This window comes from Azospirillum sp. TSO5, from assembly GCF_003116065.1.
GTDB lineage: Bacteria > Pseudomonadota > Alphaproteobacteria > Azospirillales > Azospirillaceae > Azospirillum.
On sequence record NZ_LGQY01000117.1, the window covers coordinates 1 to 83,224 of the forward strand.

Below are 83,224 nucleotides of genomic sequence, written 5' to 3' on the forward strand. Positions count from 1 at the left end.
TCGCCCGGCCCACACAGCTTCAGCCCGGTGCTGTCCACCAGCAGGTGGATGGGCGCGCCGCTCGAGCGCGGTGCTGAGGGTAGCGTCACCGTCCGGGCGCGGCGCGCGATGGTGGAATGATCCGGCACCGGCAGATCAAGCCCGAGCAGGTGCAAGACAGAACCGATCAGCCCCTCTGTCTGGCGCAGCGCCAGACGGAACACCGCCCTCAGCATCAAGGCTGCGGTGATCGCCAAGTCCGAGTAGTGGGGCTGACCACCCGGTGTGGTACGGGGCGCCGCCTTCCACTGCGCAACCGCCTCGTCGCTCACCCAGACGGTGAGGCTGCCGCGCTGACGCAAGGCCTCGTCATAAGCCGCCCAATTGGTCACGCGCCGCTTCGGTCGTGTGATGTGGTGACGGCAGGCAGCATTCGCTTTGTAGGGCACGGCCAGTAACCTGAACGGAGGCGGAGCCATGGCCTACGGCATCAGCCCCATCCGTGCAACAGCCCGGGCCACGCGAGAGGTGCCCTGGAGGCACACCCAGCAGATTACGAAAGCGATCAATGGAGAACGTCTCCACAGGTCGCTGCATCTCCGCCCAGAGATGGACCAGATTATAGAGCACAACAGCATATTTACTCATCATTAATCAAAGTAATTCTGATCGGATACATCCCCCGTGTCCTGATAGTGCACCTCGCCTATCCAAATTAATCAGAAAACTATCTTCTTCGATTACGAAAGTTCCTCTGGTTCGTGCGAAACTGCCGAACTTGCCCGGATAAAGGGACGCTGTTATGACCGTTGGCGACCTCTGGCCGATCCCCAAAGCATCCGGCAAGCACCCGCCGCACCCCGGCATGGTTTGGATCCCCGGCGGCACGTTCCACATGGGCTCGGATAAGCACTATCCGGAGGAGGCTCCGGTCCATCGCGTCACCGTCGATGGCTTCTGGATGGATCCGACCCCGGTGACCAACCGTCAATTCCGAGCCTTCGTCGCCGCTACGGGACATGTCACCGTCGCCGAGATCAAGCCCCACCCAAAGGATTATCCCGGCGCCCTCCCGCACATGCTCAAGGCAGGATCCCTCGTCTTCAATCCGACCGATTACCCGGTCCCCCTGGATGACCTGCGCCAATGGTGGAGATTTACGTTCGGGGCGAACTGGCGCCGGCCCTATGGCCGCGGCTCGACTATCAAGGGCTTGGACGACCACCCGGTGGTGCACGTCGCCTATCCCGATGCCGAGGCCTATGCCCGCTGGGCCGGCAAGAACCTCCCGACGGAGGCTGAGTGGGAATATGCGGCCCGGGGCGGCCTTGAGGGCGCCGAGTTCGCCTGGGGCGACGAACTGACGCCCGGCGGCCGACACATGGCGAACATTTGGCAGGGCGCCTTCCCGTTCCAGAACACGCGCGAGGACGGCTATGAGCGGACCTCGCCGGTCGGGGCGTTCCCGCCCAACGGCTATGGCCTGTACGACATGATCGGGAATGTCTGGGAATGGACGAAAGACTTCTATGTACCAAGGCATCCGGCCGACGCGCAGAAGGCCTGCTGCATTCCCGAGAACCCGCGCGGCGCGCGGGAGGATGAGAGCTACGACCCCAGCCAACCGAAGATCCGGATTCCGCGCAAGGTCGTGAAGGGAGGTTCGCATCTGTGCGCCCCGAGCTACTGCCGCCGCTACCGCCCGGCCGCCCGCCAGCCCGAGCCGATCGACACCTCCATGAGCCATGTCGGCTTCCGCTGCATCGTCCGATTCACGACCACGCCATGAATCCCGAAACCGGATGAAAGGGAGGAACGAGATGCGTAGCGATGCGAATCCTGAGGACAAGACCGCCCACAACTCTGGTGACGGTCACAGTCTAAGCCGGCGCAACGTCCTGCTTTCGGGCACGGCGCTTCTCGCGGTATCAGCGGTGAGCCCGGAGACATCGGCCCAGCCCGCACAGACGCAGCCGCAACCCACGGCGCCGGCCGGGCAACGTCCGAATATCCTTGTGATCTGGGGCGACGATGTCGGCGTCGCTAACGTCAGCGCCTATTCCTTCGGCGTGATGGGATACAAGACGCCGAACATCGACCGCGTCGCCCGTGAAGGAATGATGTTCACTGACTATTACGCCGAGCAGAGCTGCACGGCAGGTCGTGCCTCGTTCATCACCGGTCAGTCCGGTTTGCGCACAGGACTGACCAAGGTCGGCTTGCCGGGCGCGACTCTCGGACTGCAAGCTGAGGACATCACCATCGCCGAAGGGCTCAAGCCGCTCGGCTACGCCACCGGTCAGTTCGGCAAGAACCATCTCGGGGACCGCAACGAGTTCCTTCCAACGGTGCATGGCTTCGACGAATTTTTCGGTAACCTCTATCACCTCAATGCCGAGGAAGAGCCCGAGCAGGAGGACTATCCGAAGGACCCCGCATTCAAGGCGAAATACGGCCCACGCGGCGTGCTCAAGTGCAAAGCCACCGACCGCGATGATCCCTCCATCGATCCGCGCTTTGGCAGGGTCGGCAAGCAGACCATAGAGGACACTGGCCCGCTGACCAGAAAGCGGATGGAGACGATCGACGATGAAACCTCCAACGCGGCGATCGATTTCATCAAGCGACAGGCGCAGGCCGGCAAGCCGTTCTTTTGCTGGTGGAACGCCACGCGCATGCATCTCTATACGCATGTACGGCCGGAATACCGCGGGCGCAGCGGTCTCAGCGAATACGTCGACGGCATGCTCGAACACGACGGTGACGTCGGGAACCTGCTCAAGGTTCTCGACGATCTGGGTATCGCCAACAACACCATCGTCATTTACGGCACCGACAACGGTGTACACATGAACTCGTGGCCGGACGGCGGCATGACGCCCTTCCGAAGCGAGAAGAACACCAACTGGGAAGGCGCCTATCGCGTCCCGGCAATGATCCGCTGGCCGGGGCGCATCGAGCCGGGGCAGGTCAGCAACGAAATCTTTTCGGCACTCGACTGGTTCCCGACGCTGCTGGCAGCGGCCGGCGATCCCGATGTGAAGAACAAGCTCCTCAAGGGCTATCAGGCCGCTGGCAAGACGTTCAAGGTGCACCTCGACGGCTACAACCAGCTGCCGCTCCTGACCGGCCAGCAGGAGAAATCCGAGCGCAAGGAATTCTTCTATATCAACGATGACGCCCAGCTCGTCGCGTTGCGCTACGAGAACTGGAAAGCCGTATTCTGCGAGCAGAAGGTCGAAGGCACATTGGAGATCTGGGCCGCCCCATTCGTCTGCCGCCGGCTGCCTAAGCTATTCAATCTGCGCCTGGATCCATACGAGCGGGCAGACATCACGTCGAATACCTACTACGACTGGACGATCCGCCGGGTGTTCCTGCTCGTTCCGGCTCAAGCGTACGTTGCCCAGTTCGTCGAGACGTTTAAGGACTTCCCACCGCAGCAAAGGCCTTCGAGCTTCAGCGTCGATCAGGTTATGCAACAACTGACGACCGCGCACGGCGACTGACGACCGTAACCAAGCGTCGGCCGAATTGCGCCGGCCGACGCTCCATTTCAGCGCCGTTGGACACCGGGGAGGGTGCGCGATGACCGGCCGTTCGCCGGCCAAGCTCCACCAGCAGCGCTGTTCCACTACTCGAACGACCACAATGGGTGTTGGTGCATGGAGGCCCGGGTTTGCCGGTCCCGGGTCATGATGTAGAAGGGGCCTCTCCGTGTTCTCCTGGATTGGTCCATCCCGGCATGCCGAACAAGTACAACAACACCCGCCGCGGCTCTGTTGCAAGGTAACGTCCATGGGCGTGGTGGAAAAAGCGCCCATGAAGGATCAGGCTGGGGCCGGGCGAAGCTTGCACACAGCGTAGCCCGGCCCCAGCCTGATCCTCCGCCTCGCAGGCGGTGTGTCCGGCGGCAGGAGGTGGTCATCGCGCATCTTCGATAAGGTCAAGCTGCAACACGCGACCCCGACCAAGGACACGACGATGACCGACGACAGAATGGCACTGATCGAGCAAATCCAGAAGAGCACGGACGGCGACTTCCTGCGCTCTGTCGCCGAGCACACGTTGCATCGGCTGATGGACTTCGAGGTCGAGGCGCTGATCGGCGCCGCTCGCCATGAACGCACCGACACGCGCACCACCTACCGCAACGGCTGCGCCCGCGCCAGCTCGACACCCGGCTCGGCACGCTGGACCTGAAGATCCCCAAGCTACGCCAGGGCTCCTACTTCCCGGCTTTCCTGGAGCCGCGCAAGACGGCCGAGAAGGCGCTCACCGCCGTCATCCAGGAAGCGTGGATTCAGGGCGTCTCGACCCGCAAGGTCGACGACCTCGTCCAGGCGCTCGGCATGACCGGCATCTCCAAGTCCCAGGTCTCAGCGCTGTGCCAGGAAATTGATGAGCGTGTGCAGTCCTTCCTGGAGCGTCCGCTGGAGGGGGACTGGCCGTACCTCTGGCTGGATGCCACCTACCTGAAGGTCCGCCAGGGCGGCCGCATCGTGTCGATCGCCGCGATAATCGCCACCGGCGTCAATCAGGACGGGCGGCGCGAGATCCTCGGCCTCGGGCTGGGGCAATCGGAGGCGGCGATCTTCTGGATTGAGTTCCTGCGCGGCCTCGTGCGGCGCGGGCTGAAAGGCGTGAAGCTGGTGATCTCCGATGCCCATGAGGGGCTGAAGGCGGCGATCAGCCAGGTGCTGAGCGCCACCTGGCAACGTTGCCGTGTTCACTTCCTTCGCTCGCTGCTCTGCCACGTGCCCAAGGGGCAGCAGACGGTGGTATCGGCCGCTGTGCGCCAAGTCTTCGTGCAGCCCGACCGCAAGACCGCCGGTGAGGTCTGGCGCCATGTCGCCGATCAGCTGCGGGTGCGCTTTCCCAAGGTGGCAGCACTGCTCGACGACGCCGAGCATGACGTGCTCGCCTACATGGACTATCCCGAGGCGCACCGCACCAAACTACACTCGACCAATCCTCTTGAACGTCTCAACAAGGAGGTCAAACGCCGCACTGATGTTGTTGGTATATTCCCGAACGAGGAAAGTGTCCGAAGGCTCGTCGGCGCGATCTTGCTGGAGCAAAATGATGACTGGCAGCTCCAGCATCGTTACCTGACGCTCGAAACCATGGCCGGGATCGCCGCTGCCGATGAGCCCGCTATCACACCGCTCCCCTCAACAAAGGCAGCCTGACCGACGACGCTCCTGACCACCTTCCAATTTCCACCACCTTGACGGACGTGCAACATCCCACTCTCTCCTCATGCCATGGTGATACCGGCATCATGAAGTCTACCGATCTCCGCGGAAGGCAAACCCAGCAGATCGGCAAGCACCGCTTCGGTATCCTGCCCCAGCCGGGGCGCCGGACGATGATCGGTGCGCTCGCCCAGACCGGGAAAACCGAGCGGCGATCCCGGAACCAGCAGCGACCCGACGCCGGGTTGGTCGATTTCGCGGAACAACGGGTTAGCGATGGAGCAACGTGCGTCTTCCGCAACGAGTTGGCCGAAATCACGATATGGGCCCCACAGCACCCCCGTACCGGTGAACGCACCTTCCACCTCCGCCAAGGTGCGCGCGGCGAACCAAGGGGCGAGCACGGCGGAGATTGCATCCCGAGCCAGAAAGCGCCCGCCCTCATCATCCATGTCCACGCCCATCAGTGGGCCGATCATCGCCAGCCTGTCTCCAAGCCCGGTCGCCTTGCCGAGCGCTTTCCATTGGCGATTGGAAATGGCGACGACCATCGCCCGCCGTCCATCGGCGGTAGCGAAATCCCGGCCATAGGCGCCATACAGGTCATTGCCCATCGGCGGACGCACGGCGCCGTTCACCCGCACGTCGGCGAGGTAGCCGAGATTGCCGACGGTCGCCAGCATCACGTCGGCCAGCGCCACCGTCACCTCCTGCCCCCGGCCCGTGCGGCGGCGATGCCGTTCGGCCGCAAGCAGCCCGGTGGCGAGATAGAGGCCGGCCGCCACGTCCCAGGCCGGCAGCACATGGTTTACCGGCTCCCCTCCCCGGCCGGTCGCCATCGGGAATCCGCCAGCGCAGTTGACGGTGTAATCGACCGCCGCCGATCCGTCGGGATTGCCGGTCAGCCGCAGCATGATCAGGTCCTCGCGCTTGGCGGAAAGCGCCTCGTACCCCATCCAGCCGCTGGCCGGCAGGTTGGTCAGCAGAAAGCCGGCATCCTCGCCCGACGCGGTGATGATGGCCTGGGCGATCTCCCGCCCCTCCGGCTTGTCGAGCGCCAGGGCGACCGACCGCTTCGCCTTGTTGAGAGCCGTCCAATAGAGGCTGGTGCCGTTGGGTGCCAGCGGCCAGCGCCGGTAGTCGATGTTGCCGCCGATGGGATCAATGCGGATCACCTCCGCGCCCAATTGGGCCAGCGTCATGCCGCCCAGTGGAGCTGCGACGAAGGCCGAAACCTCGACGATGCGCAGATCGGAAAGTAGCGAGGACATGGCAAGGGGATCCGCTTCGCAGGAATGAGATTGAAGGGATTAGCGCTGGGAAGGGGCGCAGAAGCGCCCCGGCCTTACACGCACCGCCCGCCGTCGACCTCCAGCACCACGCCGGTGATGAAGGACGCCTCGTCGGAGGCGAGATACAGCGCGGCATTGGCGACGTCGGACGGTCGGCCCAGGCGGCCGAGCGGGACGATGCCCATCATGGCCGCCCGCTTCTCCGGGGTATCGCCGCCCATGAAGGTGGCGAGCAGCGGCGTTTCGGTGGCGACCGGAGCCAGCGCGCAGACCCGGATGTTGTCGGGTGCCAGCTCCAGCGCCAGCGACTGGGTGATGTTGTGCACCGCGCCCTTCGTCGCGTTGTACCACACCAGCCCCGGACGCGGGCGCAGCCCGGCGGTGGAGCCGAGGTTCAGGATGACGCCGGACTTCTGCGCCCGCATGGTCGCCACCACCGCCTTGGAATAGAGGTAGATCGACTTGACGTTCAGGGCGAAGACGCGGTCGAACTCCTCCTCGGTTACATCCTCGAACGGACCCTTGGCGTGGGTGGAGCCAGCATTGTTCACCAGGATGTCGAGGCGCCCGAACTTTTCGACCGTCGCGGCGATGGTCATCTCGACATCGGCGGCCTTGGTCACGTTGGCGGCGATGCCGATGGCGGACTCGCCCAGCCGCTCCGCCACCGCGCGTGCGGCGTCGCCGTTGATGTCGGCGACCGCCACGCGGGCACCCTCGCGCATGAAGGTCTCGGCCATCGCAAGGCCCAGGCCCTGCGCCGCCCCGGTAATCAGGGCGACCTTGCCGTCCAGGCGCTTCGTCATTCTCGGTTCCTCCCAAGGGATTATGTGATGATTGGGGGAGGCTATCCGGGCCGGACGGGCCGTGCTATGGACCATCCGTCATAACTGCTATCAGCGCCCAAAGCATATCAAGGTGGAAGGTGCGGAGCCGGGCGCCGTCAGGGCGCACTGTTCTCCCCCGCGCTGCCGGGAGCGACGACCTTGCCCTTCAGCACGCCATTGGCGACGCATTTGACGACTTCGGCATGGATCAGCCGCAGCAGGGCGCGCGTCGCCTTCGACACCGGCTGATGCAGCGGTGTCGCGGTGACCAGCATGGCATGCATGTCCTTCGACGTGATCTCGCGAGCGACCAGCCGGCCCTGGTGCACCTCCCGGTGGACGGCGCCGAAGGGGAGAATGGTCGATCCCATTCCCTCCTCCACCAGCTGCTTGATGGCGGTGACGGAATCGATCTCCATATCGACCAGCAGATTGATATCGGCACGACGAACCGCCGCGTCCACCACGCGACGCAGCCCGTTTTCCAGACCGGGCAGCACGAAGTGCAGATCGCCCAACATCTCCACCCCGACTGGCCCGTCGTCGCCGGCCTCCGCCTCCTTCGCGGACTGGACCAGAAGCAGGTTTTCCACCAGCAGGGGCGACGACAGCATGCTGCGTCCGCGCCGGGCGTCGTAGAGAACGGCGAGATCGAGCCGCCCGCCCTCCACCCACTCCAGCAACGTGCCGCTGAACACCTCGTGGATGCGCAACGTGGCGTCGGGATAATTCTGGTGGAAGCGGCGGGCGAGCGGGGCGCCCAGCGTGGCGCAGATCGACGGCGGAAGCCCAAGCGTGACCGATCCGGTCAGCCGTTCCGACTGGTCCTGGATTTCCTCCTTGATCTCGCTGAGCGCTCCCAGCAGGTGGCGCACCACGTCGTAGAGCTTGCGCCCCTGCTGGGTCAACGAAACGCCGCGACCATGGCGATAGAACAGGCTGGTGCGCAGCTCGTGTTCCAGCTTCTGGACCTGCCGGCTCAGCGCCGGCTGGGTGATACCCAGCTTGACCGATGCCTTGGAAAAGCTGCCAAGGTCGGCCACCTGAACGAAATAGCGCAGTTCCAGAAGTTCCATCGCGGGCAGCCTTGTCTTTTCGGTCCTCCCCGTCGGATAGCGAATACGCTGGTATGGCACAAGCGTAGTCGCCACAGGTCAGTTCCGCTCGGCCGGCCGGCGGTTCTCAGTTGCGGCGCGACAGCAGGCCGCGGGCGACGACCTGGGCCTGGATTTCCGCCGCACCTTCGAAGATGTTCAGGATGCGCGCATCGCACAGCACCCGGCTGACCGGATATTCGATGGCATAGCCATTGCCGCCATGGATCTGAACCGAATTGTCGGCGTTCGACCAGGCGACGCGGGCGGCCAACAGCTTCGCCATGCCCGCCTCGATGTCGCAGCGGCGGTCGCCGTCCTTCTCGCGCGCGGCGAAATAGGTCAACTGGCGGGCGATCATCGTTTCCACCGCCATCCAGGCCAGCTTGCCGGCGACGCGTGGGAAGGCGGCGAGCGGACGGCCGAACTGGACGCGCTCCTGCGCATAGCGCAGGCCGAGTTCCATTGCGTTCTGCGCCACGCCGACGGCACGGGCGGCGGTCTGCACGCGGGCGGATTCAAAGGTCGCCATCAGCTGCTTGAACCCCTGGCCCTCGACGTCGCCCAGCAGGTTTTCGCGCGGAACGGCGAAACCGTCGAAGCCGATCTCGTATTCCTTCATGCCGCGATATCCCAGCACCGGGATTTCGCCGCCACTCATTCCCTCGGCCGGGAACGGGTCTGCCTCGGTGCCGCGCGGCTTTTCGGCCAGCAGCATCGACAGGCCGCGGTAGCCGGGAGCGTCTGGGTCGGTGCGCACCAGCAGCGTCATCAGATCCGACCGGCTGCCGTGGGTGATCCAGGTCTTCGCCCCGGTGACGCGATAGGTGTCGCCGTCCAGCACCGCACGGGTGCGCAGGCTGCCCAGGTCGGAGCCGGTGTTGGGTTCGGTGAATACGGCGGTTGGCAGGATCTCGCCCGACGCGATGCGCGGCAGCCAGCGCTCCCGCTGTTCGGCCGTGCCGCCCATGCGGATCAGTTCGGCAGCGATCTCCGCACGGGTGCCGAGCGAGCCGACGCCGATATAGCCACGCGACAGCTCCTCCGTCACCACACACATGGCGAGCTTGCCCATGCCCAGCCCGCCATCCTCCTCCGGCACGGTCAGGCCGAACACGCCCATTTCAGCCATCTGCTCGACGACCGCGAGCGGGATCAGCTCGTCCTTGAGGTGCCAGCCATGGGCATGCGGCTCCACCGCGTCGGCGACGAAGCGACGGAACTGGTCGCGCACCATGTCCAGCGCCTCGTCCTCCAGCGCCGCCTCGCCGAAGCCGCCGCCATGCAGCGCATCGGCCAGCAGCTCGGCGATGCGCAGCCGCAGGCCGGACGCGTTGCCGGCGGCCATCAGCCGGCGCACCGCGTCTGTGCGGAAGGCGTCCCGCTCCTCCTCGCCCAGGGAGAAGTCGGCCGGCCGGACGATCTCGCCCTGGCTCATCGCCAAGCCGCCATCGAGTTGGGCCAGATACTCGCCGAACGCCGCCTGGAGCATGGACGCTTCCAGTTCGCCCAGCCGGCCGGCGCGGTCCAGCCGCTCCGCCCAGCCCCGCATCTGGCGCAGCGCCTCGGCATAGGTGGCGACCCAGGCGAAACCATGCGCCGCCACCTGATGGCGATCAAGCAGGACTGCGTCCACGCGGCCCTCCGGCGCCACCAGCGCCGCGACGCCGCGCTCCGCCGCCTCGGCCAGCCGCGCCACCGCGTCGAGCGCCGAAGCCGTGGCCTGCAACAGGTCGGGAAGCAGAAGCGGACGGGCTTCGGACGGGCTGTCGGTGCTCAAGGTGGAAGACATCGGCGCGTTTCCCCGGTGTTCGTTGTACGATGTTTGCTATCCGGTCCGGCCATCTCTGGAGACGGCCGGGTCGTCACTCCGCCGCTGCTTTCCCGCGGGACGGCGGAGAGGCGGCGTTTGCAGCAGCGACAATTCCAGCGAACGCCTGTTCGACCAACCGGCGCTGATCGGCGTCATGGTCGCCGTGGAAGCTGCCGGCGGGAGAGGCCGCCTCGGCGCGGGCCACGCAGGCGACGCGCGGCTCGGCGCAGCCGGCCGCTTCCCGCAAGGCCTCCAGCCGGCGGTCGAGGTAGGTCCAGGCGCCCAGATTGACCGGCTCCTCCTGCGCCCACAGGCAGGATGCGTCCGGCCAGCGGCGGAACAGCGCCGACAGTTCGGCTTCGGGCAGAGGATACAGCATCTCCAGCCGCACCACCGCGACATCGTCGGTTCCCAGGGCGGCCCGTTCACGCTCCAGCTCGTATGCCAGCTTGCCGCTGCACAGCAGGATGCGGCGAACCTGTTCCCCGGCAGTGACGACGATCGGCTGGAACCCGGTCCCGGGCGCGAGATCGGCCAGCGCCGACACCGCGGCCGGCAGGCGCAGCAGGGTCTTCGGGCTCAGCACCACCAGCGGCTTGCGGTCGCGCCGCAACATCTGCCGCCGCAGCAGGTGGAAGTAGTTCGCCGGAGTGGACGGATGGGCGATGCGGATGTTGTCGCGCGCCGCCATCTGGAGGAAGCGTTCCGGCCGGGCGGAGGAATGCTCCGGCCCCTGCCCTTCCAAGCCATGCGGCAGTAGGATGACGAGACCGGAGGGCTGGCGCCATTTGTCCTCGGCGCTGACGATGAACTGGTCGATCAGGATCTGGGCGCCGTTGGCGAAATCGCCGAACTGTGCCTCCCAGATCACCAGCGCGTCGGGCCGTTCCAGGCTGTAGCCGTATTCGAAGCCAAGCACGGCATATTCCGACAGCGGGCTGTTGACCACGTCGAAGCGGGCCTGGGGGACGCCCAGATGGTTCAGGCTGACATGGCGACGCCCGGTGACGGCATCGGTCAGCGCGAAATGCCGGTGGGAAAAGGCGCCGCGCACGACGTCCTGGCCGGTCAGCCGCACCGGCGTTCCATCCGTCAGCAGCGTGGCGAAGGCCAGCGCCTCGCCGGTTGCCCAGTCTAGCGGCTCCTCGGCGCGGCGGCGGATGACGCGCTCCACCTTGCGGTCGACCGCCAATCCGTCCGGAATGGCGGCCAGTGCCGCAAGCAGGCTTCGCAGCCGCTCGGCGGCGATACCGGTGTCCGGTTCGATGGACGCCGAACCGTTCGGAGCGAAAGGCGCCCAGCGGCCGCCGGGGAACCCGTCATGATTCGGCCGGTGGTCGGCGGCGGCGGCAAGCGCCTCCTGGAAGTGGGCCTTGTGCCCGGCGGCCAGACCCTCCACGGCGCCGTCGCCGACGACGCCTTCCGCGACCAGCCGCTTGGCATAGAGCGCGCGCGCCGGCGGGTGTGTGTCGATCGCAGTGTAGTCCAGCGGCTGGGTGAAGCGCGGCTCGTCGATCTCGTTGTGACCGTTGCGGCGGTAGCCGACGAGGTCGATCACCGCGTCACGCCCATGCGCCTGCCGGAAGGCGACTGCAAGATCGGCAGCCCGCAGCGCCGCGTCGGGATCGTCGGCGTTGACGTGCAGGATGGGGCTGTCCACCGCCTTCCACAGCCCAGTGCAGTGGAGCGAGGTCCGCGCCTCGTCACGTTCGGTGGTGAAGCCGATCTGGTTGTTGACGACGATGTGGATGGTGCCGGCGACGGTGAAGCCGGCGACGCCGGACAGCTGCAGCGCCTCGGTCACGCTGCCCTGCCCGATCACGCTGGCGTCGGTGTGCAACAGCACGCACAGAACCCGGTGCGCCTCGCCCCCCTGCTCGCGGACCAGATCCTGGCGTGCCCGCGCCCGGCCCAGGGTGACGGGATTGATCGCCTCCAGATGCGACGGGTTGGGCGACAGGGTCAGCGCAAGCGTCCGGTCGTCAAAGGACAGGCTGCTTTCCACCCCCATGTGATAGGGGACATCGGCGGGAACCGGCGGATCGGCCAGGAACGGGTGCATGCCCTTGATGCCCGCGAACAGCTCGACCAGGGGCTTGCCCAGCACATTGGCCATCAGGCTGAGCCGGCCGCGGTGCATGGTCCCGACCTGGACCGCGGTGACGCCCGCCGCCGCCGCCGCCGCGAGGATACGGTCCAGCAGCGGGATCAGCGTCTCCATCCCCTCCGCGCCGAAGCGCTTCTTCGTGGGATAACGGGTGCCGAGTAGCTTCTCGAATTCCTCCGCCGCGCTCAGCAGCGACAGCGCCCGGCGGCGCGCCTCGGCCGGCGGGACGACGTCCGCACTCTCGTAGGCGTCGCGCAGCCAGGACCGCAGCGCCGAATCGTCGATATGGGCGGTCTCAAGCGTCAGCGTCCCTTGGTAAAGCCGACGCAGCCTTGCGGTCTCCGCATCCTCGGACGCCTGCCCAGCGGGCCGAGCGGTACGGCCCAACGGATCGAGGTCGGCGGCAGCATGACCGCGCTGGCGGATTTCCTCGTGCAGCGCTACCAGCGGATCGGACAGCGGCGCACCGGACGCCGGGGTGGCGGCGCCGAGTTCGTCCAGAATCTGGAAGACGGCGCGCCAGCTCACATCCACCGACGCAGGATCGTCGCGGAAGCGTTCCTGCAACGCTTCGAGATAGGCAGCCCCGGCGGCGTTGAGCGGAGAGGACGGCCTAGACATGGCGCACACCGTTCATGCGGTTGAACATCCGTCGTTTGAGGCGGTTGGGAACAGTCCGCCACAGACTATCGACCGGCCGCCCGTCGCGGAGCGCACGGCGTGCCTGTAACAGATATTCATTGCGGGCATAGCAAACCGTTCGTTGGCGCACCCGTTTCACCGTGCCTCACTGGGTTTGAGCAAAACAGTTGGCATGCCTGAAGGCTTGCCCGGCTTATGGCTGGTATGCCCACGAAACACATTCCGCTGTGCTAGCGCTTGCTCCACTGTCAGGATCACCACGTCGTCCCTGGCCGTTCCCGGAAAATCCTCAGCGATAAGCGGAACACAAGCCAACACCCATCAACCTCGTGCCAAGGAGAGGCCGCGCCCACCGCCAGATGTTGGAAAGCAGGATGCCTGTCCACCCGGATTCATATGGCTCTGTACCTTGACGACAACAACGGATCCGCGCGTCCACCCCGCATCGCGTCGCCACACAACAAGAACTTCGGGAGGAAAAACAGCATGAAGCGCCGTCAATTCTTCAAGGGTGCCGCCGTCGCCGCCGGTGCATCCACGCTTGCGGCCCCGGCGATCGCCCAATCGGAGCCGACGATCCGCTGGCGCTGCGTGTCCAGCTTCCCGAAAAACATCGACGTGCTCTATGGCAGCGCCGAGGTGATGGCAAAGAACGTCGCCGAGGCCACCGACGGCAAGTTCCAGATCCAGGTCTTCGCCGCCGGCGAGGTGGTCCCGGCACTGCAGGCGCTGGACGCCGCCAGCAACGACACGGTGGAGATGTGCCACACCGCGTCCTACTATTATGTCGGCAAGGACCCGGCCTTCGCCTTCGGCTGCTGCCTGCCCTTCGGCCTGAACACCCGCCAGCAGAACGCCTGGTTCTATCACGGCGAAGGCGGCAAGCTGCTGGAGGAGTTCTATGCCGGCTACAACCTGAAAGCGCTGGCCGGCGGCAACACCGGCGCCCAGATGGGCGGTTGGTTCCGCAGCGAGATCAAGAGCGTCGAAGACCTGAAGGGGCTGAAGTTCCGCATTTCCGGCTTGGGCGGCCAGATCCTCGCCAAGCTTGGCGTGGTGGCGCAGCAGGTCGGCGGCGGCGACATCTACCCGGCGCTGGAGCGCGGCACCATCGATGCCGCCGAGTTCAACGGCCCCTACGACGACGAGAAGCTCGGCCTCTACAAGATCGCGCCCTACTATTATTATCCGGGGTGGTGGGACGGCACCTCGCTCCAGCACTTCTTCATCAACACCAACCGCTGGAACAGCCTGCCGAAGCATTATCAGGCGGCGCTGACCGCCGGCGCGGCACTGGCCAACGTCGACAGCGTGGCGCGCTACGATGTGCTGAACCCGGCGGCGCTGAAGCGCGTGGTCGCCAACGGCGCAAAGCTGCGTGCCTTCCCGCAGGATGTGCTGCAGGCCAGCCACAAGGCGGCGATGGACCTCTATGACGAGTTGGCGGACAAGAACCCGGCCTTCAAGAAGCTCTACGAGAGCTACCGCCGCTTCCAGAACGACTCCAACCTGTGGCTCCAGGCATCCGATTACGCCTATGACAGCGCGACGCTCCGCCTGACCCGGCGCTGATCCGCCGCCGCTCCTCGCGATATCCCACCCAGGACCGGATGCCGACATCGCCGCATCCGGTCCCGGCTCCGTCGCGGCCTTCGCGACCGGCCTCCCGGGAGAAGCTGCCCCCATGACGAGCCACACCCCCTCCCCTCTGATGACGGCCCTGGTCGGGGCCTGCCGGCTGGTCGATGCGGTCACCGCTCGGCTGGGCAAGGCCATATCCTGGCTGATCCTGCTGGCGATCCTGGTCTCGGCGGTCAACGCCGTCATCCGCAAGCTGTTCGACGTCAGCTCCAACTCGTGGCTGGAACTGCAATGGGTGCTGTTCGCCGCGGTGTTCCTGCTCTGCTCCCCCTGGACGCTGAAGGACGACGAACACATCCGCATCGACATCGTCAACGCGATGCTGACCAAGCGCGCGCGCGACGGCATCGACCTGTTCGGCCATATCGCCTTCCTGCTGCCCTTCAGCTTCGTGATGATGATCACCTCCTGGCCCTTCGCCATCACCTCCTTCGCCATCGAGGAACAGTCGATGAACGCGGGCGGGTTGCCGCAATGGCCGGCGAAGCTGCTGATTCCGCTCGGATTCACCGTGCTGTTCGTCCAGGGCCTGTCGGAGCTGGTAAAGCGCGCCGCGATCATGTCCGGACATCTGAGGGACGCGACCCAGCGGGCCGGAGGCCATCAGGCGGCGGCCGAGGCGGAGGCCGAGCGGCTGCTCGCCGCTGAACGCGAACGGACCGCCCATTCCGACACCATTCCCAGCCGGTAGACGCGCGATGAGCACGACCTCCCCCTCCATTTCGCCGCGCACCGTCCGGCTGTCCGTCATCTCCCTGCTGCTTTTGGCCGCCGTCGCCGTGGCGCTTTACGTGCTGCCGGTGCCGGGTGCCGGCGCGCTCGCCGAACAGGACGGCTGGCGCGGCTGGTTCGGCCACAACATGGCGCCGATCATGTTCGCCGTGCTGGTGGTCATGCTGCTGCTGGGCTATCCGGTCGCCTTCGCGCTGGCCGCCAACGGCCTGCTGTTCGGCCTGATCGGCATCGAGCTGGGCCTGTTCCGACCCGACCTGTTCCAGGCGCTGCCGGAACGCGTCTACGGCACGATGAACAATGACGTGCTGCTGGCCGTGCCCTTCTTCACCTTCATGGGGCTGGTGCTGGAACGCTCCGGCATGGCAGAGGATCTGCTCGACACCATCGGACAGCTGTTCGGGTCGATCCGTGGCGGCCTCGCCTACGCCGTCATCTTCGTCGGCGCGCTGCTGGCAGCGACGACCGGGGTGGTCGCGGCTTCCGTCATCTCCATGGGCCTGATCTCGCTGCCGATCATGCTGCGCTACGGCTACGACCGCCGTCTGGCGTCGGGCATCATCGCCGCCTCGGGCACGCTGGCGCAGATCATCCCGCCGTCGCTGGTGCTGATCGTCATGGCCGACCAGCTCGGCCGCTCCGTCGGCGACATGTACGAGGCCGCCTTCATCCCCGGCCTGCTGCTGTCAGGGCTGTACGCCCTCTATGTCTTCATCGTCTCGATCATCTTCCCCAAGGCCGCCCCCGGCCTGCCGCCGGAGGCCATCGCCTACCGCGAGCCGAACGGCGCACGCGGCATCTGGCAGCTCGGCCTGCTCGCCCTGTTCTCCGGCGCGGTCGCTTATTGGGTGATGGGCCGCACCGGCGTGAAGTCCGGCGCCGACTATGTCGTGCTGCTGCTGTCCTTGACGGTGCTGGTGGCCTTCCTGGCCGCCACCTTCAACCGGACCTTCGGCGTGCAGCGTCTGGTTCTGCAGGCAGCCGTCACGGCGGTGCTGACGGCGGGAGCCGCATGGCTGACGCTGAACGGCTGGACCACGCTGGCCCTGCTGGGCGATTCCGTCGCGGCGGGCGCGCTCTATGCCCTGGCGGTGGCGCTGGTGGAGCGGGCCAGCGGCCGGCGCCTGATCTCCCGGATGGCGGAGCAGGCCACCTTCGTGATGGTGCCGCCGCTGGCGCTGATCTTCCTGGTGCTCGGCACCATCTTCATCGGCCTCGCCACCCCGACCGAGGGCGGCGCCATGGGGGCCGTCGGCGCGCTGGCGCTGGCAGCGATGAAGAAGCGTCTGAGCTTCGACATGGTGCGTCAGGCCACCTATTCGACGGCGAAGCTGGCGGCCTTCGTGCTGTTCATCCTGATCGGCGCCCGGGTGTTCTCGCTGACCTTCTACGGCGTCAACGGCCATGTGTGGGTCGAGGAGCTGATGGTCTCCCTGCCCGGCGGGCAGCTGGGCTTTCTGGTCGCGGTCAGCGTCATGGTGTTCCTGCTGGCCTTCTTCCTCGATTTCTTCGAACTGGCCTTCATCATCATCCCGCTGCTAGCACCGGCGGCGGACCGGCTGGGCATCGATCTCGTGTGGTTCGGCATCATTCTGGCGGTCAACATGCAGACCAGCTTCATGCATCCGCCCTTCGGCTTCTCGCTGTTCTTCCTGCGATCGGTGGCGCCGAAGCTGCCCTACATCGACCGCGTGACGAAGAAGGAGACAGCGCCGGTCCTGACCAGCCAGATCTATTGGGGCGCCGTGCCCTTCGTCGTCATCCAGCTCGTGATGGTCGGTCTGGTGATCGCCTTCCCGCAAATGGTCATGCATTACAAATCGACTGCCGTCAAACTCGACGACAAGCAGATCGAAGAGCAGTTCCAGGGGCTGGGCAACAACATGGACGACGCGCTGCCGCCTCTGGAATTCAAGTGAGACAGGAAGGGAAAACGACATGCGCATCGCCGTCGTAGGGGCCGGCGCCGTGGGCGGCGCGCTGGCGGGGTATCTCGCCGCGACCGGCCGGCACGAGCTGTCGCTGCTGGCGCGCGGCGCCCATCTGGCGGCCATCCGCGAGCGCGGACTGGCCGTCCAGACACCGAAAGGCACGCTGATCTCCCGGCCCCGGGCCAGCGACGATGCCGCCGACCTGGGTCCCCAGGACGTGGTGATCGTCACGGTCAAGGGGCACGGGCTGCCGGCGCTGGCCTCGTCCTTCCCGTCGCTCTGCGGACCGGACACGTTGGTGGTGGCGGCGCAGAACGGCATTCCCTGGTGGTATCTGCACGGCGCCGGCGACGGTGTCGCAGCGGAGCCGCTGGAGGTGGTCGATCCCGGCGGCGCCTTGTGGTCCGCCATCGGACCGGAGCGGGTCGCCGCCTGCGTGATCGAGGTGCTGCCCGCCCGCATCGTCGAGCCGGGCATCGTCGCCCACAGCGCCATGCCGGTGCTGGCCTTCGGGGCGCCGCGCCCGGGTGACCATGCCGAACGGCTGGCGGCGCTGGCCGACAGCTTCACCGCGGCCGGCGCCACCGCCCGGCTGCCTGCCGACATCCGCGTCCCGTTGTGGAGCAAGCTGATGCTCAATATGGCTGTCGGTCCGACCAGCGTGCTGACCGGCGGCACCATGGGCGCGATGGAGCAGGCCCCCGGCATGGCTGCCGTCCAGGGCCGGCTGATGCGCGAATGCCTGGCCGTCGCCCGCGCCTGGGGCGTCGACCTGCCCGACGACGTCGACGAGCGGCTCAGCCGCGGCAGCGGCGTTCCCGGCCACAAGCCATCGATGCTGCAGGATTTCGAGGCAGGGCGCAGCATGGAGATCGACCCCATCGTGACCGCCGTCCTTGAACTGGCCCGCCGCCGCGGCGTGCCGGTGCCGACCATTGAGACGCTGTGGGCGCTGACCGCCCTGAAGGAGCGGGTGGCGCGCGCCGGGTGATGCCGGCCGCCGCACCTGCCCTCGAACCAACAGATTTCCGGAGAAAACCCGACATGTCCCCCGACACCCGTCCGATCACCAACTTCATTGCCGGCAGCTGGCGGCCGGGCCGCGACCGGCTCGACATCTTCAATCCGTCGGACCTGGACGAACTGGCCGGTTCCTACACGCTGGCCGGTGCCGACGACGTGGCCGAGGCGGTGGCCGCCGCCCGCACTGCCCAGCCGCAATGGCGTGCCGCCACGGTGGAGCAGCGCTCCCTGGTGCTCGACGCCATCTCCCGCGCGCTGTTCGACGGCAAGGACGAGTTGGCGCGGATCGCCGCCACCGAAGGCGGCAAGACCATCCCCGACGCGCTGGGCGAGATCGTCCGCGCCGCCCATCTCGCCCGCTTCTTCTCGGCCGAGGCGCTGCGGGCGCCGGGCGAGACGCTGGGCTCCGTGCGGCCGGGGGTCGAGGTCGACGTGACGCGGGAGCCGGTCGGCGTCATCGGTCTGGTGACGCCCTGGAACTTCCCCGTCGCCACGCCGATGTGGAAGATCGCCCCGGCGCTGGCTTTCGGCAACGCGGTGATCTGGAAGCCGTCGGAAAAGACCCCCGGCATCTCCATCGCCGTCACCCGCATCATCGCGGCGGCCCTGGAAGCGCACGGCATGCCTGCGGGCCTTTTCAATCTGGTGATCGGCGCCGGTCCGAATGTCGGCGCCGCAGTGGTCGATGCGGTGGACGCGGTGTCCTTCACCGGTTCGGTCAACACCGGACGGCGCATCGCCGTGCGCTGCGCCGAACGCATGATCCGCGTACAACTCGAACTTGGCGGTCAGAACCCGCTGGTCGTGCTGGCCGACGCCGATCCCGAGCGTGCCGCCGAGATCGGGGTCAACAGCGCCTATTTCCACGCCGGGCAGCGCTGCACCGCCACCGGCCGATTCATCGTCGAGGACAGCATCCACGATGCGTTCGTCGCCGCGATGGTGGACCGGATGGCGGCGCTGCGCGTCGGCCATGCCCTGCAGCCGGAAACGCAGATCGGCCCGGTGATCGACGAGTTCCAGCTGAGCAAGAACCTGCACTATATCGACACCGGCCTTGGCGAGGGCGCCCGTCTGGCATCCGGCGGCACCCGGCTGGACCGGCCGACGCGTGGGTACTTCCTGGCGCCGACCCTGTTCACCGAGACCAGCAACGCCATGACCATCAACCGGGAGGAGGTGTTCGGCCCGGTCGCCAGCGTCATCCGCGTCAGCGATTACGAGGAGGCGCTGGCTGTCGCCAACGACACCGACTATGGCCTGTCGTCGGGCATCATCACCAACTCGATGAAACACGCCCGCCATTTCCAGGCGAACATCCAGGCCGGCATGACCATGCTGAACCTGCCGACGGCGGGCGTCGACTACCACGTCCCCTTCGGCGGCCGGAAGATGTCGAGCTACGGCCCGCGCGAGCAGGGACGCTCGGCCATCGAATTCTACACCATCATCAAGACGGCCTACCGCGCGCTGTGACGCAGGCCCGAAGCCCAGGGAGAGCTCCCTTGCCGAACGATATCCAGACCAGCGGGCAGACCAGCGGACAGGCCACCCTCCGGCCGGACTTCGCGACGGCCGTCCTTGCCCCGATCCGCGCCATCGTCGGCGAGCGGGGCCTGATCACCGACCCCGACACCATGAAGCCCTTCATGGAATCCTGGCGTGACGGCTGGGTCGGCCGGTCGCCCGCCGTGGTGCTGCCCGACAGCACCGAGGCTCTCGCCGCCGTCGTCCGCATCTGCGCCGAAACCCGCACGCCGATCGTGCCGCAGGGCGGCAACACCGGCCTGACCGGGGCCAGCCAGCCCCATGCCGACGGATCGGAGATCGTCATCTCCACCAACCGGCTGAACCGCATCCGCGAGATCGACATCGACAACGACACGATGACGGTGGAGGCCGGCTGCATCCTCGCCAACATCCAGAACGCGGCGCGCGATGTCGGCCGGCTGTTCCCGATGAGCCTAGCCGCCGAGGGATCGTGCCAGATCGGCGGCAACATCGCGACCAACGCCGGCGGCGTGCAGGTCGTGCGCTACGGCAACATGCGCAACCTCGTGGCCGGGCTGGAGGTGGTGCTGCCCGATGGGCAAATCTGGAACGGGCTGCGCGGCCTGCGCAAGGACAATGCCGGCTATGACCTGAAACAGATCTTCATCGGGTCCGAAGGCACGCTGGGCATCGTCACCGCCGCGGTGCTGAAACTCTCGCCGCTGCCGCGCGCCACCGCCACGGCGTTGGTCGCGGTGTCGGCGCCCAGCGACGCCGTCGATCTGCTGACGCGCGCCAAGGGCGTGGCGGGCGACCGCATCGTCACCTTCGAGCTGATCCAGCGCGCCTGCATCGACGTGGCTCGCAAACATGTGCCGGACGTGCCCGATCCCCTGCGCGACCGCTACCCCTGGTACGTGCTGGTGGAGCTGGCCGACCAGGAGTCCGGCAACCGTCTGGCCGAAATGCTGGAAGGCATCCTGGAGGCGGGGATGGAGGCCGGAGAGGTGCTCGACGGCGTGGTCGCCGCGTCGAAAGCCCAGGCTGATTCGCTGTGGCGCATCCGCGAGGGCATTCCGGAAGGCCAGAAGCGCGAAGGCGTATCCTTCAAGCACGACGTCTCGGTGCCGATCTCCCGCGTCGCGCGGTTCCTTGATCGCACCGACGCGGCTCTGGAACGGGCCTGCCCAGGCATCCGCCCCTTCTCCTTCGGTCATCTCGGCGATGGCAACATCCATTACAACCCAATCCAGGCGGAGGATGGCGACCCGGCCGAGTGGAAGGCCAAGCTGGCGACGGTCAACGCCATCGTCCACGACATCGTCGTCGAACTCGGCGGCTCGATCTCGGCCGAGCACGGCATCGGCCGCCTGCGCATCGACGAGATGCCGCGCTACAAATCGGCGGTGGAATTGGAGATGATGGCGACGCTGAAGCGTGCCTTCGACCCGCACAACATCATGAATCCGGGAAAGATCCTGCGCCCATCCGGAGTGTCGCCGTGATGTTCGATCATCTGAAGGATTGGGTCGGCCGGGTGGAGATGCGGACCGATACCGCCATCGCCGCACCGCTGGCCGGACTGGCCGCGACGCTGGACCACGACACTCCGCCATGGCCGGGGGGAGAGTTGCCGCCGCTCGGCCATTGGCTGCATTTCCTCCCCAATGCGCTGCAGCGGGACATTGGCGAGGACGGCCACCCGCACAAGGGCGGCTTCCTGCCGCCGGTGCCGCTGCCCCGGCGGATGTGGGCCGGCAGCGACATGCGCTTCCTGGCGCCGATCCCCATCGGTGCGGAGATGCGGCGCGCCTCCACGATCCAGTCGGTGGAGCACAAGGCCGGTCGGTCCGGCGACATGGTGTTCGTCAGCGTGATGCACGAGATCGCGACCGAAGCCGGAGTCGCCATCCGTGAAAAGCAGGACATCGTCTACCGCGAAGCCGCCAAGCCGGGCGAGACGGTTCCGCCGGCCGTGGCAGCCGAGCCGCTGCCCGCCCCCCGCTGGACCGGCAGCGTAACCCCCGACCCGGTGCTGCTGTTCCGTTATTCGGCGCTGACTTTCAACGGCCACCGCATCCATTACGACCGCCCCTACTGCCGCGAGGCCGAAGGCTATCCGGGGCTGGTGGTGCATGGACCGCTGACGGCGACCCTGCTGATGGACCTGGTGTTGCGCAATCTCGGCGGCGATCTTGGAGACCGGCGGGTCGCCGGCTTCCGCTTCCGTGCCCGGCGGCCACTGTTCGACACAGCGCCCTTCACACTGAACGCGGCGGACAGGGAGGTCGGCGAAATCGAAGGATGGGTGGTCGGCCCGGACGGTCGGGTCGCCATGACCGCCGAATTCGTGGTCACCCCATGAGCGGGCCGTTCAACGACAGGCGGCCCCGCCGCAGCTGGCTGTTTACCCCGGCGACCCGCCCGGAGCGCTTCGACCGTGCTGCCCGATCCGGCGCCGATGTGCTGATCATCGACCTGGAGGATGCCGTTCCACCGGCCGACAAGGCGGCGGCGCGCGATACGGCACTGGCCGTCCTCGCGGCACCGCCGGCCGTTCCGATCCTGCGGGCGTTGCGCATCAACGCACCGGTGACGCCCGACGGGTTGGAGGACCTGCTGGCGCTGACGCGCCGGCCGCCAAACGGCGGGCCGGACTGCGTCATCGTGCCAAAGGTCGACAGTGCCGAGACCATCCGCTGGATCGACGCGCTGCTGAGCGGCATGGGAAGGTCCGTGCCGCTGGTGGCGCTGATCGAATCGGCCCGTGGCGTCGCAGCCGCGGAGGAGATCGCCAACGCGTCGCCCCGGCTGGCTGCGCTGTTCTTTGGTGCCGCGGACCTGTCCGCCGACCTGGGCTGCGCCAGCGCGTGGGAGCCGCTGCTGTCCGCACGCTCCCGGCTGGTCAATGCCGCGGCTCTGGCCGGCATCGAAGCGGTGGACTCCCCATTCTTCGATCTGACCGATGCAGCAGGGATGCAACGGGAGGCTGCCGCCGCCCTGGCTCTGGGATTCGGCGCCAAGGCGGCGATCCATCCTGGCCAGATATCCGCCATCAACGCGACCCTGACGCCGACCGAGGCCGAAATCGCCCATGCCCGCCTTGTCGTGGCGGAAAGTGTAAAGGGTGTTGCGGTGGTCGATGGCCGCATGATCGACGAAGCGATGGCACGAAAGGCCCGCCGCATTCTGTCTCGCGCCACATCTGCTGCCCAGCCGCAAGAGGACTGATATTCATGAACATCCTTGTCCCCTGAAGCGGGTTGTCAACTACGATGTGAAGGTCCGCGTCAAGGCGGATGGCAGCGGCGACCGAGATCGTCGTGGTCTCCATCGGCCCGGCCCAGGCCCAGGAGACCCTGCGCACCGCTCTCGCCATGGGGGCAGACCGCGCCATCCTGGTGCAGACCGACGTGACAACCGAGCCGCTCGCCGTCGCCAAGGTGCTGAAGGCCCTGGTCGAGAAGGAGGCCCCCGGCCTCGTGGGCGGCGCCGTGTTCGTCGATGAAGGCGATCATTTCCTGCACGGGCGGTTGAGCTCCGCCTGGGCGAAATACGCCGACGCCTTGTGAGGGATCTCATTCGCCTGGCGCAGTTCTCGCACCTCACGCTCCAGCGCCTTGATCCGCTCCTGCCCGTCCGTTGTCGGACAAGGACGCTTGCCCCGATTACGCTCGGCCTGCCGAACCCAGTTCCCCAACGTCTCGGGATTGCAGCCGTTCTTCGCCGCGATCGAGCCGATCACTGCCCACTGCGAGGCGTGCACGCCTTCGTGCTCGAACACCATCCGAACCGCGCGCTCCCGGACTTCAGGGGCGTATTCGGGGGATGCCTGCTTCGTCATGATGACCCCGCTCTCTCAGAAGATGGGGTCTCCAGGAAACCCGGTGCGGTTCACTTGCAGCGGGCGGAGAAGCCGGCATCACCCACACCATTCGCATCTTGGGTCGCGAACCCGGCATGCCGATGGCGCTGTGCGGAATGAGCAAATTGTCGGCCATTGGGTCCGACCATCTGCTGGCGCCGGTGTAGGCGCCGTTCCGCGCGGACCGCCTTGATACGATAAAGCCGGCCCCGGGGCGAACCGGGGCCGGCTTCGGACGGCTACGACGAACGGCGATCACAGAAAGCCGGTCGAGAGCCAGGGAATTGCGGCGACCAGCACCAGTCCGACCAGCAAAGCCGCCAGATAGCCCAGGATCGGGCGCATGCCTTCATCCGGGTTGACCCGGCCAATGGCCGAGGCGACATAGAAGCCGACGCCGAAGGGCGGGGCGAACAGGCCGAGGCCCATGGCGAGGATCACCACCATCGCATACTGCACCTCGTGCACGCCCATCTCGCGGGCGATGGGGAACAGCAGCGGGCCGAACAGCACGATAGCCGGAATTCCCTCCAGAACGCTGCCGAGGATGATGAAGGCGACGATGGATACGGCAAGGAAGGTGAAAGCGCCTCCCGGCAGGCCGGCCATGAACTGCGCCAGATCGGTCGAAAATCCGGAGCGCGTCAGGCACCAGGCCATCGCCGTCGCGGTGCCGATGATGAACAGGATCGCTCCCGACAGCGCCGCGGTCTCGACCAGCATGGGAACCACCCGCCCCCAGTCGAAGCGGCGATAGACCAGCAATCCAACGGCGACGGCATAGACGATGCCGATGGTCGAAACCTCGGTCGCCGTGGCGACGCCCTCGATCACCGCGGTGCGGATGACGAAAGGGAGGGCGAGCGCGGGCAGCGCCACCACCAGGCTGCGGCCCAATTCACGACCGGTCGGCCGACGTACTCCCGACAGGTTTTCATGGCGGTAGCGGTGGCGGACAACCAGACACAACATCACCGCCAGCAGCAAGCCGGGCAGCAGGCCGCCGGTGAAGAGCGCAGCGATGGAAACGCCGGTAACCGAGCCGATGGTGATCAGTACGATGCTGGGCGGGATGGTCTCGGTCTGCGCGCCGGTCGCCGCCAGCAGCGCCACCAGATCGCCCGGTTTGGCACCGCGGGCCTTCATCTCGGGGAACAGCACCGGGGCGACTGCCGCCATGTCGGCGGCCTTCGAGCCGGAGATGCCGGACACCAGATACATCGCGCCGATCAGCACATAGGACAGGCCGCCGCGGACATGGCCGAGCAGGTTGGCCAGCACCGCCACCATGGCGCGGGCCATGCCGGTCATCTCGATCAGCAATCCCAAGAAGACGAACAGGGGCACCGACAGCAGGATCAGGTGTGACATGCCCTCATCCATCCGGCCGACGACGACCAGCAGCGGCACCCTGGTGGTCAGGGCGAGGTAGCCGAAGCTCGACAGGCCGAAGGCGAAGGCGATGGGCACGCCGGCGAACACGGCCCCTGCAACCACGAGCACAAAGAAGACCAGCAGGTTGAGCTTGCCGAAATCGACCAGCATTGGTTGGAGGACGAAGAACAATGCGGCGATCGCCGCGACCGCCGCCACTGCACCCGTCACCAGCTTGAGATCGCCCACCCGTGCGAGGCGGATCAGAGCCGCCGCGATCATCAACCCGAGACCGGTCGGCAAGGCAGCCGCGCGCCACATGTTCGAGATCTGCAGAGCCGGGGTGGTGATCTCCAGCTCCTCCCAGGCGAATTCGCCGGCCGGCATGATGACCAGCAGCAGGAAACAGAGGGCCGCCGCCACCGCGAAGACATCGAGAAACGCCCGCACGCGTGGCGATGCCCAACTGACGAATGCGGTCATCCGCATATGCTCGCCACGGCGGAAGGCGACAACGGTCCCCAGCATCGCCAACCAGAGGAACAGGATCGACGCCAGTTCGTCCGACCAGGTGATCGGAGCGTGGAGCACGTAGCGGGCGATGATACCGGTGAAGAGAATCACCACTTCCGCGGCCACCAGAAGCGCCACCGGCAGTTCGGATAGCCAGCCCAGAAGCCGGTCGGCATGCGCCAGCCACCGGCTGGCGCTGTCGGGCGAGCCGGCGGTGGACTTGTGATCCACCACCGCCGTCATGTCAGCGCCCCTACCGAACTTTCCAGGGCGCTCCAGGCCTCTTCACCGTATTTGGCCTTCCATTCTTCGTAGAAGCCTGACTTGCGCAGGGCTTCCCGGAATGGCGCCGGATCGACCTTGTTGAAGGTCAGGCCCTTCTGCGAGAGCGAACCTTGCAGCGCCTCGTTGAGGCCGGCGATGTCCTGGCGCTGCTGCAGCGCGCCGTCGTTCAGGTTCCGGCTGACGATCTGCCGCAAATCCTCGGGCAATCCACGCCAGGAGCGGCCGTTGGTGACGATCCATGAACCGTCCCAGACATGGTTGGTGATGGAGCAGAATTTCTGCACCTCGTAGAACTTGGCAGTGTCGGCCACCACCAGCGGATTCTCCTGTCCGTCGACCACGCCGGTCTGCAGTGCGGCATAGACCTCGCCCAGGTTGATGCTGGTCGGCGACGCACCCAGCCCCTTGAACAGCGATACATAGACCGGGCTGACCGGGACGCGGATCTTGAAGGCCGCCAGATCGGCCGGCCCGGTGATCGGCTTGGTGCTGGTGGTGATCTGACGGAAGCCGTTGTCCCAGATGCGGTCGAAGGCGTGGAGGCCGGCCTTGTCGAAACCTTTGCGGATCACCCCGCCGAGTTGGCCGTCCATCGCCTTCCAGACGGCATCATAGTCCTTGAACGCGAACCCCATGCCGTTGATCGACGCAACCGGGACCAGGGTCGATAGGATCAGACCGCCGGTGCTGAAGAACTCGATGCCGCCGGAGCGCACCTGCGCCAGCAGGTCGCTGTCGCCGCCGAGTTGGCTGTTGGGGAAGACGGCGATGTCGACCTTGCCGCCGGTCTCCTTGCGGATGCGTTCGGCCGCTTCGACAGCGCGGACATGCAGCGGGTGGCTCGCCGGGAAGCCATGGCCGAACTTCCATGCGAATTCCGCGGCATGCGCCTTTGAAATGAAGGGTGCGGCCAGGGCGCCCACCGCGGTAGCGGCCAGAAACTGCCTACGCTTGATCAACATCTTGGTTCCCTCCCTTTTTGTGTTCTCTCGTCCGGTTTGCCCTCCGTGCCGGCCGGCCCTTACCGGCCCGACGGCGATCCTGGGCGACGCCCCTCCACTGCCGCCGCGAGGATGCCGCGCACGGCTTCTTCGGTCACCGGTCCGGGGTTGTAGCTGTTGTCCGTCTCGACGGTGATCCGGGCGGCCTCCTCGATCCGGTCGGCGGAAAAGCCGACCTCCGTCAGCCGCGTCGGCAGGCCGACCGTTTCCATCATGTCGAAAATGGCGGCGCCGATGTCTTCCACGCCGATGGCGGCGGCAAGCCGGTCCATCGCCTGGGGGGCGAAGGGTGCATTGTAGGCTGCGACATGGGGCAGCACCAGCGCATGGGACAATCCGTGCGACACGCCGTAGGTGCCGCCCAGGACATGAGCGACGCCATGCTGGAGCGCGAAGCCGCCGGCCAGCGCCGCACCGGCGAGGTGGGCGCCGTACAGCAGGTCGGCACGCGCTTGCCCATCGTCCGGACAGGCCGCCACCCGCGGCAGCGCGTCCATGATCGCCCGCGCGCCTTCCATCGCCGCCGGCACGATCACCGGGCTGATGGTGGGGGTGTAGATGGCATCGACACAATGGGCGAGCGCGTTCATTGCGCTGGCCGTGCTGACGTCCACCGGCAGCCCGAGCGTCAGCGAGGGGTCATAAACAACGGTGCCGGCCAGCATGCGCAGGCTCTGGTGCATCCGCTTGACGCCGTCGATGGTGATCCCGCAGAAGCCGGTCATCTCGGAGCCGGAATAGGTGGTCGGCACGGCGATGATCGGCAGCCCGAGTTCCAGCGCGATGGCTTTGCCCAAACCGATAGAGGCTCCGCCACCGACGCTGACCAGGCAGTCGGCGCCCATGTCGCGCGCCTTGGCCCGGCCCCGGATGGCCAGTTCGATGGGTACCTGGGAAATCGCTTCCGGCAGGATGCCGATACAACGGCTTCCAAGGCGGTCGGCGACACGGCCGCCCATGGCGCTACGGCCGGGAGTGGAGACGACGAGCGCATGCTTCGCGCCCAGCCGCTCCACCTCCGCGTCGATCCGGTCGATGGCCCCGGCTCCGAAGACGACCCGCGATGGCAGCGCGTTGAACACGTCGCCGGGGGTGCTGAATTCTCTCATGATGGAAATCCGTCCGATAGGTCGGTGAGGGCGGCGCTTACCAATCGACGATGGTGCCGTCGTCCAGAATGGCCGAGGTCGTGTGCATCACCTCCGGCTTGAACGGGTGCTTCGCCGCCTCCGTCTCGTTCACCTCGATGCCGAAGCCGGGGGCGTCGGGCACCTCCCAATGGCTGCCGGTGCGGCGGATCGGGGTCTGCACCACATCGTCGTACCAGGGCACCGCGCCGCTCATCTCCTCCTGGATGACGAAGTTCGGCGTGGAGATGTCGAAATGCAGGGCGGCGACGCCGGCCAGCGGACCGTTGGGATTGTGCGGGGCGATGCCGATCAGGTCGGCTTCCGCCAGCGCCGCGATCCGCTTGCCTTCAAGCAGGCCGCCGGTGTGGTTCAGGTCGGGCTGGGCGATATGGACCGCCTTCTGGGCGAAGACCGGCTGGAACTCCTTCAGCCCGACCAGCCGTTCGCCGGACGCGATCGGGCAGTCCGCCTGCTCGGCGATGCGGCGCAGCGCCTCGGTATCGCCGGGCTGGACCGGCTCCTCGCAGAACATCGGCCGGTAGGGCTCCAGTTCGCGGATGTAGCTCATGGCGGCGGCGATGGAGCCGGGGCGGCCGTGGAAGTCGATCATGATGTCGACGCCGTCGCCCACCGTGTCGCGCAGCGCCTGCATCATCTTGCCGACATGGCGCTGGGCCGGAATCGGCGCGCTGTGGGCGCCATAGGGAATGAACACGACCTTGAGCGCATCGTAGCCCTTCTCCGTCACCGCCGCGGCCCGTTCCTTCAGCGAGCCGACGTCGAAGGTTTCGTAGACCGACTTCATCTCGCCAAGGCCGAGATGGGTGTAGACGCGCACGCGGTCACGAACTTTGCCGCCGAGCAGGCGCCAGACCGGCAGGCCGACGCTCTTGCCGAAGATGTCCCAGAGCGCGTGCTCGATGCCGCTGATCGCCGTCACGCCGACCATGCCCAGCTTGTAATAGCTGAACTTGTTCATCGCGCGGACGCACTGCTCGATGTCGCGCGGATCGCGTCCCAGCACGGTCGGTTCCAGATCCTCGACGGCGCCGGTGACCGCCCGCGTCTTCCAGTTCAGACTGGCCTCACCCCAGCCATAGAGGCCGGGTTGGTCGGTCAGCACCTTCACGAAGATCCAGTTGCGCATTTCGGCGTTGACGACGAAGGTCTTCACGCCGGTGATCTTGATCGGCACGCCGGCGCTCCGGCGGGCGAGGTCCTCGGTGTCTCGGATCATGGAATGCTCGTGTTTTGGATGGCGGGAGGCGATGCCGGAGCAGGTGCCCGCACGAGGTTCAGCAGCGGCTCGCCGGCGGCCAGCCGGTCGATGTTTTGGGCAATGAACGCATAGCGGCGTTCGGGCAGCCGGCTCGTCCAGGCCGACGAATGCGGGGTGCAGACGGCGTTGGGCAGATCCTCGAAGCGGAAGCTGGCGGGCGCCACCTGGTCGTCGGCTCCTGCCGGATAGCCGTACCAGACATCGAGCACCGCACCGCCGATCGTCCGGCGCGACAGCACATCATACAGCGCCTCCTCGTCGACGATGGGCGCGCGCGATATGTTGATCAGCACGCCCGTCGGCTTCATGGCCGCGAGTTCGGACGTCCCAATCAGCCCGCGGGTCTGATCGGTCAGCGGGCAGGCGATCACCAGGAAATCGGATTGCGCCAGCAAATCCGGCAAGCGTTCCGGCGGCAAGATCGCCTCGGCCAGACCGTCGGAGTCGGTGGCGAACTGGTCGACCGCGAGGATGCGCATGCCGAAAGCCGCCGCCCGCCGGGCTATTGTACGCCCGATCCGGCCGAACCCGATGAGGCCCAATGTCAGGCCGTGGATCTCCCCGTGGGGCACCCGCGCCCGGTAGACATCGGACCATGTGTCCGTGGCGAAGGATCTGCGCAGAGTGTCGGGGCGGATCTCCCAATTCAACATCGCCGCCGTGACGAACTCGGCGATGGGAATTTCATGCTCGAAGACGTTGCAGATGCTGGCGCCGGATGGCAGTGAAGCCATGTCGATGCTGTCCAGTCCGGCCCCTGGCACATGCAAAAGGCGAAATTCAGGTGATGTTTTGCCGCCTCGGGAGAACCGCAAAGACACGATCACGTCGTCTGCGGTGATTGCGGAATCGAACTGGGACGAATGGGCGGCTTCACGGGGAAGGGGTATGATGTCGCAGGGAGTCGTCAGGAAAGCGGCCAGCTTGTCCTTGTGATTGGCAGCCTCCCCAATCATGAAGACTTTCATTGGCTTTATCCTCCGTTGCACGAACGATAGAGCCAACGAATTGAGTAGGTCCAACTTTTAAAAATGATTGATTGATAAGAAAAAGTTTTCACCGACTGGTGTTTGCACCTTCGGTGATCGGGTTGAAAGGCTGACCGTTCAGGAGACCAGTTCGCCCACCGCGGTCGCGACGTCCAGAAATGTCTGAATGGCGGGAGAGGTGTCGTCGCTCTGGTAGGCAACCCCGAGCGTCAGGTGGGGTGCCGGCCCGTCGAGCGGACGATAGACCACCCCGGGCCGTGCGAATTGCTGAAGATCGGAGGCGATGAGGCCGATCCCGAAATCCGCTGCGGCCAGCGCGATAATCGACTGCGCCGGGGAGGCTTCAAGAATCAGCTCCGGACTGAATCCCGCCTGCTGGCACAGGCTGATGATCTCATCGTAGAGGCGTGGGCCGATCACGCGCGGGAAGATGATGAAGCGTTGCCTGGAGAGATCATCCAGCCGCAGGCGCGGCCGTTCGGCCAATGGGTTGCGGTCCGACAGCACGACATTGAAACGCATGCGCGCGATGGGGTGCGACGACAGCGACTGATCGTCGAGCGGGGGATGGAAGATGCCGACATCGATCGCTCCTGCCCTCAAGGCTTCTTCCTGCTCCGACGTCGTCATGACATGGACGTTCACGCCGAAATTGGGCAGTGCCATGCGGAACCGGTGCATGATCTCGGGGAAGACGATGTAGAGCGCCGGTGCGGTCATACCGACCGACAATTGCCCGATTTCGCCGCGATCCGTCTGACGCGCGAGCTGCGCGGCCCGTTCCATCTGATTTAAAATCTTCCGGGCTTCGCCCAGGAAGGTCTCGCCGGCTCTCGTCAGGGAAACGCGCCGCTTGTTGCGGTGGATCAGCTGAACCTGCAGCTCTTCCTCCAGTTGGCGCAATTGCTGGCTGAGGGCGGGCTGCGTGATGTGGCACCGCGCGGCGGCACGGTGGAAATGCAGCTCTTCGCAGAGCGCGACAAAGAACTGGAGCCTGCGACGATCCATGATGCGGAGATAAGATCATCCAGCCGAAGCTGTAAAGGCAGGATGAGCGGCCCGGCCTTCCGGCGATGTTCGGCTCGCAGGCCAGGGCGATGTTTGCGCTTTGATGATTTCAACAAGGAAACATGTTGATAAGCGCAGGAACTGTATGGTTGCAGTTGTGCGCTGTTCCAGACATGAGCCTGAAACGAGAGGAGAGTGCCGGCCGCCGATCCCTCTTCAGATCTTCTTGCTCGGGTGGGATTTGGTATACCATATCGATGACGCGGTGAATGATACCCTCGCATCCGGCCCTTCGCCGCGAAAGACCAACATCGGGGAGCCGACGGAGACCATGCGCAACTTCGAAGAACCCGGCCGTTCGCTCGCCATGGGCCGCAACGGCATGGCCGCCACCTCGCACCCGGCGGCAACCCTGACGGCGGTCGAGATTCTGAAGGCCGGCGGCACCGCGATCGATGCCGCCGTGGCGGCCTGCGCGGTCCAGAGCGTGGTCGAAGCTGGATCGACCGGGATCGGCGGCGACTGCTTCGCCATGGTCGCTCCGCTGGGTGGGACCGACATCCGCGCCTACAACGGCTCCGGCCGCACCCCGGCGGCGATGACGCTGGAGCGCTTGCGGGCGGCGGGCGTCACTGCGATCGACCGCCACTCTCCCCACGCGGTCACGGTGCCGGGCGCGGTGGATGCCTGGACGCGGCTGGTCGCCGACCATGGCCGCCTGCCTCTGAACGAGGTCTTCGCCCCGGCCATTGCCATGGCGCGCGAGGGCTACGTCATCACGCCACGGGTCTCACACGACCTCGCCCAGCAAACCGATCTGCTGCGCCGGGATCCGACCGCCGCCGCCACCTTCCTGGTGGACGGAGAAGCCCCTGCGGCCGGCACCGTCCAGACCCAGCCACTGCTGGCCGACACGCTGGAGGCAATCGGGCGCGAGGGACCGGACGCCTTCTACCGCGGCGCCATAGCCAAGGACATGGCGGAGTCCCTGCGGGCGGCGGGCGGCTTTCATAGCCTGGAGGATTTCGCTGGGGCCAAGGGCGAGTACGTGACGCCGATCAGCACCGACTATCGCGGCCGCACCATCCATGAATGCCCGCCGAACGGACAGGGCATCATCGCCCTGATGATCCTGAACATCCTCAAGCGTTTCCGGCCGGCCGGCGATCCGCTCGACCCCGACAGCCTGCATGTGGAGATCGAGGCGACGCGGCTCGCCTATGCCGCGCGCGACGCCTTCCTGGCCGATCCGGCGCAAACCGGACTGTCGATGGTGGAGCATCTGCTGTCCGATGCGCTGGCCGACCAGCTGGCCGCCCGGATCGATCCCGCCCGCGCGCTGGAGATCGGCGGGGTGTTCGACGGCGTCGAGCACAAGGACACGGTCTACATCGCCGTAGTCGATAAGCACCGGACGGCAGTCAGCTTCATCAGTTCGATCTTCCATCCCTATGGCAGCGGGCTGATGGCGCCCCGCTCCGGTGTGCTGTTCCACAACCGGGGCCAGAGCTTCTCGCTGGTCGACGGGCATCCCAACATGGTGGCACCGCGCAAGCGGCCGATGCACACCATCATTCCGGGCATGGTCACCGAAAACGGGCGCGTCAGCCTGACCTTCGGCGTCATGGGCGGGCATTATCAGGCGATGGGCCATGCTCATTTCCTGTCGAAGCTGTTTGATCACGGCCTGGACATCCAAAGCGCCATCGACCTGCCGCGCCTCTTCCCCCTGCCCGGCACCCGCACCGTGGAAGCGGAGACGGCGATCCGCACCAAGACGGGGGCGGAGTTGGCCCGCCGCGGCTTCACCGTGACGGCCCCCAACTGGGCGATCGGCGGTGCCCAGGCCATCGCCATCGATTGGGAACATGGAACCCTATTGGGCGGCTCTGACCACCGGAAGGACGGGTGCGCGCTGGGATATTGATAGGTCACCGCCACCCGCGTCGTGCCGAAGGACCGTGGTCGCCGCACCACGGCCTTTCGAGGTGCCGTCAGGTTTTCGGTCGAGATCATCAGCGAAGCGGTGTGGCCGGTTCACTTATGTCGATAGCCGCAGATAGAAGGTCGGCAGCACCTCCGGCAGCTTTTCGGCGCGGTCGATCACCATGACGTTGCGCGCCCCGAACATTCGGGTCAGATAATCGCGGCCCTGCGGATCGAGCCCGATCACGAAGCAGTCGATCCCCCGCGACGCCAGCCCCAGCACGGCACGGCGGGCGTCGTCCAGCAGATAGCGGCGGTCGGCGACGTCGATGTCCGACGGTTCGCCGTCGGTCACCACCAGCAGCAGGCGGCGATGGGTCGATTGCTGCTCCAGCAGCCGTCCGGCATGGCGCAGGGCGGTGCCGAGCCGGGTGGACAGGCCGGCCCTCAATCCGGCCAGCCGCCCCTTGGCCGCGGCATCGTAGGGTTGGCGGAAGGCCTTGATCCGGTAATAGCTGACGTCCTGCCGTCCGTTGGAACGAAAGGCATGGATGGCGAAGGGATCGCCCAGTTCGTCCAGCGCCTGGGCGAACAGGGTCGCGGCCTCCCGCTCCACCGACAGCACGCTGCGTCCGCCCCCGGCGATCGGATCGTCGGTCGAGGCGGAGACGTCGAGCAGCAGCAGGACCGACAGGTCGCGGTTGCGGCGGACCAGCACCTCGTGCACCCGCGGATCGGGAGCCTCGCCGCGGCGGTGGCTGACCATCGCGTCGATGCAGGCGTCCAGATCCATGCGATCGCCCTCCGGCTGACGGCGCAGGCGCACCGGCCGGCTGACCTTGGCCGAGCGGACCAGCGCGGTCAGCCGGTCGGCGGTCGCCTGATGACGCTCGACGATGCGGGCGATGGCGGCGGGGTCGCCGGTCTCGGTCCGGCGTTCGTTCAGCACGACCCAGTCGGGGCGGTCGATGCCGACGCGGTAGTCCCATTCCGGGTAGCGCAGCGGCGGGGCGGTGATCTCCTCCTCCCCCACCGCGCGGGCGGGGACATCGGTGGCGGACAGTCTGGCCGGGGTGGCACCCTCCCCCACCTGATCGTCGGGGCGGCCATGGTCGCGCTCCTCCTGCTCGGTGCGGAAGGCCTCGAAAACGGTTTCGGCATCGCTGGGCGGGGTCGGCGGCACTTCGCCATGGTCCCACAGGCCGAGATTGTCGTCGCGGTAGGCGGGCTCGACGACATAATCCTTGGAATTGAACTGTACCCGCATCTGGCCGAGATCGTTGCCCAGCAGCCCGCCGATCCGGCGGCTGAGCGCCGGGCTGTCCCACTCGGACTCCGCCGCAAAGAACAGGCGCTTGCCCTTGGCGACCCAGGCGTCGTCGTCACGGTAGTCGGGATCGATCAGCGCGCGGGCCAGCCGTGCCATCAAAGCGGGCGCGGTGCCGGCGCCATTCGGCTCGGCGACGTGGAAGGGCCGCCAGACCCGCAGCAGGCCGGGATGCTCGCGCATCGCCAGATGCTCGACGCGGGCGTCCTCGATCAACGAGACCAACGCCAACTGCATCGGCTTCAGGCCGGCGGCCGGGAAGCGCGGACCGGTGAAGCGCAGATGCGCCCCGGCATGGACCAGGGCCGCGCGGAACAGCGCGCCGGAGCGGCGGCCATCGACGCCGCGGAAGGTTCCGGGCATCCAGATCAGCCCGTCCGAGATGCTGACGCGGCGCGGCGGATTGCCGGCTCTATCCGGCTTGGCATGGCGGATCGGCACCCGCAACCGCCACAGGGCGACCAGATAGGCGACCAGACGGCGCTCGACGGAGGAAAAGGCGGTGTCTGCGGGAAATTGGTCTGCGGGAAATTGGCGCGACTGGTCGTCGGGCATTTGGTCTCCGGTCCTCTTTCCTCTCCCCGAACAGGGATGGGTCAGGCAATCGCCGCCGACACTGCGGCAGAGAAGGCGTCCCGCACGTCGGCGTCGTCGGTGATCGGCAGGACCAGCGCGATCCGGCAGGCGGTCTCCAGTGGGATCCCCTGCGCCGCCAGCCGGCCGGCATGGATCAGCATGCGGGTGGAAACCCCCTCCTGCAGGCCATGACCCTTCAAGTTGCGCGAACTTGCGGCGATGCGGACCAGCAAGGCCGCGGTGTCGGCGGCGACGCCGGATTCATGGGCGACGATCTCCGCCTCCACCGCGGCGCTCGGATAGCCGAACTCGATGGCGGCGAAACGCTGCTTGGTCGATTCCTTCAGATCCTTCAGGACGCTCTGGTAGCCGGGGTTGTAGGAGATCACCAGTTGGAAGTCCGGATGCGCCTGGACCAGTTCGTTGCGCTTCTCCAATGGCAGGATGCGGCGGGCGTCGGTCAGCGGATGGATGACGACGGTGGTGTCCTGGCGGGCTTCGACGATTTCGTCCAGGTAGCAGATGGCCCCGTGTCGCACCGCCTGGGTCAGCGGCCCGTCGTGCCATACCGTGCCGCCGGGGTCGAGCAGGAAGCGCCCGACCAGATCCGACGCGGTCATGTCCTCGTGGCAGGCCACCGTCACCAGCGGCCGGCGGAGCCGCCATGCCATGTGCTCGATGAAGCGGGTCTTGCCGCAGCCGGTGGGGCCCTTCAGCATCATCGGCATGCGCGCCGCATAGGCGGCCTCGAACAGCGCCACCTCCCCGGCGACGGGCCGGTAATAGGGCTCCTCCAGAATCCGGTGTGCGTCCAGCGCCATCGGCGCGTCTCCTTATGATTGGTCTCGCTCCGGAGAGAGGCGGCGGGAGTCTTCCGACCCCCACCGCGCCGTCCGCCCTGCTCTTCAGCGATGCAGTGCGGTCTCCGGGTTGGGGATGCCGTCGATCGGGCATTCCTCGGTCCCGACGGTGCCGCGGGTCATCGCCTCGACGCGGGCGCGGGTTCCTTCCGGATCGTTGATCCAGTCATGGTAGAAGCTGTAGGCGCAGGCGGCCTCGCCCTTCGAATCCTCGCCGGAGTTGATCTTGCCGGTGTAGCCGCGGTGGACCAGCTTGAAGAGGTGGTTCTGCGACTGCATGTTCTTGCGCGCGTCGCGGATCAGCGAGGTGGAGAGCTGGGCGTACTGGATGCCGTTCTCCTCGGTGCCGCACTCGCCCAGCGTCCGGCCGTCGAAGCCGATGATGGCGGAATGGCCGAAGTAGGAATAGACCCCGTCGAAGCCGGCGGCGTTCGCCACCGCGACGTAGGTGTTGTTGGCCCAGGCCATCGCCTTGGACATGATGACCTGCTGCTCCTTGGCCGGATACATGTAGCCCTGGCAGCGGATGATGAGTTCGGCACCCTTCATGGCGCAGTCGCGCCAGATCTCCGGATAGTTGCCGTCATCGCAGATGATCAGGCTGATCTTCAACCCCTTCGGCCCGTCGGTGACGAAGGTGCAGTTGCCGGGATACCAGCCCTCGATCGGCACCCAGGGCATGATCTTGCGGTATTTCTGAACGATCTCGCCCTTGTCGTTCATCAGGATCAGCGTGTTGTAGGGCGCCTTGTGCGGGTGCTCCTCATGCCGCTCGCCGGTCAGGGAGAAGACGCCCCAGACCTTGGCCTTGCGGCAGGCGTCCGCGAAGATCTCGGTTTCGTCGCCGGGAACCGACGAGGCGGTCTCGTACATCTCCTTGGAATCGTACATGATCCCGTGGGTCGAATATTCCGGGAAGATCACCAGATCCATGCCCGGCAGGCCGACCTTCATGCCCTGGACCATCTCCGCGATCTTGCGGGCATTGTCGAGGACTTCGGCCTTGGTGTGCAGGCGCGGCATCTTGTAGTTCACGACCGCGACGCCGACGGTGTCCTTGCTGCTGGAAATATCGCCGTGCAACATGGTGCGTTTCCTTCCTGGTTCGTGGATGGCTTGGTCTGTGGATGGACAAGGAGAGGGCGTTCCGTCCCGGTGCGAGGTGGGACGGCGAACCCGTGTTTCGGGGTTAGGAGGAATGGGACCGGAACTGCGGCCTAAACCGCCATGTGCCGGTGAACCAGATCGTCGGTCAGGCTTTCCGTCAGCCCGTGGGCAGCAACCCGCCCCTTATCGAGCATCAGGAAATGGTCGGAGGCCTGCCGGGCGAACATCACATTCTGTTCGACCAGCACGACGGTGATGCCGTACTGGCGGTTCAGGGTCATGATCACGTTTTGGATCTGTTCGACGATGTTGGGCTGGATGCCCTCGGTCGGTTCGTCCAGCAGCAGGACCTGCGGATTTGCAGCCAGCGCCCGCGCGATCGCCAGCTGCTGCTGTTGCCCGCCGGACAGGTCGCCGCCCTTGCGGTTCAGATTGTCCCGCAGATAGGGGAACATCTCGAACACCAGGGGCGGGATCTCGCGCTTGCCGTCCGGTCGGGCGAAGGTGCCCATCAGGATGTTCTCGCGGATGGTGAATTTGCCGATGATGCCGCGCCCCTGCGGGACATAGCCGATGCCGAGGCCGGCGCGGCGGTGGGTCGGCTCGCTCCGGATGTCGCTGCCGCCCAGCCCGATCCAGCCGGTGACCCGGTCGGTCAGCCCCATGATGGTCCGCATCAGCGTGGTCTTCCCCACCCCGTTGCGGCCCAGCACGCTGAGCAGGCTGCCCTTGGGCACCGCGAAGCTGACATTCTGCAACACCGGGCTGCTGCCGTAGAAGGAATAGACGTCGGTCATGTCAAGCATGGGAGATGCCTCCACTTCCGAGATAGGCCTCGCGCACCTTGGGATCGTTCTCCACATGGTGGATCGATCCTTCGGAAAGGCGCTTGCCCTGGTGCAGCACGGTGATGGTCTCGGCGATTTCGCGGACGAAGCCCATGTCGTGCTCGACCACGATAAGCGTGTGCCGGCCGCGCAGCCGCTGGAAGATGCGCGAGGTCTTGCCGGTCTCCTGGATGGTCATGCCGGCGGTCGGCTCGTCCATCAGGATCAGGGCGCTGTCCTGGACCAGCAGCATGGCGATCTCCAGCCATTGCGTCTGGCCGTGCGACAGGAAGGCCGCCCTGGTGTCCAGCTCATCGGCCAGTTCGACGATCTCCAGCACCTCGGCGATGCGCCGGTTGAGGCGGAGGCCGGGGAACATGCGGATTGTCCGGGCCGGGCTGGGAAGCCGGGAGTGCGCCACCTCCAGATTTTCACGCACCGTCAGTTCCTTGAACACGCTGGGCACCTGGAACTTGCGGCCCACCCCGTGGCGGGCGCGCCGATATTCCGGCGCATGGGTGATGTCCTGCCCGTCGAGCAGAATGCGCCCGCCGGTCGGCTGGGTGCGCCCGCAGATCAGGTCCAGGGTGGTGGACTTGCCGGCCCCGTTGGCACCCAGCAGGCAGCGCAGCTCGCCGCGCTCGACCGCCAGATCCAGGCCGTTGACCGCCTTGAAGCCGTCGAAGCTGACTTCCAGGCCGTGGAGTTCGAGATAGCCCATGTCGGTCGTCTCCTTCAGCTCAGCTTGCGGCGGGCGTGCGGCGCATCGGCAAGGGCGGAGGCTGGCGCGGGCCGGGCCGGGCGGGTCAGGCGGTCCGACAGGATGCCGATCAGGCTCGACAACCCGTTGGGCAGGAAGACCACCACCAGGATGAACATGCCGCCGAGGATGAGCTGCCAGGTGTCGAGGAAGCTCTCGGACAGGCTGCCCTGCATGAAGTTGACCAGGATGGCGCCGATGGCGGCCCCCAGCAGCGAGCCGCGCCCGCCGACCGCCGCCCAGATCACCATCGACAGGCTGAGCGGCACCCCCATGAAGGTGGGCGAGGCGAATTCCAGCACCATGGCGTAGAGCATGCCCGCCACCCCCGCCATGCCGGCCGACACCGCGAAGGCGAGCGACTGGTAGGCGGCGACGTCGTAGCCGAAGAAGCGCACCCGGTCGGCATCGTTGCGGATGGCCTGGAGGATCAGCCCGGCCTTGCTGCGGGTGAAGGCGAGGCCGAGCAGCAGGCACAGCGACAGTGCCCCAGCGGACAGATAGTAGAAGGCCGGGCTGTAGGGATCGAAGGTGATGCTGCCGACCTCCAGCCACGCCAGATCGGTGATGCCGTTGAAGCCGCCGGTGTAGGCCTGCTGGTCGATGAACAGCAGGTTGACCACCGCCAGCATGGCGAGCGTGATGATGGCGACATAGACCCCGGCGATCCGGGCCCGGAACATGAAGGATCCCAGCAGCAGCGCCACCACCACCGGGGCCAGGACGCCGGCCAGCACCGCGAACAGGCTGGAATGGAAGGGCTGCCAGAACCAGGGCAAGTGATCGAGGTTGTTCCACACCATGAAGTCCGGCAGGCCGGCCGATCCGGTGTGAACCGGGCTGGTCTTCAGCTTCAGATGCATGGCGATGGCATAGGCGCCGATGCCGAAGCTGACCCCCTGCCCCAGATTGAGGATGCCGGCATAGCCCCAGCTCAAAGCCAATGCGGCAGCGGCGAGGCCGAGCGCCAGATAGCGGGCGAACTTGTTCAGCAGGAAGGCGTCGGTGACGAAGCTGGGAACCGCCAGGATGACGGCGCAGAACAGGAGATAGGCTGCGAACTGCGCATACGGCTTGCTGCGCGACAGGGTCGATTTCGACATAAGCGGGCTCCGGGCGACGGGACTGACCGGGGGACTGGCCCCGTGACGGAGATCGGGTTGGCGGAGATCGGGTTGGCGGAGGTTGGAAGGTTGGTCGTCGGGGAACTGGACACTGGTCATTGACTTGGTCCCCCTCACCGGCGCCGCTGATCGACGAACAGACCCTGCGGACGGAAGCGGATCAGGACCACCACCGCCAGGAAGACCAGCGCCTTGGCCAGCGTGTCGTTCAGCAGGAAGGCGATGCCGGCGGTGCCGCTGCCGAGCAGTCCGGAACTGACGACCGTGCCGATCAGGCTGCCGACGCCGCCGACCACCACCACCATGAAGGCATCGACCACGAAGTTGGTGCCCATGTCCGGCGCCACGCTCTTGATCGGCGCCACCAGCGCGCCGGCCAGCCCGGCAAGGCCGGAGCCGAAGGCGAAGGTCAGACTGTAGATCCTGGCGCTGTTGATGCCGTAGCAGCTGGCGATCTCGCGGTTCTGGGTGACGGCGCGCAGCTTCATGCCGAACTCGGTCCGCTGGATGATGAACCAAGTCAGCGCCAGCAGGGCGGCGCTCAGCGCCAGGATGAACAGGCGGTAGCTGGGGACGCCGACCCCGCCGATGTCGATGCTGCCGGACAGGAACTCCGGCGTCTGGACGTAGCGCAGTTCGGCACCGGCGGACAGGCGCACCGCCTGTTGCAGCATGATGCCGATGCCCCAGGTCGCCAGGATGGTGTCGAGCGGCCGGTGGTAGAGGAAGCGGACCACCGTGCTCTCGACCACCCAGCCGGCCGCCGCCACCATGAAGAACACCAGCAGCAGGCAGGGGATCAGCGGCAGGCCGAACTGCGACTGGAGGAACCAGGTGCCATAGGCGCCCAGCATGACGAACTCGCCATGGGCGAGGTTGATGACCCCCATCGCGCCGTAGATGATCGCAAGCCCGAGCGCCACCAGCAGCAGGATCGAAGCGATGCTGAGCCCGGTGAAGAGTTGACCGAAGAAAATATCCATAAGCCCCTCCGACGGGGAAGGCGTCGGGCGACGCCCTCCCCTGCCCGTTCTATTGCTCACGCACCCTTCAGACCGTCCTTGGTGCAGCTCTGGCCCGGATAGGCCCAATAGGGCTCCGGCTTCACCCAATCCGACGATTGCTGGATGACCTTGAACTGGCCGTCGGCCTGGGCCTGGCCGATCTTCGGCCACAGGTAGCAGTGCAGGTTGTCGCCATCGACTTTCACCTTGCCCTGCGGCGCCATGATCTCCAGCCCCGCCGTGGCGTCGCGGACGGCGATGGGGGTGATGTCGCCCTTGCCGATCTTCTCGACCGCCTTGCGGAACAGGTGCATCTGGAAATACGCCGCCTCCGACACGAAGTGCGTCACCGAATCCTTGCCGAAGCGCTTCTGGTAATTCTCGACGAAGACCTCGTTCTCCTTGGACTGGTGACCCATGAAGTACGGGGCGGAGGTGAAGTGGCCGGCGGCGTACTCGCCGCCCATAGCTGCGATCTCCACCTCCGACGTGGTCAGGCTGGCCATCGGCATCTTGTCCGGGCTGAAACCCGCCGCCTTGTACTGCTTGTGCAGCGCGATCACGCTGTCGCCGACCACGGTGGAGAAGATCACGTCCGGCTTGGTTTCGCGGAACTTGTTCAGCACCGAGCCGAACTCCGAATGGCCGAGCGGCACATATTCCTCGCCGACCACCTCGCCGCCCAGCTCCTTCAGCAGGATCTTGCAGACGTTGTTCTCTTCCTTGGGATAGATGTAGTTGGAGCCGATCAGATAGAACTTCTTTCCGAAAGTCTTGACCAGCCAGGGAATGAACTCCTTCTGCTGCTGGTTGGGCACCGCCCCGGTGTACATGACGTTCTTCGAGCACTCGCGGCCTTCATAAAGCGTCGGGTACCAGTAGAGGTTCTTGCGCTTCTCGAAGACCGGCAGCACCGCCTTGCGCGAGGCGGAGGTGTAGGAGCCGAAGACGCTGACGCACTTGTCGTTCAGCACCAGCTTGTTGGCCTTGTCGGCGAAGGTGGCGGGGTCGGAGGCCGGATCCTCGACCACGGCGGTCAGCTTCATCCCATTGATGCCGCCGGCGGCGTTGATCTCGTCGATGGCCATCAGGGTGGCGTTGTGCATCGACTTCTCGACGACCGCGGTGGTGCCGGTCAGCGAGAAGAGGACGCCGACCTTGATCTCGCCGTTCGCCGCCCAGGCGACGCCGCTGTCCTTTATCCAGATGTGCGGGAAGCCGACCGATCCGGCCAGCCCGGCGACTGCCGTCGATTTCAGAAAATTACGCCGTGTGAAGGTCATGACGTGTTTCCTCCTCGTTTGCCTGTTCTTGCTGGTTCTTCGGCACAGACAGGAGAGCGCACAAAAAAAGCCCCATTCAGGCCGGCGGCCTGCTGGGGCTTCATTGCCTCGGCGCAACTCCCGGCGTCATCGGCGGGGGTGTGCCTGGTGCGGTCTCAAGGTGCGTGAGCTGATTTTAAAATATTCAATGAATGGTGGCGTCGATTATCCAGTATTGTTCCTGCCGGCCTCGAATGGATCGAGCGCCGGGTAAAAGGATCCGTTGCGCGACAAGAGTGTTGCCGCGTCGGTCCATAAGGATTGCACGGTCGGACTTATCCCTGCACAAACCTGCCCATCGGCCTCCCTCGCATCTGTGGTGCCGGAGTGCGCGTCGGTACGTTAGGTTCAAACACAAAAAAACCCCAGCAAGGCTTTCACACCTTCAGGGGCTTCATCGCCTGCCCGTCGATCCGACATCATTGGCGGACGCGAGCGATTTGCTTCACTTGCTTAGTAAGATGCACATCCCACCGCCTTATCGTCAATATCAAAAATGATCAGCGAGTCGGATTTTCCGCCATAAGCATTTCGCTGGCGTCGATGATGGCGGCGGCGACCGCCTCGATGGTCGTCCGCCGGGCCATGGCGCGTTCGCGGATGAAGCGGTAGGCCTCCTCCTCGGTGATCCGCCGCTGCTCGATCAGGATCGCCTTGGCCTTGCTCACCTTCTTGATGCCGTCCAGCCGCTGCTCGACCTTCTGGAGGCGCTTGCGCATGCCGCGCTCCCCTTCCGCGGCGCGGTGGGCCATGAACATGGTGGTCAGCAGACCGAAGGCGCGGATCGGCTTGCTGACGAAGCCGCGCACCCCGTAATCGACCAGGGCCTTGAGTACGGTCGGGCTTTCATAATCGAGCACGGCGACGATCGGCGGTCCTTCGTCGGCGGTGGACCAGGACAGCCGTCCCTGCCCCGACAGCAGTTGGGTCATGTCGAGGAAGATCAGATCGACACCGCTGGGGCGGTCCTTGGGCGGCGGCCATTCGGCTCGGGCCTGGCAGCCGATGCGGTGGAGCTGGCGCAACAGCTCCTCCGCCTCGGCGTCCTGCGGGTGGATGACCACGACGCGAAAGGAACGGATGTCGCGGAGCAGGTTGATCGACATGCGGCGTTTGCCCCGTTTGCAGTCAGACCGTGGCCTGCCGCCGCCGGCGGATGTCCGCCTCGCCGGCAACGTTATGATCCACCAGATAGGGATCGGGCTTCATCGCGACCAGCGACTCCGCGACGATCTCGAACCGGCCATCCGCATCGACCCGGCCGACGCGCGGCCACAGATAGGTGTGGTTGTTGTCGGGGTCGATCCGCACCCGCCCCTGGGGCGCATCGAACTCCTGACCGAAGATGGCGTCGCGCAGCCGGTCGGTGTCCATGCAGTTGGCGATGCGCAGAGCCTGGGAGAACAGGTGGACCTGGAAATAGGCGGCCTCGCACGACGCGTTGGTCCGCTCATGCTCCCCGAACCGCTCGCGGTAGCGGGCGACGAAACGGCGGTTCGCCTCGCTGTCGATGGAATCGAAATAGGGAGCGGCGGTGACGTGCCCGCGCGAGGCGGCGACGCCGATGTCGCTGATTTCCGCCTCGCTGGTGGTCAGGCTGGCAATCGGCATCCGCGCCGGATCGAACCCAGCCTCGGCATAGGCGTGGTAGAGATGGGCGGTGGCGGCACCGACCACCGTGGAGAAAATGAAGTCCGGCTCCTTGCGCCGGATGTCGCGGATGACCGGGGCGAACGCCTTCTGCGTCGCATTCAGCGGCAGGTACTTCTCCGCAAGGATCTTGCCCGACCGCTGGAGCACCAGCTCCCGCATGATCCGGCTGGATTCATAGGGATAGATGTAGTCCGACCCCACCATATAGACGCGGCTGCCATATTCCCGCGTCAGATAGTCGGCCAGTTGCCGGCCGTTCTGGTTGGGGGCGGCGCCGGTGTAGATGACGTTGCGCGAGCATTCGAACCCCTCGTAGAGGGTCGAATAGAGCAGCAGCCCGTTGCGCCGCTCCACCACCGGCAGGATCGCCTTGCGCGTGCTCGACATGTAGCAGCCGAACAGGACGCTGACCCGCTCCTCGGTCATCAGCCGCTCGGCGAGAGCCGCGAACACCGCCGGATCGGATTGCGGATCCTGGACGATCGGCAGGATCTCCCGGCCGTTGACCCCACCGCCGGCATTGATCTCCTCGATCGCCATCAGTGTGCCCTGAAGCTGGGTGCGTTCGATTCCCGCCGTTACCCCGGTCTGCGAGAACAGCACGCCGACTCTCCACGGTTCACCGGTCTTGGGGGTACAATCCATCTGCATCCACCTCTTCGTCGAACTCGCAGCCGTAATCCGCGCCCAGGCCAACCGGTGATTATCCGGTTGAGATTAAAACAAAAAAAGCCCCAATCAGGGCGGTCGGCCCAGATTGGAGCGCCATTGCTCCGGCCCGCTCCATCACGTCGGGACCCGCTGAAACCCAGCCGCGGCCCCCTGGCGTGACGTCGGACAGATATGGACTAGCATACTATGACAAGGACGGATTGTTTGGCGACTCCTGTTTTGCGCGGGCCTGCGGGTTCCGGGAGCGACGGCCGCCGCCCGTCAGGGTGGCAGGCGACGGGTTGGGCGGCCACAGCAGGACGGAGTCGACACCCATCCAGCGGCAGAGCACCGGCCAGGTGCCGACATGGGCGACGATGGTGCGAAGTGCGGCATCACCGTGATGGCAAAGGGCGATGCCGCTCGCGGGCGGGCTTTCGTCGACATCGTGCTCTCCCCGCCCGCTGAGGCCGCCGATCAGGCGGCGCGGACGGTCGACAGGAAGTCCTCGACCTCGCTGCGCAGCCTGACCGTCTCGCGGACCAGACCGCTGGAGGCGGACAGCACGCCGGACGCGGCGCTGCCGGTCTGGCCGACGGTCTGGGCGACGCCGGCGATGTTGCTGTTGACCTCCGCCGTGTGGCGGGCGGCCTGCTGGATGTTGGCGCCGATGTCCTTGGTGGCGGCGCTCTGCTGCTCCACCGCAGACGCGATGGCGGTGGCGATGTCGCTGACCGAGGTGATGGTGCTGCCGATGCCCTGCACCGCCGTCACCGTATTCCCGGTGAATTGCTGGATTTCCTGCACCTTGGCCTGGATATCTTCGGTGGCCTTTGCGGTCTGGTTGGCCAGCGCCTTGACCTCCGAGGCGACGACGGCGAAGCCCTTGCCGTGCTCGCCGGCGCGGGCCGCTTCGATGGTGGCGTTCAGCGCCAGCAGGTTGGTCTGGCCGGCAATGGCGTTGATCAGTTCCACCACCTGCCCGATCTCCTGGGCGGCGGACGCCAGGCTCTGGATCATGCCGTCGATCTTCGTGGCTTCATCCACCGCACGGCCGGCAACGCTGGTGGACATGGTCACCTGACGGCCAATCTCGGCGATGGAGGCGAACAGTTCCTCCGTCGCGGCGGCGACGGTGTTGACGTTGCTGCTGGCCTGTTCGGAGGCCTGCGACACTGCATCGGCTTGGGTGCCGGAGCGGTCGGCGGCGGTGGCCATGCCGGAAGCGGTTTTCTCCATCTCATGCGCAGCGGCGGCGACGGTGGCAACCATGCCCATCACACGGGCCTCGAACTGGGCGGCCATGTCGAGCAGGGCGGCGCGGCGTTCGGCCTCGGTGCGGTCCTTCTGCGCTTCGGCTTCCGCCTGGAGACGGCGGACTTCCAGCCCGTTGCGCTTGAACTCCTCCAGCGCGCGGGCCAGCGTGCCGACCTCGTCCTTGCGGTCCTGGTGGTTGATCGCGACGGACAGGTCGCTGGTGGAGATGCGGTTGGTGGCCTGGGTCAACTGCAGGATCGGCGTTGTGATGCGCCGGCCGATCCACACGGCAAGGCCGAGGCTGACCGCCGCCAGCACCGCGATCACCGCGGCGATGTTCAGCATGGTCTGCAGGCGCGCGGCGGCCACCGTATCGAGATAGACACCGGAGCTGACCACCCAACCCCAACCCTTGGTCAGCTTGGAATAGGCGGATTTCTCCACCGGATCGCTTGAGCCGGGCTTGGGGAAGGAGAAAGAGGAATAGCCGCCGCCGGATTCGGCGGCCTTGATCTCGTCGCGGACGAACAGCCGGCCGCTCTTGTCGGTGCTGTCCCACATCGCCTTGCCTTCGACCTGCGGGTTCAGGTGGGCCAGGATGTTGCCCTTGCGGTCGAGGATCAGCGCATATTCCGATCCGTCGTAGCGGGCCGACCGCGCGATGTCGAGCGCCAGCTTCTGCGCGTCGGCGACCGGCAGCTCGCCGGAGGCGGCCCGCTGCTCGAACCGTTCGATGATGGAGGTCACCATCTCCACCGCGACGCGGGCGCGGGCTTGGCGCTCCTCCATCATCACGGTGCCGAGCGTCTTGGCGGTCATGGCCCCGGCGCCGACCAGCGCCAGGACGGTGATCAGGGGCAGCAGCAACAGGCGCCCCCGGATACCACGCAATGCGGAAATCATGTCTCTCTCGTCCCTCGGCGTCTGGCGTCTTGCTGGATTGGCCTTGTCGGAACGGCCGAGCCGGCGCCCCACCCGCTGGTGAGACGCCGGCCGGGCCGACTGCAAGATTATTCCATTCAGACTTTCACATATGGTTTACGTGCTACACCATTTGGTCAGCGGTTCACCACTTTCGGCGGCAGGGCGTAGACCAGCAGAGCGCCGATCACCAGGCAGCCGGAGAAGAACCAAAGGGCGGCGTTGCTGCTGCCGGTCAGGTCGATGACGATGCCGATCAGCGAGTTGCTGACCAGCCCGGCGATGCTGGCGAGCGAGATCGCCATGGCGAAGCCGGTGGCCGCCGCCGTGCCCTTCAGGAAGGTGGCCGGCAGGCTGAAATAGGCCGGAAGCGGACCCAGCACGCCGACCGACGCGATGGTGAACAGCGCCACGGTGGCGACGAGGTTCTCGGCGAAGAAGGTGCTGGCCGCCATGGCGGCCGAGGCGGCAAGGAAGGGAACGATGATGTGCCAGCGCCGCTCGCGCATCCGATCGGAGCTGGCGCCGATCAGCAGGATGCCGATCACGGCCAGGATATTGGGGATCATCGTCAAGAGGCCGATGTGGAACGGGTCAACCACGCCGGTCTTGCGGATGAAGGTCGGCAGCCAGAAGCCGATGGCGTAGGCGGTCAGCAGGATGGCGAAATCGATGCCGCCCAGCATCCAAACCTTCAGGTTCAGCAGCCCTTCCTTGAAGCTGTGGCCGGCATGCTTGGTCTCCGAATCGTCTCCGTGCAGATCGGCGGCAATCCGGGCCTTCTCATCGCCCGACAGCCACTTGGCATCGCGGAAGGAGTTGGGCAGCGCCACGAAGGTCAGGAAGCCGAGAAGCACGCTGGGGATCGATTCCAGCAGGAACAGCCACTGCCAGCCGCGCAGGCCCTGGACATGGTCGAAATGGCTCATGATCCAGCCCGACAGCGGGCCGCCGATCACGCTGGAGAGCGGCAGACCGATGACGAACAGCGCCATGATGCGGCCGCGGCGGTAGGTCGGGAACCACAGCGTCAGGTAATAGAGCACGCCCGGCAGGAAGCCGGCCTCGGCGGCGCCCAGCATGAAACGGACGATGTAGAACTGCGTCGGGGTGGAGACCAGCATGGTGGCGGCCGACAACAGGCCCCAGGTAATCATGATGCGGGCGATCCACAGCCGCGCGCCGACCTTGGTCAGCACGAGGTTGCTCGGCACCTCGAACAGGATGTAGCCGACGAAGAACAGGCCGGCGCCCAGACCATAGGCCGCCTCGCTGAACTGGAGGTCGCCCATCATCTGCAGCTTGGCGAAGCCGATGTTGATGCGGTCGAGATAGGCCGCCAGATAGCAGAAGCAGAGGAAGGGAATGAGGCGCCAGGTGATCTTCTTGTAAAGCTGATCCGCATCGACGGATTGCGCCGCGCCGAGCGCCGCATTCGCCGTTGTTGTCTGGGCATAGGACATGCTGTCTGTCTCCTTACGCTGATCGCGTTGTGAACCCGTCCTGTTTTTGCATGCCGACGCCGCCTGTCTCGGGTGCGGCGCCGGGTGTCGGTCCCGGTTTTCTTTTTATTATTCCAAGGCTATTTCGGTCCGCTGCCGTCGGAAGCCTGATCCTGTCCTTCTCGACCGTCATTCCCGCGCAAGCGGGAATCCAGCCGTTTCAAGCGCCTGATCCGCAAATCTGGATCCCCGCCTGCGCGGGGATGACGGCCGAACAGCAGGGGTGCCGCCTCAAGCAAATGCCGCCTTCACCGGCCGAAGCGGTCGAGCGCCTCCTGCTTCTTCACCACATCGCCGTATTTGCTGTCGATGTCGAACAGGTTGGCCTCGTGCGGACCGTCGTGGCGGTCGCCGACGCACTCGCGCACCACGATGGTGCGGAAACCGTGCTGGACCGCATCGACGGCGCTGGCGCGGATGCAGCCGCTGGTCGAGCAGCCGGTCAGCACCACCGTGTCGACGCCCATCGCATGCAGCATCGGGGCGAGGCTGGTGCCGAAGAAGGCACTGGCATACTGCTTGGAGATCACCACCTCGTTTTCACGAGGCGTGACCTCCGGGCAGAAGGCGGCGAGCGGATTGCCTTCAACCATGTCCTTCATCACCGGAGCCTTGCGCACCCACATGCCGCCATCGGCGAAATGGCCGGGATGGTAGCGGATGTTGGTGTGGACGACCGGGATGCCGCTGCGGCGGGCGGCCTCCAGCAGGTCCACCGTCTCCGCCACCGCGCTCACCACGCCGGGGGCGTAGAGCGGCGCGCCTTCGGTGGTATAGCCCTGCATGAAGTCGATCACCAGCAGGGCCGGCCGCTCGCCGAAGCCGATCCGGTTGCCCCAGACGCCCTTGTAATTGTCGGATGCGCTCTGCCCGTCGGTCATGGGGCCGCTCCTCAGTAGGCGCCGGACAGCAGGGCGCCGGCGCCGGGCACGATCGGCTCCAGCTTCAGCGCCTTCAGCATGGCGTAGGTCGTGGCGATGGCGGCGGTCAGCACCGGCTTGCCGGTCTCCGCTTCCACCCGCGGCACCACCGGCAGCGACGGCATCTGCACGCAGGCGGACAGGACGACGACGTCCACGCCGTCCAGGTTCATGCCGCGGACGATGTCCGGCAGGTTGTTGGGGTCGTGGCGGGCGACGTCGAGATTGTCGGGGATCTCCAGCGCGCGCCAGTCCTGCACCTCGAAGCCTTCGGCGCGGATATAGTCGACCACCAGCTCGGTCAGCGGGCGCATGTAGGGGGCGACGATGGCGATGCGCTTGGCGCCCATCACCTTCAGCCCGTCGACCAGCGCGCCGGCGCTGGTGACCACCGGGGCGGGTGCCTCGTTCTCCAGCGTCTTGCGGGCGAGGCGTGCTTCGGAATCGCGGTGATAGCCGAGGCCCATCGACATGATGGCGACGAGGCAGGCATAGCCCAGCACATCGACGCGGGCGTCCGACAGCTCGACGGCGCAGCGATCGGACTCGGCGTCCATCGCCGCCAGCTCCTCCTTCTTGACCGTCTTCATCCGCATGCGGGCGGAGTGGAAGGTGAAGCGTTCGGGGCGGATCGCCTGACGCGCGGTCAGCATGGCCGGGATTTCCGTTTCCATGGTGACGTTGGAGCTGGGGACGATCTGGCCGATGCGGTACAGCGAAGACATGCGGATGGTTCCTATCAATCAGGCGAGCGGGTGGCCGAGGCTGTCGCCGAAGGCGGCGAAGAAGCCGTCGAGGTCATCCCAGGGGATCATGTGCCCGGCGTTGGGGACGCGGGCGACGCGGATGGCCGGCTGGAGGCGGGTGATCTCCGCCTCGTCCTCCGGCTGGATCACGCCGCCGCGGCCGGCGACGATCAGCAGCGCCGGGACCGGCAGCTTCGGCAGGTCGGCATGGATGTCGTCCTGGTGAAAGCCCTCATAGGCCCGGACGATGGCCGGCTCGTAGCAGGTGTGCAGCCATTCGGCGCGCAGCCGCAGCTGCTCCTCCGTCCAGGTCGGGCAGAAGGCGCGCATGGCGTCGGCGTCCATGCCCTTCAAGGACTGGCGGATCGAATCGACGTACCAGGGCAGGCCGCTGGGATAGGGCCGGCGGCCGGGGCCGGACACCGGCGGATCGATCAGCACCAGCTGGCGCAGCCCCTTCGCATCGCCGCGCACTGACGCGCGGATGGCGAAGCGGGCGCCCATCGAATGGCCGATCAGAACATAATCGGTCAGGCCGAGCGCCGCGACGAAGGCGTTCACGTCGTCGGCGCAGGCATCGATGCCGTAATCCAGATGCGGACCGCTTTCCGACAGCCCGCGCCCGCGAACGTCCAGCACATAGGTGTCGAACTGCTGCCCGAACCGCTCGGCGACGAAGCCCCAGGTGACGGCCGGGCTGGTGATGCCGGGGATCAGCACGATGGCCGGGCGTCCGGCATGCCGCTCCCCGCCATAGCGCAGGTAATGCTGGCGGATGCCGTTGGCCTGGACGTTGGCGCCGTAGAGGAAGGTCGAGGCGGTCATGCCGCGATGCCTTCGCGCAGCGGCTGCTCATAGACGTCGTAGCCGAAGACCCAGGCGGGATCCTCCTGGTTGCGCAGGAAGGTGTTGGCGTTGGACACCGCCTGCACGCGCGTCGCGCGGTCCTTGCGGTTGGCTTCGTACAGCGCGAAGGCGGTGCGGTAGTCGGTCAAGCCGGTTTCAGTCAGGCAGCGGGTCAGCATTGCCGCGTCCTCGATCGCCATGCCGGCGCCCTGCGCCATGTGCGGCTTCATCGGGTGGCAGGCATCGCCCAGCAGGACCAGCCGGCCGCGGCTCCACAGCGGCAGCGGGTTGCGGTTGCGCAGCGGCCACTTGGTGACCTCTTCCGTGCACTCGATCAGCGCCTGAACGGTCGGGTGATAGCCCTGGAACGCCTCGAACATCTCTTCGCGGCTGCTGTCGACGAAGGCCTCCTGGAAGTCCCAGGCCGGATGCGGCACGCCGGTGACGTAGTAGTATTCGTCGCGCTTCCCGGTGGTGAAATAGACCATCATGTGGCGATCCTCGGTCCACCACTTGATGCAGTCCTCGAAGGTCAGGTCGTATTTGGCCAGCTGATCGCCGCGGATCAGGGCGCGGTGGGCGACCCAGCCGCTGTAGTTCGGCGCCTCGACGCCCAGCAGGGCCTCACGGATGCGGGAGTTGATGCCGTCGGCGCCGATGACGATGTCGGCACGCGCCTCGGTCCCGTCGGCAAAGGTCAGATGCACATCGTCGCCGCTGTCGGTGATCGTCTCCAGCCGCTTGTCGAAATGGACCGAACCGGGGGCCAGCGTGTCCATCTGCAGCAGGTGCATGTCGCCGCGGTGGACGGTGACATAGGCGGCGCCGTATTCGCGCTTGGCGAAGTCGCCCAAGGGAATGCGCGACAGGTAATCGCCGGTGAAGCCGTCGCGGCTGAACCAGAAGTCCGGCTTGGAGCCCATCGCCTCCAGCGGCTTTTCGATGCCCAGGCGGCGGAACACCTTCATCACGTTGGGACCGACATGAATCCCCGCGCCCAACCGGGAGAATTCAGGCGCCTGTTCGTAGACATCCACCTGGAACCCGGCCTGCTGCAGGAGCCCGGCGGCGGCGGCTCCGCCCAGGCCGGCCCCGACGATAGCGATTCTCTGAGTCTTTCCCATGGATATGGCCCTTTGCTGACGTGGGGGTGTTCGGTCGGCGCCGCCGAAGGGCTCGCGACCGGATGCAAGGGTGCGGGAGGGGTGTCCGGGGGCTTCTCGCCCCGGCTCCGGCCGTCGACCGTTGCATTGAACTCGATATGAAGTGTGTACGCTGTTTCAACTTGCCATGCAACACAATTCGCCATACAACGCTACTCAGCCTTTGCGGGGCCATCAGGGCCGTTTGCAGCACGGAGTGACCACGATTTGGCCTTGCTCAGCCTCATTTTAAATCACGGTTGCCTAATTAACGTTCATATCGGCACAGCGGCAGCGAAGGGTTTACCCCCTTACTGTTCATGGTCGAATTAAGCTTATACGCTCTATATGTCCTGGTCAGCCCGCCGTGATGATCGGCGGATGTCCACCCGGAAACACGGCCCGGAACGCGCTTTCAGCGTCTGCGGCCACCAAGGTTGGGAGAGATGAGATGCCGGTGAGCGATCGCGAACTGACGCAGATGTTCGAACGGGTTCTGACCCTGTCCAAGGTGGACAAGACCCAGAGCGTCGCTGTGTTGAAGAGCGACTATTCCAATCCGCGCATCGTGCGTGCGGCGATGGACGCGGCGCAGCGGCTGGGCGCGAACGTCTACGGGGTCGAACTGCCGGCCTTCAACCACCCACGCGCCATGGGCATGGACATGACCGCCTATTGCGGCGACACGCCCCTGACCGGCAACCTCGCCGCCCAGCGCGCGCTGGAGGCGGCCGACCTGATCGTCGACACCATGATGCTGCTGCATTCGCCGGAACAGGAGCAGATCCTGAAGACCGGCACCCGCATCCTGCTGGCGGTGGAGCCGCCGGAGGTTCTGGCCCGCATCCTGCCGACGGAGGAGGACAAGATCCGTGTCAACGCCGCAGCGGAGCGGCTGAAGCGCGCCCGCTCCATCACCGTGACCTCCAAGGCCGGCAGCGATTTCCGCGCGACGCTCGGTCAGTATCCGACGGTGACGGAATACGGATTCGCCGACGAGCCCGGCCGCTGGGACCATTGGCCGAGCGGCTTCCTGTTCTCCTGGCCGGACGAGGGCAGCGCGGAAGGCACGCTGGTGCTCGACGTCGGCGATATCCTGCTGCCCTTCAAGACCTATGTGCGGGAGAAGGTGACGCTGGAGATCGAGGAGGGCTTCATCCGCCGCATTCATGGCGGGTTCGAGGCTGAGTACCTGCGCGACTACATGGCCTACTTCAAGGATCCGGAGGTCTACGGCATCTCCCACATCGGCTGGGGCCTGCAGCCGCGGGCGCAATGGACGGCGATGGGCCTGCACGACAAGAACGACGGCATGTGCATGGACGCGCGCGCCTTCTACGGCAACTTCCTGTTCTCCACCGGCCCGAACACCGAGGTCGGCGGCAGCCGCAAGACCCCCTGCCACATGGACATCCCGCTTCGCGGCTGCGACATCCTGCTGGACGGCGAACCGGTGGTGCTGGCCGGCGACGTGGTGGCGCCGGAGGCGTCCAGGGCATGAGGGGCGGCATGAGGGCGGAAGCCCGCCGCCCTTCCCTGCCCCCGCCGCCGCTGCTATCGTCCGCTACCCACCGGTCCACCGCATGTTGCCCCCGATGACCCAAGACCTGCTGCCCGAAGACGGCGCCGACGCTGGCCCCGGAGAAGCCGATTACGTCTTCTCCGACCAGATCGGACATCTGCTGCGGCGGGCCTATCAGCGGCACCTCGCCATCTTCCAGCGCAACGCCTGCGACCCGCAGCTGACCTCGGTGCAGTTCGTCACGCTCTGCGCCATCCGCGACAACGGGCCGAGTTCGCTGATCGAACTGGTGAAGTCCACCGCCATCGACCAGGCGACGATCCGCGGCATCGTCGACCGGCTGAAGGCGCGCGGGCTGATCCGCCAGACCTCCGACGCGCAGGACCGCCGCAAGGTCATCAACTGCCTCACCGACGAGGGGCGGCAACTGCTGGAGGACATGGTGCCCTGCGCCAAGCGGATCAGCGAGATGACCATGGGACAGCTGAACCCGGCGGAACGGCTGGCCGTCACCCACGTCCTGCAGAAGATGATCGCGCAGGACGGGGAGGAGTAACCCCCCGCAAGATGGTTTTCTGGCCAATTCACCCCGCTTGTACAGCGGGCATGCGGGACTCATCGCACCGGACGGACGCTTTATGGAAAAGACCATCGCGCTGCGGGTGAATGGCCGCGCCGTCTCGGTGACGGCGATGGCCGACACGCCGCTGCTCTACATCCTGCGCAACGATCTGGCCCTGAACGGGCCGAAATACGGCTGCGGGCTCGGCGAATGCGGGGCCTGCACCGTCATCCTCGACGGCGTCGCCGCGCGGTCCTGCGTGATCCCGCTGGCGGGGGCGGAGGGGCGCGAGGTTGTGACGCTGGAAGGGCTGGGCAGCAGCACCGCCCCGCACCCGGTCCAGCAGGCCTTCATCGACGAGCAGGCCGCCCAGTGCGGCTACTGCATGAACGGCATGATCATGACCGCCAAGGCGCTGCTCGACCGCAATCCGACCCCGACCATGGACGAGGTGCGCCGCGCCCTGTCCGGCAATTTGTGCCGCTGCGGCACCCATGTCGAAATCCTGCGCGCCGTCATGCGGGCCGCGCGGCTTCTCTCCTCCCCCGGAGCACAATATGACGACCATCCCGACGCCCAACCCGCAGTCCGAGCTGATGCCGACCCGTGCGGAGCTGATGGCGGCGACCGGCGTCCTGCTGATCGTTGACGAGATCCAGCCGCCCTCCGGCCTGGTCGCCAAGGGCGGCACCGCGACGCCGAAGCCGCCGGAAATCGCGCTGTTCCTGGCGGTGCGCGATGACGGGCAGGTCTTCGCCTTCAACGGCCATGTCGATCTCGGCACCGGCATCCAAACGGCGCTGACCCAGATCGTCGCGGAGGAGCTGGACCTGCGCATGGACCAGCTGCGCATGGTGCTGGGCGACACCGGCCGCGCACCCAACCAGGGCGCCACCATCGCCAGTGCCACCATCCAGATTTCCGCCGTCCCCCTGCGCAACGCCGCGGCGGAGGCGCGCCGATATCTGCTGGACCGCGCCGCCGCCCTGTTCGGCGTGTCGGCGGAAGAATTGCGCGTCGAAGAGGGCGTGGTGATCGCCCCGGAAACCGGCGGAATCGGCAACCGCCGCATCTCCTATGGCGAACTGGTGCGGGGCGAGCGGGTGGAGCTGCGCATCAGCGGCAAGGCCCCGCTGAAGGCGCGCGAGCAGTACAAGCTGGTCGGCAAGGGCGCGCCGCGCGTCGACATCCCGGCCAAGGCGACCGGCGAATTCTCGTATGTCCACGACCTGCGGCTGCCGGGGATGCTGCATGGCCGGGTGGTCCGCCCGCCCTATGCCGGCATCGACAGCGGCGAGTTCGTCGGCAACAGCCTGGAGAGCATCGACGAGGGCTCCATCGCCCACATTCCCGGCATCATCAAGGTGGTGGTGCTGCGCGACTTCGTCGGTGTGGTGGCGGAGCGCGAGGAGCAGGCGATCAAGGCCGCGCGCGAGCTGAAGATCACCTGGAAGCCCTGGACCCGCAAGCTGCCCGACCTGTCGAACCTCGCCCAGGCCCTGCGCGAGAATCCCAGCACGCCGCGCAAGGTGCTGGACAAGGGCGACGTCGATGCCGCGCTTGCCGCCGCCGACCAGCGGATGACGCGCACCTATGTCTGGCCCTACCAGATGCACGGCTCCATCGGCCCGTCCTGCGCCGTGGCCGATTGCAAAACGGACCATGCGACCGTCTGGTCCGGCACCCAGAACCCGCATCTGCTGTGCGCCGACCTCGCGTGGCTGCTGGAATGGCCGGAGGAGCGGATCGACGTGGTGCGGATGGAGGCCGCCGGCTGCTATGGCCGCAACTGCGCCGACGACGTGGCGGCGGATGCGCTGCTGTTGTCGCAGGCGGTCGGCCGTCCGGTGCGCGTCCAGCTGACCCGCGAGCAGGAGCATCTGTGGGAGCCGAAGGGCACGGCCCAGCTGATGGAGGTCGATGGCGGCATCAGCGCCGATGGCGGCATCGTCGCCTACGACTTCGCCACCAGCTATCCGTCGAACGGTGCGCCGACGCTGGCGCTGCTGCTGACCGGGCGGGTCGATCCGGTGGCTGCCGTTTTCGAAATGGGCGACCGCACCTCCATCCCTCCCTACGATTACGAGAACATGCGGGTGGTCATCAACGACATGGCCCCCATCGTCCGCGCCTCCTGGATGCGCGGGGTGTCGGCGATGCCCAACAGCTTCGCCCATGACAGCTACATCGACGAGCTGGCCTTCGCCGCCGGGGTCGATCCGGTGGAATTCCGCCTGCGCCACCTGCGCGAGGACGAACGCGCCGCCGACCTCATCCGTGCCGTCGCCGGCCGCGCCGGCTGGCAACCGCGCACCGCCCCGCAGCAGACCCCGCCGGACGGCGACGTGCTGCGCGGTCGCGGCTTCGCCTATGCCCGCTACATCCACAGCAAGTTCCCCGGCTTCGGCGCCGCCTGGGCGGCCTGGGTGGCGGACGTGGCGGTGGACCGCAAGACCGGCGAGATCGCGGTGACCCGCGTGGTCGTCGGCCATGACGCCGGCCAGATGATCAATCCCGACGGCGTGCGCCACCAGATCCACGGCAACGTCATCCAATCGACCAGCCGCGTGCTGAAGGAACAGGTGGAGTTCGAGGACTCGGTGGTCGCCGCCAAGGAATGGGGCGGTTATCCGATCATGACCTTCCCCGAGGTGCCGGACATCGACGTGCTGATGATGCCGCGCGAGAACGAGCCGCCGCTGGGATCGGGCGAATCCGCTTCCGTCCCCAGCGCGGCGGCCATCGCCAACGCCATCTTCGACGCCACCGGCATCCGCTTCCGCGAACTGCCGATCACCGCCGAACGTGTGCGCGAGGCGCTGAACGGCCCCTCCGAACCGGTCCCTCCCTCCCCGCCGGAAGCAGTGAAGCCGCGCAAGCGGGGGTGGAAGGCATGGCTCGGCGCCTCGCTGACCGGCTTATGCGGGGTGATGATTGGCATGGCGAGCAGCGCTCTGCCCTTCCGCGCCGAGATCGCCCCAGTGTCGCCGCCGTCGGCCGGGCTGTGGTCGTCCGCCACCATCGAACGCGGGCGGCAGCTGGCGGCGCTCGGCGACTGCGCGGTCTGCCACACTGTGGAGAACGGCGCGACCAACGCCGGCGGCCGGCCCTTCGAGACGCCGTTCGGCACGGTCTACAGCACCAACATCACGCCGGATCCGGACAGCGGGATCGGGCGCTGGTCCTTCGCCGCCTTCGACCGGGCGATGCGCGAGGGGATCAGCCGCGACGGCCGGCACCTCTACCCGGCCTTCCCCTACACCGCCTTCCGCAACATGACCGACGACGACATGCAGGCGCTCTACGCCTACATGATGACGCAGCCGGCAGTGCGCGGTGAGGTGCCGGCCAACACCATGCGCTTCCCCTTCAACCTGCGCCCGATGATGGCCGGCTGGAACACGCTGTTCCTCAACCGCGAGACCTACAAACCGGACCCGCAGAAGACTGCGGAGTGGAACCGCGGCAGCTATCTGGTCAACGGCCTCGGCCACTGCGCTGCCTGCCACAGCCCGCGCAATGCGCTGGGGGCGGAGAAGCTGGGCGACGCGTTCCTGGCCGGAGGCACGGTCGATGGCTGGGAGGCGCCGGCCCTGACGGCGCTATCCAAGGCGCCGAAGCCCTGGACGGAGGATGATCTGTTCACCTATCTGCGCACCGGCTTCTCCCAGCGTCACGGCGTCGCCGCCGGCCCGATGGCCGCGGTGGTGCACGAGCTGTCGACCGTGCCGGAAGCGGATGTGCGGGCGATGGCGGTCTATCTCGCCTCCCTGGGCAGCGATGTGGGCGGTGATGCGGTGGAAGCGCCTGCAGCCACCCCCGCCCCCGTCAGTTCCGCTAATGGAGAGCGCATCTTCAACGGCGCCTGCCAAGCCTGCCACAGTGACGGCAAAGGGCCGACGCTGTTCGGCGTCAGTCCGTCGATGGCGGTGAACAGCAATGTCCACAGCGACAGCCCCGACAATCTCGCGCGCGTCATCCTGCACGGCATCCAGAACCCGGCGACCCGCGACCTCGGCTATATGCCGGCCTTCCGCGACAGCCTGTCCGACCGCCAGATTGCGGACCTGATGGCGTATCTGCGCGGCCGCTTCGCACCGGACAAGGCGGCCTGGACCGACGTGGCGAACGCGGTAACGAGGGCGCGGGCCAATCCGGGGACGCATTGACGGGGAGGCAAGCGCTTTACATTGGCGCACAAATCGCCGCGAGGGGGAGGAGCGGCGGCCGCGCATTCGCTTGGTTGGAAGCGGCCGAGGAGAAAGCCGAAACCTGGTGTGGCTCAGAGACCCAGCCAAACGCCGTTTCACGCTTCCTGAACATTCAGCGATGGTGTGCGATCACCCAGATCGGCAAACTTATCCTCCCTGGCTGTAGGCCGACGCAAGGGTGACGTCCTGCGCCGGCGTGAGCACGTCATCGATGACGCTGGGGAGTGAAGCGGTCAGCGTCGCCAAGGGGAGGAGGTCATGTCGTTGCCGATGTGCCATCGCCGCTCTCATCCGCCGTTACGCGCCGGGTCGGGAATTCCAAACGACAAGGCTGACCAAACGTGGGTCGTCGGCGTGATCCACCAGCATGCGTCGGACCCGCTCCTGCCATAGGCTGCGGAACTGCGCCGCTTCGTCCGCTGTGGCCACGTCGGACAACACGCGCTGCAGAAGGCGAGGCATCGCTGGATCCACCGGAACGACACTCATGTCGAGTGTCGCCTGCAGGCCCGCCCCCGTGTCGGTGCGGACGAAGGCCATTGCGCCTTGCATGCCGACGCCGAAGGACAGGAGGTTCCGGCGGTCGAAGCGTCCAGCGATGCCTTTAAAGCCAGTGTCTTTCGTCGCTCCGGTCAGCAGCGTGGCGACGCTGGCCATCACGCCGGCCACACCCTCGTCGGCGGCCTCACGAACGGAGACTGCAACAGCCCCGCGTTCGGGCACTTCATCGGGATACAGCTTCTCCAATGACCGTACAGTCATCAGGTAAGATCCCGCGACGGTCGGACAGGAATGGCCGGCAAGCCGCACAGCGTCGGCATATCCGTAGTGAAGCAGGCCGCCCTCGGCCGCGCCGAGGAACTCGCTCAGCGGATCGCGCACAATGAGCCGCGGTGCCGCATCGTAGAATGATGGAAAGGTCATGGTCGGACCATGCCACGACAATGCCGGGTCCTGTTTGTGCTTGCGCAAACTCCGTGCCGTTCGGCGCGCATCGCCGCGAACGCTCCGCCCTTCCGTGATGGGGAACATTCGGCGTGGACGAGACATGCGGCCACCTGTGGCCAGGCTCACATCGGCGGCGGGCGGAGTTCGTTAGGGTCATGTCATCGAGACCACCCGCCGGATGCAGAGCACCGGCCTCACCAAGGAGACCGCAACATGATCCGCACCTCCCTGCTCGCCGGCTTCGCCACCTTGGCCCTGTTCGCCGCTCCCGCCATGGCGCAGAATGTGTCCAACCTGTCGAACACCGCGGCCGGCATCGGCAATGCCGCCACCCAGAACGTCACGACGTTGCAGCGTAGCGGCGGGCTGTTCGGCGGCCCGAACATGGCGAACGTTTCGAACCTCTCGGCCGGCGTCGGCAACACCGCCAGCCAAGGCGTGTTCGTCGGCCAGCGCAGCGGCGGGCTGTTCCCCGGCGGCTCGATGGCCAATGTATCGAACACTGCGGCGGGCATCGGCAACTCGGCGGCGCAGGGCGCGACGGTGCTCCAGCGCTCCGGTGGCCGGACGCCTTTTGGCCCTCCGAACGTCGCCAATGTGCAGAACCTCGCCGCCGGCATTGGTAACGTCGCCGGCCAAGGCGCCCTTGTTCGCCAGCGCTGAGTAGCGAATTATCCACCTCCCATCCCATGATCTTGGCCCCGCCTGGTTCATCCGGCGGGGTCGTTCTTTTGTCTTCCTCCGTCTGCGGCCGCGTTCCTCAAGACGAACGGATCGCAAATCCTTCCCGCTCTACAATGCCTGTCTGCCATCCGCCGTCCGACTGGCTAGAGCGGATTGATCGGCATCTGAATCGAGGGATTCCCACGAGCGATCATTTTTGATTCAAGCTTCGGACTGGTTGAAAGAGGCCGGTCTGGATGTCGAAAGCCCTATCTGTCGATTTTCGTCGGCGCGTGGTGAAGGCGGTTGCGGCTGGAGCCTATTGCCGGGCGGCAGCTGCGCGCTTTGAGGTCGGGGTTTCCTCGGCGATCCGCTGGGTTGCCAGTGCACGAACGCGCGGCGACCTGAGCCCGGACAAGCGCGGTGGCAATGTCCGCTCGCATCGGATCGACGAGCATCGGGACCTCATCCTTGGCTGGATCGTCGCGATTTTCGGTGGACTTTCCGACAGGATCGACCGTGCCGAGACGGGCTCGTGGACCCTCGTCACCCTTTTCGTCACGGTGCTGGCCGCGCTGACGGCGATGATCATGCCCCCTCCCAGCTTTTATTTCGGAATGCTTCCCGCCGCAGAGCCGCACGACAGACTTTGATTTGACGCAACAGGTCGGCAATGTCATGTTCGGCGGGTTTTTGCCGCTGATCTCGTTGACGCATGTCAACTGGAAGGGAAATCCGCTTGCCGGCGTAGGATGCTCCATCGCGTCCCTGATCCCCTGCGCGGTGCTCACCTGCAGTTGGGCGATGGAGGCGGACCTCCGCCCCGCCCTTGAGGGTGCCTCGGGCCATCGGCGCGTCCAGCGTGGCGCCGATGGTGCCGGTGGGTGGACACGCTATGATGCCGGTGGCCGTCAGGCGGACGCGGTCCGCAGCTGGTGGCCCAGGAAGAAGCGCAGCATCTCCGCCGTGGCGTCCGGACCCTGCGGGTCGGTGTAGGAGCCGGTGGGGCTCCCGCCCGCCCAGGCATGTCCGGCGCCATGGATGGCCCACTGCTCGCACAGCGTCCGGCCGGAAGGGTCGGTGTGCAGGGTTCGGCTGTAGGAACGCCGGCCGGGGGCTTCGCCATGTTGCACTTCAGTGCCGAGGCCGGCTGCGGCGGCCGTCGCGCGGGCCGCCACATGATCGCCGTTTCGCGGGTGGACGACGGTGTCGCGATCGCCGTGGAAGATGATGGTGGGGACCGGGTGGCCGGCACCTGCCCTTCCTGCTCTTGCCCCGCCTGTGGCTCCGCCGTCGCCCTGGCGCATGGCGGCGAGGGCAGAGGGAAGATCGTGCGCGGCGCCGGCAGGCAAGCCGGAATGCACGCCGACCGCCGCATAGAGGTCGGGATAGGCCTCCCCCATGATGGCCGCGGCGGCACCGCCGGCCGACAGCCCGGCGATGTAAACCCGGTTCGGGTCGATGGGGTGGTCGTGGATGATCCGGTGGGTGATCCCAGCCAGCAGGTCGGGCTCCCCTTGGCCGCGGCGCTGGTCTTCGGGTTTGAACCAGTTCCAGCAGCGCTGGGCGTTGGCCGAGGCCGGCTGTTCGGGGTAGGCGACATAAACGCCGTGCCGCTCGGCAAAGGCGTTCATCCTGGTCCCTGCGGAGAAATCGTCGGGCGACTGGGTGCAGCCGTGCAGCATCACCACCAGCGGACGCAGCCCGTCGCCGCGGTTTGCCGGCACATAGAGCTTATAGGCCCGCGTCCCCGCCGCCCCGCTGTGGGACGCCGTCGCGAAGGACGCGCCATCGGGCAGCGGTTCGGCGGGCGGGCGCGGCGCACCGGTTCCGCCTGGCAACCCCGTCGGCTGCAGGCGCGCGGCAAGGCCGCGCAGGGTCTCGCCCAGGCCGGTCCTCGCGCCCTTTCCTGACCGGCCTCCCGGCATCTTGCCGGCCGGTCGTGCGCGGTCCGGGGTGTCTCTGCGCGCCTGCGGTCCGGGAGCCGCATCGAGGTTCACGAACTCTCCCTCCAGCACCGTCGGGTCTGGCACGGTGGCCGGAGTTGCCGCAGGTTCGGCCGCGCCCTCTCCGCGCAGCAGACGCTGGACCAGACCGGTCGCTTCGGCGAGCCGGCCGGCCTGGGTCAGGCGGGCGACCTCGTCCATGCCGGGCGGAAAGCCGGTGGGGCGTGTTTGGGACATGTGGGTGCTTTCTCGGTTCGGGGATGACGCCGGCATCGGCTCTGCGGGACGCATCAGCGGATGCGGTCGGCGAGCGCCGCCTTGACGACGGACGGCGCATGGAGCGCGCCAAGTACGGTCAGCGAAGCGATGGTGGCGCGGGCAAGCTCGGGCGACACGTCCTGGGCGATGGCGGCAAGCCCTAGGACGCGGATATCCAGCATCCGCCCTTCGGCCTGCACGGCTTCCAGGTCGGCGCGGCTGAAATGGCGAAGGCCCAGATCGACGCTCTTTCGCGTCACCGATTGGCGGACCACGTCAGCGTGTTTGTCGACCTGATTGCGGATAGCGGTGCGGATGAAGTCGGTGCGGTTCGAATAAAACCCCTCTTCCACCAACAGGTCGATGTGACCCAGGTCGACGTAGCCGAGATTGATTGTGATCTTCTCGCTGTCACCGGCTTTCGGCCGCAGGTCTCGCGCCATGTCGCTCATGATGTTCCATCCGCATACCATCTGTCTGGATGGTAAATGGATGGTGGACGCCGACCGTTCAAGCCCGACCTCGATGTTTTCGGAAGCCGGACGGCACGCAACCCCCGTCACCGCGGGTGGCCTGACGCAGCGCAATAAAAAAGGGGAGCCCGAACGCTCCCCTTTTTCCGTCATTTCACGAGCGGGCAGCCGCTTGCCTTCGGGTCGATGTAGGCCTGCGTACCGGGGATCTTCTTGATGATCTTGAAGTAATCCCAGGCGTACTTGGATTCAGCAGGCGTCTTGATTTGCGCCAGATACATGTCGTCGAAGACGCGGCCGTTATCGGCGATCTTCGCCTCCTTCATCATCATGTCGGTGACCGGCATGCTGCGCATCTTGGCAGCCACCTTGTCGGCATCGTCGGTGCCGATTTCCTGCACGGCCTTCAGGTAATGGCGGACCGCCGAATACACGCCGGCCTGGTTCATCGACGGCTTGCGGCCGGTCCGTTCCTCGAACTTCTTCGACCAGGCGCGGGTCTCGTCGTTCATGTCCCAGTAAAAGGAGTTCGCCAGCATCAGCCCCTGCGAGGTCTCCAGCCCGAGCGCCTTGATGTCGTTGATGTTCAGCAGCAGGCCGGCCAAGGTCTGCCCACTCTGGGGAATGCCGAATTCGGCCGCCTGCTTGACGCCGTTGATGGTGTCGCCGCCGGCATTGGCGAAGGCGACGACATCGGCGCCGGATGCCTGAGCCTGAAGCAGGTAGGAGGAGAAGTCGGATGCGCCCAGCGGATGACGCACACTGCCCTTGATGGTCCCGCCGAGTTGCTTGACGGTGTCAGCCGCTTCGGCCTCCAGCGAATGGCCGAAGGCGTAATCGGCGGTGATGAAGAACCAGCTCTTCCTGCCCTGCTCGACCAGTGCGCGGGCGGTGGCAGAGGCGACGGCATGGTTGTCCCAGGTCCACTGGAAGCTGTAGGGGCTGCAATCCTTGCCCGTCAGGTCGGTCGAACCGGGACCGGACATCAGGAACAGGCGCTTCTTGTCCCGCGTGATTCCCTGCACGGCCAGCGCGGCGGCCGAATTCGGCACATCGGCGATCACGTCCACCTTTTCCGTATCGATCCACTGGCGGGCGAGGTTGGCAGCGATATCCGCCTTGTTCTGGTGGTCGCCGACGATGATCTCGATCTTCGTGCCGTTGATGGCGTTGCCGAACTCCTCTGCGGCCATCCTTGCGGCAACCGCCGATCCTTCGCCGTTGATGTCGGCATAGATGCCGGAGCGGTCGGACAGCATGCCGATCTTGATGACGTTGTCGGACATCTGGGCCTGGGCCTGGGTTGAGGCCGAACCCGCGGCCAGCGTGGCGAAGGCGACGCCGGCGAGAAGGAACTTGCGCATCTTTCACTCCCAATTCTGACAGTTCTTGGTGATTGGGGCGGTCGCCGGCGACGGCGCCGCCCGGAGGGTCGCGGGATGTGGACTCAATGGGTGGTATAGCCGCCGTCGACGGGAAGGACCGCGCCGGTGATCGATGCCGCGGCGTCGGAACAGAGGAAGGCGATGGCGGCGGCGACCTCCTCCGGGCCAATCAGCCGGCCGGTCGGCATCTTTTCCAGGAATACCGCCTTCAGGACCTGATCTTCGGGCAGGCCGGTGACCTGCGCCTGCTGGGCGATCTGCCGTTCGATGATCGGGGTCAGCACCGTGCCGGGACACACCGCGTTGCAGGTGATGCCGTGACCGGCGACCTCGATCGACACCGACTTGGTCAGGCCGATGATGCCGTGCTTGGCGGCGACATAGGCCGGCTTGTGCGGGGCGCCGACCATGCCCAGCACGGAGGCCGTGTTGACGATGCGCCCCCAGCCCCGCTCCCGCATCGCCGGCACAGCCGCCTTGATCGTGTGGAATGCGGCGCTGAGATTGACCGCCAGCAGCAGGTCCCACTTATCGTCGGGAAACTCGTGCAGGGCGGCGACATGCTGGACGCCGGCGTTGTTCACCAGGATGTCGATCGGTCCCAGCAGGTCAGCCGCCTCCGCCATCAGGGCGCGGGCCTCCTCCGGCCGGCTGAGATCGGCGCCTGAATAGACGATCCGGGCCCCGCTCCGCTCCGCGATCTCGGCACAGGTCCGGTCGATCTCCGCACGGTCGCCGAAGCCGTTGACCATCACATGGCAGCCCCGGCCGGCCAGTTCCCGCACGGTCGCCAGCCCGATTCCGCTGGTGGAACCGGTAACCACGGCGTTTCTGTTCTGCATCTATCGGTCCTTGATATGGGAAAATGGGGCGGCTCAGAACGCCACCTGATCGGCGCCCTTGAGGTGGAGCATGGCGCGCGCCTCTTCCGGAGTGGCGACCTCCAGCGACAGCTCCTCCAGGATGCGGCGGATCTTCGCCACCTGCTCGGCGCTGTTCCGCGCCAACCGGCCCTTGGCGAGATAGAGGCTGTCCTCAAGCCCAACCCGGACATTGCCGCCCATCACCGCGGCCATGGTCGTGAAGGGGATCTGATGGCGGCCGGCGGCCAGCACCGACCATTCGTAATCCTTGCCGAACAGGCGGTCGGCGGTTTCGCGCATGAAGACGAGGTTGCGCTCCTCCGCCCCGATGCCGCCCAGGATTCCGAAGATCGTCTGGATGAAGAGCGGCGTCTTCACCAGCCCGCGATCGAGGAAATGTGCAAGATTGTACAGGTGCCCGACGTCATAGCATTCGAACTCGAAGCGCGTGCCGCAGCCCTCGCCCAGGTGCTCCAGAATATAGGCGATGTCCCGGAAGGTGTTGCGGAAGATGAAGTCGTCGGTGCTGCGCAGATAGGGCTCTTCCCAGTCGTGCTTCCAGTTCTTGTACCGGTCGGCCAGGGGGAAGATGCCGAAGTTCATCGATCCCATGTTGAGCGAGCACATTTCCGGCTGTGCCTGCAGCGGGGCGGCAAGCCGTTCCTGAACCGTCATGTTGAGCGAGCCGCCGGTGGTGATGTTCAGCACCGCGTCGGTGGACTGCTTCAGCCGCGGCAGGAACTGCATGAACACCGCCGGATCCGGTGTCGGCTGGCCGGTGCGGGGATCGCGGGCGTGCAGGTGCAGGATCGCCGCCCCGGCCTCGGCCGCACCGACCCCCTGCTCGACGATCTCGTCGGGCGTGACCGGCAGGGCGTCCGACATGGTGGGCGTGTGGATCGAGCCCGTCAGCGCGCAGCTGATGATGACTTTCTTGCCTGATGCGGCCATGCAAGGCCCTCCTTGTGTGAGTCCGCCCGTCGGTGCTGCGGACGATTGAAGATTGAACGTCGCCGAGCGGCTGCGGTGGCGGCTACCGGCGTTCCAGGCCATCCAGCCGTTGAAGATGCGTGGCAAGGGTGGTGGTGACCTCCTCCCGCTGCGCGTCTGTCCAGGTCCGGAAACCCGCGCCTGCCTTCATGCCCAGCCGCCCCGACGCGACCAGATCGCGCAGAAGGGGCAGCGGACCGGGACTGCGGTCGAGATCGGGCAGGACATGCTCATGAACCGCGAGGGTCAGGTCGGTGCCGACAAGATCGGCATTCTCCAACGGTCCAAGCACGGCGAGCCGCCGGCCGAAACTCGCCTTGACCACGGCATCGACCGTTTCGGCATCGCACACGCCGTTCTGGACCAAGGCGATCGCCTCACGCCAGAGCGCGTGCTGCAGGCGATTGCCGATGAAACCGGGAACATCCTTGCGGACATGCACCGGCGTCTTTCCAATGGACGTCAGCAGGCCCATCATCGCGGTGATTGCGGCATCGCTGCTGTCCTTGGTCTGGATCACCTCGACCAGCGGGATCAGATAGGGCGGGTTCCACCAATGGGTGCCCATGGCGCGGGTCTTGTCGGAAAGCGGCTCCATGATCCGCGTGATCGGGATCACCGACGTGTTGCTGGCCAGAAGCGCATGGGGAGGCGCGGCCGCTTCGATGGCCGCGACGATGCGTTGTTTGAGGGCGAGGTCCTCCGGCACCGCCTCGATAACGATGTCGGCGCTGGCAACGGCGCCCGCCAGCGTTTCGTGAGGTTCGATCAGGTCGGCGACCGCGATGTCTTCCCCCAAAACCTGCAGATTGCGGCGGACATGGTCGGAAATAGCGGACCGGCGTTCGGCATCGGGTTCCTGGATGGCGACGCGATGTCCGGCGGCGGCAAAGGCCTGTGCGATCCCGTGTCCCATCAGTCCGCCGCCGATGATCGCGATGCGCTGGTTTGTCATGGCGCGTGCATATCCCCCCTTGCCTGACCTGAAGCCTGTGCCCCACCACCCTTTTCCTGCCAAGGCCCATAGGATCGGGAGGCGGATTGTCAGGGTGGCGCGCATTTTGGAAAGGATGGTTAGCAACGCGCGTGCCACACAGGTAACTGCTTGAAAGAAAAGAATATGTGTTAAGCGGCGCTCAACATGCGGCGGAGCAGGATTTAGCGATCGCTGACAGTCGACTGGCGCAAGGGGCGGAACACCGCTGCAAATCGGCACTTTCGCCGTGTTCACTTTTCTGACAGACAATGTACGATATATTGACAATCAGTGACACGAAGGAGCGTGGCATGCAGAAGGATCCGGCCGGTCATTTCGCTGCGGCACGTGCGCTGATGGTGATGATCGATGAGATGATCGACGGCGCCATACTGGTCGATCAGGATGCGCGCCTCGTCTGGTCAAACGACAAGCATGTCTGGTTCAGCGACAAACAGATTGCGATGCTTGGCTTCCGGTCGCCGACGGACGCAATCGGCCAGCCGGTGGAACGCATCATTCCACACAGCCGGATGCGCGAGGTGGTGGAAACCGGCCGGTCGCTGCCGCTCGACATCATGCGCTATGGCGAGCACACACTGCTGGTCAGCCGCCTGCCCCTGCGCGATGAGCAGGGACAGGTCATCGGCGCCCTCGCCTTCGCCCTGAAGAACAGCCTGACGTATCTTCGGCCCATCGCCGACCGTTTCAACAAGCTGCAGTCGCGCCTGACCCGCGTGGAGCAGGAGTTGGCGGCGAGCCGGGCCTCCCAATACACGGTCGAGAACCTGATCGGCTTCAGCCAGCCGATGCTTCAGGTCAAGCGGCTGGTGCGCAGGGCCGGCCAAATCCGCTCAGCGGTCCTGCTGCTTGGCGAAACCGGGACCGGCAAGGAACTGGCGGCTCAGTCGATCCATGCCTCCTCGGATCGCGCCCACCGCCCGTTCGTCGCCGTCAATACCGCCGCAATTCCGGAAAATCTTCTGGAAGCGGAGTTCTTCGGCGTCGCACCGGGGGCATACACGGGCGCCGCCCGCCAGCCGCGCCCCGGCAAGTTCCAGCTTGCCCATGGCGGAACGCTGTTCCTCGACGAGATCGGCGACATGCCACTCCCGCTGCAGGCGAAACTGCTGCGCGCCCTGCAGGAACGCGAGGTCGAGCCGCTCGGGTCTAATCAGATCATCAAGGTCGATGTCCGCATCATCGCAGCAACCAGCCGTCCCCTGGCCGAGATGGTGCGCAGCGGCGCCTTCCGATCGGATCTGTACTACCGGCTCAATGTCTTTCCGATACAGCTGCCGGCGCTCCGTGACCGCAAGGACGACCTGGAGATCCTGGCCCCCCTGTTCTCGGAGAAGATCGCCATCAGTCTCGATCAGCCGATGCGCGAGTTCACGCCTGCGGCGCTGGATGCGTTGCGACAGCATGACTGGCCCGGCAATGTCCGTGAATTGGCCAACGTCATCGAACAGGTCTATGTGCGCACCGAAGGTGAACGCATCAGGGCCGAGGATTTCGCGGACATCCTTCCGAGCACCGCGATCGAGCCCCCTGCCCCACCCGACCGAAAGCGGTCCCTGACCGCCGCCATGGACGAGTTGGAACGGTCGCTCATTCTGGAAGCCCTGGAGGATTGCCGGGGTAACAAGCTCGAAGCCGCCCGGAGGCTCGGCCTATCGCGCACAAACCTTTACGCCAAACTGCGCAAACACGGCATTGCGTCTCATTCAGACGACTGATGCCAGCCTACTGACCGCGGCCAGCATCCGGGCGTCGACGGACGGACGCGGCCGTTGGACGGTCGGACGAGACCTAACAGGGCACACCGCTCAGTGCCCTGCCGCCCCCGCCGCAGTCCTTCGGGCGACCATGGCACGGATGCGGTCCTTGGTGTGCTCATCCAGCGGATTGTAGACCAGCAGCCCCAGGTCCGGACGGCCATCGACGGCAAACCCGGAAAATTCCATCTCGATGCTGCCGAGTTCGGGATGCTGGAGGCGCTTGATCCCCTCGCTCGGCGCATAGACGTCGTTCTCCTTCCAGAACCGGGCGAAATCCGCGCTGGCCCGGCACAATTCGTCGACGAGGTCGGCAATCTCCTTCACCGCTCCGGCGCGGGCGGCATCGACACGAAAGGCGCCGACCAGGAACCGCGCCATGCCTTCCCAATCCTTCTGCTTGGCCCGGATCGCCGGATTGCAGAACACTAGCCGCAGGATGTTGCGCCGGTCGGGGGGAAGCGTGGCGTAATCGGTCAGAACGACAGCGGCGGCCTGATTCCAGGCCAGCACGTCCCAGGTCGCCGTCTTGATGAAGGCGGGACAGGCATCGAACGCATCCAGCAGCCGTTGCAGACGCGGACTGACGCCGTCCGCCGGCCTGTACCGCATCTCCGGCGGGCGGCCGAGCGCCAGAATGAACAGATGCTCCCGTTCCAGATCGGTCAGCATCAGGCTCCCGGCGATCCGGTCCAGCACGTCGGCCGAAGGCGCCCCTCCCCGCCCCTGTTCCAGCCACGTGTACCAGGTCGGGCTGATGTTGGCCCGTTGCGCCACCTCTTCCCGGCGCAGTCCCGGCGTGCGGCGCCGACCCGTGAAGCCGAAGGCCGCCGGATCGAGCCGCGTGCGCCGGTCCCGCAAAAAGCCGGCGAGCGTGTTGGCCTTGTCGGCCTGTTTGGCCTCGGTCTGCATCGGCGATCCTGGTAGCGGTTATACTAGGAAAACGTCACTACTTTAACAGGATATCGCGAAGCGTCACAGTGGGGGTGACGAAATTGGAACGGTGATTTCCCCATGCGTATTTTCCTCACCGGCGCCACCGGCTTCATCGGCCGGGCGGTGCTGTCCGAACTTCTCCAGGCCGGCCATCAGGTCATCGGCATGACCCGCTCCGCCGACGGCGCCCGCGCGTTGGAAGCCGTCGGGGCCGAGCCGCACCATGGCACGCTGGAGGACCCGGCGAGCGTCCGAAGCGGCGCTGAAAGGGCCGACGCGGTGATCCACACCGCCTTCGACCACGACTTCTCGCGCTTTGTCGAGAATTGCGAAAAGGACCGCCGGGTGATCGGTGCGCTTGGCGAGGTGCTGAAGGGGTCCCGGCGCCCGTTGCTGATCACGTCCGGGGTCGGCATCGGCGGTGCCGGCCATGGCCGGCTCGCGCGGGAGGATGTCTTCGATGACTCCCACCCCAATCCGCGCATCGCGTCGGAGCGGGCGGGCAACGAGCTGCTGGATGCCGGCGTCAATGTCGCGGTGATGCGGCTGCCGCAGGTCCACAACACCGAGAAGCAGGGGCTGATCACCCCGCTGATCGCAATCTTCCGCGAAAAGGGGGCCGCAGCCTACATCGGCGACGGGCGCAACCGCTGGTCCGCCGGTCATCTCAGCGACGTGGCCCGCCTGTATCGGCTGGCCATCGAGAAGGCGGAACCCGGCGCCCGCTATCACGCGGTCGGCGAGGAAGGCGTCGAGACCCGCGCGATCGTCGAAGCACTGGCGCGCGGCCTGAAGATCCCCGCAGTCTCCATCCCGCAGGACAAAGCGGCGGAGTCCTTCGGCTGGATGGCGATCTTCGCGGGCCTCGACATGGCGGCATCCAGCGCCCTGACGCAGGCGACGCTCGGTTGGCAACCGCAAGGCCCCAGCCTGATCGCAGACCTGGAGGCGATGCGATACCCATGAGCGGAGGAGTCAGCCGTCACCCTTGAGATAGGCGCGCGGCGATGATCCCAATACCCGCTTGAACATCGCAGTGAAGGCAGCGGGGTTGTCATAGCCGAGGTCGAGCGCGACGGCGGTGACGCTCTCCCCCGCCACCAGCCGCGGCAGCGCGGCGGCAAGGCAGGCCTGCTGTCGCCACTCCAGGAAGCTCAGCCCGGTTTCCCGCCGGAACAGTCGGGTGAAGGCGCGCCGGCTGACCCCCAGCCCGTCGCACCATTGCTCGATCGTCTCATGCACCGCCGGCCGCCGAAGAAAGCGCCGGCAGCGCTCGGCCAGGGCCGGGTTCGTCGGGAAGGGCACGGTCAGCGGCTGGGCCGGCAGATGCTGCATCTCGTAGCGGATCAGCGCCATCACCGCGCCGTCATGGCTGTCGGGGTCATAATCGGCCGGGACATCCACGGCGCGGGAAATCAGGCTGCGGATGAAGGGAGACAACCCGACGACCTGACAGCGGTCCGGCATGCCGCCGGTCAGGTCCGGATCAAGGTAGAGGCTCTGGGTGGTCACCGCCCCGATCATGCGGACCTCGTGCATGATGCCGGGCGGGATCCACAGGCCGAAGTCCGGCGGTACCACCCACCGGCCTTGTGGCGTCGACATGATCAACACCCCGGTGATGCCGGAGATCAGCTGCCCGCGCCGGTGCCGGTGGAGCGGCAGCGTGCCGCCGTCCGGATAATCATGGGTGGTGGCGAGCAGTGGCCGCTGGACGGCATCGATCTCGTCGACGCGGACATTTCTGACCATGGCCCGATCTCGTAGGAAACTGGCCTGACCGCGGTGGCAGGCCTTCTCCGCCGACCGTAGGCTTACGGTGCATTCAACGCAACATGCCGGGCGATCCCGGACCGCCCCCTTCATTGAGGGATGGTCCGGACCTAACGCCTGAGGCGGAGAGAAGAGGGCATGCCCCCGTGACCGACACCACCATGAGCCGGTCCCGCACCGGTTCGACGGCCTTTTCCATTCTGGCCGCGATCAGCGCCTGCCACCTGCTCAACGACATGATCCAGTCGCTGCTGCCGGCGGTCTATCCGATCCTGAAGGACGAGTTCGGCCTCAGCTTCGCCCAACTCGGCCTGCTGACCTTCGTCTATCAGGTCACGGCATCGCTTCTACAGCCGCTGGTCGGCCTGTTCACCGACCGCAAACCGATGCCCTATTCGCTGGTCTTCGGCATGGGCTCCACCCTGCTCGGGCTTCTCACCCTGGCCTGGGCGCCCGGCTATCCGGCGCTGCTGGCCGGCGGGATGCTGCTGGGCTTCGGGTCGTCCGTCTTCCATCCGGAAGCGTCCCGCATTGCGCGCCAAGCCTCCGGCGGCGCCCATGGGCTGGCCCAATCGCTGTTCCAGGTCGGCGGCAATCTCGGCTCCTCGCTCGGTCCGTTGCTGGCGGCCTTCGTCATCCTGCCCCACGGCCAGGGCAGCCTCAGCTGGTTCGCCATCGCCGCCCTTGCCGGCATGGTGGTCATGGTCCGGCTGGGAAGCTGGCAGCGGCTGAACGCCAAGCCCCGTGCGAGCGGCAGGCAGTCGGCGCATCGATCCGAACTGCCGGCCGGAAAAGTCGCACGGGCGGTCGGCATCCTGATCGCGCTGATCGTCTCCAAATACGTCTATCTGGCCAGCATCACCAGCTACTACATCTTCTACCTGATCGACCGCTTCGGGTTGTCCACCGGCGACGCCCAGCTCTGCCTGTTCGTCTTTCTGGCGGCCGTCGCGGCGGGAACGGTGATCGGCGGTCCGGTTGGCGACCGGATCGGCCGCAAGACGGTGATCTGGGTCTCGATCCTCGGGATCCTGCCCTTCACCCTGGCCCTGCCCTATGTCGGCCTGACGGCGACGGTGGTTCTCAGCGCCGTGATCGGGCTGGCCCTGGCATCGGCCTTTCCCGCCATCGTGGTCTATGCGCAGGAACTGCTGCCCGGCCGGGTCGGTCTGGTGTCGGGCCTGTTCTTCGGGCTGGCCTTCGGCGTCGCCGGCATCGGTGCGGCAGGGCTCGGCATCGTCGCGGACTGGCGCGGCATCGGCTTCGTCTATTCCGCCTGCTCGTTCCTTCCGCTCCTGGGGCTGCTGACCGTCTTCCTGCCGAATGTGGAGCGGCGATAGCCTGCGGGGATGGTGATGGGCCAAGCGGCCCTACGGCAAAAAGCCCGCGCTCCTGATCGGAGGCGGGCTTTTTCCTGGCCTGCTGCGGCAGGTCGGCAGGTTACTCCTCCGGATCCAACATGAAATGCCGGACCTTGTGCCGGTTTTCGATCAGTTCATCGATGGTCGGTTCATTGCGCATCGCCCGTCCGATGGCGATCTTGGTCGCCTCGTAATTGGTGCGGTAGAGATCGGCGCGATCGAGGTTCGGGTCGGTGGGGCAGCGGGGATCGATCCAGACCATCACCAGGATGCACAGGTCGTTGATCCCGTCGCGCGGCAGAACGCCTTCGATGACGCAGTCCAGCACCGCGTCGGCGGTGGCGGCCTGAACGACGCCGCCGAACAGGTCGACATAGGCGCTGGACTTCATCGTCACCTTGGACACCATCATGGTGGCTGGACGAACCATCTGGTTGCAATCCCGCACGGCGAACATGCGGGTGTGGCCGGCGGTCTGCCCCATCATGGTGGCGAACGCGTGGCCGGCCGGACCATCGACCGAACCGATCACGATCTCCGGCATGGCGTCGGTGAACTGGCCCTCCTTGGCGAAGACGGTGGCTTCACCGACACGGAACAGCGGATTGGTCATGGGATCATCGTTCTCTTGATATGGGTGACGTTGCCGGTCAACCGGTGCGGATGCCGTCCAGCAGCCGGCCGGTCCGGCCGGGGCTCGACGCGATGCCCTGCATGTGTGCTGACGAGTCCATCGGTGACCACGATCATCGCGAGGCTGAAGACGGCCGTCCCACACGCGTGCGCGTTCGGGACGGATCGCCTCCACGAGTGGTGCGGGAAAGGGGGCGCTGCCACCGCCGTCGAGGGCGGTGGCGCGGCTGCCGATCAAAGCTTGCCGGTGACCCAGTAATCGACCCGAGCCTTGTTGTTCTTGATGTAATTGTCGACCGCCTGCTCGTAGCTGGTCTGCCGGGCTTCCTGCATCATCGCTTCCAGATCGCCGATCGGCAGGACCATCCGGTTCAGGAACTCGAAGATTTCCGGATGATCCTGGTAGAAGCCTTTGCGGACGATGGCGTTCACGCTCTCCAGTCCGCCCAGCGCGCCCTTCGGATCGTCCAGGTAGCGCAGCTTCCAATTGGCGAACATCCAGTGCGGGCTCCAGCTCGTCACGACGATCCACTCGTTGCGCTTCATGGCGCGCTCCAGAGCGGCAAGCATCGCGGCGTCGCTGGCCGACACCAGCTGCAGGCCCTTCAGATCATAGGTCTTCAGCGCCTTTTCGGACGCCTGCATCAACCCCGATCCCGGATCGATGCCCTGGATCTTGCCGCCCAGCTTCTGCTGCACTTCCGGCTTCTTGAGATCCTCGATGGATTTGACCTGATCGACGGGGATGTAGTCCGGCACCACCCAGCCCAGGCGGGCACGGGTGTAGAGCGGGCCGAGGTCGACCACGTCCTTGCCGACCTTGTCGAGATAGGGCTTGTGGGTCAGCGGCTGCCACGACATCAGCATGGCGTCCAGCTTGCCGCTGGCGATGCCCTGATACTGGATGCCGATGTCGGCCATGGTCAGCTCGACCTTATAACCGTACCGCTCCTCGATCACGGCTTTGGCCAGCTTCGTCACCGCCTCTGCGTCGGACCAGGCGGTCCAGCCGATGTTGATGGACTTCTCGGCGGCCTGCGCCGGGGCGGCGATCACGCCGGTCCCCAGACCGACCGTCATGGCCGCCGAAAGCAGCATGCCCAAGGCTTTACCGAAGATTTTCATCAAGAAGCCTCCTCTTATCGTTTGTTTGTTTGGACCCGTTTGGCCGGACGGCCCGGCGTCGCCGTGCCGAAAGTTGCAGCGGACGCGAGCAGGTGGCCCGGAAGATCACCTCCGTTCTACCGGGGAACGCGCTCGGATGATGGCTCCGGATCGAATGCATGATCCGCCGGCCACCTTCCGGGATCGACGCGGAAAGCCGTTTCCAACCAACGGGATCGTTGTTGGCATCAGTGCTGATTGAGGAAGAATGCCGGCCCCGAAAGCAAAAAACCTTCATCAGAGCGGCAATTCGTATCGGATTTGCGACAGCTTCGTACGAACCCGGCCCTGCCGGCGAATGTTGCCCGGCTTACAGGCGGCAGCCGTTGTTCTTGGATAATCGCGGCATGTCGCAAAACGACTGTTGCCGAAGTCCGGCTTGCGCAAAAAGACAGGTACGTCTGTCGGCCTTTTTAAAGTTGATGTCGCATTCCAGAACGCGACACGCCGCGGCGGGCGGCAGGCTGTGTGTCGTGGAATCGAAAATGGCAACAGCCCGGTCAAGGCTGAACGGTTCCAAGAACGCACGGCCCCACTCCCGCAGAAGGTCAACCGCCATGTCGTCCGAGATTTCCATAGAAGCCCTGCTGACCCGCCGCAAGAAGGGGCACAGCCTGGAAGCCCCGTTCTATACCAGCGAGGAGATCTTCAAGCTGGACATGGAGATCATCTTCGGCCGCCATTGGCTGCACGTGGGCGTCGAGCCGGACGTGGCGGAACCGGGCGACGTGATGGTGGTGGACATCGGCAAGACCTCCGTCATCGTCATGCGCGACGACGACATGGAGCTGCGGGCCTTTCACAATGTCTGCCGCCACCGCGGCGCGCGCATCATCCTCCAGGAGAAGACCTCGGTCGGCAATCTGGTCTGCAGCTATCACCAGTGGACCTACGGCCAGGACGGCGAGCTTCTGTTCGCCGAGCATATGGGCAGTGATTTCGATCGCAAATGCCGGAACCTGAAAAAGGTGCACATCCGGTCGGTCGGCGGCCTGATCTTCATCTGTTTGGCGGAGGAAGCGCCGGACGACATCGACCGCATGGCGGCGGCCATCGAGCCCTACATCCTTCCGCACGATCTGAAGAACTGCAAGGTCGCCAAGACGGTGGACCTGATCGAGAAGGGCAATTGGAAGCTCACGATGGAGAACAATCGTGAATGCTACCACTGCGTCAGCAACCATCCGGAACTGACCATCCCACTGTTCGAATACGGCTTCGGCTTCGCCCCCGACGGCACCAACCCGAAGCGGATGGAACATGCCGCCAAGTACGAGGCGCTGGTGCAGTCCTGCCACACCGGTTGGGAAGCGGCCGGCTTCCCCAGCCGCGAGGTCGATCGCCTGACCGACACCACCGGCTTCCGCGCCGAACGCCTGCCGCTGGACGGCGCCGGCGAGGCCCACACCAAGGATACGCGGAGCGCTTCCAAGAAGCTGCTGGGGTCGATCACTGAGCGCAAGCTGGGCGCCCTGTCCTTCTGGACCCAACCGAATTCCTGGAACCACTTCATGAGCGACCACATCGTCACCTTTTCGGTGTTCCCGCTCGGTCCCGACCGCAACCTGCTGCGTACCCGCTGGCTGGTCCACAAGGACGCGGTCGAGGGCGTCGACTATGACCTGAACCGCCTGACGGAGGTGTGGGAGGCAACCAACCAGCAGGATGCCGATCTGGTCGAGATCTCGCACAACGGCGCCCTCAGCCCCGCCTACGAGCCGGGTCCCTATTCGCCCTACACCGAGCCGCTCGTGGAGAAGTTCACGGAATGGTACGTCGGCCGCATGGCCGAGCATCTGCTGGGCAAGCAGGCGCCGATGGGCGTCGCCGCCGAATGACGCGACGCCAGGGCGATCCCGGCCGGCAAACCGCCGGGATCGCCCGCTGGTCCCGGTTCAGGGTTCGAAGCTCGGGGTTCAGGGCTCAAGGAGAGAGATGACGATGCAGCAGGATGCGGCTCCGCCTCCGGTCCGGGATTGGGATCCCGAAATCGACGACACGCTGGTGTGCCGGGCGGTGCGGGACGAGACGCATGACGTGAAGACCTTCGTCTTCGCGCCACGGCGCCCCTGCCTGTTCCGGTTCAAGCCGGGTCAGTTCATCACGCTGGAGCTGCCCATCGGCGGCGAAACCATTCACCGGAGCTACACCGTCTCCTCCTCCGCCGCGCGGCCGCACCGGCTCTCCATCACCGTCAAGCGCGTGCCCGGCGGTCCGGTGTCGAACTGGCTGCACGACACGCTGAAGCCCGGCGATACGATCCGCGCGGTCGGTCCGCTCGGCGAATTCACGCCGGGGGAGTCCGAGACACCGCGCAAGTTCCTGTTCCTGTCCGGCGGCAGCGGCGTCACGCCCCTGATGTCGATGACCCGGACCTTCGACGATCTGGGGGAGGATCACGACATCGTCTTCGTCCATGCCGCCCGGACGCCTGCCGACATCGTCTTCCGTCGCGAACTGGACGCGCTGACCGGCCCCGGCCGCCGCCTGCGCGTCGCCCATGTGTGCGAAGGCATCGGCACCGAGGCCCATTGGGCCGGCTTCACCGGTCGGCTGTCGCTGCCGATGCTCGGGCTGATCGCCCCGGACTTCATGGAGCGGGAGGTCTATGTCTGCGGCCCCGGCCCCTTCATGAAGGCGGTGCGCGCCTTTCTGGAGCAGGGCGGCTTCGACATGGGCCGCTACCACCAGGAAAGCTTCAATTTCGAGGAGCTCTCGGCCGAACTTGCCGCGGCAGAGCCGCCGGGGCGATCCGCACCGGTCCAGGAGGCAGCGCCCACGGACGGCTTCCGCGTGGAATTCGCGAAAACCGGCAGGGTCTTCGCCTGCCCGCCCGACATGGCCGTGGCGGATGCGGCATCGGCCGCCGACATCCGGGTTCCGACATCCTGCTCACGCGGGATGTGCGGAACCTGCAAGACGAAGTTGATCTCCGGTACGGTGGAAATGAACCACACCGGCGGCATCCGTAAACGTGAAATCGACCAGGGGTTGATCCTGCTCTGCTGCAGCCGCCCGACCAGTGATCTGGTGATAGAGCGTTAGAATTATCGCCAACGAATTGTCTTCCGGAGGGCGAGCCGTTGACGCTAGCATCCCGAAGGACGGATCACGGCCGTCAGGCTGGGACCGTGGGACTGGGAGGGTATCCTGGTGGGGAAGACAGTGGAATATCGCCGTTTCGGCGGTAGCGGTCCCGCACCCCGGCAGGAGGAACGCGCGCTGTTGTCGGTCGGGTTCATCCTGACCAACAATTTCACGCTGACGGCGCTCGCCCCCTTCATCGACGCCCTGCGGCTGGCGGCCGACGAGGGCGACCGGTCGCGCCAGATCCGGTGCCGCTGGACCATCATGGGATCGCGGGCCGAGCCGGTGATGTCCAGCTGCGGCATCGGCGTCGCCCGCTGGGAACCGCTGACCGATCCCCGCCGCTTCGACTATGTCGTCGTGGTGGGCGGACTGCTGCACGCCGGCCCGCAGCTGGACGACGAGACGCTGGCCTATCTGCGCGCCGCGGCATCCTACGGCGTGACCCTGGTCGGCGTGTGCACCGGCAGCTTCGTGCTGAGCCGCATCGGCCTGATGAAGAACCGGCGCTGCTGCGTCAGCTGGTATCATCACCGCGATTTCATCGAGGAATTTCCCGATCTGGTGCCGGTGGCCGACCAGCTCTACGTGGTGGACCGCGACCGCATCACCTGTTCGGGCGGCGCCGGAGTGGCGGATTTGGCCGCCTTCCTGATCGAGCGCCATCTGGGCCGCGCCACCGCCCAGAAAACCATGCACATCCTGCTGATCGACAAGGCGCGTCCCGCCAGCCAGTCGCAACCGCAGCCGCCGACGGTGGTGGAGATCACCAACGACCGTGTCCGCCGCGCCTTGCTGCTGATGGAGCAGCACATCAGCGACCCGCTGTCGGTGGAGGAGATCGTCCGCCGCCTGAACGTCAGCACCCGGCAATTCGAACGGCTGTTCCGGCTGGCCGTCGGCACCAGCCCGGCCACCTACTACCGGACGCTGCGCCTGCGCTATGGCCACTGGCTGCTGCGCAACACCAAGCGGTCGGTCACCGCAATCGCGAACGAGGCCGGCTTCGCCGACTGCGCCCATTTCTCCCGCCAGTTCCGCGAACTGTTCGGCATATCGCCGTCCGAGGTGCGCCGCACCGCCGAACCGGATGCGGAGGCCGATCCGCATCTCTCGCCTCTCGCCGCTTTCCGGCGCACGAACGGCGACTCCCTGCTGCCCGACCGCCGCCTGTTCGAAGACCAGGCGCCGATGGCCCAAGGGGGTGTGGTAACGGACTGAAGGGGGTGCCACCACTCCCAATTTGCCTAAGGAATTCAGATATTTGAGGGACCGGCATCGCGTCGTACCGATCCTGTCGCAAAAAGGTAATTCCCGGTCGCGGGGGGCAACGCGACAATCGCGCCGATGGTGAATTCTTGGCAGGCTCAATACTGGGGATCGTTCCTGCCATGTCCTCACCCGCCGAAGCCCTTCTGAAGCCTCTGCAGATCAAGCATTTGACGATCCGTAACCGCGTGATGAGCACCAGCCACGCGCCGGGCTACGGGTCCGAAGGCAAGCCGAAGGAACGCTATCAGCTCTACCACGAGGAAAAGGCCAAAGGCGGCATCGGCCTGACGATGTTCGGCGGCTCCTCCTCCGTCGCGGTGGACAGCCCGGCGGCGCCGTGGAACCAGATTTCCGTCGCAGACGACAGCGTCATTCCCTTCTTCCGCGAATTCTCCGACCGGGTGCACCGCCATGGCGCGGCGCTGATGATCCAGCTGACCCACATGGGCCGGCGCACCCGCTGGGACACCGAGAACTGGCTGCCCACCGTCTCCGCCTCGGCCGCCCGCGAACCGGCGCACCGCAACACGCCGAAGGAGATGGAGGATTTCGATTTCAAGCGGATCATCGCAAGCTACGCCGCCGCCGCCCGCCGCTGCAAGGAAGGCGGGCTGGACGGTTTCGAGCTGTCGGCCGCCCACGGTCACCTGATCGACCAGTTCTGGAGCCCCTCGGTCAACCGGCGCACCGACAAGTATGGCGGCAGCCTGGAAAACCGCATGCGCTTCGGCATCGAGGTGTTCGAGGCGATCCGCGCCGAGGTCGGGGACGACTACATCGTCGGCATGCGCATGTCGGGTGACGAGCTGATCGACGACGGCCTCAGCCACGAGGACTGCATCGCCATCGCCCGCACTTATGCCGAACGCGGGCTGATCGATTTCGTTAATGTATTGGGCGGACAGGCGCGCGATCATTTGGCCCACGCCATCTCGCTGCCCAACATGTCCTTCCCGGTCGCCCCCTTCCTGCATCTGGCCAGCGGCATCAAGCGCGAGGCCGGCATTCCCGTCTTCCATGCCCAGCGCGTGACCGACCTCGCCACCGCCGCCCGCGCGGTGGAGGAAGGCCATGTCGACATGGTCGCCATGACCCGCGCCCACATCGCCGACCCCTATCTGGTGCGCAAGCTGATGGAAGGGCGGCTGGACGACGTGCGCCAGTGCGTCGGCGCCGGCTATTGCATCGACCGCATCTATGTCGGCGGCGACGCGCTGTGCATCCAGAATGCGGCCACCGGGCGCGAAAGCACCATGCCGCATGTGATCCCGAAGGCGGAGCGCAAGCGCCGCGTGGTCGTGGTCGGCGGTGGCCCCGGCGGCCTGGAAGCCGCCCGCGTCTGCGCCGAGCGCGGCCATACGGTCGTCCTCCTCGAACGCAATGCCGCCCCCGGCGGCCAGATCGGCATCGCCGCCAAGGCGACCTGGCGCGAAGCGATGAGCGGCATCACCCGCTGGCTGTCCCAGCAGGTCACCAAGCTGGGCGTCGATGTCCGCCTGGGCGTGGAGGCCGACCGCGCCGCCGTCGAGGCCGAGACCCCCGATGTGGTGATCCTCGCCACTGGCGGCCGGCCCAACCGCGGCGACTTCAAGGGCGCCGATCTGGCGGTGTCGACCTGGGATGTCCTGACCGGGGCGGTGGAGCCGACGGGAACGGTCCTGATGTATGACGGCACCGGCCAGCATCACGGCGCGTCCTGCGCCGAATTCATGGCCAAGCGCGGCGCTCTGGTGGAGATCGCCACCCCCGACCGCATGATCGCGGAGGAGGTCGGCACCACCAACCAGCCGATCCACCTGCGCGAGCTGTACAAGCTGAACGTAGTGATGACCACCAACCAACAGCTCGTGGAAATCTACCCGGAGGGCAACCGCCGCGTCGCCGTCCTGCGCAACGAATACACCCATGAGGAAGAGGAGCGGCTGGTCGACCAGATCGTGGTGGAGCTGGGAACGCTGCCCAACGACGGCCTCTATTTCGATCTGAAGGACCAGTCGCTGAACCGCGGCGAAACCGATCTCGACAGCCTGATCGCCGGCCGGCCGCAACCGGTGCAGGCCAACGGCCATGGCGGCTACACGCTGCATCGCATCGGCGATGCGGTGGCCGGCCGCAACATCCACGCCGCCATCTACGACGCCGCACGTCTTTGCAAGGACATCTGACGACCGCCCATCTGCCCCCGCCAAGCGACAGGAGCCGTCCGACGTGATCGCTACAGCTCTCACCACCGTCGTCCTTGCCGTCCTCGCCATCGGCGCGGCATTGGCCGCCTGGCAGTCGCGGCGTTGGCTGGCCGGCCGGCCGGCGGCGGTCGGAGTGGTCACCGGGCTGCGCGCCCTGCCGGGTCGCTATCTGGTCGATGTACACCATGTGGTCGGGCGGACGCCGTTCAACGCCCGCTTCCACGCGCTGGTCGCCGGCGGCTTCCTTGGGGCGGTCCTGCTGCTGGCAGGGATGGGTGTCGCCATCGCCGTTTCCTGGGGCGGATCGCGCATTCTCTGGCTGCTGCTGGCGCTGGTGCTGGTGGCCATGCTGGCAGGTGCCCTGATGGTCCGCCATCGCCGCCGGGTGATCCGCCCGCGCGAGCTGTCGCAGGGCCGCTTCGCCCGCCTTCCGCTGTCGCTTCTGGGCTTTTCCGCTTGCCTGCTTGTGGTGGCGCTCGACCAATCGCTGGGCGGCGTGATGCCGGAGGCGCTGGCGCTGGTGCTGATCGCCATTGCCGGAGTGGCGATGGCTGATCTGGTGTGGGGGGTATGGAAGGGACCGCTGAAGCACGCGGTGCATGGGGCGCTGCATCTGGCCTTCCACCCACGTCCGGCCCGTTTCCATGACGGCATGGGTCGCGACACCGGGCTGAAGCCGCTGCCGCTCACTCCGGCGGAGACGGATGAGGCCGGCGCTCTGGGTGTGGAGCGTCCCGTCGACTTCGCCTGGAACCGGCTGCTCGGCTTCGACGCCTGCGTCCAGTGCGGGCGCTGCGAGACCGCCTGCCCAGCCTATGCCGCCGGCCTGCCGCTGAACCCGAAGAAGCTGGTGCAGGATCTGGTCGCCGCGATGGACAGCGAAGCCAGCGACGCCGCCTATGCCGGCAATCCCCATCCCGGCCGCGGCGTGGGCAAGGCCCATGGCGGGGCGGCGCTGCCGCTGATCGGGCATGATGCGATGATCCATCCCGACACGCTGTGGTCCTGCACCACCTGCCGCGCCTGCGTTCAGGAATGCCCGATGATGATCGAGCATGTGGACGCGGTGGTCGACCTGCGCCGCTTCCAGACGTTGGAACTGGGCGCCACTCCGGCCAAGGCCGCCGTCATGCTGGAGGAGCTGCGTGCCACCGACAATCCCGGCGGTCGCGCGCTCGCCCGGCGCTGGGACTGGGCGGCCGACCTGTCGCTGCCCCGGCTGCCGGCCGGCGGGTCCTGCGACATGCTGCTGTGGGTCGGTGACGGCGCCTTCGACCTGCGGGTCCAGCGCTCGCTGCGGGCACTGGTGGTGCTGCTGCGCCGCGCCGGTGTGGACTTCGCCGTGCTGGGAGACGAGGAGCTGGATTGCGGCGACGTCGCCCGCCGACTGGGCGATGAGGCGACCTTCCAGTCGCTGGCGGCCCGCAACGTGGCGACGCTGAACGCCCGCCGCTTCACCCGCATCGTCACCGCCGATCCGCACGCGCTACACACGCTGCGCAACGAATATCCGGCCTACGGCGGCAGCTGGACCGTCGTCCATCACACCGCCCTTCTGCTGGAGCTGATCACCGCCGGCGCGCTGACGGTCACCAAGCCAGTCGGGCGCAGCGTCACCTTCCACGATCCCTGTTACCTCGGTCGCTACAATGGCGAGATCGAGGCGCCGCGCGCCCTGCTCGACGCCATCGGCGTGGAGCGTCGGGAAATGCTGCGTTCCGGCCTGCGGTCGAGCTGTTGCGGCGGTGGTGGCGGTGCTCCGCTGACCGACGTGTCGGGCGAACGCCGCATTCCCGACGTCCGCATGGAGCATGTCCGGGAAACCGGCGCCTCGCTGGTCGCCGTCGCCTGCCCCAACTGCGCCCTGATGCTGGAAGGCGTCGTCGGCCCCCGGCCGGAGGTGGCGGAGATCGCCGAACTGGTGCTCGCCGCGACGGAGACCGTCCGATGAGCCAACCCTCCCCCACCCGCCGCCGCGTCGATCCCCGCGCCGAGCGCGCCGCCCGCACCGACCTGACCGGCCCGCGTCCTCGCCTGCTGCGGCTGCCGGTTGCCGCCGCGACGAACGAACGCCGCAGCGACCCGCGCGCCATCCGCGACGCAGCCCTGGTCCAGCGCCAGCCGCGCCCGCGCTACGACTGGACACGCGACCCGGCCTCGGCTGGCTCCGCCCCAACGGCGGCCGTCGCCGCAGTACCCACGATCCCGCTGAAGGTGATCGCCGAGCCGGCCTATCTGATCCTCGCCATGCTCGACCGCCCCGGCGGCGAGGTCAGCGAGCATGACCGGCAGGTGATCGCCGCCGCCCGCTTGCTGGCTGACGCCGGGGGCGGGGCGGTGGTGACCGTCTGCACCGGTTCGGGCGAGGCGCTGGCCGAGGCCGGGTCCGACCGCCATGTCGCCCTGCCCGACGGCTGGGCCGACGATTACGTGCCGGAACGGCGCGCCGCCGCCGCTTCGGCGCTGATGGAGGCGCTGTCTCCCCGCCACATCCTGTTCCCGGACAGCCCGGACGGTGCCGATGTCGCACGGCGGGTTGCGGCAGCGGCGGG

The 83,224-nt window shown here is 66.4% G+C and carries 63 protein-coding genes, 6 pseudogenes and 1 other annotated feature; of the genes and pseudogenes, 28 read left to right on the top strand and 41 right to left on the bottom strand.

Features of this window, described 5'->3' with window-relative positions:
* On the bottom strand, positions 1-392 hold a 392-nt coding region (locus TSO5_RS25515; RefSeq protein WP_247870972.1), incomplete at its 3' end, for a transposase.
* 389 nt (positions 393-781) lie between these two features.
* On the opposite strand from TSO5_RS25515, the gene TSO5_RS25520 reads away from it, so the two are divergent.
* The 3 genes and pseudogenes from TSO5_RS25520 to TSO5_RS25530 all read left to right on the top strand — a co-directional run bounded on the left by TSO5_RS25520 (position 782) and on the right by TSO5_RS25530 (position 5,171).
* Entirely contained in the window at positions 782-1,768 is a 987-nt protein-coding gene (locus tag TSO5_RS25520) for a formylglycine-generating enzyme family protein (RefSeq protein ID WP_109154262.1), read from the top strand.
* Positions 1,769-1,799: 31 nt separating this feature from the next.
* Positions 1,800-3,488: an arylsulfatase gene (locus TSO5_RS25525; protein WP_199231013.1), complete on the top strand. Its 1,689-nt coding sequence runs from the start codon at positions 1,800-1,802 to the stop codon at positions 3,486-3,488.
* Between the two features lie 475 nt (positions 3,489-3,963).
* Positions 3,964-5,171 (top strand): annotated as a pseudogene (locus TSO5_RS25530) (IS256 family transposase).
* 68 nt (positions 5,172-5,239) lie between these two features.
* Here TSO5_RS25530 and TSO5_RS25535 read toward each other — a convergent pair.
* The 5 genes from TSO5_RS25535 to TSO5_RS25555 all read right to left on the bottom strand — a co-directional run bounded on the left by TSO5_RS25535 (position 5,240) and on the right by TSO5_RS25555 (position 12,931).
* Positions 5,240-6,448: a CoA transferase gene (locus TSO5_RS25535; RefSeq protein WP_109154264.1), complete on the bottom strand. Its 1,209-nt coding sequence runs from the start codon at positions 6,446-6,448 to the stop codon at positions 5,240-5,242.
* Between the two features lie 74 nt (positions 6,449-6,522).
* A complete protein-coding gene (locus TSO5_RS25540) occupies positions 6,523-7,275 on the bottom strand; it encodes a glucose 1-dehydrogenase (RefSeq protein WP_109154265.1) in 753 nt (250 codons plus the stop codon).
* A gap of 137 nt (positions 7,276-7,412) precedes the next feature.
* Positions 7,413-8,372, bottom strand: coding sequence for a LysR substrate-binding domain-containing protein (locus tag TSO5_RS25545; RefSeq protein WP_109154266.1), 960 nt, complete (start codon positions 8,370-8,372; stop codon positions 7,413-7,415).
* Between the two features lie 106 nt (positions 8,373-8,478).
* Positions 8,479-10,182, bottom strand: coding sequence for an acyl-CoA dehydrogenase family protein (locus TSO5_RS25550; RefSeq protein WP_109154267.1), 1,704 nt, complete (start codon positions 10,180-10,182; stop codon positions 8,479-8,481).
* A gap of 73 nt (positions 10,183-10,255) precedes the next feature.
* On the bottom strand, positions 10,256-12,931 hold the full coding sequence (locus TSO5_RS25555; protein WP_109154268.1) for a 2-oxoglutarate dehydrogenase E1 component: 2,676 nt from the start codon (positions 12,929-12,931) through the stop codon (positions 10,256-10,258).
* 507 nt (positions 12,932-13,438) lie between these two features.
* On the opposite strand from TSO5_RS25555, the gene TSO5_RS25560 reads away from it, so the two are divergent.
* From TSO5_RS25560 to TSO5_RS25600, 9 genes and pseudogenes are all read left to right on the top strand, one after another.
* Positions 13,439-14,524 carry a TRAP transporter substrate-binding protein gene (locus TSO5_RS25560; protein ID WP_109154269.1) on the top strand — a complete coding sequence of 362 codons (1,086 nt, stop codon included), beginning with the start codon at positions 13,439-13,441 and terminating at the stop codon, positions 14,522-14,524.
* Between the two features lie 112 nt (positions 14,525-14,636).
* The gene (locus TSO5_RS25565; RefSeq protein ID WP_247870967.1) at positions 14,637-15,284 is read left to right on the top strand and encodes a TRAP transporter small permease subunit; all 648 of its coding nucleotides are present in this window, start codon (positions 14,637-14,639) and stop codon (positions 15,282-15,284) included.
* 169 nt (positions 15,285-15,453) lie between these two features.
* Positions 15,454-17,244, top strand: coding sequence for a TRAP transporter large permease subunit (locus TSO5_RS25570; protein ID WP_348981065.1), 1,791 nt, complete (start codon positions 15,454-15,456; stop codon positions 17,242-17,244).
* Between the two features lie 19 nt (positions 17,245-17,263).
* The gene (locus TSO5_RS25575; protein ID WP_109154271.1) at positions 17,264-18,247 is read left to right on the top strand and encodes a 2-dehydropantoate 2-reductase; all 984 of its coding nucleotides are present in this window, start codon (positions 17,264-17,266) and stop codon (positions 18,245-18,247) included.
* A 53-nt stretch (positions 18,248-18,300) separates the two neighbouring features.
* Positions 18,301-19,755 (top strand): aldehyde dehydrogenase family protein, encoded by a 1,455-nt coding sequence (locus TSO5_RS25580; RefSeq protein ID WP_109154272.1) that lies wholly within the window; start codon positions 18,301-18,303, stop codon positions 19,753-19,755.
* Between the two features lie 29 nt (positions 19,756-19,784).
* Positions 19,785-21,275 (top strand): FAD-binding oxidoreductase, encoded by a 1,491-nt coding sequence (locus TSO5_RS25585; protein WP_247870968.1) that lies wholly within the window; start codon positions 19,785-19,787, stop codon positions 21,273-21,275.
* Entirely contained in the window at positions 21,275-22,135 is an 861-nt protein-coding gene (locus TSO5_RS25590) for a MaoC family dehydratase N-terminal domain-containing protein (protein WP_109154273.1), read from the top strand. The genes TSO5_RS25585 and TSO5_RS25590 overlap by 1 nt, the downstream gene beginning before the upstream one ends.
* Positions 22,132-23,001: an aldolase/citrate lyase family protein gene (locus TSO5_RS25595; RefSeq protein ID WP_109154274.1), complete on the top strand. Its 870-nt coding sequence runs from the start codon at positions 22,132-22,134 to the stop codon at positions 22,999-23,001. Before TSO5_RS25590 ends, TSO5_RS25595 begins: the two co-directional genes overlap by 4 nt.
* A gap of 1 nt (position 23,002) precedes the next feature.
* Positions 23,003-23,255: pseudogene (locus TSO5_RS25600) on the top strand (electron transfer flavoprotein subunit beta/FixA family protein); the annotation flags it as partial.
* Positions 23,231-23,330: a sequence feature (AL1L pseudoknot), on the bottom strand. Its footprint overlaps the pseudogene before it by 25 nt.
* Here the strand turns inward: TSO5_RS25600 and TSO5_RS25605 are convergent.
* From TSO5_RS25605 to TSO5_RS25635, 7 genes and pseudogenes are all read right to left on the bottom strand, one after another.
* Positions 23,253-23,614: pseudogene (locus tag TSO5_RS25605) on the bottom strand (transposase); the annotation flags it as partial. Its footprint overlaps the feature before it by 78 nt. The pseudogenes TSO5_RS25600 and TSO5_RS25605 sit on opposite strands and share 3 nt — an antisense overlap.
* 276 nt (positions 23,615-23,890) lie before the next feature.
* A complete protein-coding gene (locus TSO5_RS25610; RefSeq protein WP_109154275.1) occupies positions 23,891-25,765 on the bottom strand; it encodes a TRAP transporter large permease subunit in 1,875 nt (624 codons plus the stop codon).
* Complete coding sequence (locus TSO5_RS25615) at positions 25,762-26,769, bottom strand: TRAP transporter substrate-binding protein (RefSeq protein WP_109154276.1); 1,008 nt, start codon at positions 26,767-26,769, stop codon at positions 25,762-25,764. Before TSO5_RS25615 ends, TSO5_RS25610 begins: the two co-directional genes overlap by 4 nt.
* A 59-nt stretch (positions 26,770-26,828) precedes the next feature.
* Positions 26,829-27,917 (bottom strand): maleylacetate reductase, encoded by a 1,089-nt coding sequence (locus TSO5_RS25620; RefSeq protein ID WP_109154277.1) that lies wholly within the window; start codon positions 27,915-27,917, stop codon positions 26,829-26,831.
* 37 nt (positions 27,918-27,954) lie between these two features.
* A complete protein-coding gene (locus TSO5_RS25625; RefSeq protein WP_199231014.1) occupies positions 27,955-29,175 on the bottom strand; it encodes an enolase C-terminal domain-like protein in 1,221 nt (406 codons plus the stop codon).
* Positions 29,172-30,185, bottom strand: a complete 1,014-nt coding sequence (locus tag TSO5_RS25630) for a 2-hydroxyacid dehydrogenase (RefSeq protein WP_109154278.1) — start codon at positions 30,183-30,185, stop codon at positions 29,172-29,174. The genes TSO5_RS25625 and TSO5_RS25630 overlap by 4 nt, the downstream gene beginning before the upstream one ends.
* Before the next feature lie 138 nt (positions 30,186-30,323).
* Entirely contained in the window at positions 30,324-31,214 is an 891-nt protein-coding gene (locus TSO5_RS25635; RefSeq protein ID WP_109154279.1) for a LysR family transcriptional regulator, read from the bottom strand.
* Between the two features lie 331 nt (positions 31,215-31,545).
* Between TSO5_RS25635 and TSO5_RS25640 the strand changes: the two genes are divergently transcribed.
* Entirely contained in the window at positions 31,546-33,141 is a 1,596-nt protein-coding gene (locus TSO5_RS25640; RefSeq protein ID WP_109154280.1) for a gamma-glutamyltransferase family protein, read from the top strand.
* 114 nt (positions 33,142-33,255) lie between these two features.
* Here TSO5_RS25640 and TSO5_RS25645 read toward each other — a convergent pair whose 3' ends face one another.
* The 16 genes from TSO5_RS25645 to TSO5_RS25720 all read right to left on the bottom strand — a co-directional run bounded on the left by TSO5_RS25645 (position 33,256) and on the right by TSO5_RS25720 (position 51,667).
* A complete protein-coding gene (locus TSO5_RS25645; protein ID WP_109154281.1) occupies positions 33,256-35,022 on the bottom strand; it encodes a VWA domain-containing protein in 1,767 nt (588 codons plus the stop codon).
* Positions 35,023-35,063: 41 nt separating this feature from the next.
* On the bottom strand, positions 35,064-35,864 hold the full coding sequence (locus TSO5_RS25650) for a CbbQ/NirQ/NorQ/GpvN family protein (protein ID WP_109154282.1): 801 nt from the start codon (positions 35,862-35,864) through the stop codon (positions 35,064-35,066).
* A gap of 84 nt (positions 35,865-35,948) precedes the next feature.
* The gene (locus tag TSO5_RS25655) at positions 35,949-36,989 is read right to left on the bottom strand and encodes an aliphatic amidase (protein ID WP_109154283.1); all 1,041 of its coding nucleotides are present in this window, start codon (positions 36,987-36,989) and stop codon (positions 35,949-35,951) included.
* 131 nt (positions 36,990-37,120) lie between these two features.
* Positions 37,121-37,816, bottom strand: a complete 696-nt coding sequence (urtE, locus tag TSO5_RS25660) for an urea ABC transporter ATP-binding subunit UrtE (RefSeq protein ID WP_109154284.1) — start codon at positions 37,814-37,816, stop codon at positions 37,121-37,123.
* Positions 37,809-38,558: an urea ABC transporter ATP-binding protein UrtD gene (gene urtD / locus TSO5_RS25665; protein ID WP_109154285.1), complete on the bottom strand. Its 750-nt coding sequence runs from the start codon at positions 38,556-38,558 to the stop codon at positions 37,809-37,811. The genes urtE and urtD overlap by 8 nt, the downstream gene beginning before the upstream one ends.
* A gap of 14 nt (positions 38,559-38,572) precedes the next feature.
* Positions 38,573-39,700, bottom strand: coding sequence for an urea ABC transporter permease subunit UrtC (urtC, locus tag TSO5_RS25670; protein ID WP_109154286.1), 1,128 nt, complete (start codon positions 39,698-39,700; stop codon positions 38,573-38,575).
* Positions 39,701-39,834: 134 nt separating this feature from the next.
* A complete protein-coding gene (urtB, locus tag TSO5_RS25675; RefSeq protein ID WP_109154287.1) occupies positions 39,835-40,704 on the bottom strand; it encodes an urea ABC transporter permease subunit UrtB in 870 nt (289 codons plus the stop codon).
* A gap of 56 nt (positions 40,705-40,760) precedes the next feature.
* Complete coding sequence (locus TSO5_RS25680; RefSeq protein WP_109154288.1) at positions 40,761-42,008, bottom strand: transporter substrate-binding protein; 1,248 nt, start codon at positions 42,006-42,008, stop codon at positions 40,761-40,763.
* A 539-nt stretch (positions 42,009-42,547) separates the two neighbouring features.
* Positions 42,548-43,153: an ANTAR domain-containing protein gene (locus TSO5_RS25685; protein ID WP_109154289.1), complete on the bottom strand. Its 606-nt coding sequence runs from the start codon at positions 43,151-43,153 to the stop codon at positions 42,548-42,550.
* Positions 43,154-43,175: 22 nt separating this feature from the next.
* A complete protein-coding gene (locus TSO5_RS25690) occupies positions 43,176-44,345 on the bottom strand; it encodes a transporter substrate-binding domain-containing protein (protein WP_109154319.1) in 1,170 nt (389 codons plus the stop codon).
* 483 nt (positions 44,346-44,828) lie between these two features.
* Positions 44,829-46,511: a cache domain-containing protein gene (locus TSO5_RS25695; RefSeq protein ID WP_109154290.1), complete on the bottom strand. Its 1,683-nt coding sequence runs from the start codon at positions 46,509-46,511 to the stop codon at positions 44,829-44,831.
* Positions 46,512-46,666: 155 nt separating this feature from the next.
* The gene (locus tag TSO5_RS25700; RefSeq protein WP_109154291.1) at positions 46,667-47,992 is read right to left on the bottom strand and encodes an MFS transporter; all 1,326 of its coding nucleotides are present in this window, start codon (positions 47,990-47,992) and stop codon (positions 46,667-46,669) included.
* 287 nt (positions 47,993-48,279) lie between these two features.
* The gene (locus TSO5_RS25705) at positions 48,280-48,912 is read right to left on the bottom strand and encodes an N-carbamoylsarcosine amidohydrolase (protein WP_109154292.1); all 633 of its coding nucleotides are present in this window, start codon (positions 48,910-48,912) and stop codon (positions 48,280-48,282) included.
* Between the two features lie 11 nt (positions 48,913-48,923).
* Positions 48,924-49,625, bottom strand: coding sequence for an Asp/Glu racemase (locus TSO5_RS25710; protein WP_199231019.1), 702 nt, complete (start codon positions 49,623-49,625; stop codon positions 48,924-48,926).
* Between the two features lie 69 nt (positions 49,626-49,694).
* Positions 49,695-50,522, bottom strand: a complete 828-nt coding sequence (locus tag TSO5_RS25715; protein WP_109154294.1) for an alpha/beta hydrolase — start codon at positions 50,520-50,522, stop codon at positions 49,695-49,697.
* Positions 50,519-51,667 (bottom strand): FAD-dependent monooxygenase, encoded by a 1,149-nt coding sequence (locus TSO5_RS25720; protein ID WP_109154295.1) that lies wholly within the window; start codon positions 51,665-51,667, stop codon positions 50,519-50,521. Before TSO5_RS25720 ends, TSO5_RS25715 begins: the two co-directional genes overlap by 4 nt.
* Before the next feature lie 469 nt (positions 51,668-52,136).
* Between TSO5_RS25720 and TSO5_RS25725 the strand changes: the two genes are divergently transcribed.
* The 4 genes and pseudogenes from TSO5_RS25725 to TSO5_RS25740 all read left to right on the top strand — a co-directional run bounded on the left by TSO5_RS25725 (position 52,137) and on the right by TSO5_RS25740 (position 57,938).
* On the top strand, positions 52,137-53,186 hold the full coding sequence (locus tag TSO5_RS25725; RefSeq protein ID WP_109154296.1) for a 2,5-dihydroxypyridine 5,6-dioxygenase: 1,050 nt from the start codon (positions 52,137-52,139) through the stop codon (positions 53,184-53,186).
* Positions 53,187-53,280: 94 nt separating this feature from the next.
* Complete coding sequence (locus tag TSO5_RS25730) at positions 53,281-53,763, top strand: MarR family transcriptional regulator (protein ID WP_211099788.1); 483 nt, start codon at positions 53,281-53,283, stop codon at positions 53,761-53,763.
* Positions 53,764-53,845: 82 nt separating this feature from the next.
* A pseudogene (locus TSO5_RS25735) lies at positions 53,846-54,283 on the top strand ((2Fe-2S)-binding protein); the annotation flags it as partial.
* Positions 54,284-54,326: 43 nt separating this feature from the next.
* Positions 54,327-57,938 carry a molybdopterin cofactor-binding domain-containing protein gene (locus TSO5_RS25740; protein ID WP_109154298.1) on the top strand — a complete coding sequence of 1,204 codons (3,612 nt, stop codon included), beginning with the start codon at positions 54,327-54,329 and terminating at the stop codon, positions 57,936-57,938.
* 339 nt (positions 57,939-58,277) lie between these two features.
* On the opposite strand, the gene TSO5_RS25745 is transcribed toward TSO5_RS25740, so the two are convergent.
* On the bottom strand, positions 58,278-58,952 hold the full coding sequence (locus tag TSO5_RS25745) for an FmdE family protein (protein ID WP_247870969.1): 675 nt from the start codon (positions 58,950-58,952) through the stop codon (positions 58,278-58,280).
* 189 nt (positions 58,953-59,141) lie between these two features.
* Between TSO5_RS25745 and TSO5_RS25750 the strand changes: the two genes are divergently transcribed.
* Both TSO5_RS25750 and TSO5_RS33500 read left to right on the top strand, forming a co-directional pair.
* Entirely contained in the window at positions 59,142-59,591 is a 450-nt protein-coding gene (locus TSO5_RS25750) for a hypothetical protein (protein WP_109154300.1), read from the top strand.
* 257 nt (positions 59,592-59,848) lie between these two features.
* Positions 59,849-59,968, top strand: a pseudogene (locus TSO5_RS33500) (IS630 family transposase); the annotation flags it as partial.
* Positions 59,969-60,502: 534 nt separating this feature from the next.
* On the opposite strand, the gene TSO5_RS25760 reads toward TSO5_RS33500, so the two are convergent.
* The 6 genes from TSO5_RS25760 to TSO5_RS25785 all read right to left on the bottom strand — a co-directional run bounded on the left by TSO5_RS25760 (position 60,503) and on the right by TSO5_RS25785 (position 66,599).
* Entirely contained in the window at positions 60,503-61,774 is a 1,272-nt protein-coding gene (locus TSO5_RS25760) for a PHB depolymerase family esterase (RefSeq protein WP_109154301.1), read from the bottom strand.
* A 53-nt stretch (positions 61,775-61,827) separates the two neighbouring features.
* Positions 61,828-62,247 (bottom strand): CopG family transcriptional regulator, encoded by a 420-nt coding sequence (locus TSO5_RS25765; RefSeq protein WP_109154302.1) that lies wholly within the window; start codon positions 62,245-62,247, stop codon positions 61,828-61,830.
* A 170-nt stretch (positions 62,248-62,417) separates the two neighbouring features.
* Positions 62,418-63,632, bottom strand: a complete 1,215-nt coding sequence (locus tag TSO5_RS25770; RefSeq protein WP_109154303.1) for an ABC transporter substrate-binding protein — start codon at positions 63,630-63,632, stop codon at positions 62,418-62,420.
* 83 nt (positions 63,633-63,715) lie between these two features.
* Positions 63,716-64,495 (bottom strand): 3-hydroxybutyrate dehydrogenase, encoded by a 780-nt coding sequence (locus TSO5_RS25775; RefSeq protein WP_109154304.1) that lies wholly within the window; start codon positions 64,493-64,495, stop codon positions 63,716-63,718.
* Between the two features lie 33 nt (positions 64,496-64,528).
* Positions 64,529-65,467, bottom strand: coding sequence for a 3-keto-5-aminohexanoate cleavage protein (locus TSO5_RS25780; protein ID WP_109154305.1), 939 nt, complete (start codon positions 65,465-65,467; stop codon positions 64,529-64,531).
* An 82-nt stretch (positions 65,468-65,549) separates the two neighbouring features.
* Entirely contained in the window at positions 65,550-66,599 is a 1,050-nt protein-coding gene (locus TSO5_RS25785; RefSeq protein WP_247870970.1) for a 3-hydroxyacyl-CoA dehydrogenase NAD-binding domain-containing protein, read from the bottom strand.
* Between the two features lie 194 nt (positions 66,600-66,793).
* Here TSO5_RS25785 and TSO5_RS25790 point away from each other — a divergent pair, with 194 nt between their 5' ends.
* Complete coding sequence (locus tag TSO5_RS25790; protein WP_199231017.1) at positions 66,794-68,221, top strand: sigma 54-interacting transcriptional regulator; 1,428 nt, start codon at positions 66,794-66,796, stop codon at positions 68,219-68,221.
* A gap of 90 nt (positions 68,222-68,311) precedes the next feature.
* On the opposite strand, the gene TSO5_RS25795 is transcribed toward TSO5_RS25790, so the two are convergent.
* Positions 68,312-69,172 (bottom strand): helix-turn-helix transcriptional regulator, encoded by an 861-nt coding sequence (locus tag TSO5_RS25795; protein ID WP_109154307.1) that lies wholly within the window; start codon positions 69,170-69,172, stop codon positions 68,312-68,314.
* A gap of 102 nt (positions 69,173-69,274) precedes the next feature.
* On the opposite strand from TSO5_RS25795, the gene TSO5_RS25800 reads away from it, so the two are divergent.
* Positions 69,275-70,162 (top strand): SDR family oxidoreductase, encoded by an 888-nt coding sequence (locus TSO5_RS25800; protein WP_109154308.1) that lies wholly within the window; start codon positions 69,275-69,277, stop codon positions 70,160-70,162.
* Positions 70,163-70,171: 9 nt separating this feature from the next.
* Here TSO5_RS25800 and TSO5_RS25805 read toward each other — a convergent pair whose 3' ends face one another.
* Positions 70,172-70,948, bottom strand: coding sequence for a helix-turn-helix transcriptional regulator (locus tag TSO5_RS25805; RefSeq protein ID WP_109154309.1), 777 nt, complete (start codon positions 70,946-70,948; stop codon positions 70,172-70,174).
* A gap of 167 nt (positions 70,949-71,115) precedes the next feature.
* Here TSO5_RS25805 and TSO5_RS25810 point away from each other — a divergent pair, with 167 nt between their 5' ends.
* The gene (locus TSO5_RS25810) at positions 71,116-72,309 is read left to right on the top strand and encodes an MFS transporter (RefSeq protein ID WP_282183533.1); all 1,194 of its coding nucleotides are present in this window, start codon (positions 71,116-71,118) and stop codon (positions 72,307-72,309) included.
* 100 nt (positions 72,310-72,409) lie between these two features.
* On the opposite strand, the gene fae is transcribed toward TSO5_RS25810, so the two are convergent.
* The 3 genes from fae to TSO5_RS32390 all read right to left on the bottom strand — a co-directional run bounded on the left by fae (position 72,410) and on the right by TSO5_RS32390 (position 74,686).
* Positions 72,410-72,943, bottom strand: coding sequence for a formaldehyde-activating enzyme (fae, locus tag TSO5_RS25815; RefSeq protein WP_109154310.1), 534 nt, complete (start codon positions 72,941-72,943; stop codon positions 72,410-72,412).
* Between the two features lie 254 nt (positions 72,944-73,197).
* On the bottom strand, positions 73,198-74,088 hold the full coding sequence (locus TSO5_RS25820; protein ID WP_109154311.1) for a glycine betaine ABC transporter substrate-binding protein: 891 nt from the start codon (positions 74,086-74,088) through the stop codon (positions 73,198-73,200).
* Between the two features lie 349 nt (positions 74,089-74,437).
* Positions 74,438-74,686 carry a hypothetical protein gene (locus TSO5_RS32390; protein WP_146203840.1) on the bottom strand — a complete coding sequence of 83 codons (249 nt, stop codon included), beginning with the start codon at positions 74,684-74,686 and terminating at the stop codon, positions 74,438-74,440.
* Between TSO5_RS32390 and TSO5_RS25825 the strand changes: the two genes are divergently transcribed.
* The 6 genes and pseudogenes from TSO5_RS25825 to TSO5_RS25850 form a co-directional block, all read left to right on the top strand.
* The gene (locus TSO5_RS25825) at positions 74,685-75,965 is read left to right on the top strand and encodes an aromatic ring-hydroxylating dioxygenase subunit alpha (RefSeq protein WP_109154312.1); all 1,281 of its coding nucleotides are present in this window, start codon (positions 74,685-74,687) and stop codon (positions 75,963-75,965) included. The two genes, TSO5_RS32390 and TSO5_RS25825, sit on opposite strands and share 2 nt — an antisense overlap.
* A 97-nt stretch (positions 75,966-76,062) precedes the next feature.
* Positions 76,063-77,172: a hybrid-cluster NAD(P)-dependent oxidoreductase gene (locus TSO5_RS25830; RefSeq protein ID WP_247870971.1), complete on the top strand. Its 1,110-nt coding sequence runs from the start codon at positions 76,063-76,065 to the stop codon at positions 77,170-77,172.
* A 108-nt stretch (positions 77,173-77,280) separates the two neighbouring features.
* Positions 77,281-78,435 carry a GlxA family transcriptional regulator gene (locus TSO5_RS25835; RefSeq protein ID WP_109154313.1) on the top strand — a complete coding sequence of 385 codons (1,155 nt, stop codon included), beginning with the start codon at positions 77,281-77,283 and terminating at the stop codon, positions 78,433-78,435.
* Positions 78,436-78,605: 170 nt separating this feature from the next.
* Positions 78,606-80,651: an NADH:flavin oxidoreductase gene (locus tag TSO5_RS25840; RefSeq protein WP_109154314.1), complete on the top strand. Its 2,046-nt coding sequence runs from the start codon at positions 78,606-78,608 to the stop codon at positions 80,649-80,651.
* A gap of 43 nt (positions 80,652-80,694) precedes the next feature.
* On the top strand, positions 80,695-82,623 hold the full coding sequence (locus tag TSO5_RS25845; RefSeq protein ID WP_109154315.1) for a DUF3483 domain-containing protein: 1,929 nt from the start codon (positions 80,695-80,697) through the stop codon (positions 82,621-82,623).
* Positions 82,620-83,224, top strand: a pseudogene (locus TSO5_RS25850) (electron transfer flavoprotein subunit alpha/FixB family protein); the annotation flags it as partial. The gene TSO5_RS25845 and the pseudogene TSO5_RS25850, both read left to right, overlap by 4 nt.

Coding starts and splice junctions, on each gene's coding strand:
- TSO5_RS25830 (WP_247870971.1), top strand. CDS start 76,063: ATGACGATGCAGCAGGATGCGGCTCCGCCTCCGGTCCGGGATTGGGAT.
- TSO5_RS25645 (WP_109154281.1), bottom strand. CDS start 35,022: ATGCCCGACGACCAGTCGCGCCAATTTCCCGCAGACCAATTTCCCGCA.
- TSO5_RS25725 (WP_109154296.1), top strand. CDS start 52,137: ATGCCGGTGAGCGATCGCGAACTGACGCAGATGTTCGAACGGGTTCTG.
- urtE (WP_109154284.1), bottom strand. CDS start 37,816: ATGCTTGACATGACCGACGTCTATTCCTTCTACGGCAGCAGCCCGGTG.
- TSO5_RS25590 (WP_109154273.1), top strand. CDS start 21,275: ATGTTCGATCATCTGAAGGATTGGGTCGGCCGGGTGGAGATGCGGACC.
- TSO5_RS25750 (WP_109154300.1), top strand. CDS start 59,142: ATGATCCGCACCTCCCTGCTCGCCGGCTTCGCCACCTTGGCCCTGTTC.
- TSO5_RS25685 (WP_109154289.1), bottom strand. CDS start 43,153: ATGTCGATCAACCTGCTCCGCGACATCCGTTCCTTTCGCGTCGTGGTC.
- TSO5_RS25770 (WP_109154303.1), bottom strand. CDS start 63,632: ATGCGCAAGTTCCTTCTCGCCGGCGTCGCCTTCGCCACGCTGGCCGCG.
- TSO5_RS25690 (WP_109154319.1), bottom strand. CDS start 44,345: ATGGATTGTACCCCCAAGACCGGTGAACCGTGGAGAGTCGGCGTGCTG.
- TSO5_RS25775 (WP_109154304.1), bottom strand. CDS start 64,495: ATGCAGAACAGAAACGCCGTGGTTACCGGTTCCACCAGCGGAATCGGG.
- TSO5_RS25705 (WP_109154292.1), bottom strand. CDS start 48,912: ATGACCGACGGGCAGAGCGCATCCGACAATTACAAGGGCGTCTGGGGC.
- TSO5_RS25840 (WP_109154314.1), top strand. CDS start 78,606: ATGTCCTCACCCGCCGAAGCCCTTCTGAAGCCTCTGCAGATCAAGCAT.
- TSO5_RS25630 (WP_109154278.1), bottom strand. CDS start 30,185: ATGAAAGTCTTCATGATTGGGGAGGCTGCCAATCACAAGGACAAGCTG.
- TSO5_RS25625 (WP_199231014.1), bottom strand. CDS start 29,175: ATGATCCGAGACACCGAGGACCTCGCCCGCCGGAGCGCCGGCGTGCCG.
- TSO5_RS25825 (WP_109154312.1), top strand. CDS start 74,685: ATGTCGTCCGAGATTTCCATAGAAGCCCTGCTGACCCGCCGCAAGAAG.
- TSO5_RS25635 (WP_109154279.1), bottom strand. CDS start 31,214: ATGGATCGTCGCAGGCTCCAGTTCTTTGTCGCGCTCTGCGAAGAGCTG.
- TSO5_RS25640 (WP_109154280.1), top strand. CDS start 31,546: ATGCGCAACTTCGAAGAACCCGGCCGTTCGCTCGCCATGGGCCGCAAC.
- TSO5_RS25550 (WP_109154267.1), bottom strand. CDS start 10,182: ATGTCTTCCACCTTGAGCACCGACAGCCCGTCCGAAGCCCGTCCGCTT.
- TSO5_RS32390 (WP_146203840.1), bottom strand. CDS start 74,686: ATGGCGGTTGACCTTCTGCGGGAGTGGGGCCGTGCGTTCTTGGAACCG.
- urtB (WP_109154287.1), bottom strand. CDS start 40,704: ATGGATATTTTCTTCGGTCAACTCTTCACCGGGCTCAGCATCGCTTCG.
- TSO5_RS25820 (WP_109154311.1), bottom strand. CDS start 74,088: ATGAAAATCTTCGGTAAAGCCTTGGGCATGCTGCTTTCGGCGGCCATG.
- TSO5_RS25580 (WP_109154272.1), top strand. CDS start 18,301: ATGTCCCCCGACACCCGTCCGATCACCAACTTCATTGCCGGCAGCTGG.
- TSO5_RS25525 (WP_199231013.1), top strand. CDS start 1,800: ATGCGTAGCGATGCGAATCCTGAGGACAAGACCGCCCACAACTCTGGT.
- urtD (WP_109154285.1), bottom strand. CDS start 38,558: ATGGGCTATCTCGAACTCCACGGCCTGGAAGTCAGCTTCGACGGCTTC.
- TSO5_RS25615 (WP_109154276.1), bottom strand. CDS start 26,769: ATGTTGATCAAGCGTAGGCAGTTTCTGGCCGCTACCGCGGTGGGCGCC.
- TSO5_RS25710 (WP_199231019.1), bottom strand. CDS start 49,625: ATGGAAACGGAAATCCCGGCCATGCTGACCGCGCGTCAGGCGATCCGC.
- TSO5_RS25555 (WP_109154268.1), bottom strand. CDS start 12,931: ATGTCTAGGCCGTCCTCTCCGCTCAACGCCGCCGGGGCTGCCTATCTC.
- TSO5_RS25780 (WP_109154305.1), bottom strand. CDS start 65,467: ATGGCCGCATCAGGCAAGAAAGTCATCATCAGCTGCGCGCTGACGGGC.
- TSO5_RS25560 (WP_109154269.1), top strand. CDS start 13,439: ATGAAGCGCCGTCAATTCTTCAAGGGTGCCGCCGTCGCCGCCGGTGCA.
- TSO5_RS25655 (WP_109154283.1), bottom strand. CDS start 36,989: ATGTTGCACGGCGATATTTCCAGCAGCAAGGACACCGTCGGCGTCGCG.
- urtC (WP_109154286.1), bottom strand. CDS start 39,700: ATGTCGAAATCGACCCTGTCGCGCAGCAAGCCGTATGCGCAGTTCGCA.
- TSO5_RS25805 (WP_109154309.1), bottom strand. CDS start 70,948: ATGGTCAGAAATGTCCGCGTCGACGAGATCGATGCCGTCCAGCGGCCA.
- TSO5_RS25695 (WP_109154290.1), bottom strand. CDS start 46,511: ATGATTTCCGCATTGCGTGGTATCCGGGGGCGCCTGTTGCTGCTGCCC.
- TSO5_RS25800 (WP_109154308.1), top strand. CDS start 69,275: ATGCGTATTTTCCTCACCGGCGCCACCGGCTTCATCGGCCGGGCGGTG.
- TSO5_RS25545 (WP_109154266.1), bottom strand. CDS start 8,372: ATGGAACTTCTGGAACTGCGCTATTTCGTTCAGGTGGCCGACCTTGGC.
- TSO5_RS25680 (WP_109154288.1), bottom strand. CDS start 42,008: ATGACCTTCACACGGCGTAATTTTCTGAAATCGACGGCAGTCGCCGGG.
- TSO5_RS25740 (WP_109154298.1), top strand. CDS start 54,327: ATGACGACCATCCCGACGCCCAACCCGCAGTCCGAGCTGATGCCGACC.
- TSO5_RS25700 (WP_109154291.1), bottom strand. CDS start 47,992: ATGTCCTATGCCCAGACAACAACGGCGAATGCGGCGCTCGGCGCGGCG.
- TSO5_RS25760 (WP_109154301.1), bottom strand. CDS start 61,774: ATGTCCCAAACACGCCCCACCGGCTTTCCGCCCGGCATGGACGAGGTC.
- TSO5_RS25540 (WP_109154265.1), bottom strand. CDS start 7,275: ATGACGAAGCGCCTGGACGGCAAGGTCGCCCTGATTACCGGGGCGGCG.
- TSO5_RS25790 (WP_199231017.1), top strand. CDS start 66,794: ATGCAGAAGGATCCGGCCGGTCATTTCGCTGCGGCACGTGCGCTGATG.
- TSO5_RS25715 (WP_109154294.1), bottom strand. CDS start 50,522: ATGACCGCCTCGACCTTCCTCTACGGCGCCAACGTCCAGGCCAACGGC.
- TSO5_RS25620 (WP_109154277.1), bottom strand. CDS start 27,917: ATGAGAGAATTCAGCACCCCCGGCGACGTGTTCAACGCGCTGCCATCG.
- TSO5_RS25565 (WP_247870967.1), top strand. CDS start 14,637: ATGACGAGCCACACCCCCTCCCCTCTGATGACGGCCCTGGTCGGGGCC.
- TSO5_RS25595 (WP_109154274.1), top strand. CDS start 22,132: ATGAGCGGGCCGTTCAACGACAGGCGGCCCCGCCGCAGCTGGCTGTTT.
- TSO5_RS25570 (WP_348981065.1), top strand. CDS start 15,454: ATGGCGCCGATCATGTTCGCCGTGCTGGTGGTCATGCTGCTGCTGGGC.
- TSO5_RS25795 (WP_109154307.1), bottom strand. CDS start 69,172: ATGCAGACCGAGGCCAAACAGGCCGACAAGGCCAACACGCTCGCCGGC.
- TSO5_RS25720 (WP_109154295.1), bottom strand. CDS start 51,667: ATGGGAAAGACTCAGAGAATCGCTATCGTCGGGGCCGGCCTGGGCGGA.
- TSO5_RS25610 (WP_109154275.1), bottom strand. CDS start 25,765: ATGACGGCGGTGGTGGATCACAAGTCCACCGCCGGCTCGCCCGACAGC.
- TSO5_RS25650 (WP_109154282.1), bottom strand. CDS start 35,864: ATGGCGCTGGACGCACACCGGATTCTGGAGGAGCCCTATTACCGGCCC.
- TSO5_RS25520 (WP_109154262.1), top strand. CDS start 782: ATGACCGTTGGCGACCTCTGGCCGATCCCCAAAGCATCCGGCAAGCAC.
- TSO5_RS25730 (WP_211099788.1), top strand. CDS start 53,281: ATGACCCAAGACCTGCTGCCCGAAGACGGCGCCGACGCTGGCCCCGGA.
- fae (WP_109154310.1), bottom strand. CDS start 72,943: ATGACCAATCCGCTGTTCCGTGTCGGTGAAGCCACCGTCTTCGCCAAG.
- TSO5_RS25765 (WP_109154302.1), bottom strand. CDS start 62,247: ATGAGCGACATGGCGCGAGACCTGCGGCCGAAAGCCGGTGACAGCGAG.
- TSO5_RS25575 (WP_109154271.1), top strand. CDS start 17,264: ATGCGCATCGCCGTCGTAGGGGCCGGCGCCGTGGGCGGCGCGCTGGCG.
- TSO5_RS25535 (WP_109154264.1), bottom strand. CDS start 6,448: ATGTCCTCGCTACTTTCCGATCTGCGCATCGTCGAGGTTTCGGCCTTC.